The organism is Streptomyces sp. NPDC087270, assembly GCF_044744625.1.
GTDB lineage: Bacteria > Actinomycetota > Actinomycetes > Streptomycetales > Streptomycetaceae > Actinacidiphila.
In genome coordinates this window covers 684515-799857 of the sequence record NZ_JBIUYR010000001.1, presented here as the reverse complement: position 1 = coordinate 799857, position 115343 = coordinate 684515, and the positions used below count along the sequence as shown (strand labels likewise).

The following is a 115343-nucleotide window of genomic DNA, read 5'->3' as shown; positions in this document are numbered from 1 at the left end:
GCCGGGAGCAACTGGTCGAGGACTTCGCGGTGTTCGCGGTCACCGCGGCGGGCTCCACCGTCACCGACCGCAGCGCCGACCTCGGCGCCGACGTGCGCGCCATGCACGAGGCCGAACGCTCCCTGGCCATCCGGGCGTTCCGTACCCTGCCCGAGCGCTGGCAGACCGTGCTGTGGCACACCGCGGTGGAGGACGAGTCGCCCAGCGAGGTCGCCCCGCTGCTCGGCCTGACCCCCAACGCGGCGGCGGTCCTCGCCCATCGCGCCCGGGAGGGGCTGCGCCAGGCATATCTGCAGGCCCACGTCAGCAGCACGCTCACCACCGAGGGCGAGTGCGCCCGCTACGCCGACCGGCTCGGCGCGCACGCCCGCGGCGGCCTGCGGATGCGCGCGGACCGGGAGTTGAACCGCCACCTCAAGGAGTGCGCGCGCTGCACCGCCGCGTCGGCCGAACTCGCCGACCTCAACTCCGCGCTCAAGGGGCTGCTGCCGGTCGCGTACATCGGCTGGTTCGCCGCGGCCTACGCCGCCAAGACCGCCGGGATCGTGGTGGCGGGCGGAGCGGCCGCCACCGCGGCGGCGGGAGGCGCGGCGGCCGCGGCCACCGGTTCCGGAGGCACGGCGGGCGCGGCAGGAGGCGCCGCGGCGGGCGAGGGACTGGGGGCGCCCGCGAAGGCGGGGATCGCCGCGGCCGTGGTCGTCGCCGCCGCCGGGGTCGCCTTCGCCTTCGCGCTCACCGGCGGCCACGAGAAGGCCCCGGCGAAGCCGCAGGCCAAGCCGCCGGTCACCGTACCGGTCACGGCCGCGCCACCGCCGAGCCCGGCGCCCAAGCCGACCCCGAAGCCCGTGGTGCCGCCGCCACCCGCCCCGTCGGCGGCACCCGTGGCGACCACGCCGCCGCCCAAGCCCAAGCCGACGCCCAAACCCACGCCGAAGCCGACACCGCCGCCGGCCAAGCCCACCCCCACCCCCAAGCCGACGCCGACACCGACCCCACCGCCGCCGGCCCCGACCGCGTACAAGGTCAACTCACTGCCGGTCCAGGGACTCGGCGCGAACTCCGACGAGCCGGCGATCGTCCCCCAGGGCCTGGGCAACTGGTGGTGGGATCGGACCAGTCCCAGCATCGGCGGCACCACCTACGACCACGGCATCACCGTGCACGCGCCCTCCACGGTGAACGTCGCCCTCAACCGCGCCTGCGTCTCCTACGACGCCCGCGCGGGCATCGACGACCTGGTCAGCCCGCTGCTGCGCACGTCGGTCACCTTCGCGGTGTACGCCGACGGGAGCCGGCTGTGGTCCTCCGGCCCCGTCCACCCGGGCGACCCCGCCGTGCCGGTGCACGTCGACCTCACCGGCCGCAAGACGCTTCAACTCGTCGTCACGCCGGCCTCGGGCGGTCTGTCCTTCGGCAACCTGGCGGACTGGGCCGACTCGGTGATCACCTGCCAGTGACGCCCAACGGCCCACCACCAGGCGTCACTTGACCGCGCAGACCCCGTCGACGCACCCGTCACCGTCGGAGCCGTCGGAGCCGTCGGTGCCGTGGGAGCCTTCGGCGGCCGGCTGGTCCGCGGCCGTCTCCTGCGCCACCTGCTCCAGCGCGCGCAGGAACGTGGAGGTCTCCTGGCCGCCCTGGACCGCCCACTGCCCCTCGAACACGAAGGTCGGCACGGCGGTGATACCGACCGCGCGGGCCTGCGCGATATCGGCGACGACCTCGTCCGTGAGGGCGTCGCTCGCGAGGAAGGCGGTCACCGCCGCGCGGTCGAGACCGGCGGCGACGGCGGCGTCCGCCAGCCGGTCGGGGTCACCGATGTCCAGGCCCTCGGCGAAGTGCCCGACCATCAGGTTTCCCTTGAGCCGGTTCTGGGCGGGGGCGCCGTACTCGTCGAGGGCGAAGCGCAGCAGCCGGTGCGCGAGCAGCGAGTTGTTCTCCAGCACGGAGTCGAAGTCGAACGTGAGGCCCTCGGCGGCACCGAGCTGGGTCAGCCGGTCGTCCATGGCGACGGCCTGGGGACCGTATTTCGCGGCCAGCACCTCGCGGTGCGGACGGGGCTCGTGCGGGGCGTCCGGGTCGAGCTGGAACGGCCGATAGACCACCTCGACCGTGTTGCCCTGCGGAAATGCCGCCAGCGCCCGTTCGAAGCGGGACTTGCCCACGTAGCACCACGGACAGGCGATGTCCGAATAGATCTCGACCTTCACGGCACTCACTCCCAGAACCCGTCAACGAAAATCCGATTGAAACATCAATAACTCTTCAACGGAAAACCGCCCGACCCGGCCCGGCTATTCCCGGCCCTCTTCCGGTTCCGCCGCCCGCTCACCCGCCGGTCCGGCCAGTTCCGCCAGTTCCGCCACCGCCTCCGGCCGGCTCAGTCCCGCCCCGCACGCGCGCTGCCGGGCCGACTCCTCCGCGGTGAGTACGGCCGCCACCCGCGCCCGTACCTCGTCGTCCTGCGCTTGCTCGGGCACCGTCCGGGGCAGGCCGCCGCGGACCGTGTCCGCGGCGCCCGACATCCGCACCGCCGAGCGCGCGTCGCCCAGCTCCGCCAGGATCTGCGCGGCCGTGTCGAACTGGGCACCGACCACCGCCTCGGTGCAGCCCACCTCGGTCGCCAGCCGTACCGCCTCGGCCGCTTCGCGCAGCGCGGCCCGCGGGTCGCCCTCGGCGGCGGTGAGCCCGGCGGACAGGCCGCGCAGCAGCACGTGGAACATCGGCGGCGGGGTGCCGTCGGCGATCCGCCCCACCGCCGTCTCGTACAGCTCCCTGGCCTCGCGCACGGCGCCCCGGCGCAGCAGGAACAGCGACCGCAGGTAGCGCACGTAGGTGCGGGCGTCCATCACCGCGTACCGCTCGGCCTCCTCCTCGGCCTCGTCCAGGAGCACACTGGCGTCCTCGTCGTCGCCGCAGCGGTGCGCCAGTTCGGCCATCCGTCCGAGCAGGAACGAGCCCTCGCTGAAGGCGCCCAGCTCGCGGCCGAGCCGGTACGCCGCGTCGAAACCGGCCCGGGCCGCGGTGTAGTCACCGCGGAGCGTCTCGATCTCGGCCCGGGCGCTGTGCACCTGGGCCCTGATCCAGCGGTCGCCCAACCGCCCGTTGAGAACGCTCAGTTCCTCCCAGTCCTGGTCGGCCCGCGCCGCGCCGCCGGGAGAGTCGACGGTCACGTGCAGCCGGAACATCAGCGCGGCGGCCAGCTCCCATTCGCCGCCGTGGGCACGGCAGTTCGCCACCACCCGGTCCGTCTCGGCGAGCACCAGCAGGCCGCCGTCGGACACGTAGAGCGTGAACGGCCAGAGCATGCCCGGGAAGCGCGCGGCGGGCCGGCCGGCTTCCCGGTACGCGGTGGAGAGCCGGCTCACCATCGCCTTCACCTCCGACGACGCCCACTGGTCCTCGGTGGCGCGGTCGCCCTGGACGAACAGCAGCAGCAACTGCACGTCGAGGCGCGGCCAGTACATCGGGTCGTCCGCGTCGTCCAGGTGGTCGACGCCGAGCGCCGCCACCCGCGTGAGCCAACCGACCGCCTCGTCACGGTAGTTGCGCAGCCACCAGAACCAGCCCATCGCCCGCGCGATCGCCACCGCGTCGGCCTCCGACCGGTGCTCCAGCGCGCGGTGCAACGCGGCCCTGACGTTGTCCAGTTCGGTCTCCAGCACCTCGAACCAGAGCAGTTGGTCGCCGCCGCGCAGCCGCGGATCGACGGTCGCGGCCAGCTCGCGGAAGTACGCGGTGTGCCGTTCGCCGGCCGCGGCCAGCTCGGCGGGATGCTCGCGAGCCCGCTCCAGGGCGTACTCGTGGATCGTCTCCAGCAGCCGGTAGCGGGTGCCGGCGGCGCGGTCGTGCTCGGCCACCACCAGGGACTTGTCGACGAGTTGGGCCACCGTGTCCAGCGCGTCCGGGCCGCACACCGCCTCGGCCGCCGCGAGCGTGCAGCCGCCGGCGAAGACGCTCAGCGAGCGCAGCGTCGTACGCTCCCGCTCGTCCAGCAGGTCCCAACTCCAGTCCACCACCGCGCGCAGGGTCTGCTGGCGCGGCAGGAGGGTGCGGCTGCCGCCGGTCAGCAGCCGGAACCGGTCGTCCAGCCGGTCGGCGATCTGCCGGGGGGACAGCGCGCGCAGCCGGGCCGCGGCGAGTTCGATCGCCAGGGGCAAGCCGTCCAGCCGACGGCAGATCTCCTGGACCGCCGCGACATCGGTGCCGGTGGTGTCCTTCGTGTCCTTGGTGTCGGTCGTGTCGCTGTGGGGGCGCCCGGACGGGTCCTCGGCCAGATCCTCGGGCGGGTTCGGGTACGGCGCCGCGTGCGGGCGGGCGGTCCTGGCGCGCTCGGCGAACAGCCGGAACGCGGTCCGCGGCGGCAGCGGCTCCACCGGGCGGACCAGTTCCCCCGGCACGCCCAGCGGTTCGCGGCTGGTGGCGAGGACAGTCAGGTCCGGGCAGCGGGCGAGCAGTTCCGCGGCCAGGTACGCGGCGGCCTCGATCAGGTGCTCGCAGTTGTCCAGCACCAGCAGCAGCCGGCGGCCGGTGCAGTACTCGACCAGCCGCTCGATCGGGTTCTCGGTGTGCGGCTCACCACTCAGCGCGTCCCGGGCCGGGCCGAGGACGAAGGTGTCGCGGCGGCCGAGCGCGCTCAGCACGGCGTGCGGGATGGCGTGCGGATCGTCCAGCGGGGCGAGTTCGGCCAGCCACACGCCGTCGGGGTAGCCGTCCTGCGCGGCCTCGGCCGCCTCCTGGGCCAGCCGGGTCTTCCCGGAGCCGCCGGGCCCGGTGAGGGTCACCAGCCGCGCAGCCCGTATGTCGGCCCGGATCGCGGCGAGGTCCGTCTCCCGGCCGACAAAACTCGTCAGCCGGGCCCGCAGGTTGCCGCGCTGCGGACGGTCCGGCCGGGCGGCGGCGGTCCCGTGCGCATCGGGTACGGGCCCGTGCGCACCGGATGCGGTCCCGTGCGGGTCGGCGGTCCCGACCCGCCCGGCCGGCTCCGGCGACTCCAGCAGTTCCGCGTGCAGGGCCCGCAGCTCCGGTCCCGGGTCGGCCCCGAGCGTGTCGGCGAGTACGGTCCTGGCCTCCTCGTACGCCATCAGGGCGTCGGCGCTGCGGCCGGTCGCTCGCAGCGCGCGGATGAGCTGCGCGTGGAACGGCTCGTCCAGCGGGTGCGCGGCCACCGCCTCCCGCAGCGCGGGCAGTACGGCGGCGGTCTGCCCGCGGGCCAGTTCTGCCTCGAACTTCGAGCGGAGCGCGGCCAGCCGCAGCGCGTCCGTGCGGGCCGCCGCCGCGTCGCGGTCCGGCAGGTCCGCGAGCGCCGGGCCGCGCCACAGACCGAGTGCCCGGTCCAGGGTGCGGGCCGCGCTGTCCGGGCGGCCGTCTCGCAGGTCCGCCTCGCCCGCGCGCAGCAGCGCCTCGAACGCGAACACGTCGACGCTCTCGCGCGGTGTGTTCAGCCGGTATCCGCCCGGCTCCGACGCCACCGCGTCCCGGCCGAGGGCTTTGCGCAGGCGCGCGACGAGGGCCTGGAGGGCACCCGCCGCGTCAGCGGGAGGGTCTTCCGTCCACACCTCGGCGATCAGCGACTCGGGCGGGACGGGGCGGTTCGCGTGCGCGGCGAGGACGGTCAGGACGGTACGGACCTTCGCGCCGCCCAGGGGCAGGACGGTGCCGTCCTCCGACCTGGCCTCGGTCACCCCGAGCACGAAGTAGCGCACGCCGTCCATTGTCCCTGCCTGCGGCCGGGCGAGGGGTCCGCTCCCCCGCCCTCGCCCTCGAAACCCGGGCCCGCTCGGCACGAGCGGTGCCGAGGGCAAGCCGTCCCGAAGATCCCCGGGGGCCCGGGGGTCAGCGGTCCCGGGGGTCAGCCGCGCGGGGGGTCTTCCCGGTCGTGGGGGCCGAGGAGCTCGTCCGCGAGGGTGGGAAGGTCGTCGAGAGGGGTCTCCTCCGCCCACTCGGGGCGGGGGCGGCGCGCGGCCTGGGCGGCGGGGATCTCATGGGTGCGCTCGTCGCCGGTGGGCTGGTCGGGGCGGAAGAGCCACGGCGGCACGCGGTCGGTGGGGTCGTCGGAACGCGCGGTGCCGGGCGTGGGGGGCGGCAGCTCGGTGGTCTCGTCATTGCTGCCCGAGGTCTCCGGCGCCGGCTCCGACTGCGACTGCGGCCTGGGCGTAGGCGCGGGCTCAGGCTCAGGCGTGATCGGGGTCATGACCGTCGTCGTCTCCGAGGAGGACGACGCGGGCGGCGCGACGGCGGGCAGCACCGCGGTCCGATCGGAGTCCGAGACGTCGTCGGGCCCCGCGTGGGGCTCGTCCCGCAGCGCGGGCAGCACCGTGGTCTCGTCGGCGTCGGACGGAGCACCGGACGTCGAGTCGGGTGCCGCGTCGGACCCGGAGCCGGACCCGGACCGAGCCCCGGCGCCCGAGCCGGACCCGGAATCAGAGCTGGAGCCGGACCCGGAGTCCGTGCCGGAGTCGGAGTCGGAGCCGGGGTCGGAATCCGCCGGGGGCGCGTCCGACACCGCGGGCAGCACCGCGGTCTCCTCCGAGTCGGACGCGGCAGCGGCAGCGGCTCGCGCCGCCTCCGCGCGCAACAGCGCCTCCTCGGCCTTGCGCTGCTTCTCCTGCCGCTTCTCGGCCGCTTCGGCGCGCAGCCGCGCCTGTTCCTCCGCGAGCCGCCGCAGCCGCTCCTGCTCGGCCGCCCGTGCCGCCTCCTCGGCGGCGATCCGCGCGTCCTCCTCGGCCTGCCGCTGAGCGGCCTCCTCGGCGGCGAGCCGGGCCGCCTCGGCCTCCTGCGCGGCCTTGCGCTCGGCGATCTCGCGGCGCGCGGCCTCCTCCGCGGCGAGCCGGCGCTCCTCCTCCTCGCGGCGCAGCCGTTCGAGCTGCTCCTGGCGCTCGCGGGCCTGCCGCTCCTCCTCGGCCTTGCGGGCGGCCTCCTCCGCGGCGAGCCGGGCGGCTTCCTCGGCCGCCTTGCGCTCGGCCTCGGCGCGGGCCTCGATCTCCTGGGCGGAGAGCGGCAGCATGCGGTCGAGCCGGTGCCGTACGACGGTGGTGATCGCCTCGGGCTCCTGGGCCGCGTCGACCACCAGGTAGCGCGCTGGGTCGGCGGCGGCGAGCGTCAGGAATCCCGAGCGCACCCGCTGGTGGAACTCGGCCGGCTCGGACTCCAGCCGGTCCGGGGCCTCGGTGAAGCGCTCCCGGGCGGTCTCCGGCGGGACGTCGAGGAGCACCGTGAGGTGCGGGACGAGCCCGTCGGTGGCCCAGCGCGAGATCCGGGCGATCTCGGTGGGCGCGAGGTCGCGTCCGGCGCCCTGGTAGGCGACGGAGGAGTCGATGTAGCGGTCGGAGATGACGACGGCGCCGCGGTCGAGAGCGGGCTTCACCACGGTGTCGACGTGCTCCGCACGGTCCGCGGCATAGAGCAGGGCCTCGGCGCGGTGCGAGACCCCGGCGGAGGAGACGTCCAGGAGTATGGAGCGCAGCCGCTTGCCGACGGCCGTGGCGCCGGGCTCGCGGGTGACCACGACCTCGTGGCCCTTGGCCCTGATCCACTCGGCGAGCGCTTCGACCTGGGTGGACTTGCCGGCGCCGTCGCCGCCCTCGATCGCGATGAAGAAGCCGGTGGCGGCGGGTCCGGTGGCCGGTTCCGCACCGCGCAGCGCCTCGCGCAGGTCGCGGCGCAACGGCACCCCGGTACGGTCGTCGGTCTTGCCGAGGACCAGCGCGGCGACCGGCAGCAGCAGCGCGCCGACCAGGATCAGGGTGTACGCGGCACCGCTGTGGTCGAAGGTGAAGTGGCCGTTCTGGATGCGGTGCGGGCCGATCGCGGCGGCCACCAGCGGCCCGCCGATCGCGGCCACGGCGAGCACGGCGCGCACGACCGCGTGCAGGTGCTCGACGCTCCGTACCCGGCGGGACTCCTCGGCCTCCTGCTCGATCAGGGTGTGCCCGGCGTTCGCGGTGACGCCCGCGGCGGTGCCGGCCAGCAGCGACAGCAGCAGCACCGTGGCCTGGTCGGGGACGATGCCGGTCAGCAGCAGCGCGACGCCGGTGACGCCGGTGCCCACGGCCAGCAGGCGGCGGCGGGAGAGCGCGGGCAGGGTGTGCGGGGCGATCCGGATGCCGATCACGGTGCCGGCGGTCAGCGTCAGGACCAGCAGGCCGAAGCCGGTCGGCCCGAAGCCGAGGGCGAGCGCGTGCAGGACGGCGACCGAAACGGCGACGCCGATCGCCCCGGCCACCGCGGCGGTGGCGAGCACCAGCAGCGGCAGCGCGCCGGTCCGGCCCCGCTCGGCACCCGCCGGGCCCTTCGGCAGCCGCAGGCCCTGGAGCGGGGAGTGCGGCTTCGCGGCGCTGCCGGCGGGCAGCTCCAGCAGGTACAGCACGGCCATCGAGGACGAGAAGAGCCCGGCGGCCACGTACGACGACAGCGCGACCTGGTGCAGGTGGAACCAGTCGACGCCCACCGCGATGAGCGTGTTGACGAGGGTGACGACGACCAGGGAGGCGGCGGCCAGCGGCAGCGCGACGAAGCTCGTGCGCAGGTCGAGGCGGTGCAGCGTGGCGAGGTGGTCGGGCGCGGGCCGGACCGACGTGTCGCCGGCCGGGGGCAGCAGCCCCGGGGCGGCGCCGTCCTTCGCGACCGTCCACAGCCGCTCGGCGAGTCCGGCGGCGAACGCGGTGGCCAGCAGCCACAGGTGCGCCGAGTGCGGGACCCACGTGACCCACAGCGGGGCGACGATGAACAGCGCGAGCCGTACGCCGTCCGCGCCGATCATCGTCCAGCGCCGGTCCAGCGGGCCGCTCTCCGCGGTGAGCCCGGTCAGCGGTCCGAGCAGCACCGCGCCGAAGAGGAGGGTGGCCACCAGGCGGGCGGCGAACACCGCGGCGACGGCGTACGCGACACCCCGGTAGCCGCCGCCGAAGGAGTGCGCGGTGACGGTCGCCTGCACGGTGAGCACGAGCAGCACCAGCAGGCCGAGGCGGTCGGCGACCGCACCGGTCAGTTGCGCGCTCCACAGCTTGCGCAGCGTGGGAATCTTCAGCAACGCGCCCACGGCACGCTCACGGGAGTCGGCCGAGAGGTCGGTCGCGAACGCCTCGGTGACGTCCGTCGCGGGCTGCGCTGGCTGCTCGGATCGCGTCATTCTGACAGCCTATCCGTCCCACCCGAACCAAACGTGTCCGCCCGAACAAACGGACAGTGCCGCTCACCACGTCAGCGGGTCCGCGCCGTCCTCACTCCTTGGCGGAGCTCGCCTTCTTCGCCGCGGTCTTCTTCGCCGCCGTGGCCGAACCGGTCTTCTTCGCGGCCGTCTTCTTGGCGGGAGCCTTCTTCGCCGGTGCCTTCTTGGCGGCCGTCTTCTTCTTCACCGGGCCCTTCGCCCGCTTCTCCGCGAGGAGTTCGTAGCCGCGCTCGGGGGTGATCGTCTCGACGTCGTCGTCGCGGCGCAGCGTCGCGTTGGTCTCGCCGTCGGTGACGTAGGGACCGAACCGGCCGTCCTTGACCACGACCGGGCGCTCGCTGACGGGGTCGGTGCCCAGTTCCTTCAGCGGGGGCTTGGCGGCGGCGCGGCCGCGCACCTTGGGCTGCGCGTAGATCGCCAGCGCCTGTTCGAGGGTGATGCTGAAGAGCTGGTCCTCGCTCTCCAGGGAGCGCGAGTCGGTGCCCTTCTTCAGGTAGGGGCCGTAGCGCCCGTTCTGCGCGGTGATCTCGACACCCTCGGCGTCGGTGCCGACCACCCGGGGCAGGGACATCAGTTTGACGGCGTCGGCGAGCGTGACGGTGTCCAGGGTCATGGACTTGAAGAGGGAGGCGGTGCGCGGCTTCACCGCGTTCTTGCCGGTCTTCGGGGTGTCCTCGGGCAGCACCTCGGTGACGTACGGCCCGTAGCGGCCGTCCTTGGCGACGATCGGACGGCCGGTCTCGGGGTCGTCGCCGAGCGCGAACTCGCCGCTGGGCTTGGCGAACAGCTCCTCGGCCAGCTTGATGGTCATCTCGTCCGGCGGCAGGTCCTCGGGGACGTCGGCGCGCTGGTGGTTGTCCTCGCCGCGCTCGCCCTTCTCGACGTACGGCCCGTAGCGGCCGACCCGCAGCATGATGCCCTCGCCGACCGGGAACGAGGAGATCTCGCGGGCGTCGATCGCGCCCAGGTCCTCCACGAGTTCCTTGAGGCCGCCGAGGTGATCGCCGTCGCCGCCGTTGGCGGAGGCGGCCGGGGCCGCGTCGCCGTCGCCCTCCGCGCCGAAGTAGAACCGGCGCAGCCACGGCACCGCCTGCGCCTCACCGCGGGCGATCCGGTCGAGGTCGTCCTCCATGGAGGCGGTGAAGTCGTAGTCCACCAGCCAGCCGAAGTGCTTCTCCAGCAGGTTGACCACGGCGAAGGAGAGGAAGGACGGGACGAGCGCGGTGCCCTTCTTGAAGACGTAGCCGCGGTCGAGGATGGTGCCGAGGATCGTGGCGTAGGTCGACGGGCGGCCGATCTCCTTCTCCTCCAGCTCCTTGACCAGGCTCGCCTCGGTGTAGCGGGCGGGCGGCTTGGTGGAGTGGCCGTCGGCGGTGATCTCGTCGGCGGTCAGCGGGTCGCCCTCGGTGACCTGCGGCAGCCGGCGCTCGCGGTCGTCGAGCTCCGCGTTGGGGTCGTCGGCGCCCTCGACGTAGGCCTTGAGGAAGCCGTGGAAGGTGATGATCTTGCCGGAGGCGGAGAACTCGGCGTCCCGGCCGTCGGAGGCGGCGCCGCCGACCTTGACGGTGACGGACTGGCCGACCGCGTCCTTCATCTGGGAGGCGACCGTGCGCATCCAGATCAGTTCGTAGAGCCGGAACTGGTCGCCGGTCAGGCCGGTCTCGGCGGGGGTGCGGAAGCGGTCGCCGGAGGGGCGGATCGCCTCGTGCGCCTCCTGGGCGTTCTTCACCTTGCCCGCGTAGACCCGCGGCTTGTCCGGCAGGTAGTCGGAGCCGTAGAGCTGGGCGACCTGCGCGCGGGCGGCGCCCACCGCGGTCTCCGACAGCGTGGTGGAGTCCGTACGCATGTAGGTGATGAAGCCGTTCTCGTACAGCTTCTGGGCGACCTGCATGGTGGCCTTCGCGCCGAAGCCGAGCTTGCGCGACGCCTCCTGCTGGAGGGTGGTGGTGCGGAACGGCGCGTACGGCGAGCGGCGGTACGGCTTGGACTCGACGCTGCGCACCGAGAACTGCGAGTCGGCGAGCGCGGCGGCCAGCGCCCGGGCGTTCTCCTCGTCCAGGTGCAGCACCGCGGCGCTCTGCTTGAGCGCGCCGGTGGAGGCGTCGAAGTCGCGGCCCTGGGCGACCCGGCGGCCGTCGACCGCGACGAGCCTGGCGTTGAGCGTGGCGGGGTCGGAGGCGTCACCGGCCCGGCCGGTGTTGAAGACACCGGTCAGGTCCCAGTACGCGGAGGTGCGGAAGGCGATCCGCTCGCGCTCGCGCTCGACCACCAGGCGGGTCGCCACGGACTGGACCCGGCCCGCCGACAGCCGCGGCATGACCTTCTTCCACAGCACCGGGGAGACCTCGTAGCCGTAGAGCCGGTCGAGGATACGGCGGGTCTCCTGGGCGTCGACCAAGCGCTGGTTCAGCTCGCGCGGATTCCGCACGGCCTCCTGGATGGCGTCCTTGGTGATCTCGTGGAACACCATCCGGTGCACCGGCACCTTGGGCTTGAGGATTTCCTGCAAATGCCAGGCGATGGCCTCGCCCTCGCGGTCCTCGTCAGTGGCCAGGAATAGTTCGTCGGAGTCCTTGAGGAGATCCTTGAGCTTCTTGACCTGTGCCTTCTTGTCGGCGTTCACGACATAGATGGGCTGGAAATCGCTGTCCACATTGACGCCCAGCCGTGCCCACGGCTGGCCCTTGTACTCCGCCGGCACTTCGGCGGCCCCGTTGGGGAGGTCGCGGATGTGCCCGACGCTGGCCTCGACGACGTATCCAGGGCCGAGATAGCCCTTGATCGTCTTCGCCTTGGCAGGCGACTCGACGATGACGAGTCGGCGGCCGCCCTGTGCGGTCTCGCGGGTCGGGGACAACTTCGCTCTTCTCTCCGGTTCGAAGGGGTGTCGCTGCGGAGTGTGACCGTACCTCCTGGGCCCGTGTCAAACGGGAAAAGTCCGCAACGCCACTCGAACGGTAACCCGATGTACGTTCTATCCACACCGGCGGGGTCCTCCAGCAGGCTACGTCCACGGGCTTGATCCTGCCCGAAATCGCGCTTTCCGACCCCCGCGGCTCAATGCCGCTCCACTGCCGACCCTACGTCCGCTCCGGCGGACGGCCACACGGGCGGTACGGCGGAGGCGGGGCCCGCGGGCCGGGCGGGCCGGGCCCGCGGCGGCGGTCGGCGCGACGCGTCCGCGGCTTGTCCGCGGCCGGTTCACGGGCGGGTTCACCGGCCGGTTCGCGGGCCGGTTCACGGGCCGGCCCACGGGCCGGTTCGCATCAATGTTCGTATCAACGGCGGTACGGGACGCGGCGCGCCGGGTGCTGCAAAAATGGCCGCGGGCAGGCGGACGACCGATCCGCACGACGGCGGGAACGCAGGGGCAGGGGGACACGTCATGTCCGACCGGAATCCGTCCGCCGGCGAGCCGTACGGAGACAACCCGTACGAGAGCCGGCCGGAGCGCGGGGACCTGTCCCCGTGAGCTACCCCACCGCCGCGCCGCACCGCTCCGAGCCGCCCCGCTCCGGGCCGCGGCGCCCGCACCCGGCGGTCGTGCCGCTGGCCACCCTCGCCGTGGGGGTGGCCGCGTCCGCCTACCTCTACCGCACCGACCCGCACCAAAGCGGGCACTTCCTGCCGCGCTGCCCCTTCAACTGGCTCACCGGACTGCTCTGTCCCGCCTGCGGCGCCACCCGCCTCGCGTACGACCTCCTGCACGGCGACCCCGTGCGGGCCTTCCACGACAACGCCCTGGTCCTGGTGCTGTCCCCCGCGCTGGTCTGGATGTTCGGCCGCTGGGTGGTCGAGGGCCTGCGCGGCCGGCGCTGGCAGCCGATCCTCCGCCCCCGGTCCCAGTACGCCCTGCTGGTCGTGGCCGTGGTGTGGACGCTGTTCCGCAACCTGAACTGAGCCGCTCCGGCTACTCCGGGACCGGGGCGAGGAAGCCCTGCTCGACCAGGAGGCGGATCGACGCGGGGGTGCGGTCGCGCAGCACCACCGGGTCCTCGTTGAGGAGCTGGGCGATGGCGTCGATGATGCGGCCGGCCGGCAGCGAGCCGTCGCAGACCCCGGCGAACCCGGCTCCGACGGTGTCGACCTTCGTGGCCCGCCGCATGCCCCGCGCGGAGCGCAGCACCACGTGCTCGGGGTCCTCCGCGCCGGGCAGCCCGACCTGCTCCTGCACCACGTCGGGCGCGAGGGTGAAGCGGGCCGCGAGCAGCGCCGCGTCGTCGTGCCCGCGCAGGAAGTCCTGCCGGCCGAACCAGTCCGCGATGTAGGGCCCGAGCGGCTGCTCCACCGGATGCGGCCACTCCTCCGCGGTGACCGAGGGCTGCTCGGCGCCTGACCTGCGCAGCGTGATCCAGCCGAAGCCGACGCCGTTGACCTTGCGCCGCTCGAAGTCGTCCAGCCAGGCGTCGTAGTGCCGCGCGTACGCGGTCGGGTCGGCGTGGTGGTCGCCGCCGTCGCGCAGCCACAACTCGGCGTACTGCGCCACGTCCTGCACCTCGCGCTGCACGATCCACGCGTCGCATCCGGCGGGCAGCCAGGACGTGACGCGTTCGCGCCAGTCCTGGCCCTCGGTGTGCTGCCAGTTGGCGAGGAGCTGGCAGTAGCCGCCCTCGGTGAGGTGGTCGGCGGACCGCTGGACCAGTTCGCGGCACAGGTCGTCCCCCGCCATCCCGCCGTCGCGGTAGGTGAACCGCCCGGCCGGCGAGATCACGAACGGCGGGTTCGACACGATCAGGTCGTACCGCGCGTCCCCGACCGGCTCGAAGAGGCCGCCCTGCCGCAGTTCCGGCTCCGGCGCGCCGGACAGCGCGAGGGTGAGCCGGGCGAAGTGCAGGGCGCGCGGGTTGACGTCGGTGGCGGTCACCTGCGTGGCGTGCCGGGACGCGTGCAGCGCCTGCACGCCCGAGCCCGTACCGAGGTCGAGCGCGCTGCCGACCGGCTCGCGTACGGTCAGCCCGGCGAGCGTGGTGGACGCGCCGCCGACGCCCAGCACCAGGTCGGCCCGGTCCACGCCGGGCGCGCTGCCGACGCCAGCCGCGCCGCCGACCGCGCAGCCGAGGTCGGAGACGATCCACCAGTCGGCGCCGGCGTCCCCGGCGTAGGGGCGTACGTCGACGGTGGCGCGGATGTCGTCGCCGTCGCGGAGCAGCCAGCCGGCGGCCTCGTAACGGTCCAGGCCCGTGTTGCTGGTACCCGTGGCATTGCTGCCCAGGGCTGCGCGGGCGCGGGTGAGCGGGACCGCCTGCTGGAGCAGGAAGAGCCGGACCAGGGTCTCCAGGGGGCTGCCGCCGCGGGTGGCGCGCAGCGCGGGGACGGTCTCGGCGCGGGACAGGGCCGTGTATGCGACGGCCCCGAGCAGCTCCAGGCAGCCGTCGGCGGTGAAGTCGGCGGCGAGCAGGTCGGCGCGGAGGGCGGGCGCGGCGCCGGGATCGGGCAGTGGTCGGCCGGAACCGCCCGGGTGGTGCGGGGAGTGCGGACCGCCGGTCGGCTGGGTCGGTTTGCTCGGATCGCTCACGCCGCTCATTGTCCCGGAATCCGGGGAGGGGTGCCGTACCGCGGTCCGGTGCGGTCCGGGTGGGCCGTCCGGTGCCTCACACCGTCCGGTGACCGCACGGTCCGGCGATGTCGCGGGCCGGCGACGACGGCGCCGGGCGCCGACGCCGTTCGATGCCGACGCCGTCCCGTTACGACGCCGTCGGGCTCGCGCTCGTCGAACCGCCGGAGACGCCCTGGCAGCCGGGCTGCTGGGCGAGGGCCTTGCCCATGTCGCCCTGGCGGAGGGTGTCGAGCGATTTCTGGCCGTTGGCGGCGGTCTGCTTGAGCGAGGTGGAGACGTCGCCGAGGCCGGCCGCGAACTTCGCCTGGTCGCTGGTGTCCAGGCCGTCGACCTGCTTCTTCAGCGCGGCGTACTGCGCGGACTGCTGGTTGAACACGTTCACCGCGTTCTGCTGGAACTTCGCGCCGTCGTCACCGGGCGCGGCACCCGCCTTGCCGAAGATCCCGGCCAGCGACTTGTACGCGTCGGAGATCGACTGGAAGGCGGCCGAGTCGGCGCTCTTCACGTCCTGCGGCTTGCCGCCGCTGTCCACCTTGCCGAACGACGTGTTCGCGGTGTTGATCTTGTTGAGCTGGACCTGGGCCTGGTCACAGACGCCCTTCGCCCAGTCGTCCTGCTTCTTGCCGGTGTCGTCCCCGCCGCACGCGGACACCGCGAGCAGTACGGCCGCGCCGCCGGACAGCGCGGCCAGGAACTTCTTCTTCACCTTCACCGGGTGATCCCTTCCGTGGCCTTACGGCCCCGGAACATACACGGCCGGGCGGTACCGCTCCCGCAGACCTGACCTCCGTTGACCCCTTTTATCTGATATTCAAGCCATTCGTCGCATGTGCTGAACCGCAGGTGGGCGGCGGATGCGCGGGCCTCGTACGGTTCTGCCCGCGCCTCCGCCGCCCACCTGGCGGTGTGACAATTCACACGGCGTCAGGCCGCCGCGGCGGCTCCGTCGTCGCTGCCGCTGTCACGGTCGCTTCCGATGCCGCTTCCCCTTCCCGTTCCGCTGCCACCGTCACTACCGCTTCCGCTTCCGCCGCCGCTGCCACCGTCCGCGCTGTCGTCGCCGACCGCGATGCCGCGCCGCTTGGACACGTACACCGCGATCACGATGACCGCGACGGCCGCGATCGCGACCGGCACCCGTACCGCGAGGTTGGCGTCCACGCCGTAGCTGAACTTCACCACGGCGGGCGCGATCAGCAGCGCCACCAGGTTCATCACCTTCAGCAGCGGGTTGATCGCCGGGCCCGCGGTGTCCTTGAACGGGTCGCCGACGGTGTCGCCGATCACCGTGGCGGCGTGGGCCGCGCTGCCCTTGCCGCCGTGGTGGCCGTCCTCCACCAGCTTCTTGGCGTTGTCCCACGCGCCGCCGGAGTTGGCGAGGAAGACGGCCATCAAGGTGCCCGCGCCGATCGCGCCCGCCAGGTAGGAGGCGAGCGAGCCGATGCCGAGCGAGAAGCCGACCGCGATCGGGGCGAGGACCGCGAGCAGGCCCGGGGTGGCCAGCTCGCGCAGCGCGTCCTTGGTGCAGATGTCCACCACCCGGCCGTACTCGGGCAGTTCGTCGCCGCTCATGATCCCGGGGTGCTCGCGGAACTGCCGGCGCACCTCGAAGACCACGGAACCGGCCGACCGGGACACCGCGTTGATCGCCAGACCGGAGAAGAGGAACACCACGGCCGCGCCGAGCAGCAGCCCGACCAGGTTGTTCGGCTGCGAGATGTCCAGACTCAGCCAGCGCGCGTCGGAGGCGGGCGGGTGCGCCTTGCCCACGGCGGTGTCGACCGCCTCCTTGAACGACCCGAACAGCGCGGTCGCGGCCAGTACCGCGGTGGCGATGGCGATGCCCTTGGTGATCGCCTTGGTGGTGTTGCCGACCGCGTCGAGGTCGGTGAGCACCTGGGCGCCCTCGCCGTGCACGTCACCGGACATCTCGGCGATGCCCTGCGCGTTGTCCGAGACCGGACCGAAGGTGTCCATGGCGACGATCACGCCGACCGTGGTCAGCAGCCCGGTGCCGGCCAGCGCCACCGCGAACAGCGCCAGCCACACCGAGGTGCCGCCGAGCAGGAACGCGCCGTAGACGGCGAGCGCGATCAGCACCGCCGAGTACACCGCGGACTCCAGACCGAGCGAGATGCCGGAGAGGATCACCGTGGCCGGGCCGGTCAGCGAGGTCTTGCCGACATCGCTGACCGGGCGCCGGGAGGTCTCGGTGAAGTACCCGGTGAGCTGCTGGATCAGCGCGGCCAGCACGATGCCGATGGCCACCGCGACCAGGGCGAGCACCCGCGGGTCGCCGCTGTGGCCGGTGATGTCGGAGCCGACTCCCTTGAGGTCGGCGTAGGAGGAGGGCAGGTAGGCGTAGCTGGCGATCGCCACACCGGCCAGCGAGATCACCGCGGAGACGAAGAAGCCGCGGGTGATGGCGGTCATGCCGCTGCGGTCGCCGCGGCGCGGGGAGACCGCGAAGATGCCGACCATGGCGGTGAGGACGCCGATCGCCGGGATGAGCAGCGGAAACGCCAGCCCGGAGTCGCCGAAGGCGACCTTCCCGAGGATGAGGGCGGCCACCAGGGTGACGGCGTAGGACTCGAACAGGTCCGCGGCCATGCCGGCGCAGTCCCCGACGTTGTCGCCCACGTTGTCCGCGATGGTGGCGGCGTTGCGCGGGTCGTCCTCGGGGATGCCCTGCTCGACCTTGCCGACCAGGTCCGCGCCGACGTCGGCGGCCTTGGTGAAGATGCCGCCGCCGACCCGCATGAACATCGCCAGCAGCGCCGCGCCGAAGCCGAAGCCCTCCAGCACCTTGGGCGCGTCGGCCTTGTAGATCAGCACCACCGCGCACGCGCCGAGCAGGCCGAGGCCCACGGTGCACATGCCGACCACGCCGCCGGTCCTGAACGCGATCCGCATCGCCCGGTGCGAGACGGAGGTCAGGTCCGCGGGCGGCTCACCCGGCGCGGGGGTCGCCGACCTGGCCGCGGCGGCGACCCGCACATTGCTGCGGACCGCGAGCCACATTCCGATATAGCCGGTGATCGCGGAGAACACCGCACCGACCAGGAAGAAGATCGACCTGCCGATTCGCTGCGACATATTGTCGGCGGGCAGCAGCATGAGCAGGAAGAACGCCACCACCGCGAAGATCCCCAACGTGCGGAACTGCCGTGCGAGATAGGCGTTTGCGCCTTCCTGCACGGCAGCGGCGATCTTTTTCATGGCGTCGGACCCCTCGTCCGACCTGAGCACTTGGCGCACCAGCACCCAGGCGAGCGCGAGGGCGGCGAGCGCGACGACCGCGATGATCCAGACCAGGGTACGGTTCCCGCTGGTCAGCACCGGCGCTGCGGCCAGTGCGTGAGGAGAGTTGAGCGACCCCGGGTAAGGGGTGAGTGGCCCCGCCATTCGTCCTCCTTGACGTTTGGCGCATGGGCGTGCGGCTCCTACGGCTGATCAAGCCGCGACGCTCAGGCGAGCTGAGCAAGATGGACGGATTGTAGGGAGCCGCAGAAGATCAAAAAAGGGTGCTCGCAGGGAATTCCCACGGTAAAGGAGGCAGCACCATTCCGCGCGGCGCGAAAAAGACCGATCGGGGACTCGTCTTCGATCTACGAGAGCCGTGTTTTCGATCTACGGGAGAGGGCGCGGCCGCTGATCCATATGGGGGACAGCGCTAGACGGAGACCGTCGGCCAGGTCATCCGGATCACTCCGCCGCGCTCGCCGTCGATCACCTCGACGTCGTCGACCAGGCCGCTGATGACGGCCAGGCCCATCTCGCCCTCGTCCTCGGCGGCGTCGTCGGTGGGCGGGCCGTCGGTGTGGCCGCCACCGGTCGCGTTGCCGGGAACCTCGTCGACGACCTCGATGGAGAACTTCTTCTCGTCCTCGTTGAGCAGCACCCGCACCGGCTCTTCGACGCCGTTGTTGCGGTGCAGGCCGACGGCGCGGCTGCACGCCTCGCCGACCGCCAGCCGGACCTCGTCCAGGGACGCCTCGTCCACCCCCGCTCGGCGCGCCACCTGAGCAGCCACGAGCCGTGCGGTACGCACATGCTCGGGCTGGGCGCTGAAGAGCAGTTCTACGGTGGGCATGGGGCTCCCCCTCCGGTCCTGTGGTTGGGCATCACAGGGGCCCGGACGGCGATCCGCCCGGTGCCCCTCTCGGACGAACGTCAGTCGGTCGCCGCGACAGCCTCGTCGACCGAGGTGTGAATGGGGAACACCTTGGTCAGACCGGTGATTCGGAAAATCTTCAGAATCCGCTCCTGGTTGCACACCAGACGCAACGATCCTTCGTGCGCACGTACCCGCTTGAGCCCACCGACGAGCACACCCAGGCCGGTCGAGTCGAGGAAGTCGACTCCCTCCATGTCCACGACGAGGTGGTAACTCCCGTCGTTCACGAGCTCCACGAGCTGCTCACGCAGCTTGGGCGCGGTGTACACATCAATCTCGCCGCCGACCTCGACGATCGTGCGATCGCCGACGGTTCGGGTCGACAGGGACAGGTCCACTGATCCTCCAGCACCTTGCATCGACGCGGCGCCCCCCTGGGGCCTCCACCGAAACGTTAACGGTAGTGGCGACTCCTCCACCGACAGGTGGGGGAAGGAGTTGGGCCGCGATGGCATTCAATCACTTCGCGGTGGGCCCGCACGACGCCTTACTGCGATTGTCCGTCATGCCGGTGACACACTGAGTGCCGATGGCCCAGGATCAACTTCCGCAGTCGGCGCACGGCCGCCCGTCCCCACGGACCGCTTTGGAGCGGCTCTCCGCGGGGGCTGACCGCGCCGTACGCATCACCCATACGGAGCACCTGCCCCCGCGGGTCGGCCGTCATGCATCTTGGCCGGAGGGCATCCGTCCGGAGGTCGTCGACGCGATCCGCGCGGCCGGGATCGACCGTCCGTGGGAGCACCAGGCACTCGCCGCCGGGCACGCGCTGCGCGGCGAGTCGGTGGTCGTGGCGACCGGCACCGCCTCCGGCAAGTCGCTGGCGTATCTGGCGCCGGTGCTCAGCGCGCTGCTGCCGGAGCAGCGCGGGTCGGACGACGCGGGGGCGCCAGGGGCTCCGGACGGGCCGGCCGGGGCCCCCGGCGCGCAGGTGCCCGGGGCGGACGGCGGACGGCCCGGACAGGCCGTGAGGGCCGGACAGGCCGTAAGGGCCGGACGTGGCGGTACGGCCGCGGCGCGGCGGGCCGGGGCGGGCGCGGCGGGGGCACGCGGGCCCACCGCGCTCTACCTCGCGCCCACCAAGGCGCTCGCCGCCGACCAGCGCCGCGCGGTCAGTGCGCTCGCGGCACCACTGGGCACCGCGGTCCGCCCCGCCGTCTACGACGGCGACACCCCGTTCGAGGAACGCGAATGGGTCCGCCGGCACGGCACCTACGTGCTGACCAACCCCGACATGCTGCACCGCGGCATCCTGCCCGGGCACGCCCGCTGGTCCTCCTTCCTGCGCGGACTGCGCTACGTCGTCATCGACGAGTGCCACACCTACCGGGGCGTCTTCGGCTCCCATGTCGCCCAGGTGCTGCGCCGCCTGCGGCGGATCTGCGCCCGCTACGGCGCCGAGCCGGTCTTCCTGCTCGCCTCCGCCACCGCGGCCGACCCGGCCCAAGCCGCCACCCGCCTGACCGGCGTGCCCGTCGTCGAGGTCACCGAGGACACCTCGCCGCGCGGCGAACTCGCCTTCGCGCTGTGGGAGCCGCCGCTGACCGAACTGTCGGGCGAGCACGGCGCCCCGGTCCGCCGCACCGCCACCGCCGAGTGCGCCGAACTCCTGACCGACCTCGTCCTCCAAGGCGTACGGACCGTCGCCTTCGTCCGCTCCCGGCGCAGCGCGGAACTCGTCGCCCTCATCGCCCAGGAGCGGCTCGCCGAGATCGACGCCTCCCTCCCGCAGCGCGTCGCCGCCTACCGCGGCGGCTACCTGCCCGAGGAGCGCCGCGCCCTGGAGCGCGACCTGCACTCCGGACGGCTGCTCGGCCTGGCATCCACCTCCGCCCTCGAACTCGGCGTGGACGTCTCCGGCCTCGACGCCGTCCTGCTGGCCGGCTACCCGGGCACCCGCGCCTCGCTGTGGCAGCAGGCCGGGCGGGCCGGGCGCACCGCCCAAGGCGCGCTCGCGGTCATGGTCGGCCGCGACGACCCGCTGGACACGTATCTCGTCCACCACCCCGAGGCAATCTTCGAACGGCCCGTCGAATCCACCGTCCTCGACCCGGACAACCCGTACGTCCTCGCGCCCCACCTGTGTGCGGCCGCCGCCGAACTGCCGCTGACCGACGACGACCTGGCGCTGTTCGGGCCCGAAGCCGCCGACCTGGTACCGCAGTTGGAGAAGCGCGGGCTGCTGCGCCGACGGGCCAACGGCTGGTACTGGACCCGGCGGGAGCGGGCCGCGGACCTCACCGACATCCGCGGGGAGGGCGGCGCCCCGATCCAGGTCGTCGAGGCGGGCACCGGGCGTTTGCTGGGCACCGTGGACGCGTCCTCGGCCCACACCACCGTCCACGAGGGCGCCGTCCACCTCCACCAGGGCCGCACCTACCTCGTGCGGCACCTGGACCTCGACGACTCCGTCGCCCTGGTCGAACGCGCCGACCCGCCCTTCTCCACCATGGCCCGCGACACCACCGACGTCCGCGTGCTGTCGACCGACGTCGAGGAGCCCTGGGGCGATGCCCGCATCCACTTCGGCTCCGTCGAGGTCACCCACCAGGTGGTCTCCTACCTGCGCCGCCGGCTGCTGACCGGCGAGATCCTCGGCGAGTCCAAACTCGACCTCCCTCCTCGTACCCTGCGCACCCGCGCCGTCTGGTGGACCGTCACCGATGCCCAACTCGACGCCGCCGGCATCCATCCCGAGGAACTGCCCGGCGCCCTGCACGCCGCCGAGCACGCCTCCATCGGCCTCCTCCCGCTCTTCGCCACCTGCGACCGCTGGGACATCGGCGGCGTGTCCATACCGCTGCACGCCGACACGGGCCTGCCCACCGTCTTCGTCTACGACGGCCACCCGGGCGGCGCGGGCTTCGCCGAACGCGCCTTCCGCACCGCCCGCGGCTGGCTCGCCGCCACACGCGAGGCCATCTCCTCCTGCGAGTGCGACCACGGCTGCCCCTCCTGCGTGCAGTCGCCCAAGTGCGGCAACGGCAACGACCCGCTCGACAAAGCCGCCGCCGTCCGTCTCCTGGACTGCCTGCTCGCTTCCGGCCAGGACCCGCGACCGCAGCCGTAGCCCGCAGCCCAGCCCGCCGGTCGAGCCGGGCCGTCCTCCGGGGCCCGCACCGACCCCGACGCCGGCCCCGCCCGCGACCTCACCCGCGCTCCCCCGACCTCGGCGACGACCTCGGACACCTCCCCCGCCACCGCACACCCGCGCAGCACCGCTCCCTGGGCGGCCGCCACCCGCTCGGCCAGCCCGCACGCCACCGCCTCACCGTCGAGCGCATGGTCCGCCGCGGCCAGAGCGGCCAGGTCCGCGGCCCCGCCCGCCCGATGCCTGGCGACCACCGCCCGCCCCATCAGCGCCACACCCGCGAAGATCGCCATCAACACCGCCATCAGCCCCAGCGACCACACCGTTGCCGACCCCCGGTCCCGTCTCACGGCCCACCACCCCCCACCGTCTCCTCGTCCAACGCGGCCGCCTCCGCCGTCAACGTGACCGGAAACCGCGGCCGACCCACCGTCACCCGCACCCGCACCAACCCCCCGCCCCGGCGCACCCTCACCTCCGCTCCCTTCGGCGCTGCCGCGCGGCTCACCCGCACCACATCCCCCCCGCCTTCCCCCCGCGCAGCAGCGCGCGCCCCGGCCCTGGCGGCATCCACGCAGCGGATCTGTGCGGCCGCCGCCATCAGCCCCCACACCAGCAGCCCGGCCAGCGCCACCAGCGTCGGGATCACCACGGCAGCCTCCGCCGTGACGTAGCCCCCGTCCCGGCGGCGGCGCAACGGTCCGGCCCGCTCGGGCCGAACGGCCCTCCTCAACGGCTCAGAACGGCGCATGGAGTGCCTTCTCGATCACCGAGGTCATCGCCGTCCGCACCGGCCCGCTCGTCACGATCTTGTAGAGCACCGCCGCGAACCCGCAGGCCGCGATCGTGCCCACCGCGTACTCCGCGGTGCTCATCCCCGCGTCGGCCGCGGACCGGCACCGCCGGACCCGTCCGGCCCACCAGCACGCCACCCGCTCCGTCTTCTTCCGCATCGCCATTTCCGTTCTCCTCCTGGTTTCCTGTGTTTTCTGCCGGCCCCGCATCCGATGCCGCTGCCCGCGTCACCGGTGCCACTGATGTCCGTCGACTCGCCGGTCCGGCCGCGTCACGTGCTCGCGTGTGCGGCGGCTCACGGCCTCGGGCCGTGCCGGGCTCCCGCGTTTCCCTGCTGTTCCCATCGGCGCGGCCGGCCGGGCGGGGCACGGCAGGCCGTCGATCGCCACCTCCTCATCCGCTCATCGGGCCGCCGAGCACCGCCCCGGCCAGCCCCATCACCACCGGGGCGACACCCACCAGCAGGAAGGCCGGGAGGAAGCACACGCCCAGCGGCGCGGTCGCCAGCACCGCCGCCTTGCGGGCCCGGGCGAGCGCCGAACGCCCCTGCTCGGCGCGATAGTCCGCGGCCAGCCGCGCCATTTCGGCCACCGGTGCGCTGCCCGTCGTCGACGCCCTCGCCAGGCAACGGCCCATCGCCCTCGCCGCGGGCAGCCGCCCGAACCTGCCCCAGCACTCCGACGGCTCCCCGCCGAGCCGCAACTCCGCCTCCGCCCGCAGCAGCGCGGCCCCCAACGGCCCGTCCAGGCACCGCCCCACCGCTCCCGCCGTCTCCCCGGGAGTGGCGCCCGCCGCCAGGCAGGCCGCCATCAGGTCAGCGCACAGCGGCAGTTCGGCCGGATCGGCTTCCGCTCCGGCCGCCCGCGCGACGGCGGGAGGCCGACGCCGGGCGAGCGCCACCCTCGTTCCGGCCCCGATCACGATCCCGGCCAGAACGCCCGCGACGCCGCCCACAAGCACCACCGCCCCCAGCGCCGGTGCGACCACCGGCAGCCAGGTCCGCCCGGCACGGCGCGCCCTTCCCCGCCACGCCCGGCGCGCCCTCGCCGGCCGCGCTCCCTGCAACACGCGGCGCAGCCTGCGCACACCGCAATGCCTGCGCTCCCTCGTCGCCATCGCTCCCGCCGCCCCGGCGCACACTGCCGCCACGACGGCCGCCGCCGTCCCCAGGCTGTGGACAGACCCGCCGCTCATGGCCGGCCCCCTTCCGCAGCCGACCCCCGCGCCACCCGGGCGGACCGCGTTCCCGCCCCGCCCGGCTCAGGGCCGCGCGGATCACTCTCCGCGCCACGGGGCGGGCCGCCCTCGGCCGCCCGGATGATGTGCGCCGTCCAGGCCAGACCGGCCCACTCCAGGAACGCGCCCGCGACCAGGCAGGCCAGCCCGGCGGGTGTGTGCAGCAGCACCCCCGCCGGGTCTGCGCCCAGCGCCGTGCCCAGCACCAGCCCGAAGACGGGGAGCAGCGCCAACAGCACCGCCGTGGAGTGCGGGCCCGCCAACTGGGCACGCAGGTCCTCGCGTTGATCCGCCTCGGCGCGCAGCGCGGCGGCGACCCGGTCCAGCGCCGCGGCCAGCCCCGCACCGCCGTCCACCGCGACCTGCCAGCACGCGGCCACCGCAGCGAGCCCCTGTGCGCCCGGCCCGACGCGCGCCGCCGTGCGCAGCGCTCGTGGCACGTCCCCGCCGAACCGGGCGGCGGACAGCAGCAGGCCCGAGATCCGGCCCAGTTCGGGCGAGCCGGGCCATCCAGCCGACTGCACCGCGTCCGCGAGTGCCGCGTGCGGTGGCCGTCCTGCCCGCAGATCACCCGCCAGGGTGCCGCACAGCGCGCTCACGGCAGCCGCGGTCCGTTCGGCCGCCGCCCGCTCGGCGCGGCCTCGCAAAGCGCCCCGCACCAACGGCATCGCGACCATTCCCGCGACCATCGGCACCACCGACCAGGTGATCGCCGCGAGTACCGCGCCGGCGGGCAGACACAGCCACTCGGGGCCGCCACCGCTCTGCCGCGCCCCGACGGTCCCCGCCGCTCGGCGCCCGGCATCGCTGCCCGGATCTCCACGCCCGCCCGGATGCCTGTCACGCCACCCGCCAAGGAACACTCGGCCCGACCGCCGACGCCTGCCCGGGCCTCGGCCACCGATCCGCACCCGGCTGCCGGCGACCACGCGGCTCCACCACGCCCGCCCTCGCCCAACACCGCCTGGAGCGGGCCCAGGACGGGCCTGTGGGCCCTTCAGAAGGCCGCACGCCCGGCGCTTGCGTCCGTGCCGCTGCAGGGCCGTCCAGGCGGGCAGGCAGGCCACCAGCAGCGCGGCCCACAGCGCGACGGCGGGAGTCACCGCCGGAGAGGTCGCCGCGCTCATGACGCACCCGTCGAGCACAGATCCGTCAGGCGCCGCCAGCCCGGGCCGCGTTCGGCACCGCCCCCGGTGTGCCGGACCAGCGCGGGAACGGTGCCGACCAGCCCGTCCGGGCGTCGGCTCAGGACATGGATCTCGGCCACCCTGCGGCGGCCCTCACCGTCCCGCACCAGGTGGACGACGGCCGACAGCGCGGCGGCCAACTGGCTGTGCAGCGCGGCCCGGTCCAGGCCGGCGGTCGAACCGAGCGCCTCCAAACGTGCGGGCACATCCGCCGCGGCGTTCGCGTGAACGGTGCCGCAGCCGCCCTCGTGACCGGTGTTGAGGGCACCCAGGAGGTCGAGCACCTCGGCGCCGCGGACCTCGCCGACCACGAGCCGGTCGGGCCGCATCCTCAGTGCCTGCCGCACCAGGTCCCGCAGCGTGACCTGCCCGGCGCCCTCCTGGTTGGCGGGCCGGGTCTCCAACCGGACGACATGCGGGTGGTCCGGGCGCAGTTCGGCCGAGTCCTCGGCGAGGACGATCCGGGCCGCTGGGTCGACCAGGCCGAGCAGGCAGCTGAGCAGGGTGGTCTTCCCCGAGCCCGTGCCGCCGCTGATCATGAACGACAGCCGCGCGTCGAGCATCGCGCGCAGCAGCGCGGCGGTCTCCTCGTCGAGCGTGCCGGCCGCGACGAGTTCGGTGAGGGTGAAGGCGCGGGCTCTCACGACACGCAGGGACAGGCAGGGCGAGCCGACCACGACGGGCGGCAGCACCGCGTGCAGCCTTGTGCCGTCCGGCAGTCGGGCGTCGACCCAGGGCCTCGCGTCATCGAGGCGGCGGCCGGCGGTCGTGGCCAGCCGCTGCGCGAGGCGGCGCACCGCGGCTGTGTCGGAGAACCGGATCGGGCTGCGTTCGAGACCGCGGCCCCGGTCGATCCAGACCTGGTCGGGTGCGTTGACGAGGATGTCGGTGACGTCGGGGTCGGCCAGCAGGGGCTCCAGCGGGCCCGCGCCGACCAGTTCGGAACGCAACGCGGCGACCACGTCGAGCACTTCGGAGTCCCCGATCAGGCGTCCTTGGGCGCGCAGCGCGGCCGCGACACGGGCCGGGGTGGGTTCGCCGCCGTGTTCGGCGAGGTGCAGCCGGACCGCGTCCAGCAGTGCGGCGCTCATGCCGCCACGCACCCGGTCGCCGCGAGCGCCTGCCCGAGGAAGGCGCCACTGAAGCGTGCGAGGGGGCCGCGGGTGGCGGAACCCGGTGGTACGCCGCCGGACATCGGGTCGGCCAGCGCGGGTTCCGGCGCCAGTTCCCCAGCGAGCGGCAGGCCGACCAGCCGGGCGATCTCGGCGCCGTCCAGGCCGGAACCGAACGGCCCGCGGGCGACCACCCGCAGGTCGTCGATTTCCTGGGCGAAGGCCGCGGCCACCCTGCATCCCGCGGCCACCGCGCGGAGTTCGGCGGGCACCACCAGCAGTCCCACGTCCACTTGGCCGAGCGTCTCGGCGACGGTGTCATCCACCTTGCGCGGCAGGTCGACGACGACCACCCCGCCCCGCCGTCTGGCGGCGCCCAGCACCGACCGCATCGCCTGGGGCGGAATGAGCACGGGCTGTCCGCGGTCCCAGCTCAGCACGCTGAGCGAGCCGAGCCGGGGCAGCGATTCCTCCAGCACTCCGCTGTTGACCCGGCCGCGGGAGTCGGCGAGGTCGGGCCAGCGCAGCCCTCCCGTGCGCTCCGCGCCGAGCAGGATGTCCAGGCCGCCGCCGAGCGGGTCTCCGTCGACGAGCATGGCGCGCAGGCCGGTGCGGGCGGCGGTGACCGCGAGGCCGCAGGCCAGGGTGCTGGCACCGGCGCCGCCGCGCCCGCCGACCACGCCGATGGTCAGGGCCGGGCCGCCGCTGCCCTCGGCGACATCTGCGAGGCGGTCCACCAGCCATGTCTCGGCGGCCGGCAGGAACAGGACATGGTCGGCCCCGACCGCGACGGCCCGGCGCCACGCTTCGGAGTCGGCCGAGTCGGTGCCGCCGCGTCCGACCAGTAGAACGCCCTTGCGCCGCCCGCAGCCGCGGGCCCTTCCGGATGCTTCCACTCCGACCAGGACAAGTGGTGCGTTGTCCCAACTCACCGCGCGCGGGGGCGCGGTGAAGACGACTTCCGGTTCCGTGCCGGCCGCGGCGCACAGTCTGAGCAGATCGTCGAGGAGGCTTTCGTCCTCGGTCACAATGAGCGGTCCGCGGGCCGCTTCGGTAGCGCCGCTCGGTCGATCGGATGCGTTGGTCCGGGCCATTTCCCTGTCCCCTGTCGCTAGTCGTGCGAGCACGGCGTGCTTCGCCTGCGATCAGCTTGGGACAGGAAGTGGAATTGAGATGATCTTGGTCGGAATCTGTGGATAACTCGGCGATTGTGGATAACTTCGCCACCCGGACGGGTGAGTTCCACGAGATCCGCGAACGATTACCGAACGTCACGTGTCGTACACATAGAAACGCACACATGCGCGAAGGAGTGGGAGCAACATGAACATGCTGACTGGTGCCGCAGCCCCCGGGGTCTACCGCCCAAACGCATCCGGACATGCGACGACCCCCGCCGGGGGGGAGAGCGGGGGTCGTCCCCACGGTCCGACTCGGGGGGGGAGGAGCCAGACCGGGTTAGCACGGTCGCGAACGATCCGTGACTTCCATGGTGTACCCGAAGGCACTCTCAGGCAAACCCACGCGCCGGACCTTAGGCCGAATGGTGGTTGCCTATGCTCGTCTCGTGGAAAACCACCTGCACCCGCGCACTGCGGCGTTCTTCGATCTCGACAAGACCGTGATCGCCAAGTCCAGCACGCTCGCCTTCGGACGGTCCTTCTACCACGGCGGGCTCATCAACAGGCGAGCGGTATTGCGTACCGCATATGCCCAGTTCGTGTACCTCGTCGGCGGCGCAGATCACGACCAGATGGAAGGTATGCGCAAATACCTCTCTGATCTGTGCCGCGGCTGGAATGTGCAGCAGGTCCGGGAGATCGTCGCCGAGACCCTGCACGACCTGATCGACCCGATCATCTACGACGAGGCCGCCTCACTGATCGAGGAGCACCACGCGGCAGGCCGCGACGTGGTGATCGTCAGCGCCTCGGGGTCCGAAGTCGTCGAGCCGATCGGGGAGATGCTGGGCGCCGACCACGTCGTGGCCACCCGGATGGTGGTAGCCGACGGCGCCTACAACGGGGAGATTGAGCACTACGTCTACGGTCCGGCGAAAGCCGAAGCCATCACCCGGCTGGCGGAGTCCGAAGGCTACGACTTGCAACGGTCCTTCGCCTACAGCGATTCGGCTACGGACATCCCCATGCTGGAATCGGTCGGCCACCCGTACGCGGTCAACCCCGACCGGGCGCTGCGCAAGGAGGCCGCCGCCCGGGACTGGCCGGTCCTCACCTTCAGCCGCCCGGTGCGCCTGAAGCAGCGCATCCAGTCGCTCTCGATGCCGCCTCGCCCGGTTCTGGCCGCGGCCGCGATCGGCGCCGCCGCCGCCACCGCCGGGCTGGTGTGGCTCGCGGCGCGCCGGCGCCGTCCACTGGCGGCGTCCTGACCGTATCGATGAGGCCACTGGGGCCACAGCGACCCGAGGTGGCAGAAAGTCAAGCGAAATGTCCCGATTGGCGGCAAAAGTAAAAAGTGCAGCCAGGGGTTCCACTACCTGCCGGTCGGGAGTACAAAAGAGTTAGCGGCCCGCGAGACCACGGACTTCCGAGAGGAAGACCGCAGTTCAGCAGTTGGCCCCACGGACCGAGCACGAAAACCGGGCACCCACGCGTAGCCGACCCGCCAACCGGGCCAGCCGCACCAGGCAGCGGGCAATGTCCCCGCCCTGATCGGCACCATTCGAGCACGCACTGGTAACTCGGCGGACGTGGCGAGCGGCGGCACCCGCGGGTGTCGCCGCATTCTCGTTCAGGCCGCGCCGCGCTGCAGCGCCTCGCAGACCGCGACGCTCTCGCGTACCCCGAGTTCGAGCGCCCGCCCGCAGTGGGCGATCCACTCGGACATCCCCTCCGGCGTACCGGAGGCGTATCCCTCCAGGGCCTTGAGGTATCCGGCCAGGCCCAGCTCCGCGTGGCCGACCTCGGCGGGGCAGATGGATTTGGGGTCCAGCCCGCTGCCGACCAGGACGATCCGTTCGGCGGCGCGGGCCACCGAGCCGTTGAACGAGCCGAAGGGGCGCAGGCAGAGCAGCTCGCCGTGCACGACCGCGCTCACCACCAGCGCGGGCGCCGCAGAGCCCGACCGCAGCAGTCCGACCAGTCCGTCGAGCCGCGCCGCGACCTCGGACGGCTCGGGCAGCGGGATCTGCTCGAACCCGGCCGTCTCGTCGACCACCGGCTCGCCGCTCAGCCGCGGCCGCCCGACCGTGGGCTCCTCGGCGGCCCCGCCGGCCGCGACCAGGTGCAGCCGGGCCAGTGCCTGGACCGGCGACTGCCGCCACACGCTGAGGAGTTGTCCTGCCTCGGCGGTCACCCGCAGCGCGGCCCCGACCGCTCGTGACTGGCCGTCGGCCGAGAAGTCACTGCGGCGGCGCACCTCTTCCAGCGGCCAGTCGGCGCCGGCGAGCGCCGCGGAAGCCCGGGCGCCGCGCAGGGCGGCCTCCGACGCGACCTCGCCGGCCCGTCGGCGCATGACCCGGTGACCGTAGACCCGATCCACGGCCTGCCGCACGGACTCCACCGCGTCGGGCACGCCCGGCAGCGCGGCGAGTACGACCAGCGGGTCCGCCTGCCCGGGAGCGGGAGAAGGAGCAGCGTTCGTAGCCATGTCCCCGACCCTACGCACCGCTCGCAGCCCGGAAAGACCACGATCGAGTGGCCTTGCCCACTCCCCGTCAGTTCTTCCCCGGAGACACCCCTACGCTCAGTGAACATGAAGATCGCTTTCGTTGGGAAGGGCGGCAGCGGCAAGACGACGCTGTCCTCCCTGTTCATTCGCCATCTCGCCGCCGCCCGCGTCCCCGTCGTCGCGATCGACGCGGACATCAACCAGCACCTCGGCCCCGCGCTCGGGCTCGACGAGGACGACGCGGCGGCGCTTCCCTCACTCGGCGCGCACCTGCCGGAGATCAAGGAGCACCTGCGCGGCTCCAACCCGCTCATCGCCTCGGCCGACAGCATGATCAAGACCACCCCGCCCGGGCGCGGCTCCCGCCTGCTGCGGTTGCGCGGGGACAACCCGGTCTACACGGCGTGCGCCCGCCCGCTCGCGTTCGGCCCCGACGCCGGCAGCGCACGGCTGATGGTCACCGGTCCCTTCACCGAGTCGGACCTCGGCGTGGCCTGCTACCACTCGAAGGTCGGGGCGGTCGAGTTGTGCCTGAACCACCTGGTGGACGGCCGCGACGAGTACCTGGTGGTCGACATGACCGCGGGCAGCGACTCCTTCGCCTCGGGCCTGTTCACCCGGTTCGACCTGACCTTCCTGGTGGCGGAGCCGACCCGCAAGGGCGTCGCGGTCTACCGGCAGTACAAGGAGTACGCCCGCGACTTCGGCGTGGGCCTGGTCGTGATCGGCAACAAGGTGCACGGCGAGGACGACCTCGCCTTCCTGCGGGCCGAGGTCGGAGACGACCTGCTGGTCACCGTCGGGCACTCGGACTGGGTACGGGCGATGGAGAAGGGCGGCCCGCCCCGATTCGAACAGCTGGAAGAGCCGAACCGCCAGGCCCTGCGCGTCATGCACGAGCGCGCCGACCGCTCGTACCAGGCCCGCGACTGGGACCGCTACACCCAGCAGATGGCGCACTTCCACCGGAAGAACGCGGAGAGTTGGGGCAACGCCAGGACCGGCGCCGACCTCGCTGCCCAGATCGACCCGGACTTCACGCTCAGCGAGGACCTGATCGAAGCGCCCACCGCGCTCGCGCACTGACCCACGGGGTCCGCTCGGGTCCACCTCGCCCCCGCGGCGCGACGGCCCGTCACCTCGATCAAGCGCGACCACCACCAGCACCAGTTCACTCGAAAGACGGAAATAGCATACGGATTCGGATTCTGGACTTCACTCTCCGCAGTCGTTCCATTACTCTCCATTTACAGATGCTTGAGAGTGTCAAGGGAATGAAGGAGTGGGGAGCCCATGAGATGCCATCGGTCCGATCTGTCCGCGTCGATCACCGTCTTCCTGATCGCCGTGCCCCTGTCGCTCGGCATCGCGCTGGCGACCGGCGCCCCGTTGCAGTCCGGCCTGGTCGCCGCGGCGGTCGGCGGCATCGTCGCCGGACTGCTGGGCGGGGCGCCGCTGCAGGTCAGCGGCGGCGCCACCAGCCTGGTCGTCATCACCGCGGGCCTCGTCGAGCGCTACGGCTGGCGGGCCACCTGCGCGATCACCGTGCTGGCCGGGCTGGCGCAACTACTGCTCGGCGGGCTGCGGGTGGCCAGAGCCGCGCTCGCGGTCAGCCCGGCCATCGTGCACGGCATGCTCGCCGGCATCGGCACGGTCATCGCCGTCGGGCAACTGCATGTCGTGCTCGGCGGCAGCCCGCAGATCTCCGCGCTCGCCAACATCGCGGCGCTGCCGGATCAATTGATGCACAGTCACCCCATCACCCCGGTCATCGGCGCGGTCACCGTGGGCGTGCTGCTCGGCTGGCCGCGGCTGCGCGGCCGGGCCCGGGCGTTGCGCGCCGTCCCGGCACCACTCGCGGCGGTCGCCCTGGCCACCGCGGTGAGCGCCGCATGGTCGGTGCCGCGGGTCGATCTGCCGCGCCTGACCGCGCCTGGCCTGCCGGCCATGCCCGGCGGCCCGGTCTCCGCGCTCGTCGCGGCCGTCCTGACCGTCACCCTGGTGGCGAGCATGGAGGCGCTGCTGTCGGCCGTCGCGGTGGACGCCCTGCAGGCACGGCGCCCGGGACCACACGCTCCTCCGGCCCGCCTCGACCGCGAACTGCTCGGCCAGGGTGCGGCCAATGTCGTGTCCGGGCTGCTCGGCGGACTGCCGGTGGCGGGCGGCGCGATGCGTGGCTCCGCCAACGTCGAGGCGGGGGCCCGCACCCGCCGGGCCACGGTGCTGCACGGTGTTTGGGTGCTGCTGTGCGCGGGGCTCGCGGCCGGCGTCCTGGAGCAGATCCCGCTCGCGGCGCTCGCCGCACTGGTGATGCTGGTCGGCGTACGCATGGTCAGCTTCGCCCACATCCGGCACATCCAAAGGCACCGCGAGTTCCCGGTGTACGCGGTGACCCTCGGCACCGTGGTGGTCTTCGGGGTGCTCCAGGGAGTGGCCGCGGGCATCGCGGTCGCCGCCGTCCTCGCACTGCGCAGCCTCACCCACACCCGGGTCACCGTCACCGAAGAGGCGGCGTGCCACCGAGTCCGCGCCCGCGGCCAACTGACATTCCTGGCGGTGCCCCGGCTGACCAAGGCGTTCGCCGAGGTGCCGGAGCGGGCGAGCGTCGTGGTGGAACTGGACGGCTCGTTCATGGACCACGCCGCCTACGAGGCGCTGAGCGCGTGGTGCGCGCGGCACCGCTCACGCGGTGGCCGGGTCGTCCTGGGCGACGGCTCCGGACGGACCGTCAGCGAACCGGTCAGCGCGCACGTCTGCCGCCCCTGGACGCCCTGGCACAACCACCACTGCACCCGCCCCGCGGCCATCCCGGCCACCAGCGGCGGCCAACTGCTCGGCGGGGTCAGCAACTTCCAGCGCCACACCGCCCCGCTGGTGCGCGACGAACTCGCCCGGCTCGCCCGCGAAGGCCAGCGTCCTGGTCAGCTCTTCCTGACCTGCGCCGACTCCCGGCTGGTCACCAGCATGATCACCTCAAGCGGCCCGGGCGACCTGTTCACCGTCCGCAACGTCGGCAACATGGTGCCGCCGCCCGGTTCCGACGCGTCCTGCGACTCGGTGGCCGCCGCCGTGGAGTACGCGGTCGACGTCCTGCGGGTCTCCAGCATCACCGTGTGCGGGCACTCCGGATGCGGCGCGATGCAGGCACTCCTCGGCTCCGACCACGAACCAGGCGCCCGGACCCCGCTGGCCAGATGGCTGCGGCACGGCCGACCGAGTCTGGCCCGGCTCAACGCCGTTGCCGCCGTGGACCACGACAACGGCTCCATAGCCGGCCACGCCGCCGTCCCCACCTTCGAAGGCCGCCCGGCGGCCGACGACCAGGAGCGCCTCGCACTGGTCAACGTCATCACCCAGCTGGAGCACCTGACGGCCCATCCGTGCGTGGCCCGCCGGATCGCCGACGGCACCCTCCAACTGCACGGCATGTACTTCCACGTCGCCGAGGCGCAGGCGTACATCCTCGACCACCCCACCGGGGTGTTCGCACCGATCCGGCCGGAGGCCGGCACGCCTCTGCAGCAGGACGAGGACGCAGACACATCAGCAGTCACTCTCATCACAAAGGTCTAAACCAGTTCACCGGAGGCTCTTGTCAGGGTGCTCCAGGACTGATGAGGTAGTGGCGGGACATCTGGGACACCCTGACAAGGAGCTGGCGTGAGCAGCAACGAGAGCCTGGCCAACCTGCTGAAGGAGGAGCGGCGGTTTGCTCCCCCGAAAGGACTGGCCGCTGCGGCCAATGTCACCGCGGCCGCGTACGAACAGGCCAAGGCCGACCGGCTGGGCTTCTGGGCCGAGCAGGCCCGCCGTCTGACCTGGGAGACCGAGCCCACCCAGACACTTGACTGGTCGAACCCGCCGTTCGCGAAGTGGTTCGCCGACGGACGGCTGAACGTCGCCTACAACTGCGTGGACCGCCACGTCGAGGCCGGCCACGGCGACCGCGTCGCCATCCACTTCGAGGGCGAGCCGGGCGACAGCCGCGCGATCACGTACGCGGAGCTGAAGGACGAGGTGTCCCGCGCCGCCAACGCCCTGACGGAACTCGGCGTGCGCAAGGGCGACCGCGTCGCGGTCTACCTGCCGATGATCCCCGAGGCCGTGGTCGCGATGCTCGCCTGCGCCCGGATCGGCGCGGCGCACTCGGTGGTCTTCGGCGGCTTCTCGGCCGACGCCGTCGCCTCCCGCATCGACGACGCCGACGCGAAGCTGGTCATCACCGCCGACGGCGGCTACCGCCGGGGCAAGCCGTCCGCGCTCAAGCCCGCCATCGACGACGCGGTGTCCCGCACCCCGCAGGTCGAGCACGTCCTGGTGGTCCGCCGCACCGGCCAGGACGTGGAGTGGACTTCGGGCCGCGACGTGTGGTGGCACGAGATCACCGGTCGCCAGTCCACCGAGCACACCCCCGAGGCGTTCGAGGCCGAGCAGCCGCTGTTCATCCTCTACACCTCGGGCACCACCGGTAAGCCGAAGGGCATCCTGCACACCTCCGGCGGCTACCTCACCCAGGCCAGCTACACCCACCACGCCGTCTTCGACCTCAAGCCGGAGACCGACGTCTACTGGTGCACCGCGGACATCGGCTGGGTCACCGGCCACTCGTACATCGTCTACGGCCCGCTCGCCAACGGCGCCACCCAGGTGATCTACGAGGGCACGCCCGACACCCCGCACCAGGGCCGGTTCTGGGAGATCGTGCAGAAGTACGGCGTCAGCATCCTCTACACCGCGCCGACGGCGATCCGCACGTTCATGAAGTGGGGCGACGACATCCCCGCGAACTTCGACCTGAGCAGCCTGCGCGTCCTGGGCAGCGTCGGCGAACCGATCAACCCCGAGGCGTGGATCTGGTACCGCGAGCACATCGGCGCCGGCAAGACGCCGATCGTGGACACCTGGTGGCAGACCGAGACCGGCGCCATGATGATCAGCCCGCTGCCGGGCGTCACCGAGACCAAGCCCGGCTCCGCGCAGACCCCGCTGCCCGGCATCGCGGCCACCGTCGTGGACGACGAGGCGAACGAAGTGCCCAACGGCTCCGGCGGCTACCTGGTCCTCACCGAGCCCTGGCCGTCGATGCTCCGCACCATCTGGGGCGACGACCAGCGCTACATCGACACCTACTGGTCCCGCTTCCCCGGCCGCTACTTCGCGGGCGACGGCGCGAAGAAGGACGAGGACGGCGACATCTGGCTGCTCGGCCGGGTCGACGACGTGATGCTGGTCTCCGGCCACAACATCTCCACCACCGAGGTCGAGTCCGCGCTCGTCTCGCACCCCAAGGTCGCCGAGTCCGCCGTGGTCGGCGCCGCCGACGCGACCACCGGGCAGGCCATCGTCGCGTTCGTGATCCTGCGCGGCACCGCCGAGGACAGCGCCGAACTCGTCGGCGAGCTGCGCGACCACGTCGGCAAGACACTCGGCCCGATCGCCAAGCCCAAGCGCGTCCTGATCGTCTCCGAGCTGCCCAAGACCCGCTCCGGCAAGATCATGCGCCGCCTGCTGCGCGACGTCGCGGAGAACCGCGCGCTGGGCGACGTCACCACCCTCACCGACTCCTCCGTCATGGACCTGATCCAGACCAAGTTGCCCTCCGCCCCCAGCGAGGACTGACCAGGCCGGGTAAGAGCCGTCAGAGCGTAGGAACCGTCACGACGTAAGAGCCCGTCACGGCCCAAGGGGCGCCCGCACTCCAGCAGTGCGGGCGCCCCTCGTCGTGGTCCCCCTCGCCCCTTCACCCGTCCGGGTTAAGCTGACCCCGCGTCGCCGCACCATGGCGACGAGACTTATGGGCGCGCCGGGAAGTCTGGTCGGCACACAGGACAACTGTGTCCACAGCCGGCTACGACGCCCAGGAGGCCACCCCCCGTGACCGAGCAGCCGCGCCGCCGCTCCTCAGTCCTCTTCGGCCGTCTCCCGCTGCCCGAACGGAACTTCGTCGCCGACGCCCTGCGCACCGAGACCGTCGGCGGCATCCTGCTGCTGCTCGCCGCCGTCATCGCCCTCATCTGGGCGAACACCCTCCACCACAGCTACGAGTCCACCGCGCACTTCCACTTCGGCCCGTCCGCGCTCGGCCTGCACCTGTCCGTCGCGCACTGGTCGGCGGACGGCCTGCTCGCCATCTTCTTCTTCGTCGCCGGCATCGAACTCAAACGCGAACTCGTCGCGGGCGAACTGCGCGAACCGGCCAAGGCCGCGCTTCCCGTCATCGCCGCCCTGTGCGGCATGGCCGCGCCCGCGGTCGTGTACACCGTGGTGGCCGCCGCGGGCGGCGGCTCGCTCAAGGGCTGGGCGGTGCCCACCGCCACCGACATCGCCTTCGCGCTCGCCGTCCTCGCCGTGCTCGGCACCGCACTGCCCTCGGCACTGCGCGCGTTCCTGCTCACCCTCGCCGTCGTCGACGACCTCTTCGCGATCCTGATCATCGCAATCTTCTTCACTTCCGGCCTCAACTACGCGGCCCTGGCCGGCGCGGCAGCGTGCCTGGTGCTGTTCTGGCTGCTGCAACGCGCCGGCGTGCACGGCTGGTACGTGTATGTCCCGCTCGCGCTCGTCACCTGGGCCTTGATGTACAACAGCGGCGTCCACGCCACGATTTCGGGCGTCGCCATGGGCCTGATGCTGCGCTGCACCCGCCAGGGCGACGAGCAGCACCCGCCGGCCGAGCGCGTCGAGCACCTGGTGCGGCCGCTGTCGGCGGGCCTGGCCGTACCCCTGTTCGCGCTGTTCGCAGCGGGCGTGTCGATCTCCGGCGGTGCGCTCGCCGACGTGTTCCACCGCCCCGAGACCCTCGGCGTCGTCCTCGGCCTGGTCTGCGGCAAGACCATCGGCGTGTTCGGCGGCACCTGGCTGGCGGTCCGCTTCACCCGCGCGGAGCTGAACCCGGACCTGCGCTGGCCGGACGTCCTCGCGCTCGCGACACTGTCCGGCATCGGCTTCACCGTCTCCCTGCTGATCGGCGAACTCGCCTTCGCCGCCCACCCGAAGCTCGCCGACGAGGCCAAGGCCGCCGTGCTGGTCGGCTCGGTGATCGCGGCCGTGCTGGCCGCGGTCCTGCTCAAACTGCGCAACGACAGATACCGGAAGCTGACCACGGAGGAGGAGCGGGACGACGACGGGGACGGCATCCCCGACATCTACGAGCAGGACCAACCCGCGTACCACATGCGGATGGCCGAGATCCTGGAGCGCCAGGCCGCCGAGCACCGCAGGCTCGCCGCGCTCGCCCGGCGGCGGCAGGCGGGCGGCCCTGACGGCACGTAAGGCATGATCGGGGGCAGACATTCCCTTGTCCGGACCACACCACCCGCGAGCGAAGCGGTGCGACGACCACGGAGGACTCGATGAGCCCAGCCTCGAACGGTGACGAGCGCAGCCTCGGCGAGCTGTTCTCCGCCGCCACGACGGAGCTGTCCGCCCTGGTGCACGACGAGATCGCGCTGGCCAAGACCGAGATCCGGCAGGACGTGAAGCGCGCCACGATCGGCAGCGGCGCGCTCATCGTGGCGCTGGCGCTCTGCCTGTTCGCGGTACCCATGGGCTGCATGGCACTGGCGTACGTCATCCACCGCACCGGACTGCCGCTCGACGCGTCGTTCGGCATCGTGTGCGGTGCCTTCGTGGTCCTCGGCGTGCTGCTCGCCGCACTGGCGTACGGCCGGTTCAAGAAGGTGAAGAAGCCGGAGCGCTCCATCGCCTCGGCCAAGGAGACCGCCGCGGTGCTGCAGAAGGCCAAGCCGCGCCCGCGCGAGCTCGGTCCGCAGGACGCCGAGCCGCTGGGCGCCACCGTCGCGGCTCCCGCGCTCGAATCGAAGATGTGACACGCTCGACACCATGAACCTCCCCGCCGGCTCGCCCAGCCAGCCCAACCGGCCCGTCCCGGTGCCGGACGCGACGGACCGGAGCGGGCCGGGCGGCGCGGAGTTCGGCCGAGGCGGCCAGGTACCCCGCCTCGACGGGCCCTGGACCCACCGCGAGGTGGCCGCGAACGGCGCCCGCTTCCACATCGCCGAGGCCGGCGACGGCCCGCTGGTGCTCCTGCTGCACGGCTTCCCGCAGTTCTGGTGGGCCTGGCGGCACCAGCTCACCGCGCTCGCCGACGCGGGCTTCCGCGCGGTCGCGATGGACCTGCGCGGGGTCGGCGGCAGCGACCGTACGCCCCGCGGCTACGACCCCGGCAACCTGGCACTCGACGTGACCGGGGTGATCCGCTCGCTCGGCGAGCCCGACGCCGCGCTGGTCGGCCACGACCTGGGCGGATACCTGGCCTGGACCGCCGCCGCGATGCGGCCGAAGCTGGTACGTCGGCTGGCCGTCTGCTCGATGCCGCACCCACGACGCTGGCGGGCCGCGATGCTCACCGACCTGCGGCAGAGCAGGTCGGGCGGCTACATCTGGGGCTTCCAGCGGCCCTGGGTGCCCGAGCGGCAACTCGTCGCCGACGACGCGGCACTGGTCGGCCAGATGATCCGGGACTGGTCGGGACCGCGGCCGCTGGACGAGGAGTCGATCGACGTCTACCGCGAGGCCATGCAGATCCCGTCCACGGCGCACTGCGCGGTCGAGCCCTACCGCTGGATGGTGCGGTCGATGGCCCGGCCGGACGGCCTCCAGTTCAACCGCCGGATGAAGCGCCCGGTGCGCGTGCCCACCCTGCAGATGCACGGCTCGCTCGACCGGGCGGTCGGCACCAGGAGCGTGGCAGGCAGCGGGGAGTACGTCGAGGCGCCCTACCGTTGGCGGCTCTTCGACGGCCTCGGGCACTTCCCGCACGAGGAGGACCCGGTGGCCTTCTCGACCGAGCTGGTCAACTGGCTCAAGGACCCGGAACCGGACCGCTGAACCGGCGCGATACGGCCGCACTACGGCCACATTGCGACAGTACGATGATCGCCAAAATGCCGGGCGCATAAGCCAATCGGACGACCCGAGGGCGATTACCGACCTATCGGCGCGGGCACGTAGCTCCGTATGGGTTCGACGCACGACTACCGTGACGTATCACGCACTCACCGCAGCTTCGCAGCCGCCGACCGGGTCCCGATGACGCTGATCCCCTCGGGGGCCGGCCGTCTCGGCATCCCCCGCATACTCGGCCGCCGGGCCCGCTGGGTCAGCGCTCGGCTGCGCCATGTGAAGGAATGAGACCGCGGGTCCGCGTCACAGCGCGCACCCCTCGGTGTCCACCTGCCGGTTCGCGGTACGCCCGGCCGTGACGTCCGGGGCCACCTCGGCGGCGGTCAGCGCGTAACCGGTGTGCGAGTCGTCCAGGGACTTCGCGAAGACCACCCCGGCGACCTCGCCGTCGGTGGTCAGCAGCGGACCGCCGGAGTTCCCCGCCCGGACCGTCGCGTACAGCGAGTACACGTCGCGGTGCACGGTGCCGCGGTGGTAGATGTCCGGCCCGCTGGCCTTGATGCGGTCTCGAATCCGGGCGGCGCGCACGTCGAAGGGGCCGTTCTCGGGGAAGCCCGCCACGATGGCGTCGTCGCGGCTCTGCTCGCTCGTGGTGGCGAAGTGGAGCGCGGGCGCGTCCAGCCCGGGCACGTCGAGGACGGCGATGTCGCGCTGCCAGTCGTAGAGGACCACGCGGGCGTCGTGCAGCCGGCCCTTGCCGCCGACCTGCACGGTGGGCTCGGAGACGCCGCCGACGACGTGCGCGTTGGTCATCACCCGGTCCTTGGCGAAGACGAAGCCCGAGCCCTCCAGCACCTTCCCGCAGCTCGGGGCGGTGCCGACGACCTTGACGATGCTGGGGCGGGCGTCGGCCACCGCGGGGCTGCCGACCAGCGCGGGGTCGGGGGCGGGCACCGAGGTGATCGGCTCGGAGCCGAACGTGCCGAAGACCTGCGGCAGGCCGTTCTGCGCCAGGGTGTCGCTGAAGTCGGTGAACCAGGTGTCGGCCGACGGCGGCATCACCCGGGACACCCCGATCAGCACCTTCGACGACCGCACCTCGCGCCCTATCGTCGGCAGCGTCGTGGTCGCCAGCGCGCTGCCGATCAGCCACGCCACCAGCAGCATCGCCAGCACGTTGACCAGGGCGCCGCCGCCCGCGTCCAGGGTTCTGGCCGGGGACCAGGTGATGCGGGTGCGCGCCTTGTTGCCCAGGTGCGTGGTGAACGCCTGCCCCACCGACGCGCACACGATCACGATCACGACCGCGGACATCACCGCGGCCGAGCCCGGGGTCGCATGGTCCGTCGCCTTGTCCCACAGCAGCGGCAGCAGGTAGACGGCGGCCAGGCCGCCGCCGAGGAAGCCGATCACCGACATGACGCCGACGACGAAGCCCTGCCGGTAGCCGATCACGGCGAACCACACAGCGGCGAGGATGAGCAGGATGTCCAGCACGTTCACGGGGAACACGGTCTCACGTCGGCCTGAGCGCGTGGGGCGGTACGGCCCCGCCGGTCCGGTCCGCGCACACGGACGGGCCCGGCGGCCATGCGGTGCGGATACGGTCCGCCGCTAGGCCAGCGGCACGGTGCGCTCCCGGTCCCAGGGCCGCTCCCAGCCCGCGTAGTGCAGCAACTTGTCGATCAGGCCGGCGGTGAAGCCCCACACCAGGGCGCCCTGGACGAGGAAGGCCGGGCCGCGGAAACCGCTGGGGTGCACGAGAGTCGCACGGTTGGCCGGATCGGTGAGATCCGTCACGGGAACCCGGAAGGCGCGAGCGGTCTCCGCGGGGTCGACCGCGCGGATCGGGCTCGGCTCGCGCCACCAGCCCAGCACCGGAGTGACCACGAAACCGCTCACCGGGATGTAGAGCCGCGGCAGGACGCCGAAGAGCTGCACGCCCGCCGGGTCGAGGCCGGTCTCCTCCTCGGCCTCGCGCAGCGCCGCCCGCAGCGGGCCCTCGCCGTCCGGGTCGCCGTCCTCGGGGTCGAGCGCGCCGCCCGGGAAGGACGGCTGGCCCGCGTGCGAACGAAGCGCCGCGGAACGCTCGATGAGCAGCAGGTCAGGCCCCTGATCGCCCTCGCCGAACAGCACGAGCACGGCCGACTGCCGCCCCCCTCCGTCGGGCGGCAGGAAACTGCTGAGCTGCTCGGGCCGCACGGTGTCGACGGCCTCGACCACCGGCTCCAGCCACTGCGGCAGCCCGCCGGCGCTGACGTCCACCTTCGACGCGCCGGCCTCCCAGGACCGCGTCATGAGGCGCCCAGCGGGGGCGCGGGCTGCCCCGGGTAGTCCGGCGGCGGGTTCAGCCGCTGCCCGGGGAAGCCGCCCTTCTCGTACTTCAGCAGCTTCTTCGCCTTATCCGGGTCCATCTCGCCCTCGCCGTACGACGGGCAGAGCGCGGCGATCGGGCACACCCCGCAGGCGGGCTTGCGGGCGTGGCACATCCGGCGGCCGTGGAAGACGACGCGGTGCGACAGCATCGTCCAGTCCGACTTGGGGAAGAGCGCGGCCACATCCCGCTCGACCTCCTCGGGGTCCTGCGAGGTGGTCCAGCCGAAGCGGCGCGAGAGCCGGCCGAAGTGGGTGTCCACGGTGATGCCGGGCACCCCGAACGCGTTGCCCAGCACCACGTTCGCGGTCTTGCGGCCGACGCCGGGCAGCTTCACCAGGTCGGCCAGGCGGCCGGGCACCTCGCCGCCGAACTCGTCCCGCAGCGCGGCGGACAGGCCCAGCACGGACCTCGTCTTGGCCCGGAAGAAGCCGGTCGGCCGCAGGATCTGCTCCAGGTCCGCCGGATCGGCCGCCGCCATGTCCGCCGCCGTCGGGTACTTCGCGAACAGCGCGGGCGTCGTCTGATTGACCCGCAGGTCGGTGGTCTGCGCGGACAGCACCGTGGCGATCAGGAGCTGGAACGGGTTCTCGAAGTCCAGCTCCGGATGTGCGTACGGATACACCTCGGCGAGTTCGCGGTTGATCCGGCGGGCCCTGCGGACCTTCGCTACCTGGGACTCCGTCTTGGGGGCCTTGCCGACCTTGCTCTCTGCCATGTACGAAGGCTACGCCGAAGGTCCGACAGCGTGGGACCGGTCACACCGGTGCCTTCCGAGGTCGGCTCAGGTAGCGTGTTCGCTGACAGCGGAACACCCCGTGGTGGCCACTCATTCGGCGGCAGCGCCGCCCCTAACCACGGAATTCCGACCGCCAATCGGACCCCCGCGGCACGGCGCCGCGCACACATAAGACAAACTTGTGATTGATCGCACTGTTTCTCGTGTCATGCATCATGGGGACAGCCCGGCGGACAACCCGGTGATGTCGACAGTCGACAAGGAGAGAGCTCGTGGACGACGTTCTGCGCCGTGCCCCGCTTTTCGCGGCGCTCGACGACGAGCAGGCCGCTGAACTGCGTGCCTCCATGACCGAGGTCACGCTGGCGCGTGGCGACGCGCTGTTCCACGAGGGTGACCCCGGGGACCGGCTGTACGTCGTGACCGAGGGCAAGGTGAAACTGCACCGCACCTCGCCCGACGGCCGGGAGAACATGCTGGCCGTGGTGGGCCCCGGCGAGTTGATCGGCGAGCTGTCGCTCTTCGACCCCGGTCCGCGCACCGCCACCGGTACCGCGCTCACCGAGGTGAAGCTGCTCGGCCTGGGCCACGGCGACCTCCAGCCCTGGCTGAACGTACGGCCCGAGGTCTCCACCGCGCTGCTGCGCGCGGTCGCCCGGCGCCTGCGCCGCACCAACGACGTCATGTCCGACCTGGTCTTCTCCGACGTGCCCGGCCGTGTCGCCAAGGCCCTGCTGGACCTGTCCCGCCGCTTCGGCGTGCAGTCCGAAGAGGGCATCCACGTCGTGCACGACCTCACCCAGGAGGAGTTGGCGCAGCTCGTCGGCGCCTCCCGCGAGACCGTGAACAAGGCGCTCGCCGACTTCGCCGGCCGCGGCTGGCTGCGGCTGGAGGCTCGCGCGGTCATCCTCCTCGACGTGGAGCGGCTCGCGAAGCGCAGCCGGTAGCCGGTGGCTGGAAGCCGGTGACTGGCTTCCGGTAGCCGGTCTGCGGCAGCAGCAGGCCCCCGGTGGGGCCGTCGTATCCGAGCCGGAACGCGGCCCGCGGCCGTCCCCGGTGAGGTCGCCCTTACCGTTCGCGCCGGTGCCCATCGATGGATGGGCACCGGCGCTTTGGTTTGCCCTCGGGCGGAGTCACCAGGCGAGTTGGCCGATCTCGTCCGCCACGGCCGTACACGCGTCGCTCGACGGGTCGATCAGCGGGAAGTGGCCGGTGGCCGGCAGCCACGCCACGGTGGGCTCCTCCCCCGCTGCTCCGGCGGCACGGGCGAAAGCCGCGCTGACCTGCGGCGGAACCTCATTGTCAGTGGTGCCGTGCACGATGGTGGTGGCAATGCCGGTGGGAAGCAGCGCGGCCGGGTCGGCGTGGGGCAGGCGGTCGGTGGCGTGGTCGGGTCCGCCGAGGAGGTCCAGCACCGCACCGGAGCAGACGCGCAGCCGGATCGCCGAGGTGAAGTCGGCGATCGGGGCGAGGGCCACGACACCGCGGAGGGCTGGAGGTGCGGGGCGGTGCCAAGGGGAGTCGGCGGGCAGCAGGTGACGGGCGGCGGCCCACAGCGCGAGGTGGCCGCCCGCGCTGTGCCCGGTGAGCACGATGCGGCGGGGGTCGACGGTGTCCTCGCCGAGGGCGTCGCGGGCGAGCGCGGGCAGGGCGTCCATCGCGGCGGCGACGTCGTCGAAGGTGTCGGGCCAGCGGCCGGCGGGCGGAAGCGCAGGCTCGGCGGTCTGCGCCTGGACCTCCGCCTGCCGGGGCAGTTGCCTGCCGTTGCCCGGCGGGACGCCGGGTGCCTCCGGACCACCCGTTGCACCACCTGGTGCGCCGCCCGCCGCGCCGCCCGTACCGCCGCGGCGGTATTCGACCGACGCCACCGCCAGCCCGCGCGCCGCGAGATGCGCGGCGAGCGGGGAGACGTGGGTGCGGTCGTGGGCCTCCCGCCAGGCGCCGCCGTGCAGCAGCGCCACCAGGGGTGCCGGGCGGGCGGTACCGGCCCCGGCGGGCCGGTAGAAGTCGACCACCTGGTCGGGGTGGGCGCCGTAGGACGCGGTGGCGTCCGGGGGCACGGGGTCGTGGCCGAACGCCGATGCCTCCTCGGCCGCCGCCCGGTCGGCGGGCTGGGGCGAGGGTGGGCGGGGCGCGGCAGCGGTCATCGGTTACGGGTTCCCTTCGCGGTCGCCGTCGGGGTGGCCGTCGGGTCGGATATCGGTGCCGGCGCCCGGGCGGGCACCAGCGTGGGTGGAGTCGCGTTCCTCAAGGATGTCGGCCAGCACACGGGCGGCGCGCCAGGCGTCCACGTAGCGGGTGTAGAGCGGGGTGAAGCCGAAGCGCAGCACGTCGGGCGGCCGGAAGTCGCCCACGACGCCGCGTGCGATCAGCTCGCGCATCACCTCGCCGGCGTCCGCGCAGCGCAGCGACACCTGGCTGCCCCGTTCCGCGTGTTCCCCGGGCGTCATGGCCCGCAGCTGTCCGGCGGGGGCGGCCGCGGCCACGCAGTCGAGGAAGAAGTCGGTCAGGGCGAGGCTCTTGGCGCGCACATCGGCGAGCGCGACGCCTTCCCAGACGTCGAGGGCCGCGTCCAGCGCGAGCAGCGACAGGATCTCCGGCGTGCCCACGCGTCCGCGCGGCGCGCCCTCGGCGGCCACGTACTCGCGGGCCATGCCGAAGGGGTCGGCGTGCGAGTTCCAGCCGGGCAGCGGGGAGTCGAAGCGGGGCTGGTGCTCGGCTCGCACGTAGAGGTAGGCCGGCGCGCCCGGGCCGCCGTTGAGGTACTTGTAGGTGCAGCCGACCGCGAGGTCCACTCCGTCGGTGTCCAGAGCGACCGGCAGGGCCCCGGCGCTGTGGCACAGGTCCCATACGGCCAGTGCCCCGGCCGCGTGCAGGGCGGCGGTGACGGCGGGCAGGTCGTGCAGCCGGCCGGTGCGGTAGTCCACGTGGTTGACGAGAGCGACGGCGGTGCGGGCGCCGGCCGCCTCGGCGATCCCGCCCGCGGGCACGGCCCGCACGGTCCGGCCGGTGAGACGGGCCGCGGACTGCGCGATGTAGCCGTCGGTGGGGAAGGTGGCGGCGTCGACCAGGATCTCGTCGCGGTCCTGGGGGGCCATGCGGACGGCGGCGACCAGCGCCTTGAAGACGTTGACGCTGGTGGAGTCGCCGACCACGACCTGCCCCGGCGCGGCACCGATCAGCGGAGCGATCCGGTCGCCGATCCGCTCGGGCGCCGTCCACCAGCCGCTCTCCTCCCAGGAGCGGATGCGCAGTTCGCCCCACTCACGGCCGATCACCTCGGTCAGCCGCGGCAGCACCGTGGTGGGCAGCGCGCCCAGCGAGTTGCCGTCGAGGTAGACGGTGCCTCCCCCATGGCCTTCGGCGGGGGAGCTGCCGCCGAGGAAGAAGCGGTCCCTGACAGGTGCGAGCGGGTCGGCGGCGTCGAGGGCGGCGGCGCGGTCGGCGAGCGCGTCCAGGGCGAGGGCGGCGGGGACGGCAGGGACGTCAGACATGGCTGCGCGCCGTCCACAGCTCGGGGAAGACGTTCTTCGTGGCGCGTTTCTCCAGCCAGGCCACCCCCGCCGAGCCGCCGGTGCCGGCCTTGGCGCCCATCGCGCGCCGGGTCGCCACGAGGTGGTCGTTGCGCCAGCGCCAGACGAGTTCGGCGACGTCGGTGAGGAGTTCACCGAGCCGGATCAGGTCGGAGTCCTGGTCGTCGTCCGCGTAGACGGCCTGCCAGGCGGCCTCGACCTCCGGATGCGGCTCGTAGCGCAGCGCCGGGTCGCGGTCGAGCACCGCGGCGGGCAGGTCGTAGCCGCGACGGGCCAGCAGCCGCAGCACCTCGTCGTAGAGGCTCGGCTCGGTGAGGGCCTTCTCCAGTTCGGCGTGCGCGCTGGGGGTACCGCGGTGCGGGACGATCATGGACGCGGACTTGTCGCCGAGCAGGAACTCCAGGCGGCGGTACATCGCGGACTGGAAGCCGGAGCCCTCGCCGAGGGCGGACCGGTAGGCGTTGAACTGGGCGGGGGTGAGGTGGGCGATCGGTTTCCAGGAGGCGTTGAGCGACTCCAACTCCGGCAGGCTGCGGAGCAGCGCGGCCCTGGCCGTCGGCAGGTCGTCCTGACGCAGAGCCGCGGCCGCGGTGGTCCACTCGTGTACCAGGAGGGTGAACCACAACTCCATCACCTGGGTGGTGACCAGGAAGGCCATCTCTCCGGGTTCGTCGGAGAGCGGGTGCTGCAGGTGGGTGAGGACGGACGCCTGCACGTAGTCCTCGTAGGGCGTGCTGCCTTCGAACGACAGGTTCGGGGTCGCCGCCTCGTCGGTCGGTGCGTCGGACATGGTTCTACCTCCATCGTGTCCCGGGGTCACCGGGCCTGTGCCGCGATCATCTGCGGTGCGGACAGATCCGGCAAGAGCCGACGGCGATGGGCGGAGGTGTGGCGCGGCGCGGCGGGGTGGCCGAGGCGGCGGACCGTTCAGGCGCTGGACGGGCCCTGGATGTAGCGACCCTTGCTGTCGTACGGCCAGGCGTTGGCCTTGCAGCCGTGCAGGCCCTTGATCTGCTGCATCATCACGGGGGCGAGCTTGCCGGGGCCGGGGCAGCCCTCGTGGCCGTGGCCGATGCGGTGGCCGACCTCGTGGTTGATGATCAGGGCCCGGTAGTCGTGGATCGGGCCGCTGAACTCCGGCGAGCCGAGCATCCAGCGCTTGAGGTTGACCACGACGGTCGCGCCGACGTCGCAGTTGACCTCACCCCGGGTGAGCAGGCCGGCGGCGCCGCAGATCTTGTCCACCGTGTCGGGGGTGGCGATCTTGATGACGAAGTCGGCGGGGCCGGAGGAGACCAGCTGGAAGCCGTCGTGGCCGTCGTTCTCCCAGCCGCGCGAGTCGGCGAGGATGCCGGCGATCTCGTGAGCGGCGTCACTGGCGGAGAGCTGGATGCCGCCTTCGACCTCGACCTTGTAGCGGCGGATCTTGCCGTGTCCGGAGGCGGTGCCGGTGGCGTGCGCCGTGCCGAAGGCGCCGGTGCCCGACTTGGGCACGCTGGAGGGCTTGGGCGCGGGTGAGTGGCTCGCGCTCGGGCCGCCGGTCGCGGGCTTGCCGGCGGTGGACGGGGAGGAGGTGCCCGAGCCCGTCCTGTCACCGTTGGCCGGCGCGAGCGAGCCGCCGCCAGGCGAGGGCGAGTGGGATATCGGCGCGTCGATCGCCGCCGCGGAGCCGCCGCCCCTGGACTTGTGCCAGGCCGCGTAGCCCCCGCCGCAGCCGAGTACGACCACGCAGAGCACCGCCAGCGGGCCGACGAACGCGACCCGGCGTCGTGTCGTACGGCGGCTGTGCTGATGTCGGCCGTGGCGGCCCTTTGCTGCCAAGGCTCCCCCTGAAGGCGTCGGCAGCCGGAACCGCGGCCCCGGCCCCCCGTGGCGCTTCCGAGCTGCGTGTCGGCGTCATGCCTACGTTCGGGCTGTCCCGGACGTAGTGATGCCGCCCTGCGGTGAGGACGGCATGGACACGATCGCACATGGATACGTGAATATGCCACGAGTCAACCGACTGTTGCCGAACCGCGACATTTGGGCAGGTCAGCGGCGGTAATCGTGACGGGAGGGGAGGGGCGTCTGGAGAGGAGGGGAGAAAACGGGGGGCGCTGGACCGCCCTGCTGGGGCCGCTCCGGGAGGTGCCGGGGTGAGCCACCCCGGCACCTCCCGGCACCTAACACCGCCCTACCACCGGGCATACCGGCGTGTGGGGCGGACCGGCGGGTCAGCCCAGCGTGTCCGCGGCGGTCGGCGAGCTGTCCCGCAGGAAGGTGGTGCAGCGGTCGTACTCCTCCTGCTCGCCGATGCCCTGAGCGGCCCGGGCCAACGCGTGCAGGGCGCGCAGGAAGCCGCGGTTCGGCTCGTGCTCGAACGGTACGGGGCCGTGGCCACGCCATCCGGCCCTGCGCAACGCGTCCAGACCGCGGTGGTAGCCGGTCCGCGCGTAGGCGTAGGACTCCACCACCCGGCCGCCTTCGAACGCGTCGTCGGCGAGCTGCGCCCAGGCGAGCGAGGAGGACGGGTACTTCGCCGCCACCTCGGCGGGCGCGGCACCGGAGGCGAGCAGTTCACGCGGCTCCGGGTCGTCGGGCAGGTGGGTGGGGGCGGGACCCCCGAGCAGGTTCTCGTGATTGGCCATGGGTTCCAGTCTGCCCGAGTGGGCAGGCAGAAGGCCCCCGGCAGCTGCCGGGGGCCTCGATTCCGCACGGCTCCCGCCGCGTCGCGGGCGCCGAACCAGGCGCGCCCGACCGTTACTTGCGGCGGTTTCCCGCCGAACGCAGGTCCTGGGCGGCGACGACGACGCGCGCGGCCATCCCGGCCTCGGCGGCCTTGCCCCACACCCGCGGGTCGTACGCCTTCTTGTTGCCGACCTCGCCGTCGACCTTCAGCACACCGTCGTAGTTGCTGAACATGTGGCCGGCGACGGGACGGGTGAACGCGTACTGGAGGTCGGTGTCGATGTTCATCTTGACCACGCCGTTCTCCAGCGCCTCGTTGATCTCGTCGGTCGTCGAGCCGGAGCCGCCGTGGAAGACGAAGTCGAACGCGTTGGCCTTGCCGTACTTCTGCGCCACGGCGTCCTGGAGTTCCCGGAGGATGCCCGGGCGCAGCACCACGTTGCCCGGCTTGTAGACGCCGTGCACGTTGCCGAAGGAAGCGGCCAGCAGGTAGCGGCCGTTCTCGCCGAGGCCGACGGCTTCCACGGTGCGGAAGGCGTCGTCGACGGTGGTGTAGAGGGAGTCGTTGATCTCGTGGGAGATGCCGTCCTCTTCACCGCCGGTCGGGGTGATCTCCATCTCCAGGATGATCTTCGCCTTGACCGCCTCGGCCAGCAGCTCCTTGGCGATGGCGAGGTTGTCGTCCAGGGTCTCGGCGGAGCCGTCCCACATGTGCGACTGGAAGAGCGGGTTGCGGCCGGCGGCCACCCGCTCCTGGGAGATCTTCAGCAGCGGGCGGACGTACCCGTCGAGCTTGTCCTTGGGACAGTGGTCGGTGTGCAGCGCGACCGTGACCGGGTACTTCTCCGCGACGATGTGCGCGAACTCGGCGAGCGCGACCGCGCCGGTCACCATGTCCTTGCTGTACTGGCCACCGAGGAACTCCGCGCCGCCCGTGGAGATCTGGATGATGCCGTCGCTCTCCGCCTCGGCGAGGCCGCGCAGGGCCGCGTGCAGGGTCTGCGACGACGTGACGTTGATGGCCGGGTAGGCGAAGTTGCCGGCCTTCGCCCGGTCGAGCATCTCGCCGTAGACCTCGGGGGTTGCGATGGGCATCGTTTCCGCTCCTCATGACTGTGCGGGTGGTACTGCTGGCATGCGTGGCGACGTCATCGTCGCCCTTATCTTCCCAGACTCGAACGAATACACCACCTCGCCGTACCCGGGGCCCGCGGTGGGCGGGCCACGCACACGCGAAGGCTCCTGGGATGTTTCACGTGAAACATCCCAGGAGCCATGAAATCCCAGGTCAGAACGGGTGCTCCGGTCTCAGCGGGCGCTCGCGTCTCGCACGCTCAGGTCTCGGGCGGTCAGGACAGCTCGAGGTCCGCGAGCGAGTACGCCGCCAGGTAGGGCAGGCCCGCCTCGGCGACCTTCGCGGCGGCGCCCCGGTCGACGATCACCGCGACGGCCACGACCTCGCCGCCGGCCTCGCGGACCGCCTCGACGGCGGTGAGCGGTGAACCACCGGTGGTGGAGGTGTCCTCCACCACCAGCACCCGGCGGCCCTTGACGTCGGTGCCCTCGATCCGGCGCTGGAGCCCGTGGGTCTTGGTGGCCTTGCGCACCACGAACGCGTCCAGCCGCTGCCCGCGGGCGGCGGCCGCGTGCAGCATCGACGTGGCCACCGGGTCGGCGCCCAGGGTGAGTCCGCCCACCGCGTCGAACTCCAGGTCCGCGGTCAGGTCGAGCATCACCTGGCCGGCGAGCGGGGCGGCCTGTCCGTCCAGGGTGATCCGGCGCAGGTCGATGTAGAAGTCGGCTTCGAGGCCCGAGGAGAGGGTCACCTTGCCGTGCACGACGGCCTTGTCCTTGATCTGCCGCAGGAGGGCGGTGCGTACGTCGCTCATACGGATGAGATTAGCCGAGCGACAGGCATGGGTATGTTCCGAGCAGAAGGGCGGAAGCGGGTCCCGGGAGCCGGGCGAACCGCCGGTCCAGTCGCCGGGCCGACGCTCCGACCGGCCATTACCCCGGTCCCGTCAGCCGACCTTCTGCCAGTTCCACACCGTGCTGATCTCCAGCGGGTCGATCGGGGTGACCAGGCGGGGTCGCGCGTTCAGGCCGTTGGGCGGCCCTGACTGCGGCTCCACGCACACCGCTTCGGGCTGCTCGGTGTAGACGACGACCCACTCGCTCGGGCTGCTGACCCGCACCGTCATCTCCCCGGGCCAGTTCAGGGTGACGTCCACACCGTCCGGCATCCCGAAGCAGTCGTCCCACGGGCCGGGCTTGGGGTCGATGCGGTTGCCGTTGGGCAGGTGATTGTCGCCGCGCTCCTCCTGCCATGCGGCGCTGAACGCCAACTCGACGTCCTGGCCGCCCTGACCGAGGTTGCGCAGCCACCACGGGTGCCAGCCGGCCTGCGCCGGGAAGGAGTCGCCGCGTGCCTCCACGCTCAGCGACAGCTTCACGGAGTGCGGGGCGAGTTCGATGGTGTGCGTGACGCGGCCGGGATACGGCCACGGGTCGGCGAGGTCGTAGTAGTAGGCCGCGGTGGTCTGCGTAGCCGGGGACGCCTCGTGCCAGGCGGAGTGCCGTCCGGTGCCGTGGATCGCGTGCGGCGGCGCGTCGATCGGGAGCTGGTGGGTCACCCCGCCGTTGCGGAACACGCCGTTCTCGGTGCGGCCGCACCACGGCACCATCAGGAAGGCGCCGAATTTCTCGCCCTGGCGCAGGAGTTCGGTCCCGCCGACCTTCAGCGAGGCGATCCGGCAACCGTGCTCGGGCTGCAAGGTCAGTTCGGCGTCGCCCGCCGTCAGTTTCGTTTCAGTCTCCACGGAAGCGAGCGTAGCGGCCGTGATGCCGTCGGCTCACGCGCGCTCGCCCGGGTTCGCCGTCGGGGCGACCCCGTATCACCTGCGGCGGCGCAGCACCCTGCCCACCACGACCGCCGACGCCAGCAGTGCCGCGGCCGCCGGCGCCGCCCACCGCAGCGTCGCCGCCGAGGTGGCGTCCGGCGCGGGCACCGGCGCGTACCGGCCGCGCGGCGGCGCGTGGTCGACCTCCTCCGCGCTGCGCCCGATCATCGTCCGCCGGGCGTGCGCGGCCTCGGCGGGCGGCACCAGGTCGTCCAACGCGGCGGCGCTCTCCGGGACGTCCACCTCGACCTCGACGAGTTCGAACTCCTCCAGTTCGGGGCTCGGGTCACCGAGGTCGTCCACGACGTCGGGCTCCTCGGAGGCCGGCTCATCGGGGTCAGGGTCGGCCGATGCGGGGTCGGTGGCGGTGGGGTCTTCGGCGGTACGGTCCGCGGCGGCGGGCGCGGGGCTCCCGGAGTCGGCGGGCTCGGTGGGGTCGGCCGCCGCGGCCAGCTCGGCGATGCCCGCGGAGAAGCGGTCAAGCAGACGCCGGACCGCGGCGTCGGCCACCGCCGGGTCATAGGACGCGAGCCGGCCGTTCGCGGTCGCCTCGCCTCGGTACTCCACAGTCGTGCCCGGTTGGGGCAGTTCCGTGTCCGTCAGCGTGATCCGCGCGCTGACCTCGACCACGCCGTCGCCGCGCACCTCCGTGCCGCGGGCCTCCAGCGTGAACGGCGGGGCGTCACCCTTGACGGTGACGAATCCGCGGTACGTGATGGTCGAGCCGGCGATGCGCAGTCGCAGCCTCCCCCGCGCCACGCGCTCGCCCTCCGTCGCGTCCGGGTCCGGCTGCCATCCCGGCAGCGCGGACGCCACGGCGCCCGGGGTACGGAACGTTTCCGCCACCCGGGCGGACGGGGTCGGGACGAAAGACTCGTGCTCCATGCGGCGGAGCCTACCCACGTGCGGCCGTGATGACGGCTCCCTGTGCGGTTTTCCCCCGCCCGCCCGCCCCTCCCCACCCGCCGCTACTCCGCCCGGCTGCTTTCCCCTCCCCCACGGTCCCCGTCAACCGCGCCGGCCCACCCCCACGAACGGGGGTGCACTATCTTCGGTTCTGCCCGATTAACTATATAAAGAGCAGTATGGGAAATATGTGGCTGGGGTCAGCAGCCGGAAGAGCTGTGCCTCTCGCCCCCGCCTTCGCCGTCACTTTCGTCCTGACGGGCCTATCTCTCACGGGATGCAGCTCGCCCCAAGGACACCCGGTCCAACCGACACCGACCACGTCACCCGTCCACAGCAGGAACCCGGCCCGCAGTGAAGACGACCTGCGGCACGAAGCCGAGGCAAGTCTCACCCGGTCCTCACAGGTGAAGCTGCACTGGGTCGGCCCGGTGAAGGGTCCGACCGCCCTTCCGCGGACGGCGGTCGATCTCGAAGACGGTGGGTCCTACGTCGTGGAGGCGGCGTGCGCTGGGGTGGGGAGCCTGGGCTTCTCCCGGGTCACCGCAGTCCCGCACAGCGGCAACCCAACAGTGACCTGCAATCGCCATGTGCTGCGATACGCCTTCACCGGAGGCGATCTCATCTCCTTCGCCTTCCAGACGTACATGCCCGCCTCAGCAGTCCTCGCCTGGCAGGTTATCTCGGTCGCAGAGTGACTCGGTTCAGCCTTGCCCCATGATGTGCAAGTAGACCCGGTCATCGCCGAGTTTGGCGACCACGGCGGGGTCCTCCAGCCAACTTGAGTACGCACCCTGCTGTTGTGGCGTCATCTTGCTTGTGTCCACTTGCCCGTGGTTTCTTCTGATCGCCGCGACGAAGTCGTCCGCCGGTCCGGTGATGTAGCGCGGCCCATCATCAGGCGCGCCAGCAGAATATGGTTTTCCCGAAAAGGAGTGGTACTTGTCGACTTCTCCTGGGACGACGAATTTAACCTTAGGAATATTCGTGAAATTCGCGCCAACCAGCGCACCCACACTTGTGGCAAACGCGGACCTCCAAGTCGACTCCAGACGGGTGTTCTTGAGGCCCTTGATCCCCTCGATGAGGTCTGTCGGAGCCCGCTCCGGCGGAACCTGTACCTGCCGACCGACCCAGCCCTCCAGCAGACTGGTCGCATAGCCTTTGCCCTGCTCCTTGGCGAACTCCACGGCACCCTCCTCACCGCCAGCCGCAAGCCCCACCACTGTGAGAACAAGGTCCTTTCGGATCTTGGACATGTCGTCAGCCCACGCTTGCGCCTCATCTCCCAAGTTCTTCTCGGTCTCACCGAACGCGCTGCTGTAGAAGTTCTCGCTCAGGCCCATCTTGAAGCTGATGAAGTCGATCGACTCATCGGTACTACGGATAGCAGTGGACGTAAGCGCGGCAAGTTTGTTGCTGTAGGTCTCGAAGAGTGCGCTCATGCTTGCTGCTGCGTGGGGGTCGCGGATGGCCTCTTCCATGAAGGCTTTCCATACGGTGGGGTGGAGTTCGAGGCCGTCGCGGGTGGGGTCCTGGGAATTCGTGAAGGCGGTGGGGTTCCAGGTGGGGGCGGGCCAGAAGGCGTCCTGGGCCGGGGAGGTGATCGCGTATTGGAGGTCGTCCCAGTGCTGGGCCAGGATCTCGGAGAAGAGGAGGGAGACCGCGGGGTAGGGGTGGGTGGTCTGGAGGGCGGGGTCCTGGGTGTGGGCGAGGTTGGTGGTGAGGAGCCACGCGGTGTTGCGGTCGGAGAGGGTGGGGTGGGAGGCGCGGAGGGTGATCGTCGCGGCTTTGAGGGTGGCGGTGAAGGCGGCGATGCGGTCGGGGGTGGTGCTGCCGCCGCCCGGGTAGAGGGCGTTGACGGCGATGTCGGGCCGGAGGGCGATGAACTGGCCTGCGGCGAGTGGGTTCTTGGTGAGGGCGTTGAAGAGCTGGACGTAGTGGTCGGCGTGCCAGGGGTCGTCGGCGCCGGGGGAACCGGGCATGCGCGGGGTGACGCTGCGGTTCGGGTCGGTGGTGAAGGCACGGTCGGCGAGGGCCACGAGGAAGTCGGGGTCGTAGGTGCCGCTGTCGACGAGCGGGAGGAGGAGGTCGGGGCGGAACCCCTGGCCGGGGTCGTCGAAGCGGTCGAACCAGGTGGACCAGAAGGCGCGTTGGCCGGGCCGGGGGCGGGTGTCGGCGGCGACGCGGGTGAAGCCGCCCAAAGTGCGGGCCAGGACGTCGCGGTCGTGGGCGAGTTGGTCGGGGTGGTCGGGGTAGCGACGGTCGTAGGGGTTGCCGGACATGGAGTTGGAGAGTTGGGAGAGGCGGCGGGGGCCGAGGGAGGAGTAGAAGCCGTAGAGGAAGTCGCCGTCGTCACCGCCCGCGGCGAGTGCGGTGAAGAGGGCTTCGGGCACGGCGCCGTCGTGGTCGGCCATCTGCCGGTCGAAGCGCTGGGCGAGGGCGCGCCCCTGGGCGGTGGCGCGGGCGGCGGCGCCCGGAGTGACCGCACTGTCGGGGAGATAGGTCAGCGTGCGCTGGGAGCCGCGTTCGCCGATGGCCACCGCGAGGCGCTGCCGGCGGCGGAGCAGGGGGAGTTCGCCGTCGGCCCAGCGGGAGATGGCGATCAGCCGGTCCAGCGGCCGGGTGTCGAGGCCGTAGCGGGTGAAGCGGGTACGGAAGCGGGTGGCGCTGTCCTGCAGCCGGTTCTTGTCGCGCTCAAGGGAGTTGATGGTGCCGGGCAGCTTGTCCGGGTCGATGCCGGAGAAGGTCGGCTGGTGCTCGGGGTGTCCCACGTGTCGTCCCAGGGTGCAGCCGTACGCGGGCGCGCTCTCGCGGCGGGCCCGCGTACGTACGGTTCAAGGGGTGCGATCCGCTGTCGGCGGATACGAGTTACGGGCTACGGGCTACGGCCACCCGTGACCGGCTACAACAGGTCCACCTGGAGGCTCTTCGCCTCGCCCACCGTGACCTTCTCCGCGCACGTGCCGATCGCCGCCTCCACCAGCGGGACCAGCCGGCCGAGTTGCGCGAGTATGTCGGTCCGGCGGCCCTGGGCCTCGGTGTGCCAGGTGTCGGCGGCCGGGCCGACCCAGGTCTCCCCCAGGCCGATGTCGGCGCAGGGACCCTGGAACAGGGACCGGAGTTCGTGCATCTCCTTGAGGAGGTCGCTCCTCAACGTCACCAGGTGCTGCCGCCACGGATTGTCGACCATGGGCCCGTGGTCGTCGTACGCCGCCACTCGCCGTCTCCCGTACTCGTCCGGTGCTCGCGCCGCGCTGGTCCGCGGTGGTCCGCGCGATCGCACGCTCGTCGCGTGGGGTCATCAACTCCCCCACGACACAGGGGAATTCTGGCACAACTCGGACACCGTACGTCACTCCCCGTGCGCGCGTGCTCGCTACTCGGTGATGCGCGGGCGCAGAAGGGTGGACGGGGGCAGGGGGCGGGCCGGGCGGGTGCGGCGGGCTTGGCGCGCGGCGGCGCGCAGGCCGGCGGCGGTGAGGGACTGGCCGGGTGGCGGACGGTTCGGGAGAGCGAGGTGCGGCGGGGCCGAAGTGGGCGCGGCCAGTAGGAAGTTCCAGCCGGCGGAGGAGCCGCAGGCGCGGGTGCCGGTCATCACGTACGGAGTGGTGCGCAGGGAGACGGTGTGGAGGGTGGCATCGGTTGTCCACAGGGTGTGGGCAGAGGAACCGGCGTGGACGGCGAGCCGCCCTCCGCCGGCGAGCGCGTGCGCGGTGAGTCCGTAGAACTCCTGCGAGTAGAGCTTGGCGCTGTCGGAGGCGCCGGGTGCGGGCAGGTCCGCGATGATCACGTCGTACCGCTGCCGACCGGGGCTTCCCGTGTCGGGCGCCCCGCCGCCCCCGCCCGTATCGGCACCCGCGTCCCCGCGAGCGCCACCCCCGCCCGCATCGGCACCGACTCCCCCGGCCACACCACCCCCGCCCGTATCGGCACCGCCCGTATCGGCACCCGCGCTCCCGAACGCCCCTGCGCCGCTTACCCGTTCGGCGCTCTGGCTCGTCGCCCTCCGCAGCCAGTCGAACGCGTCGCCCCCCACCTCCCGCACGCGCGGGTCGTCGAACGCGTGCCTGTTGAGCGCGGTGAGCCCCGGATCGGTACGGCCCAGCCGGGCGAGTTCGTCGTCGTCCGGGACGACCGTCACCGCCTCGACGCCCTGGTGGCGCAGCACCTCCCGCAGCGCGAGCCCGTCGCCGCCGCCGAGGATCAGCACCCGGGCGTGCGGTCCGGTCATCGCCGGCTCCACCAGCGCCTGGTGGTAGACCGCCTCGTCGGCGCCGCACACCGCGAGGTCGCCGTCGACGTAGAGACGCAGCGAGGAGACGCCGCTCGCGCCGGTCCCCCCGGTCAGCACGATCTCCTCCGCGCCGGTCTGCTCGGCGACCCGCACCCGGCTGCCGTAGACCGCGTGGCGGGCGGCGCGTTCGAACGGTCCCGCGCCGACGGCGGCACAGGCCAGCAGAGCGAGCACACCGACGTTCGCGGTGAGCAGCCAGCCGCGGGCGCGGCCGGACAGGTCGCCGCGGAAGAGCCACAGCACGGTGGCGCCGCCCGCGACCGCGTTGACCGCGCCGGTGGCGAGCGCGCCGGTCAACTGCCCCAGATACGGCAGCAGAAGGAAGGAGAAGGCGAGGCCGCCGACGAGCGCGCCCACGTAGTCCGCGGCGAACAGGTCGGCGACGGCGCCGCCCGCGTCCTGGCGGCGGATGCGCTGCACGAGCGTCATCAGCAGCGGCACCTCCGCGCCGATCAGCACGCCGATCGCGAAGGCGCAGCCGATCATGGCGAAGCGGGCCTGCCCGTACCAGGCGAAGACGGCGTACAGCGTCATCACCGACAGCCCGCCGACGAGTGCGAGCGCGGACTCGACGGCGACGAACGCGGCGGCGGGGCGGTTGCGTAACCGTTTTGCCAGCAGCGAGCCGCAGCCCATCGCGAAGACCATCACCGACAGTACGAGCGACGCCTGGGTGACCGAGTCGCCGACCAAGTACGAGGCGAGGGCGACGAGTTCGAGTTCGTAGACCAGGCCGCAGGCGGCGCAGACGAAGACGGCGGTGAGCACCAGCGCGCGGGCCGCCCGCGCGGGGACGGGCAGCGCTAAGGAGAGCTGGTGGGGGGCTCGCGGACGGCCGCGCTGGTCAAGCATGAGTGCACGTTATGTCAGGCTTGCTCCGCCGCCGGTCACCCACAAGGGTTCAATCGGCGCGGCCGGGCAGGCGGGTGGCGGCGGGCGACGGCGCCCGGAAGCACGCAGGGGTACGACGGGGCGCCGGCACCGGACGGTATGCGCCCCGCGGGCATCTGCCGTACGGGGATGCGGCTTCGTACGGGGACGCGGCCTGCTACGGGAACGGGGCGGCGCAAGGCGGCCAGGCGCCGCGCGCCCGTCCGACAACGCGGGGCGGCACTGCACCACGCGCCCGCCCGACAACGCGAGGCCGTCCGACAACGCGGGGCGGCCAGGCGCCGCGTGCCCGCCCGGCGCCACGAGGCAGCCCGGGAAAGCCGGTTGGCGTCGCACCGTACAAACAGCGTCCCCCGTAAGGACTTTGCTCACCCCGCCACCCGCACCTTCGTCCGTGTCGCCACCAACCGCCCCTCCTGCGGGTACGCGTGCCATGTCCGCCACCGCACGTTCCCCTCCCCGCACTGCACCAGCATCGCGGTGAACGCGTTCGGGTCGCCCGGGAAGGTGCCGGCGAGGCCGTGCGGGTGGTCGGCGACCAGGGCGAGCAACTCCTGGGCGCGGGCGGTGAAGGAGCCCAGCGAGAGGTGCTCGATGCGGGCGGCGAACTCGTAGTCCCACGGGCCGACGCGGCGGGAGACGCCGAAGGGCAGTGGCGCCTGGCTGCCGGGCAGGCAGGCGACCGTCTCGGAGCAGCTGCCCCGGCCGGCGTCGACGAGCACCTGGTGGGAGGCACCGAGCAGGCGTAACTCGACGTCGGCGTGGAGCCGGGCGGCGTCGCCGATCCGCACGCCGAGGGTGGCGAGCGCGGGCAGCGCATCCTTGTCCAGGCACCAGGCGAGGTCGCCGGCCCGGGTGTCCGTGTATGCGGTATCAAGGGTGGTGAGCATGGGAAGGCTCCGCGGGTCACGCTGGGGATCGCACACGCGGCGCGAATCGGGCCGTCCCGCCCCCGCCGCGAGGCGAAGGTGCGGTGGCTTGCGCCGGCGTGGGCCGGGTGGATCAGGGGTGATACGGATACGGATCGCGGTGGACCAGGCTTGGTCCAGCGGGTTCGGGGTGATCTGGATGATCGGGAGGCCCCGAAGAGATCCGGAACCAACGGAATCACGGATCGCATCGCCTTCTCAGCGTTTTTACCCATCTGTGCGTACTTTCCATCCCTTGGAGCGCTTACGAGTTCAGGTGTTCCGATATGACAACCCGGTACCATCGGCTGATCGAATGGCGGGCACGCGGCGGAGAGCGGGTGGAACGCAATGGCGGGCACGGCCGATGCGACGGGCAGGGCGGGCACCCCGGGTGATGCCGATGCCGGTGCCGCGGGCGATGCCGGCGCCGGTGCCCCGGGCGGTGCCGGCGCCGCGGGCGGCACTGACCGCCGCCACGGCCTCCACCGCCCCGGCCGCCCCCTGCTGAACCGCAGGCTGGACGGGCTCGGGACGACGATCTTCGCGGAGATGTCCGCCCTGGCCGTGGCCACCGGCGCGATCAACCTCGGGCAGGGCTTCCCCGACACCGACGGGCCGGAAGCGATCCGGGAAGCGGCCGTTCAGGCGCTGCGGGACGGCCACGGCAACCAGTACCCGCCGGGCATGGGGGTGCCCCCGCTGCGCGCCGCCATCAGCGACCACCAACGGCGCTTCTACGGCCTGGACTTCGACCCGGACAGCGAGGTCCTTGTCACCGCCGGGGCGACCGAGGCCATCGCGGCGGCGATGCTCGCGCTGCTCGAACCGGGCGACGAGGTGATCGCGTTCGAACCGTTCTACGACTCCTACGCGGCCTGCATCGCGATGGCCGGCGCGACCCGCGTCCCGCTGACCTTGCGCGCCCCCGACTTCCGCCCGGACCTGGACGCCCTACGCGGTGCCGTCACTCCGCGTACCCGCCTGCTGCTCCTGAACAGCCCGCACAACCCCACGGGCATGGTGCTCACCCGCGACGAGCTGACCGCCATCGCCGAACTGGCCGTCGAGCGCGACCTCGTCGTGGTCACCGACGAGGTCTACGAGCACCTCGTCTTCGACGGCGAGCACATCCCGCTGATCTCCCTGCCCGGCATGCGCGACCGCACCGTCTCCATCTCCTCGGCCGGCAAGACCTTCTCGTTCACGGGTTGGAAGGTTGGTTGGGTTACCGCCTCCGCGCCCCTGGTCGCGGCGGTCCGCACCGCCAAGCAGTTCCTCACCTACGTCGCCTCAGGCCCCTTCCAGTACGCCATCGCCGAAGCCCTCCGCCTCCCGGACGACTACTTCACCGCCTTCCGCGACACCCTCCAGGCCAAGCGCGACCTGCTGGCCGCGGGCCTCCAGGACGCCGGCTTCGAGGTCTTCCAGCCCCAGGGCACCTACTTCATCACCACCGACATCGCCGGCCTCGGCGAGAAGGACGCCTTCACCTTCTGCCGCACCCTCCCCGAACGCGCCGGCGTCGTCGCCGTCCCCAACTCCGTCTTCTACGACCACCCCGACGCCGGCCGCACCCAGGTCCGCTTCACCTTCTGCAAGAAGGAGAAGGTCCTGACCGAGGCGGCCGAACGCCTTCGCGGGGCGTTCCACGGCTGAGGCCGCCGCCAGGCGCGCGTACCTGTCCAACGTCGTGGGAGAAGGACGACACGTGATCATCGTCGTCGCGGAGGTCACCGAGGCGCATCTGTCGGCGGCGCAGTCGGTACGCGCCCGGTATCGCGACCTCGACCTCGAATCCGGCCTCGCCGATGCAGTGAACGTAGCCCTTGCCGCCCCGGTGAGCCGATGAGTGCGTGAACGAGAGGTGGCCCGGGTCCTCGCCATGGGTTGACGCTTGTGCTCGTCAGAGGCCCATGAGCAGACGGTAGCGTGCGGCCCATGGCATGGCAGCGACCGACGTATCGGATGGTGGACGGGGAACGGATCGACGGGGCCTGGTGTCACGTGTGGCGCCGTCATCGCCCAGAGGCAGAGTGGTTCGTGAACGATCTGATCGTCTATGCCGACGGCGCGATCATGTGCGGGGACCGGACCGACCTGGCCGGCCTCAAGAAGTTGCTGGCATCGGAGATGCTCTCCCCGACCAAGCCTGGGATCACCCCGCCGGCCGCCGAACCGTCGAAGTGGCTTTCACGGCACGGCGAACCGCTGACTCCCGTGGGATTCCTCGCGGAGGTCGCCGACCGGATCGAAGAGCTGAGCGGCCGATCAACCGCGGGCGAACGCTGCTGGGAGGCTATCCGGCGCTACCAGCAGTCTCCGACCGAAGAGCGTCGCGCCCTGTTGCGGGACGCATATCTGGCAGTGCCGCCGCACCTGCGCATCTACGTTCTCGGCGACATGGACCGCCAGGATCGTCCCCTGCGGGTCCTGCTCACCGAGCCGGGCGAGCCTGTCGACGGTGACGGTCCAGTGGTGACAGAGGACATGCACCAGTCAGCCCTGGACTATTTCAACCGCGGGGACGAGGGAGTTGCCCGGGCGCAGGAGCAACGCGCTGTGCAACACGCGGACGACCCCCACGAGGGCACCGGTCCGGCCGTCACCTTGCACGAGACCGTCTATCCGCGAGGCTGGCCCGAAGAACTGGGACTGTTCGTGCTGCGCAACGATTTTCCAGCGTCCGTACGGTTCGCGGGTGAGTCCTACCCCTCCGTACTTCACGGATACTGGTCCCTGTCCGCGGCGAATGCCACCGATCGTCGGCAGATAGCAGCTGCTCCCACCGCCCGGGAGGCGCATGACCTGGGGGGACGCGCAAGCCGGAGAGCAGACTGGCCCAGCGTTCGACTCGCCGTGATGGCTGGCCTGCTGCGGGCGAAGTTCGCCCAGCACATCGAACTCGCCGAGATCCTCGTCTCCACCGGCGACGCCGCCATCCGCTACACCGGGTTGTCGGACTCCCCCTTCTGGAGAGACGCCCCTGACAGTCGCGGACGGAACTGGATGGGCCGACTGCTGGAGCTGACCCGTTCCGAACTCATCGCGCAACGGTCGCTCGCCGAGTGACAGTCTCTACCGGTTCTGAACCCACTCAAGTTCCAATGGCAGCGGGTGCTCCATGATCGGCCTCCTCCTTAGCGGCCTTCTCCGGGCGGCGACATAGCCAGCCGCCCTGAAGCCGGCAACCAACCGCGCAGCACACTCCAAAGGTCACGAGAAGATGGAAAGCCGCAATCGGGCAAAATGGGTTCCCGTGACGGGTGGGAAAGACACGCTCATGGAGCTGTTGCAGCGTGCGGGGCTGGAAGTCGTGGAGGACTGGCGGACCGAGGAGGTACTGCCGCCCCGAGCCGCTTGGCGATCGGTTGTCTCGGGCGACGCCAAGCCGACCGTGGCTGTGCGGGAGGACCTGCCCGACCTGATCGCCGAACTCAACGCGCAGTGGCACCGGCTCGCGGCCGACAACGGCATCATTGGTGAGGACGGCGTATTCCTCATCGATGTCGCCGGCGCCTGGACGGGCAGGGCGGCCAGGCGCTGGACGGCGGTGCGGCTCACTGGCCGGTGGGACCTCGCCGGAGTCCTCGGCGAGCGGCCCGGGCAGCCGAAGTTCGTCACCCTCGCGACGGACGGCGGCACGCTGGTCGGGGTGACCACCGAGGAGGACGAGGTCTGGTTCACCCTGCTGGATCACATCGCCGAACGGCAGGAGGCGGCCGCGCAGGTGGCGGCTCGGGAAACCCCTCGGGAGCGGGAAGCTGCTTGGGCGGCATTGCTTCAGGGACCGGGGCCTTCGACGCGAGTGCGCGAGATGTGGGCGCACGGGCTGGCCCTCAACTCGGCCACACCCGATGACCTCCGCGCCCGCCTCCTGGGCCTGTCGCACTTCCTCCTGTGGCACCACCTGCCGACGGCGGTCGTTGAGGCGGCCATGGTCCACCCGGACTGGAAGCTGCGGCAGTTGCTGGCCGAGGCCCAGCCGAACATCACCGCCGAACAGTGGACCCGCCTGATCCTGGGCGAACAGGAATCCCGGCACCGATGGATCCTCACCATGCTCGCGGCGGACCGGCGCGCCGAGCTCACCGACGCCGCGTACGAGCAACTCGCAACGGACCCGTCGGCACGGGTCCGCGAAGAGACCGCTCGCCTTTCCGGTCTGCCCGTACGGATACTCGCCGCCCTGGCCGCCGACGTCGACCCGTCCGTACGGGCCTCGGCCTGCCGGAGAGCCTGGCCTCATCTGAACCCTCCGACCCGACGCTCTCTCCTGAGTGATCCCTACGGCAACGTCCGCATCGAAGCACTGATCCAGTACCACCAGGAGCACCCGATGCCCCGGTCGGTCTTTGACACCGCGGAACTCACAGAGCGCGCGATCAGCACGTGCCGGCTGGAGCGCGTCCTCGCCGAACACCTGGCCCATCAGGGCAGCCCTGCCCAGCGTTGCTCCCTCGCGGGCAACCCGCACCTGGACCCGGACCTGGTGATCCTCCTCGCCCATGATTCCGACGAGAACGTCCGCTCCGTGGTGGCCATACGCTCCGACATCACCGAGGGACAGCGGGCGGACATCCCCATCGACTTCGACCCGCGCGGCCACCACCACGCGCTCGACTGGGTCATGGCGCTGCACCACGATCCCGGCGCCATGCGCCGATTGGCCGCCTCCACCCACCCCCTCGTACGCAGAAGCGTTGCCCGAGCCCGGCGCCTTCCACCGGACGTCGTCGAACGCCTCGCCCGCGACGAAGACCGTGTCGTCCAGCTCTTTCTCGCGGAATCCTGCGACGACGCACCAGCGGACATGCTGCTGAGGGTGTGGCAGTGGTGGACCGGCAGCCTCAGCATCCCCGACCGCCCCCATGGCCATCCGAACTTCCCCCGTCGCGACCTGCTCCGCTACACCGACGACCCGAACCCGCGAATGCGTCAACTGGCCCTGGATGACCCGGAGTCGACAGCCGAGATGATCGAGCGGTTCAGCCGGGACAGCGATGAAGAAGTTCGACACCGGGCCGCGACTGACCCCCGGCTGACACCTGCGTCGGCCGTGCGGCTGCTTGACGACCCGAACGAACGCGTGCGCCACGCGGCCGCCCGGCACCCCGCCCTGCCCGCACAGGTGCTGATCCGGCTGCTGGGAGACCCCGACACCGCACAGACGGCAGCCCGGCACCCGGCGTTGCCCACCCCCGTCATGGAGCAGATGCTCCAGTGGATCCAACCTCCGCCCCACGCCACATCGAGGACATGAGCCGGCTGGGCCCAACACCTCACTACAGCGGGTTCTGGTCGATGCGGATCCGGCCCCGGTCCATGTACCGGCCGAGCTTCGTTGGTTCGTCGATGACGACACCGGAGAACAAGAACCGCAACACCGCATTACGCGCTCATTCGTCATGTCGTCGGCGTCCCAAGCAGCGCGGGCGCCAGCGCCCGTAAAGGCCGTCGAGCAGCACCATCGGCCGGATGACGACGCGGCGTTGCGCCTCGGCGATGCGATCGGTGATCTCCTTGCGCATCTTCCGGTACTCCGCCGTGGACAGCTCCTTCGCCGTCCACATGTCGTTCAGCTCGGCGAGCTGGCGCTGGTCGTCCTCCACCTCCTCAGCCATGCCCTCGGAGAGGTTGCTGCTGGCGAGCCGGCCGTCCACCCGGAGCTCGCTGAGCAGCTTGACGGCGGCGTCGCTGACGAAGTCCTCCAGTGTCGGAGCCACGATCGCCCGGGAGCACTTCTTTTCGTCGTTCCGTCTTCGGCGATTGCACTGGTAGGCGGGGCCTGCGGTCTTCGCGGTGCCCGACATCAGGGTGCCGCAGCGCCCGCACATCACCAGGCCGCGTAGGAGGTGGTACCGCTGCCGGGGCTTGCTCAGTGCCTCCTTGTGGGCTGCCGACCGGAACTCGCGCCGAGCCCTGACCTCAGCCCAGACTGCCCGCGTCGATGATCGCGGGCCAGGTGCCGGGGCCGACCTCCTCGCCCTGGTGCATCCGGATGCCGGCGACGTGCCGGGAGTCGAGCAGGCCGCGCACGGTCCCGGCACTTCACGCCTTGCCGCCAGCCGTGCGGATGCCTCGCCGGTGGAGGTCCTTCGCGAGTGGGGCCGCACCCTCGCCCTTCAGATAGCGATCGAAGACCTCCCGGACGATCTCCGCCTCCTCCTCGACGATGGTCATGCCGTCCTTGCTGTAGCCGAACCGCCGCATGCCACCTTGCGGCTTGCCGTCCCTCACCCGGTCCTGCACGGACTTCAACCGTCGTGAGATGTCGTCCGACGACCGGCAGGCGTGCGCGACCTCGATCCGGAGGATGAACCGGTCGTCGGGGTCGGAGAGGTCCCGCCGGTTCGCCTCTCCGTGGAGAGTGATCGCGTGGTCGTCGGAGACCTGGAGCAGCTCCTCCAGGTCCCGGGGCTGCCGCATGAGGCGGTCGGGGTGGTAGGCGATGATGTGCCGGAAGCCGCGCTCTCGGGCATCGTCCAGCAGGCGCTCCCAGCCCGGGCGCTTCCGCATGCGGCTCCACGCCGAGCGGCTGTTGTCCACGTACACGTGAGCGGGGTCTGTGACGAGACCGCGGCGCTCGGCGATCTCACGGCAGATCCGTTCTTGGCGGTCGACGCCGGTCTGATCGTCGTCGTCCGCCTAGCCGCGGCCTGTTGCGCCTGCGTCCACGACAGTGACACTGCGCTGATCAACGGGCTGGGGGCCGATGGCCGGCAGGGGGACGCCTATCTGCACCTGGAGTTGCTGGCGGCCGGCAAGGCGGGAAATCTCTGGGAGGAGGAGCCCGAGCAGGGGCGATATGAGCGTATGGGTGACCACACCCGCCTACGCGGCGGCCGCGCGGCGCAAGTTGGCGGAACTGGAAGCGACGGTGCCGGCCGACGCGCGGGCTGCTCTCGCCTGGGCGGCCAACGCGGGATTCCCCGGCAAGGCCGACCCCGCCTCGATCGAAGCGGTTCTGCGCTCCCACGAGGTCTTCGTGGAGGAGTCGTTCATGGCACTCCTGGACAGGCTGGGGTTCCCTGGAGCCGCGGAGCCTGCTGACCACGCCACGGTCTGACGGGCCACTTCCGGTGCGCCCGCCGGGCCGGGAGACGTGCTGCCGTCTCCCGGCCGGCGACCTTCCCTCGTGGCCCCGTGAGTGCATGAACCCGGCGGGGGCTGGGGGACGGCTTTGCCCCGGTCGGGGGGCGGTTTCGGGTCAGGGGTGGGTCTCCTCGTAGAAGTAGAGGAAGGCGCCGAGGCCGTGGAAGTCGTTGGTGGCCTGGGGGCGGTCGACGTAGTAGGCGTAGTCCCCGACGTTCGTTCCGACGGAGGTGGACGTGAGGTAGGTGAGGCCGTCGTCGTGGAGGGAGATGCGGGCCAGCTCGCCGCGTTCCCCGGCGTCCACGACGGGCTGGTAGGTGTCGGCGGGGACGTATCCGCGTTTGATCGCGGTGTCGATGGTCTGGGTGAACATCGCCGAACAGGACGTCTCGGTCCAGTTGCCCGGGTCGGCGCCCTTGTCGACGACCTGGAACCACCGGCCGCTGGCCGGGTCCTGGTAGGCGGCCATGCCGCGGACCAGATCGCGGACGATGGAGATCAGCTGGGCCCGGCGCGGGTGGTCGGCGGGGATCAGGTCGAGGATCTCCGTGGCGGCGATGCCGTACCAGCCGACGGCGCGGCACCAGTACTCGGGCGCGAGTCCGGTGGCCGGGTCCGCCCAGGACGCCGACTTGGAGGCGTCGTAGGCGTGCTTCAACAGGCCGTTCGGCTGCTGGAGATGGCTCGCGTAGACCACCAGTTGCTTGGTCGCGATGTCGAACGACTGGGTGCTGTCGCCGATGTACCTGCCGTACTGCGCCATGAACGGGTCGGCCATGAAGGTGCCGTCGGACCAGAGTTGGTCGGCCCGGTCGGCGCTGGTGGCGTGCCAGAATCCGCCGTCGGGCGTGGTCGGGTATCCGGCGCCGGGCAGCAGCCGGTCGTGGATCTGCTTGGCGGCCAGTCCGTACTTGGTCTGGCCGGTCTCCCGGTAGAGGGCGATCATCACCTGGCCGGGCATCATGCTGTCCAGGCTGGTGAAGCTGTTGGCGATGTGCCCGGAGGCGTCGACGAAGCGGTCGGCCCACGCCTTGATGTACGCGATCAGGGCGGCCCGGCGCGCGGGATCGGTGGTGTGCTGGGCGAGTTGGTACTGGCCCATCATGTAGAGGGCGACCGGGTAGCTCCAGCCGCCGACGGTCGCCGGGATGTACCGGTGCATGGTCGAGTCGACGAGCGCGTCCGACCACTGGGTGCCCAGCAGGTCGGCGACGGTGAGCGAGTCGAGGTCGGGCAGGCCGCCGGTGGTCGTGCCGGTGACCCGGATCAGGTTGGTTCCCGCGCGCAGGGTCACGGGGAGCCTGGAGACGGCCCAGGTGTTCCAGTCCGTGGTCGGCGCGAAAGCCGGTGTGGACACCACCGTGCCGTCGACGCTGACGTCCGCCTGGCGTCCGGCCGTCGTTCCGTTCGCGTAGCGCAGGGCCAAGGTGGCGTCGCCCGCCGTGGGCGAGTCGACGGTGAACTCGACGTAGGCGCCGACCTCGTTGGCGGTGTTGACGAATCCCGTTCCGGTGAAGCCCAGATGGTCGGTGTCCACGGTGCCGTGGAAGATGGTCGCGTTCTCCGCCTCGTAGACGGACGACGCCGCGTTGACAGACGACGCCGCGTTGACAGACGACGCCGCGTGAACGGATGACGTCTCGTGAGCGGACGACCCCTCGTATACGGACGACGCCGCGTTGACAGACGACGCCGCGTGTGCCGGGCCGATCGCCACCGCGCAACTCGCGGCGAGTAACCCGAGCACCGCCGCCACTGCTCTGGTGCGCATGGACTCTCCTCTCTTCGGTGAACCGGGCGCGTTTGCGGTCATGGCAACCGTTCCGTCATTCGGTGAACCGGGCGACGAAGCTCTTGCCCGCCGCTCCCCCGACGGCCACCGCCAGGCGCACGTTCGGCGTGGTCGCCAGGACTGTGATGCCGGGGTCGGCGGAGACCACGGCCGACACCGCGCCGTCGACGGTGACGGTCACCGTGCCGGTGAGCTGCTGGGTCGGGTCGCAGACGGCCACGCTGAGCGTGCCGTCCTTCCGCTGCGTGATGACCGAGGCGGTCCGGTCGACCTGGATGCCCCCGGCCTTGGGCGCGCCGGCCTGCCAGACGTTGGCCATCGCGATCCCGGCGCCGGCGCGCCTGACCGCCTGCACCTGGGTCGTGTTCGCGACGGTGACGTCGTTCGACGCGGCGAACGCCTCGGTCTGGGCCGAGGTCGCGGCGGGCAGCTGGATGTAGCGGTAGCTGCCGTCGGTCGGGCTGACCCCGTGGTCGACCCACATGGTGACGAACCGTCGGGTGTACGCGGTCGTGTCGTCGTAGACGCCGCGGTGGTCCATGTCGGTCCACTTGCCGGTACGGTCCTCGCGCAGCAGCGTGACGTGGCCGCCGACCGGGAACACGTAGCCGCCGAGGTTGTCCACGAAGATCCACCGCGGCTGGACGACGGTCGGCGTGCTGCTCGGGGTGGCGAGCACCACGGCGCCGTCGACGTGGATGTTCGCCCGCCCGTCGGGGCCGGTGTTGCGGTTCTCGATCACCGACTCGACGGTGTGGCCGTCGGTGCTGGTGATCCCGGCACCCAGGCAGACCACGATGTCGTCGAGGCAGAACCACGACTTGCGGCCGGTGAGCGTCTGCACGGCGAACGACAGCCCCATGCCCGCGGCCACGTTCCCGTCCAGCAGGGCGCCGCCGGCCCAGGTGTTGGTGGAGCCGCGGTTGGCGCCGAGCGCGAGGGTCTTGGCGTCAAGGGTGACGCCGGGCACCCGGTACTTGTTCGCGGTCGGCCAGTAGGCGTTCGTCCAGTGGCCGGGTTGGGTGGCCAGATAGAGGTAGGCGGCGCCCTCACCGGTGTACCAGCCTTCGAGGTTCTCCGCGTTCGCGCTCTCGTACGGCTTGATCCGGGTGCTGTCCATGGCGATGGCGAAGGCGAACGCGGGCCGCCGGTGCACGACCCGCGCCATCGAGGTCGCGACGACGGAGGTGGTGGACTCCGTTCCGGTCGGGATGGCCTGGTCGGCGACGACGGCCCGGCCGAGCGCGATCGACGAGGTGCGTACCTGTTCGAGCGGCACCGGGTCGTAGCCGAAGAAGTCCTGGTAGGTGTCCGCGGTGATCCAGCCCTTGACCTGCGAGCGGAGGGTCAGCGCCTGGCTCGCCGGGAAGAGGTGGGCGAGCTGGAGCAGGGTGGCGCTGGTCAGCCGCCCGATACGGTGGTCGGTCTCGTAGAAGCGGGACAGCGCCCGGCCTCGCACCATGTCCATGAACGCCCCGCGGTAGATCCAGGGCACGTAGTTGGCCTGCGTCCAGGTGAAGACGCGCTGCACCTGGTCGGTCGTCGCCGCCCACGGGGTGCCTTGCAGGGCGACCAGCAGATAGGTCAGGTACTGCAGCAGGGACACGCCGTAGGAACCGTTGTAGGCGTACAGCTTGTGCTGGATGAAGCCGCCGTCGGGATAGAAGCCGTCGCCGCCGGAGCTGTAGGGGAAGAGGTTCGCGATCGCCGTCATGGCGCTGTCGATCACGCTCGCGTCCTCGCTCAGCGCGCCGCGCACGGTCGTGACGGCGCAGGTCCAGTCGAGGTTGGCGCCGGTGGCCGCGCCTCCGCCCACCTGGCTCGGGTCCGGCAGGTAGCGGGCGATCGCGGCCATGGCGGTGCCGATCTGGCTCGCCGAGAGCTCGCCGTACAGCGCGACACAGGTGTCGCCCAGCGCCAGCGGGATGCCGATCTGGAAGTCCCACCAGTTGTCGTACTGCGCGGTGACGCCGTACTTGTGGGCGAGGAACCAGTCGACGGCCGACCGGATGTCGGCCAGCAGCTCGGAGTTGCCGGACAGCGAGGAGCCGGGGGACGCGTAGACCAGGGCGAGTTGGCGCAGCCGTCCGATCACGTCGCGCTGGACGGCCGAGACGGTACTGCTGTCCAGGTCCGCCCACAGGTAGCTGCGGGAGCTGGAGGTGTCCAGCGTCGACCACAGGCCGCTCGCCGCGTCGGCCGCGTCCTGCACGTAGCCGGAGATCACCGGGTCGGAGGTGTCGTAGCTGCCGATCAGGGTGTCCTGCCACTGGCTCCTGACCTTCGCGAAGTCCGCGGCCGTCGCCGCTGCGGCGCGGCCCGGAGCGCCGAGGGACGAGCCGAGGAACCACGCGGGGGCCAGCGCGGCGCCGGCCAGCAGCGTGGAGCGGCGGGTGATGCCACGGGAACTGTGCTCAGCGGACATGAAAGGACCCTCACGGTAGGGGGAAGGGCGGCGGCCGGGAGCGGACCGGAAAGGGCGGTGCCGGGGGGCGTGAGGGATGGTGGCGCCGCGTGCCGGTGGAAGTCAAGCGATAATACGTATTAGCATGGGCTCCGGCAGAGAGCGGCCGGATCGCGCCGGCCCGGAGCCGATCCTCCGGAGGGAAAGGGTGGCGTTACGATGCGACACGTGACGCAGCGCCGGAAACGGGTGACCCAGGCCGAGGTGGCCCGCCTCGCGGGCGTCTCGCAGGCGATGGTCTCCCTGGTGCTCAACGACTCCGACGGGGTGCGCGTCGCGCCCGAGACCCGCAAGCGCGTCGAGGACGCACTGCGCCAGACCGGCTACACCGTGGACATCATGGGCCGGCGCCTGCGCGGCAAGTCGAACCAGATCATCGGGGTGTTCACCTACGAGGCGGTCTTCCCCTCCGGCACGGCCGACTTCTACGGCCCCTTCCTCGGCGGCATCGAGGAGGAGTCCGAGGCGCAGGGCTTCGACCTGCTGCTCTTCACCAGTCCGGGGCGCCGGCAGGGCCGGCGCAAGGTCTACGAGGAGGGGTCGAACCGGCTCGGCATAGCGGACGGCTGCATCCTGCTCGGCCGGCACACCGACCGCGACGAGCTCGACCGCCTGGTCGACGAGCGGTTCCCGTTCGTGTTCATCGGCCGGCGCGAGTCGTCCGCCGGGCCGGTCAGCTACGTCGGCGGCGACTACGCGGCGGCGACCGCGGAGCTGTACGAGCGGCTGTGGTCGCTCGGCCACCGCCGGGTGGCGCTCGTCGGCTACCGCGAGGAGAGCGAGTCGACGGCCGACCGCCGCTCCGGATACCTGCGCGCCTGCCGACGGCACCGCAAGGCACCGCTCGCCCTCACCGACGACGATCCGACCGCGGTGTTCGACCGGCTGCGCGCCGACGAGGTCACCGCCGCCCTGGTGGAGGCGACGGAGATGGCGGCCGCGCTACGTGCGCTGGCCACGGGTTGCGGGCTGCGGGTACCCGAGGACCTGTCGATCGGCGTACTCGGCGACACCGACCCCACGCAGACGTCGGCATGGCCGCTGCGGACGGCGCCCGAGGTCGACTGGACCACGTTCCGCATCCCCCGCCGCGAGATGGGCGCGCGTGCGGTGCGCATCCTGGTCGGGATGCTGCGCGGCGAGATGAAGCCGGGCCGCAAGACGCAGGTCCTGCTCCCGTGCGAGCTGGTCGAAGGGGCCACCGTCACCGCCGCGCCGCCCGCCCGGCGGCGCTGAACCGGGCGGTACGCGAGCCCGAAACGGGCCGAACGCTTCCGCGGTGAACCGGCCGCGCCCCGCGGCGAACCGGCAGCGCCCCGCGCCGCACCCCGCCGCACGCCCGCCCGTTGCCCCGCGCCGCGCCGCCCGCCCGTTGCCCCGCGCCGCGCCACCCGCCCGTGGCCCCGCGCCGAGCCGACCTCCCGCGCGTACGACCGGAAGCCGAGCCCCTCCAGGAGGCGCCCGCACCCCCCTCCCACCGCTTCCGCACTTGTCGTTGACTTCTCCGGGTTCCTTCCCTAGCGTGCGCTAATACGAATTACCAGGAAGGACGTGCAGGTGAAGGAAGTACGCACGGACGTGCTGGTCGTCGGCGGAGGACTCGGTGGCATAGCCGCCGCCCTGGCCGCGACCGAGCACGGCGCACGGGTGGTGCTCACCGAGGGCTCGCGGTGGCTCGGCGGCCAACTCACCGCTCAGGCCACCCCGCCGGACGAGCACCCGTGGGTCGAGATGCTCGGCGTCACCGCCTCGTACCGGTCGATGCGGGAGGGCATACGCGAGTACTACCGGCGCCACTACCCGCTGACCGCGCGGGCCCTGCGGGCTCGCCAACTGAACCCGGGCGCGGGCCTGGTGAGCCGGCTCTGCCACGAGCCGCGGGTCGCCGTGGCGGTCCTGGAGGCGATGCTCGCGCCGGCCCGCAGCTCCGGCCGGCTCACGGTGCTGCGGCCCTACCGCGCGGACGCGGTCTCGGTCGACGGCGACGCGATCACCGCGGTGACCCTGGTGCCGGACGGCGACACCGGGGACGGCCCGGTCACCGTGCAGGCCCGGTACGTGATCGACGCGACCGAGACCGGCGAGTTGCTGCCGCTGAGCGGCGCCGAGTACGTCACCGGCGCCGAGTCCAGGGACGACACCGGCGAGCCCAGCGCGAAGGACACCGCGGAACCGCTGACCATGCAGGCCGCGTCCTGGTGCTTCGCCGTCGACCACGTGGACGGCGACCACACCATCGACCGGCCGGCGACGTACGACTACTGGCGGTCGGTCCGCCCGGACGTCTGGCCGGGACCGCTGCTCGCGTTCTCCTGGCCCAACCCGCGCACCCTCGAACCGTCGAACGGCCGGCTCGACCCGAACCCGGACGACGACCCGCTGTCCGTCGAGGCGGACCAGAGCAAGGACGCCGGGACCGACGACCTGTGGCGGTTCCGCCGTATCGCGGCCCGCAAGCTCTTCGAACCCGGCGCCTACGCCAGTGACATCACCCTGGTGAACTGGCCGATGATCGACTACATGGACGGGCCGCTCTTCGAGGTCTCGGCCGACGAGGCCGCCAAGCACCGGGCGGGCGCGCGCGAACTGGCGCTGTCGGCGCTGTACTGGATGCAGACCGAAGCGCCGCGGCCCGACGGCGGCACCGGTTTCCCGTCCCTGCGGCTGCGCGGTGACCTGCTCGGCACCGACGACGGCCTGGCCCAGGACATCTACGTGCGGGAGTCCCGCCGTATCCGGGCCGTCACGACCATCCGCGAGGACGACGTCTCGCTGGAGATCCGCGGCGAGCGCGGCGCGACCCGCTACCCGGACTCGGTCGGCATCGGCATGTACCGGATCGACCTGCACCCCTCGACCGGGGGCGACACCTACCTCGACGTGGCGTCGACCCCGTTCCAGATCCCGCTCGGCGCGCTGCTGCCCCGGCGGATGGCCAACCTGCTGCCGGCCGCCAAGAACATCGGCACCACGCACATCACCAACGGCGCCTACCGCCTGCATCCGGTCGAGTGGAACATCGGCGAGGCCGCCGGCGCGCTCGCCGCGCACTGCGTCGCCACCGGCCGTACGCCGCACGGCGTGCACGCCACGCCCGACCACCTCCACGACTACCAGTCCCTGCTGTCCGGGCGCGGTGTTCCGCTGGCCTGGCCCGAGATCCGCGGCTACTAGAACCGAATCCTCTGGAGCAACGATGAGAACCAGACGCCTCCGGCTCACCTCCCTCGCGCTGTCCGCCGTCTCCCTGCTGGTCGTCCCGCTCGCGGGGTGCTCGAACGGGTCCGGCTCGGGCGACGACTCGAACGTGTCGCTGCGGATGACCGTGTGGAGCAATGACAAGTCGCAGACGGCGCTGTTCGACAGCATCGCGGCGGAGTACCGCAAGACCCACCCGGACATCAGGTCGATCACCTTCGACTACATCCCGATCGACAACTACACCACCGCCCTGACCACCCAGATCGCCGGCAGCAACCCGCCGGACATGGCCTGGGTACTGGAGCGGGACGCGCCCGACTTCGTCACGTCCGGGGCGCTCACCGACCTGACCCCGACCCTGGAGAAGACGGCCGGCTACCAGTACGGCGACCTGACGCCCGCGGCCACCAAGCTGTGGAAGCAGGGCGGGGACCTGTACGCGTACCCCTTCTCCACCTCGCCGTTCGGGATGTTCTACAACAAGGACCTGCTCAAGAAGGCCGGGGTGAAGCAGACCCCGGACCAGATGGTGGCCGCCCACCAGTGGACGTGGCAGAACGCGGAGCAGATCGCCGCGCGGGTCGCCGCCCACACCGACAAGCAGGGCCTGGTGATCCGCGACTGGGACTACAAGACCTGGATCGAACTCGCCGCACTGTGGCGCGGCTGGGGGGCCGACGCGTGGTCGGCCGACGGGAAGACCTGCACGTTCGACGCGCCCGCGATGCGGCAGGCGATGACCTTCCTGCACGACGCGATCTTCACGGACAAGGCGCTGCCGGGCCCCGGTGAGACCGCCGACTTCTTCGCCGGCGAGTCCGCCCTCACCGTCACCCAGATCAGCCGGGCGACGCTGCTGGCGAACCATCCGTTCGACTGGGGGATCGTCCCGCTCCCGTCCGGCCCGACCGGCGCGTCCCAGGTCATCGGGCAGGCCGGCATCGGCGTGCTGACCAAGGGCTCGCACAAGCAGCAGGCGGCCGACTTCCTCGCGTACTTCTCCGACCCGGCCAACTCCGCCAAGCTCGCCCGCTACTTCCCGCCGGCCCGCACCAGCCAGCTCACCACCGGCACCCTGGCGGGCGCCAACCCCCTTTTCACCCCGCAGCAGTTGCAGCAGGTGGTCATCGACGGCATCAAGAACGGCGCCGTCCTTCCGTCCCACCAGGACAGCGCCAAGATCGCCAACCTCGTGCAGAACGCGCTCGATCCGATGTGGAAGGCCGGCGCGAACGTCGACTCGGTGCTGGCGGGCGTCTGCAAGGCGATCGCACCGGCCCTGTCCGAGTGACCGCCATGAGGGAGATACCGCCCACGCGACAGGGGGCGAGCGCCCCCGAGCAACGGACCGGATCACGGACCGGATCACGGACCGAGTCACCGACCAGGCCGCGGACCGGGCCCGGGCGGTTCTGGACGCTGCGGCGGCAGGATGCCTTCAGCGGCTGGCTGTTCGTGCTGCCGCAGACCCTCGGGTTCCTCGCCTTCGTCCTCTACCCCCTGATCGCGGTCGTCTACTACAGCTTCCACAAGTCCAACGTGCTCTCCGGCGTGACAACGTACGTGGGCACCAAGAACTACTCGCAGTTGATCCACGATCCGGCCACGCCGTCGGTGGCGCGGGCCACGGTGCTGTTCTGCGTCGGGCTCGTGGTGATCAACATCTCCCTGGCCCTGCTGCTGGCCCTGCTGCTGAACCAGCGGCTGCGCGGCACCACGGTGTTCCGGACGCTCTTCTTCTCGCCCGTCGTCGTCTCGCTGGTGGCCTGGACGATCACCTGGAACTTCCTGTTGCAGAACAACGGCGGCATCAACGCGCTGCTGCACGCGGTGGGCATCGACGGACCCAACTGGCTGCGCGGCGACGACTCGGCGCTGGTGTCGGTCGTGATCGTGCAGGTCTTCAAGAACGTCGGGCTCAACATGGTGCTGTTCCTCGCGGCCCTCCAAGGCGTACCGCGGTCGCTGCTGGAGGCCGCGGAGATCGACGGCGCGGGGCCGTGGCGCCGGTTCCGCTCGGTGATCCTGCCGATGATCAGCCCCACGACGCTGCTGACCACGATCGTGACGATCAGCGGCTCCCTACAGGTGTTCGCGCAGATCCAGATCCTCACCGAGGGCGGCCCGGACAACCGGACCAACGTCCTCGTGTACTTCTTCTACCAGCAGGCGTTCGACAACCACGACTTCGGATACGGCAGCGCCGTCGCGGTCGTCCTGTTCGCGATCATCCTGGTGCTCACCCTGATCCAGTGGCGCCTGCGCAAGAAGTGGGTGTTCTATGAGTCTTGAGACAGCCGCCCGCCACCCGGTCGCGCTCCGGGACGCGGCCACCGCGCCGAGACCACCCGGACGGCGCCGCGGCAGGTGGAAGAAGCCCCTGCTGTACGCGGTCATGGTCGTGCTCGCGATCCCCTTCGTCTTCCCGACCTGGTGGATGATCACCTCCTCCCTCCTGCCGGAGAACGAGGTGCTCGGCTATCCGCCGAAGCTGCTGCCGCTGCACCCGCAGTGGTCCAACTACAAGACCGCGTTCGCGAACTACCCGCTGGCCCATCAGTACCTGAACAGCCTCTACATCGCGCTGCTCGTCACCGCGGGCACGATGGTGGTCGCGTCCCTGTCGGGGTACGCCTTCGCCCGCATCCCCTTCCCCGGCAACAAGGTGCTGTTCCCGCTGATCCTCAGCGGCCTGCTGATCCCGACCGAGGTCACCGTCATCCCGCTGTTCAAGATGGTCGACCGGCTCGGGCTGACCAACACCCACTGGCCGCTGATCGTCATCCCGATCCTCGGGGCGCCGAGCGTGCTCGGCACCTTCGTGATGCGGCAGTTCTTCCTGGCCGTCCCCGACGAACTCGAGGACGCCGGCCGCATGGACGGTCTGAACCGGTTCGGCCTGTACTTCCGGGTGGCGCTGCCGCTGGCCCGGCCGGCGCTGGCGTCGGTGGCGATCTTCACGTTCCTCAACAGCTGGAACATGTACCTCGAACCACTCGTCTACGAGACCGACAAGCGCAACTACACGCTCCCGGTCGCCCTCACCCAGTACACCGACGCCTACGGCTCCCACCTGTGGAACGTCCAACTCGCCGCCTCCGTGACGACGGTCGTCCCCGTCCTGGCCGTCTTCATCGCCGCCCAGCGCCACTTCGTCGAAGGGCTCGCGCAAACCGGCCTGAAGGGCTGACCCGACACGCCCCCCACTCCGGTTCGCCCGGGACAGGGCGTCGGCGGGCTCGGGCTCGGGCTCAGGGGTTGGGGGCGGGGGTGGGGGTGGGGAGTGCGTGGGCGAGTGCGCTGATGCTGATGTCGACGATCGTGTGGAGTTGCCGGCTGCTCGTGCCGGCTCTGCTCATCACGGCCAGCGACTGGTTGACCGCCGCGAGGTGGACCGCGAAGGCGTCGGCATCGGGGTCGGCCAGGTCCGCGGCGGTCAGGGCGGTCCGCAGCCGGGTGCGCTGCATGGCCAGGGCTTCGATCGCGCGCGCGGCGATGGCGGGGTTCAGCACCGGTACCGCCATCGCGGTCTGGGCGACCAGGCATCCGTCCGGCACGTCGGGGTCGGCGATGCGCGCGAGCGTGACCTCGAAGAAGGCCCGTACCGCCCGCAGCGGTTCCTCGGACGCGGCCGAGAGGGCCTGGTCGTACCTGCCTCCGTACCGCGTGGCGTAGCGGTCCAGGCAGCGCAGGTAGAGCGTGTCCTTGTCGCCGAGCGAGGAGTAGATGGAACTGCGGTTCAGTCCGGTCGCCCGGGAGAGGTCGTCGAGGGAGGTGTCGGCGTATCCGGCTCGCCAGAACCGGACCATCGCCGCGTCGAGCGCGGTGTCCACATCGAACTGCTTCTTCCCGGCCATCACGCACGCACCTCGTCGACGGGCTCGGGCCACTTCGTCGCGGCCCCTGCCCATCCTATCTTGAACTGATCGGTTCAAGATAGGTTAGGCTCGCGGCATGACCGACACCGCGACCACCGAGAACCGCTCCCCCGGGCAGCACCCGATCTCCGGGCTGCCGCTGCACGACCTCGCGGGCTTCGGCCACCGCTGGGTCGATGCCGGAGGCATCCGCCTCCATGCCGTGGAAGGGGGTCGGCCGAGCGGCCCCGCCGTCGTCCTGCTCGCCGGGTTCCCGCAGACCTGGTGGGCTTGGCGCAAGGTGATGCCGGGCCTCGCCGAGCGGTACCACGTGATAGCGATCGACCTGCCGGGGCAGGGCCACTCCGACCGCCCTCCACACGGCTACGACACGCACACCGTCGCCTCGCGCGTCCACGCCGCCGTGACCGCGCTCCACGTGGAGGAGTACTGGCTCGTGGCCCACGACATCGGGGCCTGGGTCGCCTTCTCGCTGGCCCTGGCGTACGAGGAGCGCCTGCACGGTGTCGCCCTGCTCGACGCCGGCATTCCCGGTATCAGCCTCCCGGACGCCATCCCGACGGACCCCCAACGCGCCTGGAAGACCTGGCACTTCGCGTTCCACCTCGTGCCCGACCTGCCCGAGACGCTGCTCGCCGGTCGCGAACGCGACTACGTCGACTGGTTCCTGAAGGCCAAGACGCTGTCCCCGGACACGTTCGACGACGCCGAGATCGACCACTACGCCGCCGCCGTCGCGGCGGAGGGCGGGCTGCGGGCGTCGCTCTCGTACTACCGCGCCGCCGCGGAATCGGCGCGCGGGAACCATGAGGCCCTCGGACGGCGGCACTTGGCCGTCCCGATCCTGGCGGTCTCCTCGTCCCACGGCTCGATCCCGGACATGGCCGCCTCCATCAGCCCCTGGGCGGACCACGTGACCGGAGCCGTCATCCCTGGTGCCGGGCACTTCATTCCCGACGAGCAGCCCGACGCGGTGGTGGGCGCGTTGACCGCGTTCATCGATCGCGAGCGCGTCGGGTAGGGCGGGAGGCGGTCCTCAGGCCCCGTCGGGTCAGGCGGCGCAGATGGTCAGGTCGACGGTGTCGCCCTTGTGGACGACGGTCGGGGCGTGCGGGGAGACCGCGAGCACGGAGGTCGGCTTGCAGCCGCGGGGCGACGCCTTGGTGACGGTGCCGATCTTGAGCTGAGCCTTGTCCACCAGCTCGGCCCTGGCCATGTCCAGGCTGAAGCCGGCCAGTTGGATCGGGATGTCGCCGTACTGCACGGTGGTGACGTTCCCGTCGGCGGTGGTCTTGTGGGCCGCCGTGGCGGCCGGCCGCGAGGTGTGCGACCGGTGCGAGGTGTGCGACGGATGCGAGGTGTGCGAGCCGCCGCCTGCGGCCAGGGCGGTGCCGGCACCGGCCAGGACGAGTGCGGTGGCGATACCGGCGACGGCGGTGGCCCGCTTGCGACGGGCTCCGCGCGCGGTGGTGGCGGTGCCGGAGTGCGGCGCTTCGGCGCTGTTGGTCGAGTCGTTCATGGCGTTCACCGGTTCCTGCTCGAAGGGGGTGTCGTCCGTGCTGCGTTCTCCCCTTCCCGACGCGGCAGCGGTCCCGTCTGCTGCACGCCCCCGATGAGACCTGAGTCACAGTCACAGGTCCGGGCTCAGCCGTACGCACCGCCCGGCCGACCGACCCAGCCGCTCCGCCGCTCCGCCGCTCGGTTCGGCCGCAGGTCCGCTCAGTCGAAGGGCCGCGCGGACGGGTCCGTGGCGAGCCGGGCGTGCAGGTGGCAGTCGTGCCGCTTTCCGTTCGGCTCGACGAACGCCTCCCGCATCACGCCCTCCTCCGCGAACCCCGCCCGCAGGGCGGCCCGGCAGGAGCCGACGTTGTGCAGGACGTGGTCGAGGACGATCCGGTGCAGTCCCAGGCCGCCGGCGTGGGCCGGGCTGAAGGCCCAGTCCGCGGCGGCGTCCAGAGCGCGGGCGGTGACCTTGCGGCCGCGGGCGGCGGGCGTCACCCAGTACCCGGCCACCGCCTGGTCGGGCACCCGGTGCACGTCGCGCAGGCCGAGGTAGCCGATCATGACGTCATCGGCCGGGTCGGTCACGGCGAACGCCGCGGTGCCGGTCGACCACGCGGTGAGGCGGGCCGACAGCCACACCGTGGCGCGGTCCTTCGGCGGTGCGTCGAGCACCGCCATGCCCGCGGCCCACTGGAGCACCTCGCCATCGGTCATCGCCCGCGCGACCGCCGGTTCGTCGGACGCGACGACGGGGCGCAGCACCAGCCCGTGGGCACGCAGGATGGTCGGCGCCGTCAGATCGGCACCACGCGGAGAAGCCATGGCCAACACCTTACTGACCCACCGCGCCGGACACGTACGCCCGTTCGGTTGCGCCGACGTTCGGCGCCCGCACGCTCAGCGCACGCACGCTCAGCGCACGCACGGACACCCGGGACGTCGTACGCGTGCGTGCGCGTACCTGCTTCGTCCCGGGCGCCCGTGGAGGTGCGTGTGCGGGTCCGGACGATTCCTCGCCCGGCACTTCCTTCGTTCAGCCCTCGGAGCCGTCGCCCGAGTCGCCGGAGCCGGAGTCGGAGCCGCCTTCGCCGTCGCTGTCGTCGCCGGCCGCCTCCTCCAGGCCCAGCCGCTCACCGAGCCACTTGTTGAACTCGATGGACGCCTGCACCCAGCTCACCGTGGTGGCCACGAAGTGGTCGAGGTTGACGCCCATGCCGATGAGCATCTGGGCCTCGCCGACGAGGCGGACGGCGCCTTCGTCGTCGGTGTTCGTGTAGACCTTCGGCCACAGCGTGAGGTGGTTCCACTCGTCGATCGCCTCGTGGAGCTGTGCCTTCTCGTCGACGGAGTACGTGCGCTCGTAGAACGTGCGCACCGCGAAGACGTGCTGCTGGGCCTCGCCGCGGAACATGAAGTAGGTGCGGAACTCCTCCCACGGCGCCAGGAGGTCGTCCTCGTCGTCGATGGCGTGCTTGAGCCCCATCTGGTCGAGGAGCTGCTTGACCAGGTCCTGGTCCGGGATCACCACGTTGGCGGTGGGTCCTCCGCTCGGCTGGTCGGGTTCCGGCTGGCTCCCGAAGTTCGGAATCGAGGAGGGGTCGATGCTCACCGTGAGGGTTCCCTTCGTGACGTTTCCCCGCCATCCTCCCCCATGACGATGAGCCCGTCGACCGCCCGGTCCACCCGGACGTTCTGCCCGTCCAGCACCTCTCCGGCCAGGATGGCGCGGGCCAGCGGGTCGCCGATCGCGGTCTGGATCAGCCGGCGCAGCGGGCGGGCGCCGTAGGCGGGGTCGTTGCCCTCCTCGGCGAGCCAGTCCAGGGCACCGTCGGTGATGTCCAGGGTGAGCCGGCGGTCCCTGAGCCGCTCGGCGAGCCGGGCGGTCTGCAGCCGCGCGATCCGGCGCAGCTCGTCCTGGTCGAGCGCGGAGAACACCACGATGTCGTCCAGCCGGTTGAGGAACTCCGGCTTGAAGGAGGCGCGGACGGTGGCGAGGACGTTCTCCTTCTTCTGCTCCGGGTCCAGCTTGGGGTCGACCAGGTACTGGCTGCCCAGGTTGGAGGTGAGGATCAGGATCGCGTTGCGGAAGTCGACGGTACGGCCCTGGCCGTCGGTGAGCCGGCCGTCGTCGAGGACCTGGAGCAGGACGTCGAAGACCTCCGGGTGCGCCTTCTCCACCTCGTCGAGCAGCACCACGCTGTACGGGCGGCGGCGGACCGCCTCGGTGAGCTGGCCGCCCTCCTCGTACCCGACGTATCCGGGCGGGGCGCCGACCAGCCGGGCCACCGAGTGCTTCTCGCCGTACTCGCTCATGTCGATGCGGACCATGGCCCACTCGTCGTCGAAGAGGAAGTCGGCGAGCGCCTTGGCCAGTTCGGTCTTGCCGACACCGGTGGGGCCGAGGAAGAGGAAGGAGCCGGTGGGGCGGTCCGGGTCGGCGATGCCGGAGCGGGAGCGGCGCACCGCGTCGGAGACGGCGCGGACCGCCTCGGTCTGGCCGATCAGCCGCTTGCCGAGCTCGTCCTCCATCCGCAGCAGCTTCTGCGTCTCGCCCTCCAGCAGGCGGCCGGCGGGGATGCCGGTCCAGGCGGCGACGACGTCGGCGATGTCGTCCGGGCCGACCTCCTCCTTGACCATCTTCTCGTCGGCACCCCTGGTCTTGGCCTCCTGCTCCTCGCGGGTGGCCTCCTCCAGCTCCTCCTCCAGCTTGGGCTTCTCCCCGTACATCAGCTTCGACGCGGCCTCGAAGTCGCCGTCGCGCTGGGCCCGCTCGATCCGGGTGACGATGTCGTCGAGCCGCTCCTTCAGCTCGCCGACCCGGTTCAGGCCCTGCTTCTCCTTCTCCCAGCGGGCGGTCAGGCCGCGCAGCTCCTCCTCGCGGTCGGCGAGGTCCTTGCGGAGCTTGTCCAGCCGCTGCACGGAGCCGGGGTCGGTCTCGTTCTTGAGCGCCATCTCCTCCATCCGCAGCCGGTCCACCGAGCGCTGGAGCTCGTCGATCTCGACCGGCGAGGAGTCGATCTCCATCCGCAGCCGGGACGCGGACTCGTCGACCAGGTCGATGGCCTTGTCGGGCAGGAAGCGGGAGGTGATGTAGCGGTCGGAGAGCGTCGCGGCGGCGACCAGTGCGGAGTCGGCGATCTGCACCTTGTGGTGCGCCTCGTAGCGGCCCTTGAGGCCGCGCAGGATCGCCACGGTGTCCTCGACGGTCGGCTCGGCGACCAGCACCTGCTGGAAGCGCCGCTCCAGCGCCGGGTCCTTCTCGATCCGCTCGCGGTACTCGTCCAGCGTGGTGGCGCCGACCATCCGCAGCTCGCCGCGGGCCAGCATCGGCTTGAGCATGTTGCCCGCGTCCATCGCGGAGTCGCCGCCGGCGCCCGCGCCGACGACGGTGTGCAGCTCGTCGATGAAGGTGATGACCTGCCCGCCGCTGTCCTTGATCTCGGCGAGCACCGCCTTCAGCCGCTCCTCGAACTCGCCGCGGTACTTCGCCCCGGCCACCATCGCGCCCAGGTCGAGGGAGACCAGCCGCTTGTTGCGCAGGCTCTCGGGGACATCGCCCTTGACGATGCGCTGGGCCAGGCCCTCCACGACGGCGGTCTTGCCGACGCCGGGCTCGCCGATCAGCACCGGGTTGTTCTTGGTCCGGCGCGAGAGCACCTGGACCACCCGGCGGATCTCCTGGTCCCGGCCGATCACCGGGTCGAGCTTGCCCTCGCGGGCGGCGGCGGTGAAGTCGGTGCCGTACTTCTCCAGCGCCTTGTAGGTGCCCTCCGGGTCCTGGCTGGTCACCCGTTGCCCTCCCCTGGCGCTCTCGAACGCCGTCAGCAGCGCCTTGGCCTTGGCGCCCGCGGCGTTGAGCAGTTCGCCGGCCGGGCCGCCCTTGACGGCGGTCCCGATCAGCAGGTGCTCGGTCGACACGTACGCGTCGCCGAGGTCCGTGGCGCGCTGGGACGCGTCGGCGATGACCGCGAGCATGTCACGGTTCGCCTGCGGGGGTGCGACGGTGGCCCCCTGTACCGACGGCAGGCTCTCCACCAGCCGCTCCGCGTCGGCGCGCAGCGCCGCCGGGTCGGCGCCGGTCGCGGCCACCAGGTCGAGCACGTTCTCGTTGTCCGTGCCGCTCAACAGAGCGAGCAGCAGATGCGCGGGCGTCAGGTCCGGGTTCCCCTCCGCGACGGCCTTGGCGTTGGCGCTGTTCAGCGCTTCCCGGCTCTTGTTGGTCAGCTCGGCTTCCACGGGCGTGCTGTCCTCCTCATTCGATCGTCGCTACCATGTACCTCAACCTGATCACAGGAACATGAAGCAAGTTGAGTCTATTCCACTCAAGGTGATTCCGGGCACAGGTTCGCGCACCGGTTCGGGGCACCGTCTCGGGAGGACCCATGAGCTCGGCACACCCGACGGATTCCCGGCCGACCGGCCCGACCGAGCCCACGGAGTCCACGGAGTCCACCGGCCCAGCCGGCGCGGCCGGCGCGGCCGGCACGACCGGCCCCGCCGACCCGTATCCGATGGACGCCAGCGGCGCGTCCGTACGGGCCGACGCCGCCATACTGCGCGAGCGCGCGGCCGCCTGTCCGGTGATGCTGCCCGACGGCGTCCCCGGCATGATCGTCTCCCGCTACCGGGAACTGCGCGATTTCCTCGCCGACCCCGAAGTGGCCAAGAACGCCCGGCACTTCGCCGCACTCCAGGAGGGCCGTATCCCGGACCAGTGGCAGCTCAACGCCTTCGCCCTGGTCAACGGGATGACGACGGCCGACGGCGACAGCCACCGGCGGCTGCGGGGGCTGGCCACCAAGGCGTTCACACCGCGCCGGGTGGCCGCCATGCGCCCCTGGATCGAGCGGCTGGCCGGCGACCTGGTGGCCGAACTGCCCGGCCGGGCGGGCGAGGACGGCGTGGTGGACCTGCGGGCGCACTTCGCGTACCCGCTGCCGATGGGCGTGATCAGCGAGCTGCTCGGGGTGGCCCCGGCGCACCGCGACCGCCTGCACGACCTCACCCACCTCCTGGTCAGCACCTCCAGTTCGGCCGCCGACGCGATGGCCGCGCAGCGCGCGATCCACGGCGTGCTCGCCGATGTCGTCGCCGAGCGCCGGGCCCGCCCCGGCGACGACCTGACCAGCGCGCTGATCGCGGCCCGCGACGGGGACCGGACGGACGGCGCCGAGCGGCTGAGCGACGAGGAGGTGACCGGCACCCTGCTGCTGATGATCGTCGCCGGGCACGAGACCACGCTCAATCTCATCACCAACGCGGTGCGCGCCCTGTGCGGCCACCCCGGTCAGCGCGACCTCGTTCTTTCGGGTGAAGCCTCCTGGGACGCGGTGATCGAGGAGACGCTGCGCTGGGACAGCCCGGTGGCGAACTTCCCGTTCCGCTACCCCACCACCGACCTCGACGTGGACGGCACCAGGGTGCCGCGCGGCACGCCCGTGCTCGCCGGGTACGCCGCCGCCGGACGCGACCCGCGCGAATACGGCCCCGACGCGGGCCGGTTCGACATCACCCGGCCGCCGGGCACCCGCCACCTCTCCTTCGGGCACGGCGCCCACTACTGCCTGGGCGCCCCGCTGGCCCGCCTGGAAGCCGCGGTCGCGCTGCGCACGCTGTACGGGGCGTATCCGCGGCTGGCGATGGCCGTGGACGAGGACGAGTTGCCGCCCCTGCCGGGCTTCGTCGGCAACAGCGTGGAGGAACTGCCGGTCCGGCTGGACGGTTGAGCCCCGCGCGGGCAACGCCACCGCGCCGACGGGCTACGGTTCCTCCCATGGCCCGCCGTGACCCCCGCTCCCCCGACGCCGGATTCCTCTACTTCTGGCGCGAGTACCACCTGTGCACGCTGACCACCAGCCGCCCCGACGGCTCCCCGCACGTCGTCCCGGTCGGCGTCACCTACGACCCCGAGGCGGGGCTCGCCCGGGTGATCACCAACACCGCCAGCCGCAAGGCGGCGAACGTGCGGGCCGCCGGGCCGTCCGGCGCCCGGGTCGCGGTCTGCCAGGCGGAGGGCCGCCGTTGGGCCACCCTCGAAGGGCTCGCCACGGTCAGCGCCGACCCGGAACGCGTCGCCGACGCCGTACGCCGCTACACCGAGCGCTACGACCGCACCCCCGCGTTCAACCCGGACCGCGTCGTCATCGAGATCGCCCTCACCCGCGCGATGGGCAACGCCTGACGCGTCCGCCCGACGCCGCGCACTCGGTTGCGGGCACCCCGGGTTCGGGCACACCCCGGGTTCGGGCCGCCCTGTTTCGGGTGATCCGGGTTCGTGCCGCCGGTTCAGGCCGCGCGGCCGCCGGTTCAGGCCGCGCGGGCGCCGGTGACCTTGGCCAGGAAGGCGTCCAGGTTGCGCAGGGTGCGCTCCACCTGCTCCTCCAGCGTCAGGGTCTCCTCCATGCGCTTGGCCAGCACCGAGGTCTTCTTGCCCCGCACATACAGGGAACAGGCCAGGTCGGCGCACATGTAGATGCCCACGGTGTTGCCCTGCCGCCCGGCCGGGCCGGCCAGCGGCGCGGCCAGCAGGTCCACCCCGCCGCCGGAGTGCCCGGTCAGGCAGATCGAGCACAGGCTGCTGCGCATCAGGTTCCTCCGTGCCCCCGGCGCGATCCGCAGGGTGATCCCCAGCGGCCGCTCCCCGCCGGTCACCACGTACGCGCGGTCCGGCGCGCCCGGGTCCCGCCAGCCGAAGAAGTCGAGGTCGCCCCACGGCACCTCCGCCAGGTCCCGAGGCAGCCTGATCCGCTTCGCCTCCCCCTTCGAGCAGTTCACGAAGGAGTCCCGGATCTGCGCTTCGCCAAGTGGGTCCATGGCATCCGAAGCTAACAAGCGACCCGCGGGGCTGTCGCCGCATTTACGGCCGGCAACGTGCGGTACCCGCGCCCCCGAAGGGACGCGGGTACGGCAACGGCAACGCGGGTTCCCAGGGCAGGCTGGCTCTAGCCGTCCCGCTTGGGACGCCACACCACCAGCGCGCTCGTGTGCTGCACGTCCTGGTACGGCACCAGGTCGCGGCGGTACGACGCGTGCACCGCGGCCTCGCGCTGCTGGATGACGGCGGCGGCGCCGTCGACGGCGGCGGAGAGTTCGGCGACCCGGGCCTGGAGCGCGGCGACCTGGTTCTCCAGCTCGATGATCCGCTTGATGCCGGCGAGGTTGATGCCCTCGTCCTGCGAGAGGCGCTGCACCTCCCGCAACTGCTCGATGTCGCGGGCCGAGTAACGGCGCCCGCGGCCGGCCGCGCGGTCCGGCGAGACCAGGCCGAGGCGGTCGTACTGCCGCAGGGTCTGCGGGTGCAGCCCGGACAGCTCGGCCGCCACGGAGATCACGTAGACCGGCGACTCCTCCGTCAACTGGTACGGATTGCGGCCGCGTCCCATCCGGGGCCCGGAGACCCCGCCGCCGTCGATGCTCATCCGCTCACGCTCCCTTTGCGGCCTTGAACAACTCCGCCCGCGGGTCGAGGTCCGCGGTCGCCTCACGGTAGGACTCCAGCGCGTCCAGCGCCTTGCCCTCGGTCCGTGCGGGCACCGCCACCTCGACTGTGACGAGCAGATCGCCGCGTGAACCGTCCTTGCGCACCGCGCCCTTGCCCCGGGCCCGCAGGGTCCGGCCGTTCGGCGTGCCGGCGGGCAGCTTCAAGGTGACCGGCGGCCCGCCGAGGGTGGGCACCTTGATCTCGCCGCCGAGCGCGGCCTCGGTGAAGCTCACCGGGACCGTGACCGTCAGGTTGGCGTCCTTGCGGCCGAACACCGGGTGCCGGCCGACGTGCACGACCACGTACAGGTCGCCGGCCGGTCCGCCGCGCTCGCCGGGGGCGCCCTTGCCGCGCAGCCGGATGCGCTGCCCGTCGGTGACCCCGGCGGGGATGCGGACCTGCATGGTGCGCGAGCTCTTCGCCCGGCCGCTGCCGTGGCAGACCTCGCAGGGGTTCTCCGCGATCAGACCGCGGCCCTTGCAGTCCACGCACGGGTCGGTGAGCGAGAAGCCGCCACCGCCGCCACGGGAGACCTGCCCGGTGCCGACGCAGGTCGGGCACACCCGGGGCGTGCCGTTCCTGTCGCCGGTGCCGGAGCACGCCTTGCAGGGCGACTGCGAGGACATCCGCAGCGGGACGGTGGCCCCGTCGACGGCCTCGGTGAAGCTGAGCGTCACCTCGGACTCGATGTCCTGGCCGCGGCGCGGCTGCACGCGGGTGCCGCCGCCCCGGTTGAACAGGCCGCCGAACACGTCGCCCAGGCCGCCGCCGAAGCCGCCGCCCTGGCCGGTCGTGGTGGTGCCGCCGGGCCCCTGGGCGCCGCCGAAGAGGTCGCCCAGGTCGAAGTTGAACCCGCCGCTGCCACCCGCGCCGGGACCGGGCCGCATGCCGCCGTTGCCGAACAGCGCGCGGCCCTCGTCGTACTCCTTGCGCCGCTTGGTGTCGGAGAGGACGTCGTTGGCCTCGGAGATCTCCTTGAAGCGCTCCTCGGCCTTGGCGTCGCCCTTGTTGGCGTCGGGGTGGAACTCCCGGGCCAGCTTGCGGTACGCCTTCTTGATCTCGGCGTCGGTGGCGTCCTTGGGGACACCGAGGACCTTGTACAGGTCCTTCTCCAACAGGTCCCTACTGATGCTCATCCTCGGCGTCCCTCCTCTCCGTCACGTCCCGCTCCGTCAGCCCTTGGACGGGCCACCGGTCTCCTCGTCGTCGTCCGCCTTCCGGTCGGCCCGGTCGGCCTGGTCGGCCGGCTCGTCCGACTCGGACTGCTCGTCCTTGCCGTGGGCGCCCGGCTGGGGCTCGGCGACCGCGACCCGGGCCGGCCGCAGATTGCGCTCCCCGATGCGGTACCCCGGCTGGAGGATCTGCACGCATGTCGTCTGTGTGACATCAGGCGAATAGCTGTGCATCAGCGCCTCGTGCACCAGCGGGTCGAAGGGCTCGCCCTCCTTGCCGAACTGCTGCAGGCCCAGCTTCGCGGCGACCGTCTCCAGCGACTCGGCGACCGACTTGAAGCCGCCCACCAGTTCGCCGTGTTCCCGCGCCCGGCCGATGTCGTCGAGCACCGGGAGCAGTTCGGTCAGCAGGTTGGCGACCGCGACCTCCTTGACGGCGACGCGGTCCCGCTCCACCCGGCGGCGGTAGTTCTGGTACTCGGCCTGGAGGCGCTGGAGGTCGGCGGTGCGCTCGCCGAGCGCGGTGCGCACCTGGTCCAACTGCGCCTTGACGGCCGTCAGCTCCTGGGAGGTCGCGTCGTCCCCGGCCCCGGACACCGGGCCCGCCTTACCGGCGGTCCCGTTGCCCGAGCCGGACTTGCCCGCCTTGCCGGACTCCGGCTTGTCGGCGGCGTCGGAGGGGACGTCGGGCTCCTCGAAGCCCTTCGGCTCCTCCGTCACGCGGCACCATCCCTCTTGTTCTCGTCGTCGACGATCTCGGCGTCCACGACGTCGTCGTCCGCGGCCTGGGCCGAGTCGTCGGCCGGACCGGCGCCCGCGCCGGCACCCGCGGTCGCCGCGCCGCCCTCGGCCTGCGCGTTGGCGTACAGCGCCTGGCCGAGCTTCTGGCTGGTGGCCGCGACCTTCTCGGTGGCCTCGCGGATCGACGCGGTGTTGCCGTCGTCGGACGACTCGTTCTTCAGCTTCTCCTTGAGGTCGGCGACCGCGGTCTCGACCTCGGACTTCACGTCCTCGGGAAGCTTGTCCTTGTTGTCCGCGATGAACTTCTCGGTCTGGTAGACGAGTTGCTCACCCTGGTTGCGGGTCTCGGCGGCCTCGCGGCGCTTGTGGTCCTCGTCCGCGTACTGCTCGGCCTCCTGGCGCATCCGGTCGACCTCGTCCTTGGGCAGCGAGGAGCCACCCGTGACGGTCATCCGCTGCTCCTTGCCGGTGCCGAGGTCCTTCGCGCCCACGTGCATGATGCCGTTGGCGTCGATGTCGAAGGTGACCTCGATCTGGGGCATCCCGCGCGGGGCCGGCGGCAGGCCGGTCAGCTCGAACATGCCGAGCTTCTTGTTGTACGCCGCGATCTCGCGCTCGCCCTGGTAGACCTGGATCTGCACCGACGGCTGGTTGTCCTCGGCGGTGGTGAAGATCTCCGAACGCTTGGTCGGGATCGTGGTGTTCCGCTCGATCAGCTTGGTCATGATGCCGCCCTTGGTCTCGATGCCGAGGGACAGCGGGGTGACGTCGAGCAGCAGGACGTCCTTGACCTCGCCCTTGAGGACACCGGCCTGGAGGGACGCGCCGATGGCGACGACCTCGTCCGGGTTGACGCCCTTGTTGGCCTCCTTGCCACCGGTCAGCTCGCGCACCAGCTCCGCGACGGCGGGCATACGGGTCGAGCCGCCGACCAGGACCACGTGGTCGATCTCGGACAGCTGGATGCCGGCGTCCTTGATCACGTTGTGGAACGGGGTCTTGCAGCGCTCCAGCAGGTCGGAGGTGAGCTGCTGGAACTGCGCCCGGGTCAGCTTCTCGTCCAGGTGCAGCGGGCCCTCGGCGGACGCCGTGATGTAGGGCAGGTTGATCGAGGTCTCGGTCGACGAGGACAGCTCGATCTTCGCCTTCTCCGCGGCCTCGCGCAGCCGCTGGAGCGCCATCTTGTCCTTGCCCAGGTCCACGCCGTGGCCGGACTGGAACTGCTTGACCAGGTAGTCCACCACGCGCTGGTCCCAGTCGTCACCACCGAGGTGGTTGTCGCCGTTGGTGGCCTTGACCTCCACCACGCCGTCGCCGATCTCCAGCAGGGACACGTCGAAGGTGCCGCCGCCGAGGTCGAAGACGAGGATCGTCTGGTCGTCCTTGTCCAGGCCGTACGCCAGCGCGGCGGCGGTCGGCTCGTTGACGATGCGCAGCACGTTCAGACCGGCGATCTCGCCGGCCTCCTTGGTGGCCTGCCGCTCGGAGTCGTTGAAGTACGCGGGGACGGTGATCACCGCGTCGGTGACCTTCTCGCCCAGGTACGACTCCGCGTCCCGCTTCAGCTTCTGCAGGATGAAGGCGCTCATCTGCTGCGGGTTGAAGTCCTTGCCGTCCAGGTTGATCCGCCAGTCGGTGCCCATGTGGCGCTTGACCGAGCGGACGGTCCTGTCCACGTTGGTGACGGCCTGGCGCTTGGCCACCTCGCCGACGAGCACCTCGCCGTTCTTGGCGAAGGCGACGACGGACGGCGTGGTCCTGGCGCCCTCTGCGTTGGTGATGACGGTGGGCTCGCCGCCTTCGAGAACGCTGACGACGGAGTTAGTCGTGCCCAGGTCGATGCCGACCGCACGTGCCATGGTTAATCCTCCAACAACTGACTTGAGTGCAACTGGCTCAACAGTGCACGACAACGAGCCCGCTGTCAATTGACATGAGTCGAGGCGACTCAACTTAACGGCGCGTGTCTGACGCACTACCCGAGCGACGCCCACCCGACCACCGGCGCCGCCCCTCACCTGTCTCACGGATGGGCACCCTGCGTAGTTCCCCGGCCACGCCTGAACTGCCGCAATTCACCCGATCGGCGGCAGATCCGCCCCGCGGACACCCCCGCTCCGCTCCGCAGGCGCCCCCACTCCCACCCAGCAGGCACCCCCGCTCCGCCCCGCGGGTACCCCCGTCGCGACGCAGATCACCAGCAGGGCGGCTTTATGGGCCCGGAATTCCCGGGTAACCTCAGCCGAGACCGGAGTAAGTTACCGCTTAGTACGTTTTTGCTCGCAGCAGGCCCGAGGAGCCCTCATGCAGCTCGCCGCGATCATCGTGTCGCTGGTCCTCACGGCGGTCGGCGTCGCCCTGATCGGCCTCGCCGTCGCGCAGATCTACCGGTTCGTCAAGCTCGGGACGCCCGTCCCCGCGGGCAGCCGCACCAACGACCCGGTCGCGCGCACGAAGACGCTGGCCAAGGAGTTCGTCGGCCACACCCGGATGAACAAGTGGGGCCCGATCGGCGTCGCCCACTGGTTCGTGGCGGTCGGCTTCCTCACCTTGGGCCTGACCATCCTCAACGCCTACGGACAGCTCTTCAAGGCCGACTGGATTCTCCCGGTGATCGGCACCTGGCTGCCGTACGAGGTGTACATCGAGTTCATCACGCTCTTCACCACCCTGGGCATCCTGGTGCTCATCGCGGTCCGGCTGATGAACCTGCCCTCCCGCGCCGGACGCAAGTCGCGCTTCGCCGGATCGACCGCCTGGCAGGCGTACTTCGTCGAGTACGTGGTGCTCGTCATCGGCCTGGCCATCCTGATGCTGCGCGGCCTGGAGGGCGCCCTGCACGGCGTCGACCACTACGAAGCCGCGTACTGGGTGTCGTACCCCCTGGTGGCGGGCCTGCGCGGGCTGAGCACCCACACCCTGCAGAACACCGTGTACCTGGTCGCGATGATCAAGCTCGGCGTCACCATGATCTGGGCGATCACCCTGGGCCTGAACACCTCGATGGGCGTGGCCTGGCACCGCTTCCTCGCCTTCTTCAACATCTGGTTCAAGCGCAACGCCGACGGCCCGGTGGCCCTGGGCGCGCTCCAGCCGATGACCAGCGGCGGCGTGCCGATCGACTTCGAGGACCCGGGCGAGGACGACGTGTTCGGCGTCTCCCAGGTCGAGCAGTTCTCCTGGAAGGGCATCCTCGACTTCTCCACCTGCACCGAGTGCGGCCGCTGCCAGTCGCAGTGCCCGGCCTGGAACACCGGCAAGCCGCTGTCGCCGAAGCTGCTGATCATGAGCCTGCGCGACCACGCCCACGCCAAGGCGCCCTACCTGCTGGCAGGCGGCGGCAAGTCCGCGGAGGGCGAGGAGAAGGCGACCGAGGAGCAGCTCGCCGGGGTGCCGGCCGCCGCCCTCGCCGAGGCGGAACGCCCGCTGATCGGCACCCTGGAGGAGAACGGGGTCATCGACCCCGACGTGCTGTGGTCCTGCACCACCTGCGGCGCCTGCGTCGAGCAGTGCCCGGTCGACATCGAGCACGTCGACCACATCGTGGACATGCGCCGCTACCAGGTGATGATCGAGTCGGCCTTCCCCAGCGAGGCCGGCACGATGCTGAAGAACCTGGAGAAGAAGGGCAACCCCTGGGGCCTGCCGAAGAAGCAGCGGCTCGCCTGGGTCAAGGAGGTCGACTTCGAGGTGCCGGTCGTCGGCGAGGACGTCGAGGACCTGACCGAGGTCGAGTACCTGTACTGGGTCGGCTGCGCGGGCTCGCTGGAGGACCGCGCCAAGAAGACCACCAAGGCGTTCGCCGAGCTGCTGCACATCGCGGGCGTGAAGTTCGCCACCATGGGCGGCGACGAGAACTGCACCGGCGACTCGGCCCGCCGCCTGGGCAACGAGTTCCTCTTCCAGCAGCTCGGCCAGGAGAACGTCGCCATGCTCAACATGGCGTTCGGCGAGGAACTCGACGACGACGGCAAGGTGGTCCCCACCTCCCGCAAGCCGCGCGCCTCGAAGAAGATCGTCGCCACCTGCCCGCACTGCTTCAACACCATCGCCAACGAGTACCCGCAGCTCGGCGGCGAGTACGAGGTCATCCACCACACCCAGTTGCTCCAGCACCTGGTGGACGACGGGAAGCTGGTCCCGGTCACGCCCGTCGAGGGCCTGATCACCTACCACGACCCCTGCTACCTCGGCCGGCACAACAAGGTCTACACACCGCCGCGCGAGATCATCGCCAAGGTGCCCGGGCTGCGCAACGAGGAGATGCACCGCCACAAGGAGCGCGGCTTCTGCTGCGGCGCGGGCGGCGCGCGGATGTGGATGGAGGAGCGGATCGGCAAGCGCATCAACAACGAGCGCGTCGACGAGGCGCTGTCCCTGAACCCGGACATCGTCTCCACCGCCTGCCCGTTCTGCCTGGTGATGCTCACGGACTCGGTCAACGGGAAGAAGAACGACGGCAAGGCGAAGGAGTCGCTGCAGGTCGTGGATGTCGCGCAGTTGCTGCTCGACTCGGTGCGGACGCCGGCTGCGGTGCCGGCGGAGGCGACCACGACGGGTTGAGCCGCACGGACGGTGCGGGGCCCGGACGTCAACCGGGCCCCGGACGTCACCAGCGGCCGGCGGCCGGCGTGCGGTGGCCGGCGCGCGGCGTGCAGCGTGCGGCGGGCAGTGGCCGGCCGCCGGGTGGTGGTCCCTCAGGACACCCCGTGGTCGGCCAGCATCTTCTTGAAGTCCGCCGTCTTGAAGATCCCGCTGTCGTCCGACACCTTGTCGCCGTCGATCTTCACCATCGGGGTGCCGGCCGCCCCGCTCTTGTCGAACGCGTTCTCCGAGGCGCTGACGAAGCTCGCGTACTTCTGGTCGCGCACCGCCGCGTCGAAGGTGGTGCTGCGCAACCCCGGCACCCGCCCGGCGAGTTGGAGCAGGTAGTCCACGGTGAAGCCGTCGGTCTGCTCGTCGGGCTGGTACTGGTAGACCAGCGTGTGCAGCGCCGCAAAGCCGCTGCCGTCCGCCGACGCGTCCAACGCCGCGCGCAGCGCGTTCACCGTCCGCTTCGAGCCGCCCCCGCCGCGCTGGTCGAGGAACGACGCGAACGTGTACTGCACGCGGATCTTGCCCGCCACCTCCAGCGCCTGGACCTGGGCCGCGTTCGCCTGCTCGAACTGCTCGCAGATCGGGCAGCGCGGGTCCTCGAAGACGGTGAGGGTGTGCGCCGCGGAGGGGTCACCGACGGTGATGGTGGTGCCGTCCGCCTCCAGGCGGGCCGGGATCGCGTGCCCGGCGTCGGCGGGGGCGCCGGTGCCGGTCGCCGTCGGTGCCGAAGGGGTCGCGGGCGCGCTCGTACGGGAGTCCGGGAGGTGGGAGCCGTAGCCGGGGTCCGTGCCGGTGGAGCAGGCGGCCAGCGGCAGCGCGAGGGCGAGAACGGCCGTGGCGACCAGGGCGGCCCTGCGGCGGGCGGGGAAGGGGGTGGGAGGGGTGCGTATCACCCGAACGGCCCTGGTCCGCGCGCCCTCGTCCGCGGCTTCCGCTCCGATGATCCCAGCGGCGTTCTTCTTCATCGTCGACTTCCCCACACCCGGTCCAGCCCGTCACCCGTTGCCGCCCGGCAGGCTACCGGGCGTGTCACAGGTTGGCAGCAATGGGCCGCCCGCGCACAGAGGGCCGTCCCCGCATCCGGAAGTAGCGGGTACGTTCGAAGGCGTGGCAGGTTTCAAGGGACGACGGGGCGAGGGCGGGCAGCGGGGCGGGGCGCGGTCGGCGCGGTACCGGCCGCCCGGGCCCGGCGCGGCGCCGCAGCAGCCGCAGGGGCACCCGCGGGCGTACGGCGGGGGATACGGCGGGGGCGGCGGAGGCGGCTATCCCGACGGCGCGCCCGGCGCGGGTGCGCCGCACGGCGGGCCCGACCAGCCCGGTTACTACGACCACCGCGGCGCCCCGGCCCCCTCGTACGACGACTCCCCCGGCAGCACCCGCGCGTTCACCGTGGGCAACGACGCGCGGTACGCCGACCCGTATGCGGAGCAGGCGTACGACGGCGGGTCGTACGACCGCGGTTCCTACGACGGCGGGTCCTACGACCGCGGTTCCTACGGCAGCGGGTACGACGGCGGTTACGGCGGCGCGCCCTACGGCGATGACAACGTGGCCACGTACCGGGCCGGCCAGGCGAGCGCGCCGCCGGTCGCCCCGCGGCTGCACTGGAAGGAACTGCTGAGCGGGATCGTGCTGCGGCCGGGCCGTACGTTCTGGCAGATGCGCGACCACACGGTGTGGGGCCCGGCCCTCATCGTGACCTTCGTCTACGGGCTGCTCGCCGTCTTCGGCTTCGACGCGGCCCGCAGCGACGTGCTCAACTCCACGCTGACCGCGAGCGTGCCGTGGGTGCTGACCACCGCGGTCATGGTCGTGCTGTGCGGGCTGACGCTCGGCGCGGTCACCAACACGCTCGCCCGCCAGCTCGGCGGGGACGGCGCCTGGGCGCCCACCATCGGCCTGGCGATGCTGGTGAGTTCGCTCACGGACGCACCGCGCCTGCTCTTCGCGCTGTTCCTCGGCGGCGGCAACGGGTTCGTGCAGTTGCTCGGTTGGGCGACGTGGATCGCGTGCGGGGCGCTGCTGACGTCGATGGTGGCGAAGTCGCACGATCTGCCGTGGCTCAAGGCGCTCGGGGCGTCGTCGATCCAGCTGGTGGCGCTGCTGATGTTGTTCAAGCTGCCGCTGATCTGAGGGGTGGGCCGGGGGGCGCGGACGGTGCGCGCGGGCCGGGTGGCCCGGGGCGCGGGGCCGGGTCGGCGCCGATCCGCGGGATCGGTCAGGAACGTACAAGATCCGGGGCCGGCCGGGCGTGAGGCTGGGTGCATGAGCACCGAGAACGACATCGCACCCGAACCGTTCCGCTTCGACACGAAGATCGCCGTACTCCTGCGGGACGACCTGGAGACCTGGCAGCGGCTGAACACGACCGCCTTCCTCGTCAGCGGGCTCGGCTCGCAGGTGCCCGAGGTGGTCGGCGAGCCGTACGAGGACGCCGACGGCACGTCGTACCTGCCGATGTTCCGGCAGCCGGTCCTGGTCTTCGAGGGCGACAAGCAGACCTTGACCACCGCGCACGCCCGGGCGCTGTCCCGCGCGCTGCCGCGGTCGGTCTTCACCGCGGACCTCTTCAGCACCGGCAACGACCACGACAACCGGGCTGCGGTCCGCGCGGTGCCGCGGGACGGGCTCGATCTGGTGGGGCTGGCGGTGTACGGGCCGAAGAACGCGGTGGACAAGGTGCTGAAGGGTGCGCGGATGCACCCCTGAGGGCCTTCGAGGCGTTGGCTAGACCTGCGTGCGGTGGAAGTTGAGGAACGAGCGGGAGGGCGTGGGGCCGCGCTGGCCCTGGTAGCGCGAACCGTAGCGGGCTGACCCGTACGGGAACTCCGCGGGGGACGACAGCCGGAACAGGCAGAGCTGCCCGATCTTCATCCCGGGCCACAACTTGATCGGCAGCGTCGCCATGTTCGACAGTTCGAGCGTCACGTGGCCGGAGAACCCGGGGTCGATGAAGCCGGCCGTCGAGTGCGTGAGCAGCCCCAGCCGCCCGAGGCTCGACTTCCCCTCCAGCCGCGACGCGATGTCGTCGGGGAGCGAGATCACCTCGTACGTCGAGGCGAGCACGAACTCCCCCGGGTGCAGGATGAACGCGTCGTCGCCCTCCGGCTCCACCAGCCGGGTCAGGTCGGGCTGTTCCACCGCGGGGTCGATGTGCGGGTAGCGGTGGTTCTCGAACACCCGGAAGAACCGGTCCAACCGCACGTCGATACTCGACGGCTGCACCATCGCCGCGTCGAACGGGTCCACCCGCACCCGCCCGTTGTCGATCTCGGCCCGGATGTCCTTGTCTGAGAGAAGCACCCCCCGAGACTAGCCGAACCCGATCACGCGTCCCGGCGCCCCGCACCCCGCGGGGCCGTCACGGCACCGCCATGGCGCCTCGCGGCACCGAGCGACGGGGCGCACCGGGACGCGTGGCCCTACTTCCCGCTCACTTCCCCGTGCTCCCGTGCAGCTCGTCCACCGGCACCGCGTGCCGCAGCCGCGCGCACTTCGGACACCTCAACAGCCGCCCAGGCCCCAACCGCTCGGCTCCGAGATGCTGCATCGGAAACGACGCCGTACTGAACACATGTCCCTCCGCACACCGAACAACCGTGCGCTCCATGTAGCCCCTTCCCCAACTCCGCGTGGCCGACAAACCCACACATTAGGGGATTCCCCCGCCCCACCCGGCTCCACCACACCGACCCCCAACCTACCCCTCCCCCACCCCCCGACCCCGCCCCGTCCGCCTCCCACCATGGGGTACAGTAGCCTCGCAGCGACTTCCCAAAGCCGCTCACCTCGCGGATGTAGTTTAATGGTAGAACATGAGCTTCCCAAGCTCAGAGCGCGGGTTCGATTCCCGTCATCCGCTCCATATAAAAGCCCCCGGCGAGAAGCCCGGGGCCTTTTTGTTGTCTGGACCAATTCACCAGTCTCGTGCCAGATCCGTGCCAGAACGCTTTCAGTCGCCGTCCGCCTCCGCGATCTTCGCGCGAGCGTCCCGCACCATCCGGTCGAGGCCGGCCGCCACCTCCTTCTGCCGCTCCCGATCCGAGTGTTGGTAGATCAACGCCGCCTTCTCCGTGGACTGACCAGCGCGAACCATGGTGTCCTTGAGCGTCGCTCCGGAGCGGGTCGTCAGCGTATGGCCGGTGTGCCGCAGGTCGTAGAACCGGAAGTCGTCCGGCAATCCGACATACGCCCTCACCTTCCTCCATTTCCGACCGAAGGTCGAACGTCGTAGCGGGGCGCCTTTCTCCCCGACGAAGAGAAGGCCGTCGGGCTGTTTCTCCGCCCACCAATCGAGATGCCGCACCAGCTCCTTGTGCAGGAATTCCGGAAGCCCGAGGTACCGGCGTCCCGCCTCGGATTTCGTGGCACCGGGAGCCCGGCGACCCGTGGTCAGTTCCGGCTCGGCGGTCCTGATCCACAACCCGACGTTGTCGACGTCGACGTCCCGCCGCCGCAAGGCCGCCTACTCCTCAGGGCGGGCAGGGCCGTAGGCCGCTACGTAGACCATCAGCCGCCACCGCGGGCCCATAGCTTCGGCGAGCGCGTCCACCTGCCCCACGGTCGCCACCGGGCGCTCCGGCGCCGACTCCTTCCCGGCTCCCCTGATCCGGCACGGATTCCGGCGGATCAACTCGTCGTCGACCGCGGTCTCCATGATCGCCTTGAGCAGGCGGTACGCCTTCGCCACGGTCGTCGGGGCACCGGTCGTGTCCAGGCGTTCGGACCGCCACGACCGGACGACCGGAGCGGTGATCTCGTCCAGGTCCAACGCGCCCACGAACGGGAGGAGGTGCAGCCGCAACAATCGCCGGTACAACTCCTCCGACGTCGCGGCGAGCTTGCGCTCCTTCACCCACCGGAGTGCGAACTCCTCGAACGTCACCGCGCCGGCGTCAGGGTCCATCCACTCTCCGCGCCTGATCTCCGTCTGTTTTTCCGCCAGCCAGTCATCCGCGTCCCGCGAGGCGGCGAACGTGTCGGGCGCAGGGCGCATCAGACCGTCCGGTCCCGGATAGCGGGCCTGGTACCGACCTGAGGGCAACTTGCGGACCGCTCCGAAGGTCCGGCGCCTGCCCTTGTCGTTCCCCATCAGACGGCCCTCCCAAGTTTGCTACGACGGTGACGACGTGCAGGCGCAACGGTGTTGGCGTCGATGAACGCGGACAACGCGCTCTCGGGGATGCGGACGTGGCGACCGACCTTGACGAAGGTGATGCGTCGCTCCGCCACCAGACGCCGGGGGAATCGCTGGGTGGTGCCGAGCCGTTCGGCGACCTGCGCCACGGATGGGAGTACGCCGTTTCCATCCGCGCGCTTTTCAGCGGTGGGGCTGAGCGGGCCCTGTCTCTCACGCGTCATGGGATGCGCCCCGTTCCCGTACCGAGGCGGCGAGGAGGGCCGCCTCCGGGGAGTAGCCGCGCCCGGCGTAGCGCCAGTGGCCGACGGTGACGAGGGGCCGCTCCGCCAAGCCGCGCGCAGCTCGCTGTTCGTCCGCGCGGTGCTCGGCGCGGGCCTGGCGGAGGGCGGTGAGAGTGGTCGAGTACCGGCGGGACTTGGTGGAGAAGTGGCCGCCGTAGCCGAGCATGTGGGCCCAGCGGCGCAGGCCCAGGGGTTCGAAGTCGGGCAGAGCGCCGAGCCACCAGCACGTACCGACCATGCGGAGGACATGCCGCCGTACCGGCAAGAGGACCAGTTGACGGGCGTGCTGGATGCGTACGTCGACCGCGCCGGCCACTTCCGCACCTTTGGTGGCGTACTTGGCGATGTAGCCGGCCACGGCGCCTGAGGTGAGCTGTCCGGTGCCGAACTCGGCGATCGGTCGTACGTCGACCTGCGCGCCGAAGAGTAGGGCCCGCCGACCGACGACCGCCGTGCCCGGGGCGATCAGGCGTGCCCGACCGACCGAAGCCGATACCGCGCCGGCGAGGAGTTCGGTCGTCGCCCATCTCGGCGGCGCCGAGTCGGGTCCGTCCGGGCCGTCGAGTCGGATGACTGCATGGAAGTGGATCAGGCCGCGCCGTTGGTACTCGGCGACCTTGGCGTACGACAGTCGGGCCGACTCGGCCAGCCGCGTACGGTCTACTCCAGCGTGCCGGGCGATTTCGCGCCGCAGTTCCAGCACGAAGCGGTGCCAGAGCCTCGCGGCGTTCGCCTGCCAGAGCACGGCGCCGGCGTAGTCGTAGCAGTGCGGGCAGAGGGGTTCGCCGAGTCGCGGGTCATCGGCGCAATGGCGTTCGCGGCAGCCCACCGGCAGTTCGTGCGGGCAGCGTTCCCCACCGGCCCGGCGCGGTCGGCAGACCCATACCCGCCCTTCCCGCTCCCGTCGGGTGTGGACGCGTCCGAAGCCGGGAGCAGTGAGCGTCACGAAGACTCGCGGATGAGCGGCGACCGAAGCCGGAGCCGACTTTCCCCCGACGAGTCCGGCCCGGATGAGGTGGAAGGTGTCAGCCCGGTACGTACGGGCGCAGGTGGGACAGACACTCGCCCGCCGGTTGCCGCACGCGACGAGCAGCCGGCCGCCGTACAGGCCGGAGTCGTACGAGCGCAGTGCCTCGCCGGTCGAAGGGTCGACGAGGAGTGCCGAGCCGACCAGGTGAACAGGGTTGGTGCAGCCGTTCAGGCCGAGGACGTTGCGCCGCCAGGCGTCGAAGTCGGGCGCGGCTCCCCTGGCGAGGAGGGTCGCAACAGCGTGGGTGGGCATGCTCATGCGCGACCACCGCCGAACGCCTGCCACATCACGGCCGAGATGGCCTGTGGCCCGGACTTGGCGCTGAACCTCATGGTGGGGTCGGTCAGCCACAGCGCGGCGGCGTGCGCGGGGCAGAGGTGACGTTCGAAGCCATCCAGGCCGACGAGGACGACCTGTTCCCGGCCGGCGCACGTCGGGCGTTCGAGGTCCTTCTCCTCGCATTCGGGTGGGCGCGATTTGCGCGGGCGGTTGGCGGTGGACACAGTGTGGGTGCTCCTTTCACTGCTCATGTGGCGGATGGGGTGGGTTCCTGGCGGGGTCGGGTTTGGCGACTTCGCGCCCCGCCGGGAGCCCTTTGCGCGGACGAGCGCGGGCATGGTTCTGGGCATGGCTGTCCCCTTGCGTTGCGTGCGAGGGAGGTCGATCAGAGGTGCAGTTCGGCGAGGAAGAGGCTCAAGCCGTTGAGTGCCGACCGCACGAGCGGCGCAGCGCCGGTCGCGGCGAGCAGGAAGCCGAACGTTCCGCTGATCAGGACGTCGGGCAGGCGTAGGTAGCGGATGCGCAGCAGGAACCAGATCAGGAGGCCGAGGAGAACAACGGCCGAGGCGGTCACAAGCACGGCTGCCCTCCGGTCAGTTGTCGTGGTCGAGGTCGAGTCGTTCGATCACCGCGACTCCAGGCGGGCCCGGTTTGGTGATGTCCGGTCCGTGGAGCGCCGCGTGCAGCTCCGGCAAATCAGGGGTGAGGTGGCCGTACTCGGCGGCGATTGCTTCGGCGTCCGCTTCGGAGACCAGGTGCGAGCGAGCCCGCTCCCAGCCGTCGCCCGAGGCGAGGACAGCGGTGCCAGCCTGCTCGGGGCGGATAGCCTGGGCGGCCTTGAGGGCATCGGGGTTCAGGTCCCCAAGAGCCATCTCCGCCGTTCCGGGGTCGGCGACGCGATGACAGACCCGGCCGCCGAGCTGGGCCCGTAGAGCAGTGACGCCCGGGCCGAGGTCGGAGCCGACGCGTTGGCCGGCGACGACAAGGAAGACGCCGAGTGCCGCGCCGAGTTGGGCCAGGCGGATGAGCGCGGTGCCGGCCGCATGCGCCTCGTCCTTCTCGCTGCGGCTGGCGACGAGGAACAGCTCTGCCAACTCATCCACGATCACGACGACAGGGACCGGCCGTTCGTCCTGGGGCAGGCCCCACACGTTCCGGACCCGGGCAGCTCGGCACAGGGCCATGCGGTCGAGGGTCAGGTCCACCAACGCCGACAGGAGGCGCACGGCTTGGGCGCGGTTGGTGGCGAGTGCCGACAACCGGGGCTCGTAGAGGGACAGTTCCATGCCGCCCTTGCAGTCGATGCCGACCAAGGCGACGGGTTGCGGAGCCAGCCCAGCAACGAGGGCGTTGATCAGGGTGGACTTCCCAGATCGGGTGGCTCCGACGATCAGCCAGTGCGGTATCTGGCGCAGGTCGACCACCCAGGCGACCCCGCTCTCCAGGACGCCGACAGCAACGCTGAGGAGTCGGCTGCCGTCCCGCTGGGCAGGGACGCGGGGCGCGGCGAGCGGATCATCAACCGAGGCGACGAGCCGTACGTAGCCCGGGCGCCATGGTGTGACCCGTACCCCGTGCACCTGCCACGCCTCCGCCATCGCGGGCGCCGCTTTCACGAAGTCCGCCGGAACCTGACCGGGCAGGAGTCGTACGACGAGCCGGAAGCCGCCGAGCGTCGGACGGATCGGGCCCCGGCGGGGTACCCGGGGTTGGGGTGGGGGTGCTCCGTTGCCGACGAGCCCGGACACGACGGTCAGCGCGGCTTTACGGCTCACCGCCAGCCCGCAACCCGCCATGAGCGGACGCCAGGTACGCGTCAGTCGCACGCAGGTGAGGGGGAAGCCGACTGCCAGCCACCAGGCGGTGGGGTACCGGCGACGCAGGATCGGGGCGGCCACTACGGTGCTGGCCACGAGGGCCAGGAAGAGGACGAGCAGGAGGCCTGGAGCGGTCGGGGTGGACGTCGTCCCGGCAGATGTAGCAGCTAAGAGGGTCACTGCGCGGCCCCCTTTCCGCCAGCGGCAGGCGCCGGCGCCGGGGCGGAGAGCGGTCGGATCTCGGAAGCACGGAAGGCGATGCCGTGCCGCCCCTCGTTCTCCCACGGCGTCGCCACCAGGTCCCGCACCTGGACGGGCATCCCGAGCTGAACGCCGGAGGGCTCGCCGACCACGCTCACGTTCACCACGTCGGCGGCTCCCCCGGACATCAGGCACAACCCGACCTGAAAGACCGTGCGACCGGTGTCCCGGTCCACTCGGAGCTGTCCGGTCTCTCGGTTGGCGACACGCGGGGCCGGGGGGACGGCGCAGATGTTCGCCGTGAACTTGGCGGTGTCGATCGGAAGTGTTGCCACGGTTCTGAACTCCCTTGAGGTCATGGGCAGGAGAAGATTCCTCGCCCTGATTGACAACCCGTAGTACGGGTGCAGGGTCCAGAGTGCAACCCGTAGTACGGGTTGTCAAGTGCGTCGGGATGCGAGACTCTGTCCATCGAGATGGTCCATGCGGACGAACACACCAGATCAGCAGGCCACCGGAGGCCCGATGCCAGCGGAGAATACGCAGCCCAAGTACCGGCAGATCGCCGACTACCTGCGACGCGGCATCCTGGACGGCACCTATCCGGCCGGCCAACCGCTCCCCTCCGAGGAAGCCCTAGCCAAGCAGTTCGGCGTCACGCGCCCGACGGTCCGGCAGGGGCTCACGGAGCTCCGGGCCTCGGGCCTGGTCGAGGTCATCATGGGCCGCGGAACGTTCGCCCGCTCGCCCCACAGCCGCCCGAGCATGGCCCGTCCCCGCGGCGTCCGGCGGAAGAGAAGCGGCGGTTACGCCGAGGCCGACGAGATCCAGTGGACCGAAGCCGAAGAGGCCATCGCCACTCGCACAGACGCCCCGCTCGCCCTAGCCGATCTCCTCCGCGTCCCGCCGGGCGAACCGCTCTACACCTACGACGCCTTGCAGACCGCGGGCCCGACTTTCCGCCAGCTCCACCGGACCTACGTGCCGTTCTCCATCCTGGTAGGCACCAAGTACGAAGACACAGCTCCCCCGCCGGCGCCCAAGCTCTACACCGCCCTGGCGGATCTGGGCCACGAACTCCACTTCACGGAGTATCTACGCCCCCGCATGCCCCTCCCCGACCAGGCCGCCGCCCTCCGCCTCCCCGAAGGCGTCCCCATCCTGACCATCCTCCGCGTCACTGCGAACGAGCACGACAAGCCCCTCGCCCTGGAGGAGTTTCAACTCCCCGGCGACGACCTGGAGCTGTCCTACCCCCTCTGACCGCGGCCCACGGTCCAAACTTTCTCTACGTCTTCAAGGCACCCGGCGTCGCTGCCGCTCCGCCGGGCGCCCGTCCGGCGCCTGGCCGCGCCGTCGCTCCTGTCTCCGCCCGGCTCGGCACGGCCCGCGCCGCGCGCGCCCACGGTGGGGAGGCCGGCGGCATGAGACGAGACTAGTGTCCTGAGTCGTTTATTCGTGTGCAGTAGGCGCGAGGGTGTCGAGGATGTCGTCGGCGGTCTTCGTCCAGACGAATGGCCTGGGGTTCTTGTTCCACTCGTTGATCCAGCTGCGGACGTCCCGTTCGAGTTCGACGACGCTGTGGTGGGCCGAGCGGCGGAGTTTGCGGCAGGTCAGCTCGGCGAACCAGCGTTCGACGAGGTTGAGCCAGGACGCCGAGGTGGGAGTGAAGTGCAGGTGGAAGCGGGGGTGCCGCAGCAGCCACTTCTTGACCGGTTCGGTCTTGTGGGTGGCGTAGTTGTCCAGGACCAGGTGGAGTTCGAGGTGCTGGGGGACGGCGGCGTCGATGACCTTCAGGAAGCGGAGGAACTCCTGGTGGCGGTGGCGGCGGTAGTGCTGGGCGATGACCGAGCCGGAGGTGATGTCCAGGGCGGCGAACAGGCTGGTCGTGCCATGCCGGATGTAGTCGTGTGTCATCTTCGCCGGCGTGGTCGGCGCCATCGGCAGCACGGGCTGGGTCCGGTCCAGGGCCTGTATCTGCGACTTCTCGTCCACCGCCAGGACCAGGGCGTTCTCCGGCGGGGCCAGGTAGATGCCCACCACGTCGCGGACCTTGGTCACGAACTGCGGGTCGGTCGACAGCTTCCAGGTCTCCACGATGTGCGGCTTGAGGCCGAACGCCCGCCAGATCCGGGAGAAGGCAGACTGCGACATGCCCGCCGCCTGGGCCATCGAACGCGTCGACCAGTGCGAATCACCCGTCGGCGGCGACTGGCCGAGTGTCCTGGCGACCAGGGCTTCGACCTGCTCGTCCGTGATCTTCCGCGGCGCCCCCGAACGTGGCCGGTCCACCAGGCCCTCCAGCCGGTCCGCGACGAACCTGGCCCGCCACTTGCGCACCGTCTCCCGAGAGACACCCAGGTCGTCCGCGACCTGCGCGTTGGGCCGACCGTCCGCGCACGCCAACACGATCCTCGACCGCAGCACCAGCGCCTGCGAGGCGGTCTGCTTACGCAACCAGCCCCGCAGCACCCGGCGTTCGTGATCGGACAACTCCAACAGCAACGGCTTCGGACCAGGCAGTGATCCACCCTACAACCGCTCATGCACTAACGACTCAGGACACTAGACAGCCGAGGTCAAGACCATGCCTCCGGCGGGGGCGCTCCGGCTCCGAGATGGACCAGGCCCGGCCGGCGACCGCGCGTTCGTCGAGGATGGGTGTGGGGTGCTCCCATCCCGTCTGCCATCGACCCGGGCAAGCCGAGCAGTCGTGGCCCAGGGCGTCAAGGTCGTTCGTACAGTGACGCGCTCCACCTTGACGCCCTGAGCCACGCCCGCTCCACAGGAGTGCGGGCCGACGGCAGACGGGATGGAAGCGTGAAAGGCGCTGGGCTACGAACGTGGGTACTCCCGCCGAAACCCGTTCCACAGACTCATACGGATCGCTAGCTGAGCAATGGCTAAAAGATGGCATCCTGATCAGCGGCACGGACAATCTTGCTCGCCTGGATGTAGGGCGTGAGGAGTGAGGGAGTGGCGGGACGTTCGCCACTCAAAAGCTCCTGAACGGTAATGACCTGGATCTTGGGAAACACCTCGCCGTTAATAGGCCAGGTGTACGTCCCGCCATGCGACACGGCATCCAACACGCCCTTAGAAGGCTTAGCCATGGTGATCAAGACGCCCATCTGCGCTTTCTGCGTCTCCACGGTCCCTACCAGGTCCCGCACGAACTGCGGCGTTACCGTCTTCCCCCCCTTGACGCTCGCCAGCACTCTACCGATCTTGCCAGCATTGTCGAGCGGGAAACGCGCCACGCCATCGACGCCCTTGTCACCAACCTGCTTTTCATTGGGCTGCGCCCTGATGAGCGATACAGCCCATCTCTCGAAATCAAATGGCGAGTGCTTGAAGAGAGCCTGAGCTCCATCAATGTCTTTCGGGATTCCGAAGACTTCGTACTCGCTCGCCACGGACCCGCCGAAAGTATGCTGCAGGCGCTTTTCGATAAGGTCCACGGCGATGTACGTGATGTCAATACCGACCCACTTCCGCTTGAGACGGATGGCGGCATCTATCGTCGTACCGCAGCCACAAAACGGATCAAGTACGATATCTCCCTCTGAGGTGCTGGCCTGTAGAATTCGTTCCAGCAGAGCAACGGGCTTCTGAGTCGGGTACCCAAGCCGCTCTTTTGCCTGAGAATTGATGGGCGGGATGTCATCCCAAAGACTGTCCACAGTCTCGCCCTCCAACTCATCCAAGAAGCGCTTCCGCTGGATTCGCTGCGTCTTTTTTGCTGGAAAGTGAAGTCGCCCCTCTTGATCCATCTCCTTCATGCGCTCAAGAGATACCGCCCACCCCTTTTGCGGGGGAGGATATCCCTTGTACTCATAGACAAGATTGGCTCGGTATGACGGGCTAGCCAGGTTGTCGAGCCGGTACCTACGTCCTGACTCAGGGTCAATGTGGGTGAACTTGGTGGCAATATATTCGGGATTGCTCTCACGATACTGTCGAGCAAAGTGCGCGCCGGAGCTTTTGACATAAAAGAGGATGTTGTCGTTGGTTACACCGAATCGAACCGCCGCCTTGTTCGTTTCCCCTCGCCCCGCTTTTCGCTTCCACACGATGTCATTGCGGAAACAAGCGGCCCCGAAAATCGAATCCAGCAATACCTTGAGGTAATGACTCATAGTCGGGTCGCAGTGCAGATAGAGAGAACCGCTCGGCTTCAATACGCGCCTCAATTCGACCAATCTGGGCGCCATGTTTACGAGATAGGCCATTGCGTCGTTCTCGGTGAGCAGTCCCCGAATTGCAACGAGGGCATCAGCGACCTTGCCTGGCACACCGCCGCTTACAGCTTCTTGATACTGCTGCTCGGTGACATGTGTCCAAGTCCAAGTATCCCCGAATGCTTGAATTTGCGCAGTAGCCCCCTTCCCCGCAGTCGAACTGGTACCAAAAATAATGTTGTAATTTCGGTTCGAGTTGAAAGGGGGATCTAGATACACAAGATCTACCGACTCGTCGGCAACGTGCTTCCGCAACATCTCAAGGTTGTCGCCGTAGAACAGCCTGTTTTCCGTCATCACCCCTCCTGGAACACCCTTCGCCGCTGATTGTGCCATCAGATGCCCGGCGCCGGTGGAGGATCACGAGTCTCGACGCCAACTGGACTGTTCTAAGCCCGCCTTACACGCCGGCCTGCCGCGTCCGTTCCCCAGCGGCCTTGGCGCCCTGAGGCCTGAGGCCGCCACCAGCGCCACCGCAACCGCCGCCCTACTGTCCTACCTAGGCTCATGCTCCGAGTGGCTGCCATCGGCTCCGCGGGCGGACCTAACCGGCTCCCTGTGGAAGTGCGGCACCGCCTCCAGCGCCTGGCGTGGCGCAGGTTCCCCGCCGTGGACTACTCGTGGACAGCATGCATCCATTGGACCGCTCGTAGGGCTGTGATCAGGACTTCTCTCGCGCTACGAAGGGGCCTCCGAAGCCGCGTGCGATCAAAGCCGCCCCACCGTGGCAGCCAGATCGGCATACTCGATGCCAAGAACCGCGAACGCAGGGGGTGACGATGTACGGCCGAAGCGATGAGGCATGGGAGCAGTTGACCAATGCCGGATTGAAGTTCCTCGTTGAACGGGCACAGCTCCACAAGGTCACGACCTACACGGAGATGAACTCTGTACTGGCCCGGCGGACGGGGCTTCCTGGGTTCGACTTAGAGCAGGCGGACGAACGTGCAGCCATGGGCTACCTGCTTGGACTGATAGTGGAACAGGACTACCCAAAGAGCGGGCTCATGATCTCTGCACTGGTTCACTATCTCGGTGCGAACGACGCCGGGCCTGGCTTCTACACGCTCGCGCAGCAGCTTGACCTGCTCCCCAAGGGCTCCTCCGCAACGGCGAGACTGGAGTTCTGGATTGGGCAGGTCAACTCGCTCCACCAACTTCACTCGGCCCCTGGCCGATAGACGCTCGGAACCCCTCCTGTTGAATACGTGTCGACGCCGAAATATTGCGCTCAGTCACCCGTAGGCGCCAGATCGGGAATGATGCGGCAGCGGTCGCCCTCAGCGCCCCCTGAGCCCTCGCTGCTCGCTGCTCGCTGCTCGCTGCTCGCTACTTAGGCTGCGCCCCCACTGTCCTCGGCATCATGCCCCTACTGGAGCGGCCGAGCCTGCACCTGTGCTCTTGCCTTGGCTGACCCGCGCCCCACCCCGTAGCACTACCGAAGGAGCACGATGGCTGACACAGGCATTGACGACCTGTCCAAGTACGAGTCCGGGACCAACCCGTTCACCGCGGCCGAGCTGGACTCGATTGCCCGCTTCCGCGAAAACCTGTCCCGCATCCCCGTCATTGCCTTCAAGGGCTTTGACGCCGACGGGATCCGCCACTTCGCGTCCGAACACGGCATGGGCGAAGCCCACAGGATGCTGCACTCATTCGCTACCGACTTCCTCAACGGCTGGTGGCTGGCGATCCTCTCGTTGAAGAACGACCTGCCGACTGGCACCGACGAGATCGCCCGGTACAGCACGTCCGCCGCCCGGTACGTCGCCCACCTCACCGCCCAGCACCTCAACGCCTGCGCGAAGTTCGAACACGCCGTCACCATGTGGTTCCTGGACCTGGACACGGACCTCTCCTCCCCGCTGTACCTGAACAGAGATGGGGAGGAGTGAGCCACACGGAGGGGGTGGCGAGGAAGTCATCGGCTGACCCGTATAGGTCTACGGATCAGAAGGTAGGCATGGCGCGCCGCTGGCTGCGCTCACAACCTGCAGATACGTGTGGTCTTGACGACGAACCGGACATCCTCAGCGCGGCGACCCTCCAACGTGTCGTGGACAAGGCAGTCGTAGCCCATGCGGCTCAGGACGTTTGCGCCCGCGCGGGGGTCTTGGAGGCCGATGAGCCGGCGGGGGTAGGGCGGGGCGTCGGGGCCGGCGTAGTCGAGGCAGAGGGTGCCGGTCAGGATGGCATCGGTGATGTCCAGGACGGCTTGGAGGAAGTGGTCGTAGGCGCCGGCGGTGGACTCGATACCGGGGCCGGTGTGGAGCCAGCCGGCGAGGAGGGGTTCGAGGTAGACGTCCGTGGTGTGGACGTCCGTGGGGGCGTAGGTGGTGACGAAGTCGCGGAAGCAGTCGCGGGCCTGGTCGATGTGGCAGTCGATCGGCACCGCCGGGTGTTGGCCGTTGCTGGGCATCGGTTCCTCAAGGTTGGGAGTTGTTGGTCTGGCTTTGGCGACGGGTCAGGCTGATACGGGGGACTACGGACGACGGTTGGGCCGCTTCCGGTGCGGGCTGCGGCGCTGGGGCGCCGGTCCCGCCCCGGAGCGGCAACAGCGGTCGAGCACGATCAGCGGGGCCTCAGCGCCGGTACTGCCACTCCCGCTGCGGCAAGTTCGGCTTCCAGGTCCACGAACGTGCAGCCGTGCAGTTCCATGGCCATCTGTGAGGCCAGCACCCACGGCATCAGTTCGTCATTCCAGGGCAGCAGCGTCCGCCCGACTGGCAACGGTCCGGCCGGGCCCGGCTTGTACAGGGCACCGAGGACGCCCCCAGGTCGAGGCTCCTTGACGCGTACAGCGACGTGTCCGCCACCCCGCAGGTAGGGGCAGAGCCGTACGGACAGCGCTGCGCACGGCAGGCAGACCGGCGGGTGGGTGGCTCCCATCTGTTCCGGCCAGCCCGGCCAGTCGTCGCGGTCGTCACCGAGGAGCCAGAGCACGCCGTCACGGTTACGGTCGGCAGGCCCGGCGCAGACCTGACACAGGAGTTTGCGCATCGTGCGGCGTTGGCGCGCGGTGTGGACGGTGCCGAAGGTAGGGCGGCCCTGACCAGGTTGGAGGGCGCTACGGCGCCATAGGACCCGTGACTGTCGCGGTCGTGGGGTACCTCGTCCGCGTAAGCGATGCCGCGTCCGGTGCTGCGGATGACGAGCCGACCCGTGGGGCGGTCCTCGGCTGTCCAAGAGACGATGTACGGAATGGTGGGCCGGTCCGGTGGGTCGGTTGCTGGCCGATGGACGTCCGGACGTGCAAGTGCTGTTTTGGGCATGAGGTGGCAAGTCCCTCGGGTTTGTGGGTGAACGGCCGTTCGTGGTCAGGGGATTCGGCCGACGTGCGGGAAGGTGGAGGTGGCGCGGTGCGTGTGGTGCGAGTGCTGTTGGGCCATCTCCGCGGCGAGTCCGGCGGCGAGCAGCCGCGCGAGTTCCCGGGCCGCGTCCGGTCGGACGGTGCCGACGTTGACGACGCCCTGTCCGATGACGTTGACGTCGGCGCGCAGGCTGGGGACGTCGGCGGCGAGCCCGGCGAGCGCCAGTTGTTCGGCCAGGGCGTCGGCTCCGCGTCTGCCGTCCGCCCAACCGCGGACGTACGGGATACCGGGAGCGAGGGATTCGGCGCGCCGTGCGCAGACGCCTCGTGGGTCGGTCATGTCGGCTCTCCCGTCTTGTGCGTGTGGGCGCTCGATGGCTGGTCTGTCGCAAGCCCCAGGCGCAGGAGTTCGGCCAGTCGCACGGCCGTCTCCGGGGAGATCCGGCCGAGGTCGACGTAGCCGAGGCCGAAGGCGTTCATGTCTGCGCGCAGGTAGGGGAATTCGCGATGCAGGCCGGCCGAGGTGAGAACGTCGCGCAGGGCGGTGGTCGCGTGGCGGGCCGCGTACCACTCCGAGGTGTCGACAGGAGACCAATGGGCCGCGTCACCCCCGGGGCCGATGTCATCCGGCGTCATGGAACGGCACCTCCGCGAAGTTCGCTGCACGGGCGATGAGTTCCGCGGAAGCGGCGAGCATCACGGCTACGGCGGGGGCTCGCTCCGGAGAAGGTCCGCTCTCATGGGAAGGAGCGCACAGCCACTCGTAGCGATCGCCGGCCAAGGTGAGTGGTCCCGGCACCACGACGACAGCGTCAGCAGCGAGATAGCGGTACGCGGGCGGTTCGCTCTCCTCGCGGGTCAGGGTGCGGACGAAATTGTCGCGGGACGAGGGCGGCAGCATGAAGCCGATCTGCCGCGCGGCCCAGTCAGCCAGTACGGGCCCGGCGGGCATTCGGCGGCGGCGAAGTTGGTCGAAGGTCTCAAGACCGAGTTCCTGCCCGACCACCACCACGTCGAAGTGGGAACCGGTCGGCAGGAGGTACGGGGCTCGTGGGTTGTCGCGCCACACGCTGCCACACTCCTCGCGGTTCGCCGCAGCGCCGACGAGCCAGCGGACGCCCGCCCTCGTGACACGTTGCATGTCCCCGCCCTCCCTTCTCGGTCGGCAGCGGGTCGTGGCGCCCGCTGCTGTTCCAGCGTCGGGGCGGTGCCGCCATGCGGGGCAGATGACGACAGGTGACGGGGGATGACGAGGGCGCGCCTCGTATGTCATCCCTCGTCACCGACGACGGCGGCAGGTCCGTGGAAATCGGGGGTTGCCTCCGGCGTTCCGACACGTACGGTGGTGGGGCAACTACACGTATCCACGGCGGGGAGGGCGCACGATGTCGGGCGCTCCTGAGCAGATCGGCTTACGCGTCAAGGCAGCTCGCCAGCAGCGGGGTTGGAGCCAGCCCCGGTTGGTCAGCGAGTTGCGCCGCTGTGCGCAGGCAAGCGGGCAGGCGCTCCCTTCGGACGCGAGCGTGAAGCGGCGAGTGGCGAGCTGGGAGAACGGGCACAGCACACCGGACGAGTTCTACGGTCTGCTCCTCGCGGGCGCCCTGGATCTCGGTGCGGAAGAACTTGGTCTGTCTCCCAGCGGAGTACGGGACGGCTCCCTCCTTGAGGTGCGGTATCCGCCCTCCCCCGAGGCGGCGATCTCCGCAGTCGATCAACTCTGGCGCGCTGACCTCCACGGGTACGAACCCCTGCTCAACGCTGCTCCTTCCGAACCAGCCTGGAGCGACGCCTCCTTGCGCTGGCTGGTGGCCCCCGAGCCGGCGCCCTTGACCGCAGACGCCCGAAATGGAGCGCGCGTCGGCCTCACCGACGTCGCCGTGATCAAATCCACCGGCGACACCTTCGCGATGCTGGACGACCAGTTCGGCGGCGAACACGCCCGGCACGCGGTGGTCCAGTACCTCAGCGCCGACGTGGCCCCGCTCCTCCACGGCCGTTACGCCGACAACGTCGGCCGCGCACTGTTCTCGACCGTCGCAGAGGTCACTCTCCTCAGCGCGTGGATGTCCTACGACGCAGGCCAACACGGTCTCGCTCAGCGCTACTTCCTCCAGGCACTCCGTTTCGCCCAGGACAGCGGAGACCGCCGGCTCGCCGGGAGCATCCTGTCCGCGATGAGCCACCAGGCCACTTTCCTCGGCCACTTCACGCAGGCCGCAACCCTCGCCCGAGCCGCCCGCATGGGTATCTCCGGCGTGGCGACGCCGACGCTCATGGCCCAGTTCCACGCCATGGAAGCCCGCGCACTGGCCCGAACCGGCGACCGGCACGCCTGCGAACACGCCCTCGCCGAAGCCGCCCGCCACCTCGACCGACGCAACGACGGGGACGAACCCGAGTGGATCACCTACTTCGACGAGGCCGAGCTCGCCGCTGAATCCGCCCACTGCTTCCGCGACGTCAACAGCGCTCGTCAGGCGGTCGAGTACGCCCGCAACGCGATGAGCGGCAGCCACGTCCGCTCCGACTTCTTCGCGACCATGGTGCTGACCGACGCACACCTTCGGGCCGGGGACCTGGAGGAAGCGTGCCGCGTCGCGCTGGACGCACTCGACCTGGGCGAGCAACTGCGGTCGGCTCGCTGCGTCAGCTACCTCGCCGAGTTCCGGACTGCCCTGGCTCCGCACGCCAAGAACCCAGCCGTACGGGAGTTGAACGAACAGGCAGCGGAGCACCGGCTCTGGCTCGCCACCAGGGGCGGACAGGCTCGGAAATGAGTTGGATCCCTGCCGCCGGGTCCGGACAACCCGATCAAGGAGAGAATCCCGGCATGGTGATGACCCGGCACTGGTACTCCTCTTCGCCCGTCGTGGACGGACATCCGCTCATCGACTTGCCGGGCTTCTGGCCGGCTCACCTCGCGGACCTGTCCGATGGTTTCCCACCGGAAGCATTCGGCTCGGACGCAGGTGACGCGGGCGCCATGCTGGACCGGCTCCATAACCCCTCGGCCTGGCCGGTGTTCACCATCCCCCTGACCGGCGGCCTCACGATCGTCGTGCACTACAACAGCGGGGAGGAATTCACCACCACCGACTACTTCCTCACGCATCCCCGCTGGGCTCACGACCTGGTCCTAGCCAGTGACGATCAGGACCGAATAGGACCAGGACTGTGCTGGCCCGAGCTTGCCGCACTTCTTGCGCCGCCGCTCGGCGCGGCGGGTGTCACCGACCCCCACGCCAGACTCCTCCTCCTTCTCCCGGTCCTGGGCGACACTGCGGCGGACAACGCCGTGGCGGCTGTGGTCGAGGCCCTGATCAGTCAGGGAGCTCCAGAGGCGAGCGAGCCGCTGGCCAGGCAACTGCTTCAGGGGCATCCCATGTGGGGAGCGCAGGACTGGTCGTTCGACGTCGACGAACACAGCTGGACGTGCGAAGGAGACCACAGCCCTCGCAAAGTGCCCTTGGGCCGCCACCTGCCCGAGCAGGAGCGGGCCGCTCTCGCAGCGATTCTCGCACCTGCCGGAGGTTCAAGCAGGACCTGAAACGGCGGTTGTGAGCGCACGTGCGGGGCCGCTGGAGGCGGATATGCGGTCGAGCACCGGTAGCCCTCACCCGAGACTTCCGCTGCTTGCCCCCAGGTCCGGGCAGGTGCCCCAGTAGCAGCCCCTGGCCGGGCGTGGTATTCGTTGCGCCTCAGCGCTGCGAGTCGCTGGACATCGAGGTTCAGAACGCCCCCCAATCACGCCGGCTGCCGTTCGTGCGGATTGCTGTCACCCGCCGCACGAACTCCTCAGCCGCCCGGGGCTCCGCAGCCGCCTTGCCGCCCATCCACAGCGTCATCTTCAGCTCCCGAAGGTCGGCCAGGACCGGGTAGCCGGGCCAGTTCATCAGGTCGAAGCCGTAGTGGTGGACGAAGGACTCGTACTGCTCGCGGGAGTGCCAGCCGTAGCGTTCGTAATAGATGGCAGTGAGGATCAGGTCCCACTCACGCGGGGCCAGAGCGAAGCCGTCCAAGTCGATCAGCACCGCGCGGCCGGAACGGTCACGCAGGATGTTCCCGATGTTCGCATCCCCGTGGATCACTCCGAACGGCAACACGAAGTCGAGCCGGCCATAGTCCTTCTCCAAACGGTCGGCCCGCTCGGCCAGGAAGGCCGCATCCTCAGGCCGTACGTTGCGGCCCAAGCCGCGGAGCGAGGCACGGACCTTCGCGAACGGGTCGTAGTACGGCAGCCCCAGCGACTCCGGCTCCTCCAGCCAGTGCAGCCGCTTGAGCAGGTCCGCCAGCTCCGTGACGCTCGCGTACTCCTCCGCGTCCTGGACGCTCTCCCAGAAGGTGACCACGCGACCACCCACGACGAGCGGCTGCGCCACGTCCCGCATCACCCTGTTCGCCGGGAACTCCTCTGCCTCCAGCCATCGCGCAACCCGGACTGCCCGCTCCATCTCCGGCAGAGCATCAGGGTCGGCCGCGATACGAACGATCACGCGCAGGTCGGCTAAGTCGTAGACGGCGTTGGAGCCCAACCGCATCAATCGGGCCCCTACCGGGTCCAACCCGACCTCCGCGCAGGCCGCTTGGAGCACGTGGAGTGATGTCTCCGCCGTGAACTCCCCGGCCCTGCCACCAGTCATGTCATCGCCAGAGACGCCGCTCACCATGCAACCGACCCTACGGCTACGACCGCACCACGAACAGATGGTCTGCTGCGGAGAGACGGGATCACGCCCTCCAGCTCGTTCATGGTCCCGGCATCGCGCGCCGGGAGTGCTTCGTTCACGACCGGGTGTGCGCCTGGCCACCCCTCGGCTCTCTTGCAACCGTGTAGCGGTCACTTTCGACGCAACGAGCGCCCCCATGGAGGAATCTTGGCCAAGACACAGCCAACGTGTGGCGCGTTAACGAAGAAGAACACTCGATGCACCAAACCCGCGATGATCGGGACTTCTCGATGTGAGAAGCACCAGGGTTCCTGGTCTGCCTACGAAGTCGCGAAACGAAAGCAAGCCGCGCAGAAGAAGGCCACCAAGCGCAAGCGCTGAGGGTGACCGCCGCCCCGTGGGGACCCGAGTGGCACTAGTGCACGTCTGCCAGCCTCGCGGGGCGTGCCAGAAGCGTGCCAGATCGTGCGGAGAACGACGGTCCGTGGGGGCATCAGCCTCCTTGCCCGGCTACGGTCCACGGCTACGTTCCGCCTGGTGAGAGCACACGTGAGGCCCCGAGCTACGTGATTCCCAAGCTCAGAGCGCGGGTTCGATTCCCGTCATCCGCTCCATATAAAAGCCCCGGCTCAGCGAGTTGGGGCTTTGTCGTTGTCCAGACCAATTACGGTGCCGCGTGCCATTGGCGTGCCATAGCGGGCTGGTACCGCTTCCGACAACGCTCACAACGTCAGCTCCTCCCACGCAATCCCATCCGGTCGGGTCGCCGAATCGCGCGTGAAGGCCGCGAAAACGCTCACAGCCCGCTCACGCTCCTGGAGCACGCAGCGATAGTGCCGTCCGGACGAGTCATCCCGGAACTCGACCGCGTGGCCCCCCGCAGCGACTCCCGCATGAGCACCTATTCCGACCTGTACATATCGTCCTGCCGGGTCTTCAAGGATCACGAACCAGTTCTCCGCCGACAGCCTGCGCACAGCCCGCTCGACGGTCTCCGGGTCCGGGTCGCTGACCGGCAGGCCGACACATGATTGCAGTTCCAACGCTCCTGCGGCCCGGAGAGAAGGGGGGACGTGCACAACGCCGGCCTGCGGGTCGAAGCAGACCAGCCCATGCTCCCCGGCCAGTTCGACAACCCGGGTGGCCACCTCTGCCGCCCGGCTCCATTGGACCGGCATCAGAACGAAGCCGTCACCGACATCCAGACCCGCCGACCACGGCGACGCCTCGTCCGTGATGCCATCGGCCTCCGGGAACTCGGCTACCAGTGCGGCGTGGAAACCCCGCACCGCCTCGACCGGCATGACGACCTCAGCCTCACCCGCGCACAGTCGCCGAAACGTCTGCTCTGCCGCAGCACGAGATGGGCGGAGTTCCTCGCTCCACACTGCGAGGTCAAAGCTCACCATGCCCTCCTGTCAACGCATCGACTTCAAGGAAGCGGTGATCCTATGCGGCCATGCTGACAGTCGGCCTTGGCTTCCCCGCCTGGCCGTTCACGTTCAGATGATGTGCGGCGAGAAGCAGTACCAGCAGCCTCGCCCCTGAATCGACCTGTGCCCTCCGAAAGCGCGCCAACGCGGCGGGCGAGCCCGTGTGGTTCTCCGGCTCCACCCCTCGCCCCCGAGTTGTCCTGCCTCCAGATCCTCGACCGCCTCACCACCACCTCACCCATCACCGCCATCAGCCCTGGCATCCGCCGAACCGACCCGTGGACCCAGGCGATCGCCGCCGCGGAACGTATCCCCCACCAGCTGGACGGCACCGACGACGCCACCTCCCAAGCCCACATCGCTGCCTTCGCCGAAGCCCTCGACGCCTTGCCCCTCCAGGTCCCCGCCAGCCTGCGACCCCAACTCCGCGAAGCCGCCCTCGTTTTCGAACGTGCCAGCCGCTCCCGCATCCAGACCGACCACCACCACGCCCGCGCCCTGCGAGGAGCCATCCGCGCCATCGCCCGCCAGCCCGCCACCAGCGACGGCACCGGCCTCGCGATGTTCCTGGACGCCGCGATCCTCGCCGTGATCACCATCCAGCGCTGGCACTCCGCCCGCCACCACGACCGCCGACGCCAGCAGTGCCGCGGCCGCCGGCGCCGCCCACCGAAGCGTCGCCGCCGCTACACCACCGGCCACCCTCACCCACCGCGCCCCTGCACAGCCGGCCGCGGATCGCCACGCCCAGCGCATACGCCAGACCATCCCCACCCACGCCGAACAGATCCTGTCCGGCCCTGCCCGGGCCGACCAGAACGCCACAGCCGAGCAGGAGACGGACGACCCCTATGGCCGTTGAGCACGCGCAGGGCCTGCTCGACACCAACATCGTCATCCTGCGCAAGTGGCTCGACCCCGCAGAACTCCCCGGCGAAGTCGCGATCACCGCCATCACCCTGGCAGTACTCTCCGCAGGCGCACACGA

95 protein-coding genes, 1 tRNA gene and 5 pseudogenes (2 of these 101 running past the window's edge) are annotated in these 115343 nt (G+C 71.0%); 34 read left to right on the top strand and 67 right to left on the bottom strand.

Annotated features, from left to right (window positions below; all coding sequences use genetic code 11):
* On the top strand, positions 1 to 1457 hold the 3' portion of the coding sequence (locus tag ACIPAE_RS03490) for a sigma-70 family RNA polymerase sigma factor (protein WP_402442609.1). The gene continues 691 nt to the left of window position 1, outside the view; the window shows 1457 of its 2148 coding nt (coding positions 692-2148); the start codon falls outside the window, past its left edge; its stop codon occupies positions 1455 to 1457.
* 24 nt (positions 1458 to 1481) lie between these two features.
* On the opposite strand, the gene ACIPAE_RS03485 is transcribed toward ACIPAE_RS03490, so the two are convergent.
* The 4 genes from ACIPAE_RS03485 to topA all read right to left on the bottom strand — a co-directional run bounded on the left by ACIPAE_RS03485 (position 1482) and on the right by topA (position 12026).
* A complete protein-coding gene (locus tag ACIPAE_RS03485; RefSeq protein ID WP_402442607.1) occupies positions 1482 to 2210 on the bottom strand; it encodes a DsbA family oxidoreductase in 729 nt (242 codons plus the stop codon).
* 84 nt (positions 2211 to 2294) lie between these two features.
* The gene (locus tag ACIPAE_RS03480; protein ID WP_402442605.1) at positions 2295 to 5705 is read right to left on the bottom strand and encodes an AfsR/SARP family transcriptional regulator; all 3411 of its coding nucleotides are present in this window, start codon (positions 5703 to 5705) and stop codon (positions 2295 to 2297) included.
* 146 nt (positions 5706 to 5851) lie between these two features.
* Positions 5852 to 9130 (bottom strand): dTMP kinase, encoded by a 3279-nt coding sequence (gene tmk, locus ACIPAE_RS03475; RefSeq protein ID WP_402442603.1) that lies wholly within the window; start codon positions 9128 to 9130, stop codon positions 5852 to 5854.
* A 91-nt stretch (positions 9131 to 9221) separates the two neighbouring features.
* The gene (gene topA / locus ACIPAE_RS03470) at positions 9222 to 12026 is read right to left on the bottom strand and encodes a type I DNA topoisomerase (protein WP_402442601.1); all 2805 of its coding nucleotides are present in this window, start codon (positions 12024 to 12026) and stop codon (positions 9222 to 9224) included.
* A 611-nt stretch (positions 12027 to 12637) separates the two neighbouring features.
* Between topA and ACIPAE_RS03465 the strand changes: the two genes are divergently transcribed.
* Positions 12638 to 13069, top strand: coding sequence for a DUF2752 domain-containing protein (locus tag ACIPAE_RS03465; RefSeq protein ID WP_402442599.1), 432 nt, complete (start codon positions 12638 to 12640; stop codon positions 13067 to 13069).
* A 10-nt stretch (positions 13070 to 13079) separates the two neighbouring features.
* On the opposite strand, the gene ACIPAE_RS03460 is transcribed toward ACIPAE_RS03465, so the two are convergent.
* The 5 genes from ACIPAE_RS03460 to bldG form a co-directional block, all read right to left on the bottom strand.
* On the bottom strand, positions 13080 to 14693 hold the full coding sequence (locus ACIPAE_RS03460) for a methyltransferase (RefSeq protein WP_402442598.1): 1614 nt from the start codon (positions 14691 to 14693) through the stop codon (positions 13080 to 13082).
* Positions 14694 to 14853: 160 nt separating this feature from the next.
* Entirely contained in the window at positions 14854 to 15438 is a 585-nt protein-coding gene (locus tag ACIPAE_RS03455; RefSeq protein WP_329366336.1) for a small secreted protein, read from the bottom strand.
* 212 nt (positions 15439 to 15650) lie between these two features.
* A complete protein-coding gene (locus ACIPAE_RS03450) occupies positions 15651 to 18131 on the bottom strand; it encodes a sodium-translocating pyrophosphatase (RefSeq protein WP_402442596.1) in 2481 nt (826 codons plus the stop codon).
* A gap of 268 nt (positions 18132 to 18399) precedes the next feature.
* The gene (locus ACIPAE_RS03445) at positions 18400 to 18819 is read right to left on the bottom strand and encodes an ATP-binding protein (protein ID WP_328467399.1); all 420 of its coding nucleotides are present in this window, start codon (positions 18817 to 18819) and stop codon (positions 18400 to 18402) included.
* 80 nt (positions 18820 to 18899) lie between these two features.
* Positions 18900 to 19241 (bottom strand): anti-sigma factor antagonist BldG, encoded by a 342-nt coding sequence (gene bldG / locus ACIPAE_RS03440; RefSeq protein WP_031520166.1) that lies wholly within the window; start codon positions 19239 to 19241, stop codon positions 18900 to 18902.
* 191 nt (positions 19242 to 19432) lie between these two features.
* Between bldG and ACIPAE_RS03435 the strand changes: the two genes are divergently transcribed.
* Positions 19433 to 21973 (top strand): DEAD/DEAH box helicase, encoded by a 2541-nt coding sequence (locus tag ACIPAE_RS03435; protein ID WP_402442594.1) that lies wholly within the window; start codon positions 19433 to 19435, stop codon positions 21971 to 21973.
* A 98-nt stretch (positions 21974 to 22071) separates the two neighbouring features.
* On the opposite strand, the pseudogene ACIPAE_RS03430 reads toward ACIPAE_RS03435, so the two are convergent.
* From ACIPAE_RS03430 to ssd, 7 genes and pseudogenes are all read right to left on the bottom strand, one after another.
* Positions 22072 to 22287, bottom strand: a pseudogene (locus ACIPAE_RS03430) (Rv3654c family TadE-like protein); the annotation flags it as partial.
* A gap of 53 nt (positions 22288 to 22340) precedes the next feature.
* A complete protein-coding gene (locus ACIPAE_RS03425; protein WP_366409796.1) occupies positions 22341 to 22646 on the bottom strand; it encodes a TadE family type IV pilus minor pilin in 306 nt (101 codons plus the stop codon).
* An 85-nt stretch (positions 22647 to 22731) separates the two neighbouring features.
* Positions 22732 to 22953: a DUF4244 domain-containing protein gene (locus ACIPAE_RS03420; protein ID WP_366409795.1), complete on the bottom strand. Its 222-nt coding sequence runs from the start codon at positions 22951 to 22953 to the stop codon at positions 22732 to 22734.
* Positions 22954 to 23182: 229 nt separating this feature from the next.
* Positions 23183 to 23752 carry a type II secretion system F family protein gene (locus tag ACIPAE_RS03415; protein ID WP_402442592.1) on the bottom strand — a complete coding sequence of 190 codons (570 nt, stop codon included), beginning with the start codon at positions 23750 to 23752 and terminating at the stop codon, positions 23183 to 23185.
* 227 nt (positions 23753 to 23979) lie between these two features.
* Entirely contained in the window at positions 23980 to 24702 is a 723-nt protein-coding gene (locus ACIPAE_RS03410; protein WP_402442591.1) for a type II secretion system F family protein, read from the bottom strand.
* 446 nt (positions 24703 to 25148) lie between these two features.
* Entirely contained in the window at positions 25149 to 26303 is a 1155-nt protein-coding gene (locus ACIPAE_RS03405; RefSeq protein WP_402442590.1) for a TadA family conjugal transfer-associated ATPase, read from the bottom strand.
* Positions 26300 to 27418, bottom strand: a complete 1119-nt coding sequence (ssd, locus tag ACIPAE_RS03400) for a septum site-determining protein Ssd (RefSeq protein ID WP_402442588.1) — start codon at positions 27416 to 27418, stop codon at positions 26300 to 26302. Before ssd ends, ACIPAE_RS03405 begins: the two co-directional genes overlap by 4 nt.
* Positions 27419 to 27867: 449 nt before the next feature.
* Here ssd and ACIPAE_RS03395 point away from each other — a divergent pair, with 449 nt between their 5' ends.
* The gene (locus ACIPAE_RS03395) at positions 27868 to 28713 is read left to right on the top strand and encodes an HAD family hydrolase (protein ID WP_402442586.1); all 846 of its coding nucleotides are present in this window, start codon (positions 27868 to 27870) and stop codon (positions 28711 to 28713) included.
* 362 nt (positions 28714 to 29075) lie between these two features.
* Here ACIPAE_RS03395 and ACIPAE_RS03390 read toward each other — a convergent pair whose 3' ends face one another.
* Positions 29076 to 29933, bottom strand: a complete 858-nt coding sequence (locus tag ACIPAE_RS03390; RefSeq protein ID WP_402442584.1) for an oxidoreductase — start codon at positions 29931 to 29933, stop codon at positions 29076 to 29078.
* A 105-nt stretch (positions 29934 to 30038) separates the two neighbouring features.
* On the opposite strand from ACIPAE_RS03390, the gene ACIPAE_RS03385 reads away from it, so the two are divergent.
* The 6 genes from ACIPAE_RS03385 (at position 30039) to ACIPAE_RS03360 (ending at position 38804) form a co-directional block, all read left to right on the top strand.
* A complete protein-coding gene (locus ACIPAE_RS03385) occupies positions 30039 to 31040 on the top strand; it encodes an ATP-binding protein (RefSeq protein WP_402442582.1) in 1002 nt (333 codons plus the stop codon).
* Between the two features lie 207 nt (positions 31041 to 31247).
* Positions 31248 to 33527, top strand: a complete 2280-nt coding sequence (locus ACIPAE_RS03380) for a SulP family inorganic anion transporter (RefSeq protein WP_402442580.1) — start codon at positions 31248 to 31250, stop codon at positions 33525 to 33527.
* A gap of 87 nt (positions 33528 to 33614) precedes the next feature.
* Entirely contained in the window at positions 33615 to 35573 is a 1959-nt protein-coding gene (gene acs / locus ACIPAE_RS03375; protein WP_402442578.1) for an acetate--CoA ligase, read from the top strand.
* A 255-nt stretch (positions 35574 to 35828) separates the two neighbouring features.
* A complete protein-coding gene (gene nhaA, locus ACIPAE_RS03370; protein ID WP_329366360.1) occupies positions 35829 to 37226 on the top strand; it encodes a Na+/H+ antiporter NhaA in 1398 nt (465 codons plus the stop codon).
* Positions 37227 to 37306: 80 nt separating this feature from the next.
* Positions 37307 to 37783: a phage holin family protein gene (locus tag ACIPAE_RS03365; protein ID WP_329366362.1), complete on the top strand. Its 477-nt coding sequence runs from the start codon at positions 37307 to 37309 to the stop codon at positions 37781 to 37783.
* A 13-nt stretch (positions 37784 to 37796) separates the two neighbouring features.
* The gene (locus tag ACIPAE_RS03360; RefSeq protein ID WP_402442576.1) at positions 37797 to 38804 is read left to right on the top strand and encodes an alpha/beta fold hydrolase; all 1008 of its coding nucleotides are present in this window, start codon (positions 37797 to 37799) and stop codon (positions 38802 to 38804) included.
* A gap of 318 nt (positions 38805 to 39122) precedes the next feature.
* On the opposite strand, the gene ACIPAE_RS03355 is transcribed toward ACIPAE_RS03360, so the two are convergent.
* From ACIPAE_RS03355 to nth, 3 genes are all read right to left on the bottom strand, one after another.
* Positions 39123 to 40322: a MarP family serine protease gene (locus tag ACIPAE_RS03355; RefSeq protein ID WP_328467368.1), complete on the bottom strand. Its 1200-nt coding sequence runs from the start codon at positions 40320 to 40322 to the stop codon at positions 39123 to 39125.
* Positions 40323 to 40433: 111 nt separating this feature from the next.
* Entirely contained in the window at positions 40434 to 41117 is a 684-nt protein-coding gene (locus ACIPAE_RS03350) for a CoA pyrophosphatase (RefSeq protein WP_329366366.1), read from the bottom strand.
* Positions 41114 to 41911, bottom strand: a complete 798-nt coding sequence (gene nth / locus ACIPAE_RS03345; protein WP_402442574.1) for an endonuclease III — start codon at positions 41909 to 41911, stop codon at positions 41114 to 41116. Before nth ends, ACIPAE_RS03350 begins: the two co-directional genes overlap by 4 nt.
* A 293-nt stretch (positions 41912 to 42204) precedes the next feature.
* Here nth and ACIPAE_RS03340 point away from each other — a divergent pair, with 293 nt between their 5' ends.
* Positions 42205 to 42879 (top strand): Crp/Fnr family transcriptional regulator, encoded by a 675-nt coding sequence (locus tag ACIPAE_RS03340; protein WP_103890795.1) that lies wholly within the window; start codon positions 42205 to 42207, stop codon positions 42877 to 42879.
* Between the two features lie 186 nt (positions 42880 to 43065).
* Here the strand turns inward: ACIPAE_RS03340 and ACIPAE_RS03335 are convergent, their stop codons facing one another.
* The 13 genes from ACIPAE_RS03335 to ACIPAE_RS03275 form a co-directional block, all read right to left on the bottom strand.
* Positions 43066 to 44079: an alpha/beta hydrolase gene (locus tag ACIPAE_RS03335; RefSeq protein ID WP_402442571.1), complete on the bottom strand. Its 1014-nt coding sequence runs from the start codon at positions 44077 to 44079 to the stop codon at positions 43066 to 43068.
* 3 nt (positions 44080 to 44082) lie between these two features.
* Positions 44083 to 45426, bottom strand: a complete 1344-nt coding sequence (kynU, locus tag ACIPAE_RS03330; RefSeq protein ID WP_402442569.1) for a kynureninase — start codon at positions 45424 to 45426, stop codon at positions 44083 to 44085.
* Positions 45419 to 46255, bottom strand: coding sequence for a tryptophan 2,3-dioxygenase family protein (locus tag ACIPAE_RS03325; protein WP_328467357.1), 837 nt, complete (start codon positions 46253 to 46255; stop codon positions 45419 to 45421). The genes kynU and ACIPAE_RS03325 overlap by 8 nt, the downstream gene beginning before the upstream one ends.
* A gap of 137 nt (positions 46256 to 46392) precedes the next feature.
* Positions 46393 to 47286, bottom strand: coding sequence for a DUF3152 domain-containing protein (locus tag ACIPAE_RS03320; RefSeq protein ID WP_402442567.1), 894 nt, complete (start codon positions 47284 to 47286; stop codon positions 46393 to 46395).
* Positions 47287 to 47678: 392 nt separating this feature from the next.
* Positions 47679 to 48092, bottom strand: coding sequence for a DUF3151 domain-containing protein (locus tag ACIPAE_RS03315; protein WP_329366377.1), 414 nt, complete (start codon positions 48090 to 48092; stop codon positions 47679 to 47681).
* Between the two features lie 112 nt (positions 48093 to 48204).
* Positions 48205 to 49227 (bottom strand): class II fructose-bisphosphate aldolase, encoded by a 1023-nt coding sequence (gene fbaA, locus ACIPAE_RS03310; RefSeq protein WP_329366379.1) that lies wholly within the window; start codon positions 49225 to 49227, stop codon positions 48205 to 48207.
* A gap of 254 nt (positions 49228 to 49481) precedes the next feature.
* Complete coding sequence (gene pyrE, locus ACIPAE_RS03305; RefSeq protein ID WP_329366380.1) at positions 49482 to 50021, bottom strand: orotate phosphoribosyltransferase; 540 nt, start codon at positions 50019 to 50021, stop codon at positions 49482 to 49484.
* 132 nt (positions 50022 to 50153) lie between these two features.
* Positions 50154 to 50951 carry an aldose 1-epimerase gene (locus ACIPAE_RS03300; protein WP_402442565.1) on the bottom strand — a complete coding sequence of 266 codons (798 nt, stop codon included), beginning with the start codon at positions 50949 to 50951 and terminating at the stop codon, positions 50154 to 50156.
* A 75-nt stretch (positions 50952 to 51026) separates the two neighbouring features.
* Positions 51027 to 51917 carry a CoxG family protein gene (locus ACIPAE_RS03295; protein WP_402442563.1) on the bottom strand — a complete coding sequence of 297 codons (891 nt, stop codon included), beginning with the start codon at positions 51915 to 51917 and terminating at the stop codon, positions 51027 to 51029.
* A gap of 725 nt (positions 51918 to 52642) precedes the next feature.
* The gene (locus ACIPAE_RS03290; protein ID WP_402442561.1) at positions 52643 to 54712 is read right to left on the bottom strand and encodes a hypothetical protein; all 2070 of its coding nucleotides are present in this window, start codon (positions 54710 to 54712) and stop codon (positions 52643 to 52645) included.
* A gap of 131 nt (positions 54713 to 54843) precedes the next feature.
* Positions 54844 to 55131 carry a hypothetical protein gene (locus ACIPAE_RS03285; RefSeq protein ID WP_329366390.1) on the bottom strand — a complete coding sequence of 96 codons (288 nt, stop codon included), beginning with the start codon at positions 55129 to 55131 and terminating at the stop codon, positions 54844 to 54846.
* Positions 55132 to 55317: 186 nt separating this feature from the next.
* Positions 55318 to 57087: a spermidine synthase gene (locus tag ACIPAE_RS03280; RefSeq protein ID WP_402442558.1), complete on the bottom strand. Its 1770-nt coding sequence runs from the start codon at positions 57085 to 57087 to the stop codon at positions 55318 to 55320.
* A gap of 407 nt (positions 57088 to 57494) precedes the next feature.
* Entirely contained in the window at positions 57495 to 58016 is a 522-nt protein-coding gene (locus tag ACIPAE_RS03275; RefSeq protein WP_328467329.1) for a DUF2617 family protein, read from the bottom strand.
* Between the two features lie 522 nt (positions 58017 to 58538).
* On the opposite strand from ACIPAE_RS03275, the gene ACIPAE_RS03270 reads away from it, so the two are divergent.
* The 4 genes from ACIPAE_RS03270 to ACIPAE_RS03255 all read left to right on the top strand — a co-directional run bounded on the left by ACIPAE_RS03270 (position 58539) and on the right by ACIPAE_RS03255 (position 63297).
* Entirely contained in the window at positions 58539 to 59693 is a 1155-nt protein-coding gene (locus tag ACIPAE_RS03270; RefSeq protein ID WP_402442663.1) for a pyridoxal phosphate-dependent aminotransferase, read from the top strand.
* A gap of 52 nt (positions 59694 to 59745) precedes the next feature.
* Positions 59746 to 59886, top strand: a complete 141-nt coding sequence (locus ACIPAE_RS03265; protein WP_402442556.1) for a hypothetical protein — start codon at positions 59746 to 59748, stop codon at positions 59884 to 59886.
* 191 nt (positions 59887 to 60077) lie between these two features.
* Complete coding sequence (locus ACIPAE_RS03260; protein ID WP_402442555.1) at positions 60078 to 61106, top strand: NADAR family protein; 1029 nt, start codon at positions 60078 to 60080, stop codon at positions 61104 to 61106.
* Positions 61107 to 61317: 211 nt separating this feature from the next.
* A complete protein-coding gene (locus ACIPAE_RS03255) occupies positions 61318 to 63297 on the top strand; it encodes a HEAT repeat domain-containing protein (protein WP_402442554.1) in 1980 nt (659 codons plus the stop codon).
* Between the two features lie 136 nt (positions 63298 to 63433).
* Here the strand turns inward: ACIPAE_RS03255 and ACIPAE_RS03250 are convergent, their stop codons facing one another.
* From ACIPAE_RS03250 to ACIPAE_RS03240, 3 genes and pseudogenes are all read right to left on the bottom strand, one after another.
* Positions 63434 to 63760 (bottom strand): hypothetical protein, encoded by a 327-nt coding sequence (locus ACIPAE_RS03250; RefSeq protein ID WP_402442667.1) that lies wholly within the window; start codon positions 63758 to 63760, stop codon positions 63434 to 63436.
* A 24-nt stretch (positions 63761 to 63784) separates the two neighbouring features.
* Positions 63785 to 63847: pseudogene (locus tag ACIPAE_RS03245) on the bottom strand (hypothetical protein); the annotation flags it as partial.
* Positions 63848 to 64085: 238 nt separating this feature from the next.
* Positions 64086 to 64628, bottom strand: coding sequence for a recombinase family protein (locus ACIPAE_RS03240; RefSeq protein WP_402442661.1), 543 nt, complete (start codon positions 64626 to 64628; stop codon positions 64086 to 64088).
* 214 nt (positions 64629 to 64842) lie between these two features.
* Here ACIPAE_RS03240 and ACIPAE_RS03235 point away from each other — a divergent pair, with 214 nt between their 5' ends.
* The gene (locus ACIPAE_RS03235; protein ID WP_402442552.1) at positions 64843 to 65103 is read left to right on the top strand and encodes a hypothetical protein; all 261 of its coding nucleotides are present in this window, start codon (positions 64843 to 64845) and stop codon (positions 65101 to 65103) included.
* A gap of 141 nt (positions 65104 to 65244) precedes the next feature.
* Here the strand turns inward: ACIPAE_RS03235 and ACIPAE_RS03230 are convergent, their stop codons facing one another.
* Both ACIPAE_RS03230 and ACIPAE_RS03225 read right to left on the bottom strand, forming a co-directional pair.
* Complete coding sequence (locus tag ACIPAE_RS03230) at positions 65245 to 66900, bottom strand: glycoside hydrolase family 88 protein (protein ID WP_402442550.1); 1656 nt, start codon at positions 66898 to 66900, stop codon at positions 65245 to 65247.
* A 55-nt stretch (positions 66901 to 66955) separates the two neighbouring features.
* Positions 66956 to 69346, bottom strand: coding sequence for a polysaccharide lyase 8 family protein (locus ACIPAE_RS03225; RefSeq protein WP_402442548.1), 2391 nt, complete (start codon positions 69344 to 69346; stop codon positions 66956 to 66958).
* A 207-nt stretch (positions 69347 to 69553) separates the two neighbouring features.
* Between ACIPAE_RS03225 and ACIPAE_RS03220 the strand changes: the two genes are divergently transcribed.
* The 5 genes from ACIPAE_RS03220 (at position 69554) to ACIPAE_RS03200 (ending at position 75776) form a co-directional block, all read left to right on the top strand.
* On the top strand, positions 69554 to 70621 hold the full coding sequence (locus ACIPAE_RS03220) for a LacI family DNA-binding transcriptional regulator (protein WP_402442546.1): 1068 nt from the start codon (positions 69554 to 69556) through the stop codon (positions 70619 to 70621).
* Between the two features lie 321 nt (positions 70622 to 70942).
* Positions 70943 to 72559: an FAD-dependent oxidoreductase gene (locus ACIPAE_RS03215; RefSeq protein WP_402442544.1), complete on the top strand. Its 1617-nt coding sequence runs from the start codon at positions 70943 to 70945 to the stop codon at positions 72557 to 72559.
* Between the two features lie 22 nt (positions 72560 to 72581).
* Positions 72582 to 73877, top strand: a complete 1296-nt coding sequence (locus ACIPAE_RS03210) for an ABC transporter substrate-binding protein (protein WP_402442542.1) — start codon at positions 72582 to 72584, stop codon at positions 73875 to 73877.
* A gap of 5 nt (positions 73878 to 73882) precedes the next feature.
* Positions 73883 to 74878, top strand: coding sequence for a carbohydrate ABC transporter permease (locus tag ACIPAE_RS03205; protein ID WP_402442540.1), 996 nt, complete (start codon positions 73883 to 73885; stop codon positions 74876 to 74878).
* 103 nt (positions 74879 to 74981) lie between these two features.
* Entirely contained in the window at positions 74982 to 75776 is a 795-nt protein-coding gene (locus tag ACIPAE_RS03200; RefSeq protein WP_329374084.1) for a carbohydrate ABC transporter permease, read from the top strand.
* Positions 75777 to 75837: 61 nt separating this feature from the next.
* Here the strand turns inward: ACIPAE_RS03200 and ACIPAE_RS03195 are convergent, their stop codons facing one another.
* Positions 75838 to 76443, bottom strand: coding sequence for a TetR/AcrR family transcriptional regulator (locus tag ACIPAE_RS03195; protein ID WP_402442538.1), 606 nt, complete (start codon positions 76441 to 76443; stop codon positions 75838 to 75840).
* 97 nt (positions 76444 to 76540) lie between these two features.
* Here ACIPAE_RS03195 and ACIPAE_RS03190 point away from each other — a divergent pair, with 97 nt between their 5' ends.
* Positions 76541 to 77485, top strand: coding sequence for an alpha/beta fold hydrolase (locus tag ACIPAE_RS03190; RefSeq protein WP_402442536.1), 945 nt, complete (start codon positions 76541 to 76543; stop codon positions 77483 to 77485).
* Positions 77486 to 77515: 30 nt separating this feature from the next.
* On the opposite strand, the gene ACIPAE_RS03185 is transcribed toward ACIPAE_RS03190, so the two are convergent.
* The 4 genes from ACIPAE_RS03185 to clpB all read right to left on the bottom strand — a co-directional run bounded on the left by ACIPAE_RS03185 (position 77516) and on the right by clpB (position 82203).
* Positions 77516 to 77983, bottom strand: a complete 468-nt coding sequence (locus tag ACIPAE_RS03185) for a PASTA domain-containing protein (protein WP_366409770.1) — start codon at positions 77981 to 77983, stop codon at positions 77516 to 77518.
* A 200-nt stretch (positions 77984 to 78183) separates the two neighbouring features.
* Positions 78184 to 78789, bottom strand: a complete 606-nt coding sequence (locus ACIPAE_RS03180) for a GNAT family protein (protein WP_366409769.1) — start codon at positions 78787 to 78789, stop codon at positions 78184 to 78186.
* 211 nt (positions 78790 to 79000) lie between these two features.
* Positions 79001 to 79576, bottom strand: a complete 576-nt coding sequence (locus ACIPAE_RS03175) for a YbjN domain-containing protein (RefSeq protein ID WP_329366416.1) — start codon at positions 79574 to 79576, stop codon at positions 79001 to 79003.
* Entirely contained in the window at positions 79573 to 82203 is a 2631-nt protein-coding gene (gene clpB / locus ACIPAE_RS03170; protein WP_402442533.1) for an ATP-dependent chaperone ClpB, read from the bottom strand. Before clpB ends, ACIPAE_RS03175 begins: the two co-directional genes overlap by 4 nt.
* 275 nt (positions 82204 to 82478) lie before the next feature.
* Between clpB and ACIPAE_RS03165 the strand changes: the two genes are divergently transcribed.
* Both ACIPAE_RS03165 and ACIPAE_RS03160 read left to right on the top strand, forming a co-directional pair.
* The gene (locus ACIPAE_RS03165; protein ID WP_402442658.1) at positions 82479 to 83693 is read left to right on the top strand and encodes a cytochrome P450; all 1215 of its coding nucleotides are present in this window, start codon (positions 82479 to 82481) and stop codon (positions 83691 to 83693) included.
* 47 nt (positions 83694 to 83740) lie between these two features.
* The gene (locus ACIPAE_RS03160; protein WP_402442532.1) at positions 83741 to 84148 is read left to right on the top strand and encodes a pyridoxamine 5'-phosphate oxidase family protein; all 408 of its coding nucleotides are present in this window, start codon (positions 83741 to 83743) and stop codon (positions 84146 to 84148) included.
* Positions 84149 to 84273: 125 nt separating this feature from the next.
* Here ACIPAE_RS03160 and ACIPAE_RS03155 read toward each other — a convergent pair whose 3' ends face one another.
* The 5 genes from ACIPAE_RS03155 to dnaK all read right to left on the bottom strand — a co-directional run bounded on the left by ACIPAE_RS03155 (position 84274) and on the right by dnaK (position 89219).
* Positions 84274 to 84780, bottom strand: a complete 507-nt coding sequence (locus ACIPAE_RS03155; protein WP_366409767.1) for an FBP domain-containing protein — start codon at positions 84778 to 84780, stop codon at positions 84274 to 84276.
* Between the two features lie 128 nt (positions 84781 to 84908).
* Complete coding sequence (locus ACIPAE_RS03150) at positions 84909 to 85385, bottom strand: heat shock protein transcriptional repressor HspR (protein ID WP_328467299.1); 477 nt, start codon at positions 85383 to 85385, stop codon at positions 84909 to 84911.
* A gap of 4 nt (positions 85386 to 85389) precedes the next feature.
* A complete protein-coding gene (gene dnaJ / locus ACIPAE_RS03145; RefSeq protein WP_328467297.1) occupies positions 85390 to 86583 on the bottom strand; it encodes a molecular chaperone DnaJ in 1194 nt (397 codons plus the stop codon).
* Between the two features lie 36 nt (positions 86584 to 86619).
* Positions 86620 to 87339 (bottom strand): nucleotide exchange factor GrpE, encoded by a 720-nt coding sequence (gene grpE, locus ACIPAE_RS03140; protein ID WP_329366425.1) that lies wholly within the window; start codon positions 87337 to 87339, stop codon positions 86620 to 86622.
* Positions 87336 to 89219 (bottom strand): molecular chaperone DnaK, encoded by a 1884-nt coding sequence (gene dnaK / locus ACIPAE_RS03135; RefSeq protein WP_329366427.1) that lies wholly within the window; start codon positions 89217 to 89219, stop codon positions 87336 to 87338. Before dnaK ends, grpE begins: the two co-directional genes overlap by 4 nt.
* A 445-nt stretch (positions 89220 to 89664) precedes the next feature.
* Between dnaK and ACIPAE_RS03130 the strand changes: the two genes are divergently transcribed.
* Complete coding sequence (locus ACIPAE_RS03130; protein WP_402442529.1) at positions 89665 to 91923, top strand: (Fe-S)-binding protein; 2259 nt, start codon at positions 89665 to 89667, stop codon at positions 91921 to 91923.
* Between the two features lie 134 nt (positions 91924 to 92057).
* Here the strand turns inward: ACIPAE_RS03130 and ACIPAE_RS03125 are convergent, their stop codons facing one another.
* The gene (locus tag ACIPAE_RS03125) at positions 92058 to 92921 is read right to left on the bottom strand and encodes a DsbA family protein (protein ID WP_402442527.1); all 864 of its coding nucleotides are present in this window, start codon (positions 92919 to 92921) and stop codon (positions 92058 to 92060) included.
* A gap of 142 nt (positions 92922 to 93063) precedes the next feature.
* Here ACIPAE_RS03125 and ACIPAE_RS03120 point away from each other — a divergent pair, with 142 nt between their 5' ends.
* Together ACIPAE_RS03120 and ACIPAE_RS03115 are read left to right on the top strand one after the other, a co-directional pair.
* Entirely contained in the window at positions 93064 to 94089 is a 1026-nt protein-coding gene (locus tag ACIPAE_RS03120) for a Yip1 family protein (RefSeq protein ID WP_402442525.1), read from the top strand.
* Positions 94090 to 94221: 132 nt separating this feature from the next.
* The gene (locus tag ACIPAE_RS03115; protein WP_402442523.1) at positions 94222 to 94665 is read left to right on the top strand and encodes a DUF2000 family protein; all 444 of its coding nucleotides are present in this window, start codon (positions 94222 to 94224) and stop codon (positions 94663 to 94665) included.
* 18 nt (positions 94666 to 94683) lie between these two features.
* Here ACIPAE_RS03115 and dcd read toward each other — a convergent pair whose 3' ends face one another.
* On the bottom strand, positions 94684 to 95259 hold the full coding sequence (gene dcd, locus ACIPAE_RS03110; RefSeq protein ID WP_328467284.1) for a dCTP deaminase: 576 nt from the start codon (positions 95257 to 95259) through the stop codon (positions 94684 to 94686).
* Between the two features lie 488 nt (positions 95260 to 95747).
* On the opposite strand from dcd, the gene ACIPAE_RS03105 reads away from it, so the two are divergent.
* Positions 95748 to 95821, top strand: a tRNA-Gly gene (locus ACIPAE_RS03105).
* 87 nt (positions 95822 to 95908) lie between these two features.
* Here ACIPAE_RS03105 and ACIPAE_RS03100 read toward each other — a convergent pair.
* The 7 genes and pseudogenes from ACIPAE_RS03100 to ACIPAE_RS03070 all read right to left on the bottom strand — a co-directional run bounded on the left by ACIPAE_RS03100 (position 95909) and on the right by ACIPAE_RS03070 (position 101039).
* A pseudogene (locus tag ACIPAE_RS03100) lies at positions 95909 to 97048 on the bottom strand (tyrosine-type recombinase/integrase).
* Positions 97048 to 97242, bottom strand: a complete 195-nt coding sequence (locus tag ACIPAE_RS03095; RefSeq protein ID WP_402442522.1) for an excisionase family DNA-binding protein — start codon at positions 97240 to 97242, stop codon at positions 97048 to 97050. The pseudogene ACIPAE_RS03100 and the gene ACIPAE_RS03095 overlap by 1 nt, the downstream one beginning before the upstream one ends.
* Before the next feature lie 64 nt (positions 97243 to 97306).
* Positions 97307 to 98665, bottom strand: coding sequence for a replication initiator (locus ACIPAE_RS03090; protein ID WP_402442520.1), 1359 nt, complete (start codon positions 98663 to 98665; stop codon positions 97307 to 97309).
* Positions 98662 to 98910 (bottom strand): hypothetical protein, encoded by a 249-nt coding sequence (locus ACIPAE_RS03085; RefSeq protein WP_402442518.1) that lies wholly within the window; start codon positions 98908 to 98910, stop codon positions 98662 to 98664. The genes ACIPAE_RS03090 and ACIPAE_RS03085 overlap by 4 nt, the downstream gene beginning before the upstream one ends.
* 161 nt (positions 98911 to 99071) lie before the next feature.
* The gene (locus ACIPAE_RS03080) at positions 99072 to 99266 is read right to left on the bottom strand and encodes a hypothetical protein (protein ID WP_402442516.1); all 195 of its coding nucleotides are present in this window, start codon (positions 99264 to 99266) and stop codon (positions 99072 to 99074) included.
* A gap of 13 nt (positions 99267 to 99279) precedes the next feature.
* Positions 99280 to 100599, bottom strand: a complete 1320-nt coding sequence (locus ACIPAE_RS03075; protein WP_402442515.1) for an FtsK/SpoIIIE domain-containing protein — start codon at positions 100597 to 100599, stop codon at positions 99280 to 99282.
* An 80-nt stretch (positions 100600 to 100679) separates the two neighbouring features.
* Positions 100680 to 101039, bottom strand: a complete 360-nt coding sequence (locus ACIPAE_RS03070; protein ID WP_402442513.1) for a hypothetical protein — start codon at positions 101037 to 101039, stop codon at positions 100680 to 100682.
* 190 nt (positions 101040 to 101229) lie between these two features.
* Here ACIPAE_RS03070 and ACIPAE_RS03065 point away from each other — a divergent pair, with 190 nt between their 5' ends.
* Entirely contained in the window at positions 101230 to 101967 is a 738-nt protein-coding gene (locus ACIPAE_RS03065; protein WP_402442511.1) for a GntR family transcriptional regulator, read from the top strand.
* 172 nt (positions 101968 to 102139) lie between these two features.
* On the opposite strand, the pseudogene ACIPAE_RS03060 reads toward ACIPAE_RS03065, so the two are convergent.
* Together ACIPAE_RS03060 and ACIPAE_RS03055 are read right to left on the bottom strand one after the other, a co-directional pair.
* Positions 102140 to 103227, bottom strand: a pseudogene (locus ACIPAE_RS03060) (IS630 family transposase).
* A 380-nt stretch (positions 103228 to 103607) separates the two neighbouring features.
* A complete protein-coding gene (locus ACIPAE_RS03055; RefSeq protein WP_402442509.1) occupies positions 103608 to 105242 on the bottom strand; it encodes a DNA methyltransferase in 1635 nt (544 codons plus the stop codon).
* A gap of 482 nt (positions 105243 to 105724) precedes the next feature.
* Between ACIPAE_RS03055 and ACIPAE_RS03050 the strand changes: the two genes are divergently transcribed.
* Both ACIPAE_RS03050 and ACIPAE_RS03045 read left to right on the top strand, forming a co-directional pair.
* The gene (locus ACIPAE_RS03050; RefSeq protein WP_402442507.1) at positions 105725 to 106126 is read left to right on the top strand and encodes a hypothetical protein; all 402 of its coding nucleotides are present in this window, start codon (positions 105725 to 105727) and stop codon (positions 106124 to 106126) included.
* A gap of 270 nt (positions 106127 to 106396) precedes the next feature.
* A complete protein-coding gene (locus ACIPAE_RS03045; protein ID WP_402442505.1) occupies positions 106397 to 106840 on the top strand; it encodes a hypothetical protein in 444 nt (147 codons plus the stop codon).
* 89 nt (positions 106841 to 106929) lie between these two features.
* Here ACIPAE_RS03045 and ACIPAE_RS03040 read toward each other — a convergent pair whose 3' ends face one another.
* From ACIPAE_RS03040 to ACIPAE_RS03020, 5 genes are all read right to left on the bottom strand, one after another.
* A complete protein-coding gene (locus ACIPAE_RS03040) occupies positions 106930 to 107364 on the bottom strand; it encodes a hypothetical protein (RefSeq protein WP_402442503.1) in 435 nt (144 codons plus the stop codon).
* Between the two features lie 152 nt (positions 107365 to 107516).
* Positions 107517 to 107888, bottom strand: coding sequence for a hypothetical protein (locus ACIPAE_RS03035; protein WP_402442501.1), 372 nt, complete (start codon positions 107886 to 107888; stop codon positions 107517 to 107519).
* A gap of 374 nt (positions 107889 to 108262) precedes the next feature.
* Positions 108263 to 108595: a hypothetical protein gene (locus ACIPAE_RS03030; protein WP_402442499.1), complete on the bottom strand. Its 333-nt coding sequence runs from the start codon at positions 108593 to 108595 to the stop codon at positions 108263 to 108265.
* The gene (locus ACIPAE_RS03025; protein ID WP_402442498.1) at positions 108592 to 108891 is read right to left on the bottom strand and encodes a hypothetical protein; all 300 of its coding nucleotides are present in this window, start codon (positions 108889 to 108891) and stop codon (positions 108592 to 108594) included. Before ACIPAE_RS03025 ends, ACIPAE_RS03030 begins: the two co-directional genes overlap by 4 nt.
* On the bottom strand, positions 108878 to 109396 hold the full coding sequence (locus ACIPAE_RS03020) for a bifunctional DNA primase/polymerase (protein WP_402442496.1): 519 nt from the start codon (positions 109394 to 109396) through the stop codon (positions 108878 to 108880). The genes ACIPAE_RS03025 and ACIPAE_RS03020 overlap by 14 nt, the downstream gene beginning before the upstream one ends.
* Positions 109397 to 109778: 382 nt before the next feature.
* On the opposite strand from ACIPAE_RS03020, the gene ACIPAE_RS03015 reads away from it, so the two are divergent.
* Both ACIPAE_RS03015 and ACIPAE_RS03010 read left to right on the top strand, forming a co-directional pair.
* The gene (locus ACIPAE_RS03015) at positions 109779 to 111032 is read left to right on the top strand and encodes a hypothetical protein (RefSeq protein WP_402442494.1); all 1254 of its coding nucleotides are present in this window, start codon (positions 109779 to 109781) and stop codon (positions 111030 to 111032) included.
* A 53-nt stretch (positions 111033 to 111085) separates the two neighbouring features.
* On the top strand, positions 111086 to 111802 hold the full coding sequence (locus ACIPAE_RS03010; protein WP_402442492.1) for a hypothetical protein: 717 nt from the start codon (positions 111086 to 111088) through the stop codon (positions 111800 to 111802).
* A gap of 181 nt (positions 111803 to 111983) precedes the next feature.
* Here ACIPAE_RS03010 and ACIPAE_RS03005 read toward each other — a convergent pair whose 3' ends face one another.
* The 3 genes from ACIPAE_RS03005 to ACIPAE_RS02995 all read right to left on the bottom strand — a co-directional run bounded on the left by ACIPAE_RS03005 (position 111984) and on the right by ACIPAE_RS02995 (position 115057).
* Positions 111984 to 112922 (bottom strand): phosphotransferase family protein, encoded by a 939-nt coding sequence (locus ACIPAE_RS03005; protein ID WP_402442490.1) that lies wholly within the window; start codon positions 112920 to 112922, stop codon positions 111984 to 111986.
* Positions 112923 to 113644: 722 nt separating this feature from the next.
* Positions 113645 to 114331 carry a hypothetical protein gene (locus tag ACIPAE_RS03000; protein WP_402442488.1) on the bottom strand — a complete coding sequence of 229 codons (687 nt, stop codon included), beginning with the start codon at positions 114329 to 114331 and terminating at the stop codon, positions 113645 to 113647.
* A 258-nt stretch (positions 114332 to 114589) separates the two neighbouring features.
* A complete protein-coding gene (locus ACIPAE_RS02995) occupies positions 114590 to 115057 on the bottom strand; it encodes a hypothetical protein (RefSeq protein WP_402442486.1) in 468 nt (155 codons plus the stop codon).
* Positions 115058 to 115206: 149 nt separating this feature from the next.
* On the opposite strand from ACIPAE_RS02995, the pseudogene ACIPAE_RS02990 reads away from it, so the two are divergent.
* Positions 115207 to 115343 (top strand): annotated as a pseudogene (locus ACIPAE_RS02990) (type II toxin-antitoxin system VapC family toxin); it runs 354 nt beyond the window's last position.

Excerpts from the sequence above, each read along its gene's own strand:
- tmk (WP_402442603.1), bottom strand. The coding sequence starts at position 9,130 with ATGACGCGATCCGAGCAGCCAGCGCAGCCCGCGACGGACGTCACCGAG.
- ACIPAE_RS03460 (WP_402442598.1), bottom strand. The coding sequence starts at position 14,693 with ATGAGCGGCGTGAGCGATCCGAGCAAACCGACCCAGCCGACCGGCGGT.
- ACIPAE_RS03450 (WP_402442596.1), bottom strand. The coding sequence starts at position 18,131 with ATGGCGGGGCCACTCACCCCTTACCCGGGGTCGCTCAACTCTCCTCAC.
- ACIPAE_RS03445 (WP_328467399.1), bottom strand. The coding sequence starts at position 18,819 with ATGCCCACCGTAGAACTGCTCTTCAGCGCCCAGCCCGAGCATGTGCGT.
- ACIPAE_RS03435 (WP_402442594.1), top strand. The coding sequence starts at position 19,433 with ATGGCCCAGGATCAACTTCCGCAGTCGGCGCACGGCCGCCCGTCCCCA.
- ACIPAE_RS03420 (WP_366409795.1), bottom strand. The coding sequence starts at position 22,953 with ATGGCGATGCGGAAGAAGACGGAGCGGGTGGCGTGCTGGTGGGCCGGA.
- ACIPAE_RS03410 (WP_402442591.1), bottom strand. The coding sequence starts at position 24,702 with ATGGTCGCGATGCCGTTGGTGCGGGGCGCTTTGCGAGGCCGCGCCGAG.
- ACIPAE_RS03405 (WP_402442590.1), bottom strand. The coding sequence starts at position 26,303 with ATGAGCGCCGCACTGCTGGACGCGGTCCGGCTGCACCTCGCCGAACAC.
- ssd (WP_402442588.1), bottom strand. The coding sequence starts at position 27,418 with ATGGCCCGGACCAACGCATCCGATCGACCGAGCGGCGCTACCGAAGCG.
- ACIPAE_RS03395 (WP_402442586.1), top strand. The coding sequence starts at position 27,868 with ATGGTGGTTGCCTATGCTCGTCTCGTGGAAAACCACCTGCACCCGCGC.
- ACIPAE_RS03390 (WP_402442584.1), bottom strand. The coding sequence starts at position 29,933 with ATGGCTACGAACGCTGCTCCTTCTCCCGCTCCCGGGCAGGCGGACCCG.
- ACIPAE_RS03385 (WP_402442582.1), top strand. The coding sequence starts at position 30,039 with ATGAAGATCGCTTTCGTTGGGAAGGGCGGCAGCGGCAAGACGACGCTG.
- ACIPAE_RS03380 (WP_402442580.1), top strand. The coding sequence starts at position 31,248 with ATGAGATGCCATCGGTCCGATCTGTCCGCGTCGATCACCGTCTTCCTG.
- ACIPAE_RS03365 (WP_329366362.1), top strand. The coding sequence starts at position 37,307 with ATGAGCCCAGCCTCGAACGGTGACGAGCGCAGCCTCGGCGAGCTGTTC.
- ACIPAE_RS03360 (WP_402442576.1), top strand. The coding sequence starts at position 37,797 with ATGAACCTCCCCGCCGGCTCGCCCAGCCAGCCCAACCGGCCCGTCCCG.
- ACIPAE_RS03350 (WP_329366366.1), bottom strand. The coding sequence starts at position 41,117 with ATGACGCGGTCCTGGGAGGCCGGCGCGTCGAAGGTGGACGTCAGCGCC.
- nth (WP_402442574.1), bottom strand. The coding sequence starts at position 41,911 with ATGGCAGAGAGCAAGGTCGGCAAGGCCCCCAAGACGGAGTCCCAGGTA.
- ACIPAE_RS03335 (WP_402442571.1), bottom strand. The coding sequence starts at position 44,079 with ATGACCGCTGCCGCGCCCCGCCCACCCTCGCCCCAGCCCGCCGACCGG.
- kynU (WP_402442569.1), bottom strand. The coding sequence starts at position 45,426 with ATGTCTGACGTCCCTGCCGTCCCCGCCGCCCTCGCCCTGGACGCGCTC.
- ACIPAE_RS03325 (WP_328467357.1), bottom strand. The coding sequence starts at position 46,255 with ATGTCCGACGCACCGACCGACGAGGCGGCGACCCCGAACCTGTCGTTC.
- ACIPAE_RS03315 (WP_329366377.1), bottom strand. The coding sequence starts at position 48,092 with ATGGCCAATCACGAGAACCTGCTCGGGGGTCCCGCCCCCACCCACCTG.
- fbaA (WP_329366379.1), bottom strand. The coding sequence starts at position 49,227 with ATGCCCATCGCAACCCCCGAGGTCTACGGCGAGATGCTCGACCGGGCG.
- pyrE (WP_329366380.1), bottom strand. The coding sequence starts at position 50,021 with ATGAGCGACGTACGCACCGCCCTCCTGCGGCAGATCAAGGACAAGGCC.
- ACIPAE_RS03295 (WP_402442563.1), bottom strand. The coding sequence starts at position 51,917 with ATGGAGCACGAGTCTTTCGTCCCGACCCCGTCCGCCCGGGTGGCGGAA.
- ACIPAE_RS03285 (WP_329366390.1), bottom strand. The coding sequence starts at position 55,131 with ATGGTCGACAATCCGTGGCGGCAGCACCTGGTGACGTTGAGGAGCGAC.
- ACIPAE_RS03280 (WP_402442558.1), bottom strand. The coding sequence starts at position 57,087 with ATGCTTGACCAGCGCGGCCGTCCGCGAGCCCCCCACCAGCTCTCCTTA.
- ACIPAE_RS03275 (WP_328467329.1), bottom strand. The coding sequence starts at position 58,016 with ATGCTCACCACCCTTGATACCGCATACACGGACACCCGGGCCGGCGAC.
- ACIPAE_RS03255 (WP_402442554.1), top strand. The coding sequence starts at position 61,318 with ATGGAGCTGTTGCAGCGTGCGGGGCTGGAAGTCGTGGAGGACTGGCGG.
- ACIPAE_RS03235 (WP_402442552.1), top strand. The coding sequence starts at position 64,843 with ATGAGCGTATGGGTGACCACACCCGCCTACGCGGCGGCCGCGCGGCGC.
- ACIPAE_RS03230 (WP_402442550.1), bottom strand. The coding sequence starts at position 66,900 with ATGCGCACCAGAGCAGTGGCGGCGGTGCTCGGGTTACTCGCCGCGAGT.
- ACIPAE_RS03225 (WP_402442548.1), bottom strand. The coding sequence starts at position 69,346 with ATGTCCGCTGAGCACAGTTCCCGTGGCATCACCCGCCGCTCCACGCTG.
- ACIPAE_RS03210 (WP_402442542.1), top strand. The coding sequence starts at position 72,582 with ATGAGAACCAGACGCCTCCGGCTCACCTCCCTCGCGCTGTCCGCCGTC.
- ACIPAE_RS03205 (WP_402442540.1), top strand. The coding sequence starts at position 73,883 with ATGAGGGAGATACCGCCCACGCGACAGGGGGCGAGCGCCCCCGAGCAA.
- ACIPAE_RS03200 (WP_329374084.1), top strand. The coding sequence starts at position 74,982 with ATGGTCGTGCTCGCGATCCCCTTCGTCTTCCCGACCTGGTGGATGATC.
- ACIPAE_RS03195 (WP_402442538.1), bottom strand. The coding sequence starts at position 76,443 with ATGGCCGGGAAGAAGCAGTTCGATGTGGACACCGCGCTCGACGCGGCG.
- ACIPAE_RS03190 (WP_402442536.1), top strand. The coding sequence starts at position 76,541 with ATGACCGACACCGCGACCACCGAGAACCGCTCCCCCGGGCAGCACCCG.
- ACIPAE_RS03185 (WP_366409770.1), bottom strand. The coding sequence starts at position 77,983 with ATGAACGACTCGACCAACAGCGCCGAAGCGCCGCACTCCGGCACCGCC.
- ACIPAE_RS03180 (WP_366409769.1), bottom strand. The coding sequence starts at position 78,789 with ATGGCTTCTCCGCGTGGTGCCGATCTGACGGCGCCGACCATCCTGCGT.
- ACIPAE_RS03165 (WP_402442658.1), top strand. The coding sequence starts at position 82,479 with ATGGACGCCAGCGGCGCGTCCGTACGGGCCGACGCCGCCATACTGCGC.
- ACIPAE_RS03160 (WP_402442532.1), top strand. The coding sequence starts at position 83,741 with ATGGCCCGCCGTGACCCCCGCTCCCCCGACGCCGGATTCCTCTACTTC.
- ACIPAE_RS03155 (WP_366409767.1), bottom strand. The coding sequence starts at position 84,780 with ATGGACCCACTTGGCGAAGCGCAGATCCGGGACTCCTTCGTGAACTGC.
- ACIPAE_RS03150 (WP_328467299.1), bottom strand. The coding sequence starts at position 85,385 with ATGAGCATCGACGGCGGCGGGGTCTCCGGGCCCCGGATGGGACGCGGC.
- dnaJ (WP_328467297.1), bottom strand. The coding sequence starts at position 86,583 with ATGAGCATCAGTAGGGACCTGTTGGAGAAGGACCTGTACAAGGTCCTC.
- dnaK (WP_329366427.1), bottom strand. The coding sequence starts at position 89,219 with ATGGCACGTGCGGTCGGCATCGACCTGGGCACGACTAACTCCGTCGTC.
- ACIPAE_RS03130 (WP_402442529.1), top strand. The coding sequence starts at position 89,665 with ATGCAGCTCGCCGCGATCATCGTGTCGCTGGTCCTCACGGCGGTCGGC.
- ACIPAE_RS03125 (WP_402442527.1), bottom strand. The coding sequence starts at position 92,921 with ATGAAGAAGAACGCCGCTGGGATCATCGGAGCGGAAGCCGCGGACGAG.
- ACIPAE_RS03115 (WP_402442523.1), top strand. The coding sequence starts at position 94,222 with ATGAGCACCGAGAACGACATCGCACCCGAACCGTTCCGCTTCGACACG.
- ACIPAE_RS03090 (WP_402442520.1), bottom strand. The coding sequence starts at position 98,665 with ATGAGCATGCCCACCCACGCTGTTGCGACCCTCCTCGCCAGGGGAGCC.
- ACIPAE_RS03065 (WP_402442511.1), top strand. The coding sequence starts at position 101,230 with ATGCCAGCGGAGAATACGCAGCCCAAGTACCGGCAGATCGCCGACTAC.
- ACIPAE_RS03055 (WP_402442509.1), bottom strand. The coding sequence starts at position 105,242 with ATGACGGAAAACAGGCTGTTCTACGGCGACAACCTTGAGATGTTGCGG.
- ACIPAE_RS03050 (WP_402442507.1), top strand. The coding sequence starts at position 105,725 with ATGTACGGCCGAAGCGATGAGGCATGGGAGCAGTTGACCAATGCCGGA.
- ACIPAE_RS03045 (WP_402442505.1), top strand. The coding sequence starts at position 106,397 with ATGGCTGACACAGGCATTGACGACCTGTCCAAGTACGAGTCCGGGACC.
- ACIPAE_RS03040 (WP_402442503.1), bottom strand. The coding sequence starts at position 107,364 with ATGCCCAGCAACGGCCAACACCCGGCGGTGCCGATCGACTGCCACATC.
- ACIPAE_RS03030 (WP_402442499.1), bottom strand. The coding sequence starts at position 108,595 with ATGACCGACCCACGAGGCGTCTGCGCACGGCGCGCCGAATCCCTCGCT.
- ACIPAE_RS03025 (WP_402442498.1), bottom strand. The coding sequence starts at position 108,891 with ATGACGCCGGATGACATCGGCCCCGGGGGTGACGCGGCCCATTGGTCT.
- ACIPAE_RS03020 (WP_402442496.1), bottom strand. The coding sequence starts at position 109,396 with ATGCAACGTGTCACGAGGGCGGGCGTCCGCTGGCTCGTCGGCGCTGCG.
- ACIPAE_RS03010 (WP_402442492.1), top strand. The coding sequence starts at position 111,086 with ATGGTGATGACCCGGCACTGGTACTCCTCTTCGCCCGTCGTGGACGGA.
- ACIPAE_RS03005 (WP_402442490.1), bottom strand. The coding sequence starts at position 112,922 with ATGGTGAGCGGCGTCTCTGGCGATGACATGACTGGTGGCAGGGCCGGG.
- ACIPAE_RS03000 (WP_402442488.1), bottom strand. The coding sequence starts at position 114,331 with ATGGTGAGCTTTGACCTCGCAGTGTGGAGCGAGGAACTCCGCCCATCT.